Annotated in this window: 89 protein-coding genes (2 of these 89 running past the window's edge); 41 read left to right on the plus strand and 48 right to left on the minus strand. The window is 69.9% G+C overall.

From position 1 onward, the window contains the following. Together AB0M48_RS02425 and AB0M48_RS02430 are read right to left on the minus strand one after the other, a co-directional pair. Positions 1 to 613, minus strand: partial view of an RICIN domain-containing protein gene (locus AB0M48_RS02425; RefSeq protein WP_363835497.1) — the 5' end (the start) only. Its footprint begins 1364 nt before the window's first position; 613 of the gene's 1977 nt are visible here — the first part of the coding sequence; its start codon is at positions 611 to 613; the stop codon falls past the left edge of the window. A gap of 157 nt (positions 614 to 770) precedes the next feature. After that, positions 771 to 1538 carry a hypothetical protein gene (locus tag AB0M48_RS02430; protein ID WP_363835498.1) on the minus strand — a complete coding sequence of 256 codons (768 nt, stop codon included), beginning with the start codon at positions 1536 to 1538 and terminating at the stop codon, positions 771 to 773. A gap of 155 nt (positions 1539 to 1693) precedes the next feature. On the opposite strand from AB0M48_RS02430, the gene AB0M48_RS02435 reads away from it, so the two are divergent. After that, positions 1694 to 2521 carry an alpha/beta hydrolase gene (locus AB0M48_RS02435; RefSeq protein WP_363835499.1) on the plus strand — a complete coding sequence of 276 codons (828 nt, stop codon included), beginning with the start codon at positions 1694 to 1696 and terminating at the stop codon, positions 2519 to 2521. On the opposite strand, the gene araA is transcribed toward AB0M48_RS02435, so the two are convergent. The 6 genes from araA to AB0M48_RS02465 form a co-directional block, all read right to left on the minus strand. Further along, positions 2491 to 3993 (minus strand): L-arabinose isomerase, encoded by a 1503-nt coding sequence (araA, locus tag AB0M48_RS02440; protein WP_363835500.1) that lies wholly within the window; start codon positions 3991 to 3993, stop codon positions 2491 to 2493. The genes AB0M48_RS02435 and araA overlap by 31 nt on opposite strands. Positions 3994 to 4010: 17 nt before the next feature. Then, the gene (locus AB0M48_RS02445; protein WP_363835501.1) at positions 4011 to 4664 is read right to left on the minus strand and encodes an L-ribulose-5-phosphate 4-epimerase; all 654 of its coding nucleotides are present in this window, start codon (positions 4662 to 4664) and stop codon (positions 4011 to 4013) included. Further along, positions 4664 to 6337, minus strand: coding sequence for a ribulokinase (araB, locus tag AB0M48_RS02450; protein WP_363835896.1), 1674 nt, complete (start codon positions 6335 to 6337; stop codon positions 4664 to 4666). Before araB ends, AB0M48_RS02445 begins: the two co-directional genes overlap by 1 nt. A gap of 456 nt (positions 6338 to 6793) precedes the next feature. After that, a complete protein-coding gene (locus tag AB0M48_RS02455) occupies positions 6794 to 7807 on the minus strand; it encodes a LacI family DNA-binding transcriptional regulator (RefSeq protein WP_363835502.1) in 1014 nt (337 codons plus the stop codon). An 81-nt stretch (positions 7808 to 7888) separates the two neighbouring features. Next, the gene (locus tag AB0M48_RS02460) at positions 7889 to 9328 is read right to left on the minus strand and encodes a family 43 glycosylhydrolase (RefSeq protein WP_363835503.1); all 1440 of its coding nucleotides are present in this window, start codon (positions 9326 to 9328) and stop codon (positions 7889 to 7891) included. Continuing rightward, positions 9325 to 11796, minus strand: a complete 2472-nt coding sequence (locus tag AB0M48_RS02465) for an alpha-L-arabinofuranosidase C-terminal domain-containing protein (protein WP_363835504.1) — start codon at positions 11794 to 11796, stop codon at positions 9325 to 9327. The genes AB0M48_RS02460 and AB0M48_RS02465 overlap by 4 nt, the downstream gene beginning before the upstream one ends. A gap of 164 nt (positions 11797 to 11960) precedes the next feature. Here AB0M48_RS02465 and AB0M48_RS02470 point away from each other — a divergent pair, with 164 nt between their 5' ends. From AB0M48_RS02470 to AB0M48_RS02495, 6 genes are all read left to right on the plus strand, one after another. Next, positions 11961 to 12932 (plus strand): ABC transporter substrate-binding protein, encoded by a 972-nt coding sequence (locus tag AB0M48_RS02470; RefSeq protein ID WP_363835505.1) that lies wholly within the window; start codon positions 11961 to 11963, stop codon positions 12930 to 12932. 162 nt (positions 12933 to 13094) lie between these two features. Next, on the plus strand, positions 13095 to 14627 hold the full coding sequence (locus AB0M48_RS02475; RefSeq protein WP_363835506.1) for a sugar ABC transporter ATP-binding protein: 1533 nt from the start codon (positions 13095 to 13097) through the stop codon (positions 14625 to 14627). Positions 14628 to 14685: 58 nt separating this feature from the next. Further along, positions 14686 to 15669: an ABC transporter permease gene (locus AB0M48_RS02480; protein WP_363835507.1), complete on the plus strand. Its 984-nt coding sequence runs from the start codon at positions 14686 to 14688 to the stop codon at positions 15667 to 15669. Beyond that, positions 15666 to 16628 (plus strand): galactofuranose ABC transporter, permease protein YjfF, encoded by a 963-nt coding sequence (gene yjfF, locus AB0M48_RS02485; RefSeq protein WP_363835508.1) that lies wholly within the window; start codon positions 15666 to 15668, stop codon positions 16626 to 16628. Before AB0M48_RS02480 ends, yjfF begins: the two co-directional genes overlap by 4 nt. Next, the gene (locus tag AB0M48_RS02490) at positions 16625 to 17455 is read left to right on the plus strand and encodes an expansin EXLX1 family cellulose-binding protein (RefSeq protein ID WP_363835509.1); all 831 of its coding nucleotides are present in this window, start codon (positions 16625 to 16627) and stop codon (positions 17453 to 17455) included. The genes yjfF and AB0M48_RS02490 overlap by 4 nt, the downstream gene beginning before the upstream one ends. Positions 17456 to 17484: 29 nt before the next feature. After that, positions 17485 to 17910 carry a nitroreductase family deazaflavin-dependent oxidoreductase gene (locus tag AB0M48_RS02495; protein WP_363835897.1) on the plus strand — a complete coding sequence of 142 codons (426 nt, stop codon included), beginning with the start codon at positions 17485 to 17487 and terminating at the stop codon, positions 17908 to 17910. A 3-nt stretch (positions 17911 to 17913) separates the two neighbouring features. On the opposite strand, the gene AB0M48_RS02500 is transcribed toward AB0M48_RS02495, so the two are convergent. The 11 genes from AB0M48_RS02500 to AB0M48_RS02550 all read right to left on the minus strand — a co-directional run bounded on the left by AB0M48_RS02500 (position 17914) and on the right by AB0M48_RS02550 (position 32713). Beyond that, positions 17914 to 18288 (minus strand): SGNH/GDSL hydrolase family protein, encoded by a 375-nt coding sequence (locus AB0M48_RS02500; RefSeq protein ID WP_363835899.1) that lies wholly within the window; start codon positions 18286 to 18288, stop codon positions 17914 to 17916. 27 nt (positions 18289 to 18315) lie between these two features. After that, the gene (locus tag AB0M48_RS02505) at positions 18316 to 19332 is read right to left on the minus strand and encodes a cellulose binding domain-containing protein (RefSeq protein ID WP_363835510.1); all 1017 of its coding nucleotides are present in this window, start codon (positions 19330 to 19332) and stop codon (positions 18316 to 18318) included. A 180-nt stretch (positions 19333 to 19512) separates the two neighbouring features. Continuing rightward, entirely contained in the window at positions 19513 to 20385 is an 873-nt protein-coding gene (locus tag AB0M48_RS02510) for an endonuclease (protein WP_363835511.1), read from the minus strand. A 158-nt stretch (positions 20386 to 20543) separates the two neighbouring features. Continuing rightward, complete coding sequence (locus AB0M48_RS02515; protein WP_363835512.1) at positions 20544 to 22550, minus strand: cellulase family glycosylhydrolase; 2007 nt, start codon at positions 22548 to 22550, stop codon at positions 20544 to 20546. Between the two features lie 12 nt (positions 22551 to 22562). Beyond that, positions 22563 to 24017: a glycoside hydrolase family 43 protein gene (locus AB0M48_RS02520; protein ID WP_363835513.1), complete on the minus strand. Its 1455-nt coding sequence runs from the start codon at positions 24015 to 24017 to the stop codon at positions 22563 to 22565. Next, positions 24014 to 25996, minus strand: a complete 1983-nt coding sequence (locus AB0M48_RS02525) for a beta-galactosidase (RefSeq protein ID WP_363835514.1) — start codon at positions 25994 to 25996, stop codon at positions 24014 to 24016. The genes AB0M48_RS02520 and AB0M48_RS02525 overlap by 4 nt, the downstream gene beginning before the upstream one ends. Beyond that, positions 25993 to 28029: a glycoside hydrolase family 31 protein gene (locus AB0M48_RS02530; RefSeq protein WP_363835515.1), complete on the minus strand. Its 2037-nt coding sequence runs from the start codon at positions 28027 to 28029 to the stop codon at positions 25993 to 25995. Before AB0M48_RS02530 ends, AB0M48_RS02525 begins: the two co-directional genes overlap by 4 nt. Before the next feature lie 39 nt (positions 28030 to 28068). Beyond that, complete coding sequence (locus AB0M48_RS02535; protein WP_363835516.1) at positions 28069 to 29097, minus strand: LacI family DNA-binding transcriptional regulator; 1029 nt, start codon at positions 29095 to 29097, stop codon at positions 28069 to 28071. A gap of 6 nt (positions 29098 to 29103) precedes the next feature. Beyond that, positions 29104 to 30072, minus strand: a complete 969-nt coding sequence (locus AB0M48_RS02540; RefSeq protein ID WP_363835517.1) for a carbohydrate ABC transporter permease — start codon at positions 30070 to 30072, stop codon at positions 29104 to 29106. Positions 30073 to 30077: 5 nt separating this feature from the next. Next, a complete protein-coding gene (locus AB0M48_RS02545) occupies positions 30078 to 30971 on the minus strand; it encodes an ABC transporter permease subunit (RefSeq protein ID WP_363835518.1) in 894 nt (297 codons plus the stop codon). Positions 30972 to 31030: 59 nt separating this feature from the next. Then, entirely contained in the window at positions 31031 to 32713 is a 1683-nt protein-coding gene (locus AB0M48_RS02550) for a hypothetical protein (protein ID WP_363835519.1), read from the minus strand. Between the two features lie 160 nt (positions 32714 to 32873). On the opposite strand from AB0M48_RS02550, the gene AB0M48_RS02555 reads away from it, so the two are divergent. Together AB0M48_RS02555 and AB0M48_RS02560 are read left to right on the plus strand one after the other, a co-directional pair. After that, positions 32874 to 35699 carry a glycoside hydrolase family 3 C-terminal domain-containing protein gene (locus AB0M48_RS02555; protein WP_363835520.1) on the plus strand — a complete coding sequence of 942 codons (2826 nt, stop codon included), beginning with the start codon at positions 32874 to 32876 and terminating at the stop codon, positions 35697 to 35699. Between the two features lie 33 nt (positions 35700 to 35732). Continuing rightward, positions 35733 to 36713, plus strand: coding sequence for an acetylxylan esterase (locus AB0M48_RS02560; protein ID WP_363835521.1), 981 nt, complete (start codon positions 35733 to 35735; stop codon positions 36711 to 36713). Positions 36714 to 36717: 4 nt separating this feature from the next. On the opposite strand, the gene AB0M48_RS02565 is transcribed toward AB0M48_RS02560, so the two are convergent. Together AB0M48_RS02565 and AB0M48_RS02570 are read right to left on the minus strand one after the other, a co-directional pair. Next, positions 36718 to 37407 carry a hypothetical protein gene (locus AB0M48_RS02565; protein ID WP_363835522.1) on the minus strand — a complete coding sequence of 230 codons (690 nt, stop codon included), beginning with the start codon at positions 37405 to 37407 and terminating at the stop codon, positions 36718 to 36720. 163 nt (positions 37408 to 37570) lie between these two features. Then, a complete protein-coding gene (locus AB0M48_RS02570; protein WP_363835523.1) occupies positions 37571 to 38602 on the minus strand; it encodes a LacI family DNA-binding transcriptional regulator in 1032 nt (343 codons plus the stop codon). A gap of 212 nt (positions 38603 to 38814) precedes the next feature. On the opposite strand from AB0M48_RS02570, the gene AB0M48_RS02575 reads away from it, so the two are divergent. From AB0M48_RS02575 to AB0M48_RS02585, 3 genes are all read left to right on the plus strand, one after another. Further along, positions 38815 to 39816, plus strand: coding sequence for a LacI family DNA-binding transcriptional regulator (locus AB0M48_RS02575; protein ID WP_363835524.1), 1002 nt, complete (start codon positions 38815 to 38817; stop codon positions 39814 to 39816). A gap of 208 nt (positions 39817 to 40024) precedes the next feature. Next, the gene (locus AB0M48_RS02580; protein WP_363835525.1) at positions 40025 to 40915 is read left to right on the plus strand and encodes a cellulose binding domain-containing protein; all 891 of its coding nucleotides are present in this window, start codon (positions 40025 to 40027) and stop codon (positions 40913 to 40915) included. Positions 40916 to 41005: 90 nt separating this feature from the next. Beyond that, positions 41006 to 41836, plus strand: coding sequence for a GntR family transcriptional regulator (locus tag AB0M48_RS02585; protein WP_363835526.1), 831 nt, complete (start codon positions 41006 to 41008; stop codon positions 41834 to 41836). 360 nt (positions 41837 to 42196) lie between these two features. On the opposite strand, the gene AB0M48_RS02590 is transcribed toward AB0M48_RS02585, so the two are convergent. The 5 genes from AB0M48_RS02590 to AB0M48_RS02610 are packed head-to-tail and all read right to left on the minus strand — an operon-like array spanning position 42197 to position 47840. After that, entirely contained in the window at positions 42197 to 43747 is a 1551-nt protein-coding gene (locus tag AB0M48_RS02590; protein ID WP_363835527.1) for a glycoside hydrolase family 43 protein, read from the minus strand. A gap of 13 nt (positions 43748 to 43760) precedes the next feature. Then, on the minus strand, positions 43761 to 44756 hold the full coding sequence (locus tag AB0M48_RS02595; RefSeq protein WP_363835528.1) for an endo-1,4-beta-xylanase: 996 nt from the start codon (positions 44754 to 44756) through the stop codon (positions 43761 to 43763). 18 nt (positions 44757 to 44774) lie between these two features. Next, a complete protein-coding gene (locus tag AB0M48_RS02600; RefSeq protein WP_363835529.1) occupies positions 44775 to 45590 on the minus strand; it encodes a carbohydrate ABC transporter permease in 816 nt (271 codons plus the stop codon). Between the two features lies 1 nt (position 45591). Further along, the gene (locus tag AB0M48_RS02605; RefSeq protein ID WP_363835530.1) at positions 45592 to 46563 is read right to left on the minus strand and encodes a sugar ABC transporter permease; all 972 of its coding nucleotides are present in this window, start codon (positions 46561 to 46563) and stop codon (positions 45592 to 45594) included. Beyond that, positions 46563 to 47840: an extracellular solute-binding protein gene (locus AB0M48_RS02610; RefSeq protein ID WP_363835531.1), complete on the minus strand. Its 1278-nt coding sequence runs from the start codon at positions 47838 to 47840 to the stop codon at positions 46563 to 46565. Before AB0M48_RS02610 ends, AB0M48_RS02605 begins: the two co-directional genes overlap by 1 nt. Before the next feature lie 121 nt (positions 47841 to 47961). Here AB0M48_RS02610 and AB0M48_RS02615 point away from each other — a divergent pair, with 121 nt between their 5' ends. From AB0M48_RS02615 to AB0M48_RS02635, 5 genes are all read left to right on the plus strand, one after another. Beyond that, positions 47962 to 48975, plus strand: coding sequence for a LacI family DNA-binding transcriptional regulator (locus AB0M48_RS02615; protein WP_363835532.1), 1014 nt, complete (start codon positions 47962 to 47964; stop codon positions 48973 to 48975). A 7-nt stretch (positions 48976 to 48982) separates the two neighbouring features. Beyond that, on the plus strand, positions 48983 to 51280 hold the full coding sequence (locus tag AB0M48_RS02620; protein WP_363835533.1) for a glycoside hydrolase family 3 N-terminal domain-containing protein: 2298 nt from the start codon (positions 48983 to 48985) through the stop codon (positions 51278 to 51280). Positions 51281 to 51353: 73 nt separating this feature from the next. Next, positions 51354 to 52349, plus strand: a complete 996-nt coding sequence (locus tag AB0M48_RS02625; protein ID WP_363835900.1) for a TerC/Alx family metal homeostasis membrane protein — start codon at positions 51354 to 51356, stop codon at positions 52347 to 52349. A gap of 40 nt (positions 52350 to 52389) precedes the next feature. Further along, positions 52390 to 52962, plus strand: a complete 573-nt coding sequence (locus AB0M48_RS02630) for a helix-turn-helix domain-containing protein (RefSeq protein ID WP_363835534.1) — start codon at positions 52390 to 52392, stop codon at positions 52960 to 52962. Then, the gene (locus AB0M48_RS02635; RefSeq protein WP_363835535.1) at positions 52959 to 54545 is read left to right on the plus strand and encodes a CocE/NonD family hydrolase; all 1587 of its coding nucleotides are present in this window, start codon (positions 52959 to 52961) and stop codon (positions 54543 to 54545) included. The genes AB0M48_RS02630 and AB0M48_RS02635 overlap by 4 nt, the downstream gene beginning before the upstream one ends. A 7-nt stretch (positions 54546 to 54552) precedes the next feature. Here the strand turns inward: AB0M48_RS02635 and AB0M48_RS02640 are convergent, their stop codons facing one another. Next, positions 54553 to 55698, minus strand: a complete 1146-nt coding sequence (locus AB0M48_RS02640; RefSeq protein ID WP_363835536.1) for a serine/threonine-protein kinase — start codon at positions 55696 to 55698, stop codon at positions 54553 to 54555. Between the two features lie 166 nt (positions 55699 to 55864). Here AB0M48_RS02640 and AB0M48_RS02645 point away from each other — a divergent pair, with 166 nt between their 5' ends. Then, positions 55865 to 56668: a serine protease gene (locus AB0M48_RS02645; RefSeq protein WP_363835537.1), complete on the plus strand. Its 804-nt coding sequence runs from the start codon at positions 55865 to 55867 to the stop codon at positions 56666 to 56668. A gap of 140 nt (positions 56669 to 56808) precedes the next feature. Further along, positions 56809 to 57144 (plus strand): hypothetical protein, encoded by a 336-nt coding sequence (locus AB0M48_RS02650; protein ID WP_363835538.1) that lies wholly within the window; start codon positions 56809 to 56811, stop codon positions 57142 to 57144. Position 57145: 1 nt separating this feature from the next. Here AB0M48_RS02650 and AB0M48_RS02655 read toward each other — a convergent pair whose 3' ends face one another. Next, a complete protein-coding gene (locus AB0M48_RS02655; protein ID WP_363835539.1) occupies positions 57146 to 58159 on the minus strand; it encodes a LacI family DNA-binding transcriptional regulator in 1014 nt (337 codons plus the stop codon). A gap of 123 nt (positions 58160 to 58282) precedes the next feature. On the opposite strand from AB0M48_RS02655, the gene AB0M48_RS02660 reads away from it, so the two are divergent. From AB0M48_RS02660 to AB0M48_RS02695, 8 genes are read left to right on the plus strand one after another with little or no spacing between them, the layout of a single operon-like run. Then, positions 58283 to 59785, plus strand: coding sequence for a sugar ABC transporter ATP-binding protein (locus AB0M48_RS02660; RefSeq protein WP_363835540.1), 1503 nt, complete (start codon positions 58283 to 58285; stop codon positions 59783 to 59785). Then, the gene (locus AB0M48_RS02665; RefSeq protein ID WP_363835541.1) at positions 59782 to 60828 is read left to right on the plus strand and encodes an ABC transporter permease; all 1047 of its coding nucleotides are present in this window, start codon (positions 59782 to 59784) and stop codon (positions 60826 to 60828) included. The genes AB0M48_RS02660 and AB0M48_RS02665 overlap by 4 nt, the downstream gene beginning before the upstream one ends. Then, complete coding sequence (locus AB0M48_RS02670) at positions 60821 to 61780, plus strand: ABC transporter permease (RefSeq protein WP_363835542.1); 960 nt, start codon at positions 60821 to 60823, stop codon at positions 61778 to 61780. The genes AB0M48_RS02665 and AB0M48_RS02670 overlap by 8 nt, the downstream gene beginning before the upstream one ends. Positions 61781 to 61806: 26 nt before the next feature. Further along, entirely contained in the window at positions 61807 to 62838 is a 1032-nt protein-coding gene (gene rhaS, locus AB0M48_RS02675; RefSeq protein ID WP_363835901.1) for a rhamnose ABC transporter substrate-binding protein, read from the plus strand. A gap of 1 nt (position 62839) precedes the next feature. Next, a complete protein-coding gene (locus tag AB0M48_RS02680; protein WP_363835543.1) occupies positions 62840 to 63151 on the plus strand; it encodes an L-rhamnose mutarotase in 312 nt (103 codons plus the stop codon). 18 nt (positions 63152 to 63169) lie between these two features. Further along, a complete protein-coding gene (gene rhaI, locus AB0M48_RS02685; RefSeq protein WP_363835544.1) occupies positions 63170 to 64324 on the plus strand; it encodes an L-rhamnose isomerase in 1155 nt (384 codons plus the stop codon). Continuing rightward, a complete protein-coding gene (locus AB0M48_RS02690; protein ID WP_363835545.1) occupies positions 64324 to 66348 on the plus strand; it encodes a bifunctional aldolase/short-chain dehydrogenase in 2025 nt (674 codons plus the stop codon). The genes rhaI and AB0M48_RS02690 overlap by 1 nt, the downstream gene beginning before the upstream one ends. Further along, positions 66345 to 67640 (plus strand): rhamnulokinase family protein, encoded by a 1296-nt coding sequence (locus AB0M48_RS02695; protein ID WP_363835546.1) that lies wholly within the window; start codon positions 66345 to 66347, stop codon positions 67638 to 67640. The genes AB0M48_RS02690 and AB0M48_RS02695 overlap by 4 nt, the downstream gene beginning before the upstream one ends. Before the next feature lie 23 nt (positions 67641 to 67663). Here the strand turns inward: AB0M48_RS02695 and AB0M48_RS02700 are convergent, their stop codons facing one another. Continuing rightward, positions 67664 to 68041 (minus strand): hypothetical protein, encoded by a 378-nt coding sequence (locus tag AB0M48_RS02700; RefSeq protein ID WP_363835547.1) that lies wholly within the window; start codon positions 68039 to 68041, stop codon positions 67664 to 67666. A gap of 71 nt (positions 68042 to 68112) precedes the next feature. Here AB0M48_RS02700 and AB0M48_RS02705 point away from each other — a divergent pair, with 71 nt between their 5' ends. Continuing rightward, complete coding sequence (locus AB0M48_RS02705) at positions 68113 to 69003, plus strand: SGNH/GDSL hydrolase family protein (protein WP_363835548.1); 891 nt, start codon at positions 68113 to 68115, stop codon at positions 69001 to 69003. Between the two features lie 27 nt (positions 69004 to 69030). On the opposite strand, the gene AB0M48_RS02710 is transcribed toward AB0M48_RS02705, so the two are convergent. Further along, positions 69031 to 72150, minus strand: a complete 3120-nt coding sequence (locus tag AB0M48_RS02710) for a family 78 glycoside hydrolase catalytic domain (RefSeq protein WP_363835549.1) — start codon at positions 72148 to 72150, stop codon at positions 69031 to 69033. A 141-nt stretch (positions 72151 to 72291) separates the two neighbouring features. Then, positions 72292 to 74553, minus strand: a complete 2262-nt coding sequence (locus AB0M48_RS02715) for a cellulase family glycosylhydrolase (RefSeq protein WP_363835550.1) — start codon at positions 74551 to 74553, stop codon at positions 72292 to 72294. Between the two features lie 359 nt (positions 74554 to 74912). Between AB0M48_RS02715 and AB0M48_RS02720 the strand changes: the two genes are divergently transcribed. Together AB0M48_RS02720 and AB0M48_RS02725 are read left to right on the plus strand one after the other, a co-directional pair. Further along, positions 74913 to 76799, plus strand: a complete 1887-nt coding sequence (locus tag AB0M48_RS02720) for a ricin-type beta-trefoil lectin domain protein (protein ID WP_363835551.1) — start codon at positions 74913 to 74915, stop codon at positions 76797 to 76799. Then, positions 76799 to 78091, plus strand: a complete 1293-nt coding sequence (locus AB0M48_RS02725) for a jacalin-like lectin (protein WP_363835552.1) — start codon at positions 76799 to 76801, stop codon at positions 78089 to 78091. Before AB0M48_RS02720 ends, AB0M48_RS02725 begins: the two co-directional genes overlap by 1 nt. Before the next feature lie 64 nt (positions 78092 to 78155). Here AB0M48_RS02725 and AB0M48_RS02730 read toward each other — a convergent pair whose 3' ends face one another. Further along, positions 78156 to 80315 (minus strand): glycoside hydrolase family 95 protein, encoded by a 2160-nt coding sequence (locus AB0M48_RS02730; protein ID WP_363835553.1) that lies wholly within the window; start codon positions 80313 to 80315, stop codon positions 78156 to 78158. A gap of 188 nt (positions 80316 to 80503) precedes the next feature. Here AB0M48_RS02730 and AB0M48_RS02735 point away from each other — a divergent pair, with 188 nt between their 5' ends. Together AB0M48_RS02735 and AB0M48_RS02740 are read left to right on the plus strand one after the other, a co-directional pair. Further along, on the plus strand, positions 80504 to 82753 hold the full coding sequence (locus AB0M48_RS02735; RefSeq protein WP_363835554.1) for a rhamnogalacturonan lyase: 2250 nt from the start codon (positions 80504 to 80506) through the stop codon (positions 82751 to 82753). A 32-nt stretch (positions 82754 to 82785) separates the two neighbouring features. Further along, positions 82786 to 83751, plus strand: coding sequence for a GDSL-type esterase/lipase family protein (locus AB0M48_RS02740; protein WP_363835555.1), 966 nt, complete (start codon positions 82786 to 82788; stop codon positions 83749 to 83751). A gap of 1 nt (position 83752) precedes the next feature. On the opposite strand, the gene AB0M48_RS02745 is transcribed toward AB0M48_RS02740, so the two are convergent. Both AB0M48_RS02745 and AB0M48_RS02750 read right to left on the minus strand, forming a co-directional pair. Continuing rightward, on the minus strand, positions 83753 to 86590 hold the full coding sequence (locus AB0M48_RS02745; protein WP_363835556.1) for a glycoside hydrolase: 2838 nt from the start codon (positions 86588 to 86590) through the stop codon (positions 83753 to 83755). 1 nt (position 86591) lies between these two features. Further along, positions 86592 to 87962 (minus strand): BNR repeat-containing protein, encoded by a 1371-nt coding sequence (locus AB0M48_RS02750; RefSeq protein WP_363835557.1) that lies wholly within the window; start codon positions 87960 to 87962, stop codon positions 86592 to 86594. A 311-nt stretch (positions 87963 to 88273) separates the two neighbouring features. On the opposite strand from AB0M48_RS02750, the gene AB0M48_RS02755 reads away from it, so the two are divergent. After that, entirely contained in the window at positions 88274 to 91924 is a 3651-nt protein-coding gene (locus AB0M48_RS02755; RefSeq protein ID WP_363835558.1) for a glycoside hydrolase family 2 TIM barrel-domain containing protein, read from the plus strand. Positions 91925 to 91966: 42 nt separating this feature from the next. On the opposite strand, the gene AB0M48_RS02760 is transcribed toward AB0M48_RS02755, so the two are convergent. From AB0M48_RS02760 to AB0M48_RS02810, 11 genes are all read right to left on the minus strand, one after another. Next, complete coding sequence (locus tag AB0M48_RS02760; RefSeq protein WP_363835559.1) at positions 91967 to 92749, minus strand: family 16 glycosylhydrolase; 783 nt, start codon at positions 92747 to 92749, stop codon at positions 91967 to 91969. A 74-nt stretch (positions 92750 to 92823) separates the two neighbouring features. After that, positions 92824 to 93537: a cupin domain-containing protein gene (locus AB0M48_RS02765; RefSeq protein WP_363835560.1), complete on the minus strand. Its 714-nt coding sequence runs from the start codon at positions 93535 to 93537 to the stop codon at positions 92824 to 92826. Continuing rightward, a complete protein-coding gene (locus tag AB0M48_RS02770; RefSeq protein WP_363835561.1) occupies positions 93531 to 94412 on the minus strand; it encodes a PmoA family protein in 882 nt (293 codons plus the stop codon). The genes AB0M48_RS02765 and AB0M48_RS02770 overlap by 7 nt, the downstream gene beginning before the upstream one ends. Then, positions 94394 to 95476: a Gfo/Idh/MocA family oxidoreductase gene (locus AB0M48_RS02775; protein WP_363835562.1), complete on the minus strand. Its 1083-nt coding sequence runs from the start codon at positions 95474 to 95476 to the stop codon at positions 94394 to 94396. The genes AB0M48_RS02770 and AB0M48_RS02775 overlap by 19 nt, the downstream gene beginning before the upstream one ends. Next, a complete protein-coding gene (locus tag AB0M48_RS02780; RefSeq protein WP_363835563.1) occupies positions 95473 to 96783 on the minus strand; it encodes an extracellular solute-binding protein in 1311 nt (436 codons plus the stop codon). Before AB0M48_RS02780 ends, AB0M48_RS02775 begins: the two co-directional genes overlap by 4 nt. A 15-nt stretch (positions 96784 to 96798) precedes the next feature. Beyond that, the gene (locus tag AB0M48_RS02785) at positions 96799 to 97632 is read right to left on the minus strand and encodes a carbohydrate ABC transporter permease (RefSeq protein WP_363835564.1); all 834 of its coding nucleotides are present in this window, start codon (positions 97630 to 97632) and stop codon (positions 96799 to 96801) included. Then, a complete protein-coding gene (locus AB0M48_RS02790) occupies positions 97622 to 98545 on the minus strand; it encodes a sugar ABC transporter permease (RefSeq protein WP_363835565.1) in 924 nt (307 codons plus the stop codon). Before AB0M48_RS02790 ends, AB0M48_RS02785 begins: the two co-directional genes overlap by 11 nt. Positions 98546 to 98775: 230 nt before the next feature. Next, positions 98776 to 99231, minus strand: a complete 456-nt coding sequence (locus AB0M48_RS02795; RefSeq protein ID WP_363835566.1) for a hypothetical protein — start codon at positions 99229 to 99231, stop codon at positions 98776 to 98778. A gap of 72 nt (positions 99232 to 99303) precedes the next feature. After that, a complete protein-coding gene (locus AB0M48_RS02800) occupies positions 99304 to 100194 on the minus strand; it encodes a cellulose binding domain-containing protein (protein ID WP_363835567.1) in 891 nt (296 codons plus the stop codon). Between the two features lie 195 nt (positions 100195 to 100389). Next, positions 100390 to 100941 (minus strand): PH domain-containing protein, encoded by a 552-nt coding sequence (locus AB0M48_RS02805; protein ID WP_363835568.1) that lies wholly within the window; start codon positions 100939 to 100941, stop codon positions 100390 to 100392. Positions 100942 to 101065: 124 nt separating this feature from the next. Continuing rightward, positions 101066 to 102298 carry an ROK family protein gene (locus AB0M48_RS02810; protein ID WP_363835569.1) on the minus strand — a complete coding sequence of 411 codons (1233 nt, stop codon included), beginning with the start codon at positions 102296 to 102298 and terminating at the stop codon, positions 101066 to 101068. Between the two features lie 135 nt (positions 102299 to 102433). Here AB0M48_RS02810 and AB0M48_RS02815 point away from each other — a divergent pair, with 135 nt between their 5' ends. From AB0M48_RS02815 to AB0M48_RS02845, 7 genes are read left to right on the plus strand one after another with little or no spacing between them, the layout of a single operon-like run. Then, positions 102434 to 104098 carry an ABC transporter substrate-binding protein gene (locus AB0M48_RS02815; protein WP_363835570.1) on the plus strand — a complete coding sequence of 555 codons (1665 nt, stop codon included), beginning with the start codon at positions 102434 to 102436 and terminating at the stop codon, positions 104096 to 104098. A gap of 2 nt (positions 104099 to 104100) precedes the next feature. Further along, on the plus strand, positions 104101 to 105099 hold the full coding sequence (locus AB0M48_RS02820) for an ABC transporter permease (RefSeq protein WP_363835571.1): 999 nt from the start codon (positions 104101 to 104103) through the stop codon (positions 105097 to 105099). Next, positions 105096 to 106775 (plus strand): dipeptide/oligopeptide/nickel ABC transporter permease/ATP-binding protein, encoded by a 1680-nt coding sequence (locus tag AB0M48_RS02825; protein WP_363835572.1) that lies wholly within the window; start codon positions 105096 to 105098, stop codon positions 106773 to 106775. Before AB0M48_RS02820 ends, AB0M48_RS02825 begins: the two co-directional genes overlap by 4 nt. Further along, on the plus strand, positions 106772 to 107527 hold the full coding sequence (locus AB0M48_RS02830; protein WP_363835573.1) for an ATP-binding cassette domain-containing protein: 756 nt from the start codon (positions 106772 to 106774) through the stop codon (positions 107525 to 107527). Before AB0M48_RS02825 ends, AB0M48_RS02830 begins: the two co-directional genes overlap by 4 nt. Continuing rightward, positions 107524 to 109977 (plus strand): glycoside hydrolase family 2 protein, encoded by a 2454-nt coding sequence (locus AB0M48_RS02835; RefSeq protein WP_363835574.1) that lies wholly within the window; start codon positions 107524 to 107526, stop codon positions 109975 to 109977. Before AB0M48_RS02830 ends, AB0M48_RS02835 begins: the two co-directional genes overlap by 4 nt. Further along, positions 109967 to 110806, plus strand: a complete 840-nt coding sequence (locus tag AB0M48_RS02840) for a substrate-binding domain-containing protein (RefSeq protein ID WP_363835575.1) — start codon at positions 109967 to 109969, stop codon at positions 110804 to 110806. Before AB0M48_RS02835 ends, AB0M48_RS02840 begins: the two co-directional genes overlap by 11 nt. A gap of 44 nt (positions 110807 to 110850) precedes the next feature. Further along, on the plus strand, positions 110851 to 111312 hold the full coding sequence (locus tag AB0M48_RS02845) for an RDD family protein (RefSeq protein ID WP_363835576.1): 462 nt from the start codon (positions 110851 to 110853) through the stop codon (positions 111310 to 111312). Here the strand turns inward: AB0M48_RS02845 and AB0M48_RS02850 are convergent. From AB0M48_RS02850 to AB0M48_RS02860, 3 genes are read right to left on the minus strand one after another with little or no spacing between them, the layout of a single operon-like run. Continuing rightward, a complete protein-coding gene (locus AB0M48_RS02850) occupies positions 111305 to 111949 on the minus strand; it encodes a response regulator transcription factor (RefSeq protein ID WP_363835577.1) in 645 nt (214 codons plus the stop codon). The genes AB0M48_RS02845 and AB0M48_RS02850 overlap by 8 nt on opposite strands. Continuing rightward, positions 111949 to 113121, minus strand: a complete 1173-nt coding sequence (locus tag AB0M48_RS02855; protein WP_363835578.1) for a histidine kinase — start codon at positions 113119 to 113121, stop codon at positions 111949 to 111951. Before AB0M48_RS02855 ends, AB0M48_RS02850 begins: the two co-directional genes overlap by 1 nt. Before the next feature lie 37 nt (positions 113122 to 113158). Then, positions 113159 to 113611 (minus strand): hypothetical protein, encoded by a 453-nt coding sequence (locus AB0M48_RS02860; RefSeq protein WP_363835579.1) that lies wholly within the window; start codon positions 113609 to 113611, stop codon positions 113159 to 113161. A gap of 307 nt (positions 113612 to 113918) precedes the next feature. Between AB0M48_RS02860 and AB0M48_RS02865 the strand changes: the two genes are divergently transcribed. Further along, positions 113919 to 115343 carry the 5' portion of a beta-L-arabinofuranosidase domain-containing protein gene (locus tag AB0M48_RS02865; RefSeq protein WP_363835580.1) on the plus strand. The gene runs 888 nt beyond the window's last position, so 1425 of the gene's 2313 nt are visible here — the first part of the coding sequence; it begins with the start codon at positions 113919 to 113921; its stop codon lies beyond the right edge, outside the window.

Genomic DNA, 115343 nt, shown 5'->3' on the forward strand with positions numbered 1-115343 from the left:
CGATGCCGTGGGCCCGTTCCAGTTCGGCGGTGGCCTGGGCCAGGTAGGCGGCGAAGTCGCCGATCCGGTCCTCCCGCAGCTGGTCCGCGGTCGGGTCGAAGCCACCGGAGACGTACCCGCTGACGGTCTGGAACCACGGCGGCGAGTTGCTGAACGACTCCCACCGGGTCACGTCCTGCTTGATCCGGTCGACCCACCACCGCTGACGCGGATCCGCGGCGGCGTCGAAGAAACGCGGGTCGCCCGGCTTCCACCAGTCGGTGTCGGTGCGGGTGGTGCCGGCAGGCGCCTTCCACCAGCCCGGCACCGCGGCACCCGCGCGCAGGTACTCCGGCACGTCCGGGGCGTTGCCGCCGCCGACGTTGTACCGGGCGATGTTGAGGTTGAGACCGTCCTCACCGAACAGCAGTTCCGCCAGCTGGTTGCGGATCTCGTCCGGATAACCACCCGTGGCGTTGGCGAACCACACCAGGCTCGTGCCCCAGCCCTGGAACGGCTCCTGCTGATAGGTCGGATCCGGTCTCACCGTGACGGATTCGACGGCGGCCGTGGCAGGCACCGCAGTGGAGAGCGTGAGCGCCGAAGCGGCGAGCAGAGCGACAATTCTGGTCATCGGTTCTCCGTTGAACGCGCGATGTTCACGCTAACATCTATCGATAACCCAGTGACGCGTCAAGGTCCTGCCGGACGGAGGCGCACCCGTCCGGCAGGACCCCTGGGAACGCTCGCCCCCGAGGAGACGGGCCTGCACGCTCGAACCCCGAGGAGAGTTACTTGAGCGAACAGGTGGCGAAGCGCTCCAGCCCTTGAGGCCGCTCCCCCACGCGGCCGATGGAGATCGCGATCCGGTCCAGCGCCGCGGCCCGCTTGCTGGCCAACGGGCCCAGGATCGCGTTCTGCACGAAGTTCGGCCCGCCCTGACCGGCCGACGTGCGGAGCCTGTCGTTGGCCTCGGCCAGCTGCTTGCCGAGGTTGGCGAGCTCGCGGTCCACTTCGGCGCGTGCGGCCGCGGGAACGTTCTGCACCACCGGAAGCGGGCATTCGATGGCCCGTCCGGCCGCCGAACCGGTACCTGCGTCCGCGCTCGTGGACGCCGGTCGTGTCGTCGTCGGCGGCGCGGACACGGCGGGTGCCTGACCAAGCCCGCAGGTCGCGAACCTCTCCAGGCCCTCCGGCTTCTCCGCGACCCTGCCGATGGCGGTCTCGATGCGGTTCAGCGCCGCGACCCGCTTGCTCGCCAGCGGGCCGAGAATCGCGTTCTGCACGAAGTTCGGCCCGCCTTCACCGGCCGACGTGCGCAGCCGGTTGTTCGCCTCCGCGATCTGCTTGTCGAGGTTGGCCAGCTCGCGCTGGACCTCGGCCTGCGCCGCGGCCGGTACCGCCGGGACGACCGGCTGCGGGCACGCGATCGAGCCGGTGACGGTCTCCCCGCCGGCGAAGGCGACGGCCGCGGTCACGGCGGTCAACGTCGCGGCGACGGCGACTCCGGCCACGAGCACCCGCTTGCTCCGTTGCGGTCGTGCATGTGCTCTCGACATATTCGAACCTCACGACTTGGGGACGTTTTGTGCCGGCACAAGTGGAGTACGGACCGGGAAAGCAAAAAGTTCAACCACTTGTGAGCGTTCACAGCTGATGGCATGCTCTCGACTCATTCCGCAGTACCGCACCTGCGTAGAACCGGGGAACAGCCATGCCATCGGCAGACAGAGTCGTCCACGAGCAGATCCCGTTGCGCATCCACGGGGTGAACCTCAAGGTCGCTTCGGTGCGCCGCGGGGGCGTCGACGCCCCTGTCGTCTTCCTGCACGGGTTCGGCACGAGCAAGGAGGACTACCTCGACGTCCTCCAGCGGCACGACTTCGCCGGACGCCCGTTTCTCGCCTACGACGCACCCGGTGCCGGCGCCACGGAGTGCGCCGGTCTGGGTGAGGTGGACCTGCAGTTCATGGCGGAGACCGCGAGGGCGGTGCTCGACCGCGCGGGCATCGGCGGGTTCCACGTGGTGGGTCACTCGACGGGCGCGCTCACTGCGCTCCTGTTGGCCCACAAGGAACCGGGCCGGGTGTTGAGCTTCGTCAACATCAAGGGCGTGCTCGCCCCCGAGGACTGCGTGCTGAGCAGGGAGGCGCTGAACCACCGCGATCCCGGTGACTACCTCTTCAGGCTCGCGGAACGCACCCGGGAGACGCCCTGCTACGGCGGCGGCCTGTACGCGGCGAACCTCCCGAACAAGGTCCAGCGCGGCGCCGTGCCGACGATCTTCCGGTCGATGGTCGAGCTCGCCGACCGCGGGAACCTGCTGCAGAAGTTCCTGTCACTGCCCTGCCCGAAGATGTACCTCTACGGCGAGCAGTGCGCGGGCCTGTCGTACCTGCCGATCCTCGACGCGAACGGGGTGGAGCTGGCGGAGATCCCGCACAGCGGGCATCTCCCCATGTACTCCAACCCCGTCGCGATGTGGCGGCAGATCGCCGAGTTCCACGCTCGTCAGCTGATTCCCAGCGCCAGGCGGTGGTAGGCGGAGTTCCAGCGCAGCCGGTCGAGGAACGAGGCCGGGGTCGTCTCGGAGTCGATCAGCACGAGCTCCGTGGCGGCCATCTGCGCGAAGTCGCGCAGCACCTCGGCTCCGACGGCCTGCGTCATCACGGTGTGGTGCGGGCCGCCCGCGGTGAGCCAGCACTCCGCCGACGTGGAGAGCGACGGCGCCGGCTGCCACACGGCCCGTGCGACGGGCAGCTTCGGCAGCGGCTCGTCCGGTTCCACCACCGTGACCTCGTTGGCCACCAGGCGGAACCGGTCGCCCATGTCGGCCAGGCCGACCACCACGGCGGGGCCGGGCGCCGCGTCGAACACCAGCCGCACCGGGTCCTCCCGGTCGCCGATGCCCAGCGGGTGGATCTCGCAGGACGGCTGGGCCGCGGCGATCGTCGGGCAGACCTCCAGCATGTGCGCGCCGAGGATCTTCGGCGTGCCCGGACCGAAGTGGTAGGTGTAGTCCTCCATGAACGACGTGCCGCGGCCCGTGCCGGTGCCCATGGCCTTCACGGCCGCGAGCAGCGCCGAGGTCTTCCAGTCGCCCTCGCCGCCGAAGCCGTAGCCGTCCGCCATCAGCCGTTGCACGGCGAGACCCGGCAGCTGCCGCAACCCGCCGAGGTCCTGGAAGTTCGTGGTGAACGCGCCGAACCCGCCGTCGTCCAGGAAGGACCGCAGCCCGATCTCGATGCGGGCCGCGTACCGCAGGGAGTCGTGCCGCTCTCCCCCGCGCGCCAGCTCCGCCGAAAGCCGGTAGGTCTCGGCGTAGTCGGCGACGAGCAGGTCGATGCTCGCGTCGGGCACGGCGTCGACCACGGCGACGAGGTCGTTGACGCCGTAGGTGTTGACCGAGACGCCGAACCGCAGCTCCGCCTCGACCTTGTCGCCCTCGGTCACGGCGACGTCGCGCATGTTGTCGCCGAACCGGGCCAGCTTCAGGCCGCGCAGGTGCGCGCGACCGGCGGCGGCGCGGGCCCAGCCGTCGATCCGCTCGGCCACCACGGGATCACTCGCGTGCCCGGCGACCGTCTTGCGCGCCACCCCGATCCTGGTCTGCACGTAGGCGAACTCGCGGTCGCCGTGCGCGGCCTGGTTGAGGTTCATGAAGTCCATGTCGATGGTGGACCACGGCAACGCCTCGTTGAGCTGCGTGTGCAGGTGCAGCAGCGGTTTGCGCAGCAGGTCCAGCCCGGTGATCCACATCTTCGCGGGTGAGAACGTGTGCATCCACGCGATCACACCGACGCACGACGGGTCGTTGTTCGCCTCCTGCATGATCGCGCGGATGGCGCCGGAGTCGGTCAGCACCGGCTTCCACACGATCTCCGCGCTGATCCGGCCGGAGTCGGTGAGCATCCGCTGGATCTGCTGGGACTGGGCCGCGACCTGGTCGAGCGTCTCGGGGCCGTAGAGGTGCTGGCTGCCGGTGAGGAACCAGATCTGGGGCTTGTCCGGCATGTGCTCTCCTTCTGGGCTCACTGGCCGTAAACGTTCTGGTAGCGCTCGTAGAGCCGGTCGACGTGCTGTTGCTCGATCACGTCGGGCTTGCCGAGCTGGAGTGCGAAGTGGACGGTGCGGGCGACGTCTTCCACCAGCACCGCGGCTTTCACGGCGGCGCGGGCGGTCGCGCCGACGGTGAACGGGCCGTGGTTGCGCATCAGCACGGCCGGAGACCTGCTGGTGCTGAGGGTCTCCACGATCCCCTTGCCGATCGAGTCGTCGCCGATCAACGCGAACGGCCCGACCGGGATGTCGCCGCCGAACTCGTCCGCGATCATGGTGAGCACGCACGGGATGGGCTCACCGCGCGCCGCCCACGCTGTGGCGTAAGGAGAATGCGTGTGCACGACACCGCCGACGTGGGGCATGTGCCGGTACACGTACGCGTGGGCCGCGGTGTCGGAGGACGGCGCGAGCTCACCCTCGACGAGGTTGCCGTGCAGGTCGGTCACGACCATCGCGTGCGGCCCCAGCTCGTCGTAGGACACCCCGGACGGCTTGATCACCATCAGCTCGTGGTCGGGCACCCGCGCCGACACGTTGCCCGCCGTCCAGCTCACCAGTTCGTAGCGGGTCAGCTCGCGGTGGAGTTCGGCGACCGTGCGGCGCAGTTCTGCCGTTGCGGACATCAGCTCTTCCCCTCCAGGGCGGCGCGGCGGTACTCGCGCAGCCGGTGCATGACGTCGTTGGCGCCCCTGCCGAAGTAGTCGTGCAGCTCCAGGTAGTCGTGGAAGAGCCGTTCGTACGCCTCGACGTTCTCCGGCACGGGCGTGAAGACGTTGCGCCGTACCGATCCCATCGAGTCCGACGCCTCCCGGATGTCCTGGTACGCGCCCGCGGCGACCGCGGCGTGCATCGCGGAGCCGAGCGCGGGGCCCTGGGCCGAGCCGATCACCGACAGCGGCATGTTCACGACGTCGGCGTAGATCTGCATCATCAGCGTGTTCTTGATGAGCCCGCCGGCGATGACGAACTCGGTCACCGGCACGCCCGCGTCGGTGAAGGTGTCGATGATCATCCGGGTGCCGAACGCCGTGGCCTCCAGCAATGCGCGGTAGACGTCCTCGGCCTTGGTGGCGAGCGTCTGGCCGACGACCACACCGGACAGTTCGTGGTCGACCAGCACGGACCTGTTGCCGCTGTGCCAGTCGAGCGCGACGAGCCCGTGCTCACCGACCTCTTGTTTCGCCGCGAGTTCGGAGAGCAGCTCGTGCACCGTGATGCCGCGCTCGCTCGCCTCCTCGTGGTAGGCGGGCGGCACCTGGTTGCGCAGGAACCACGCGAAGATGTCGCCGACACCGCTCTGCCCGGCCTCGTACCCCCACAGCCCCGGCACGATGCCGCCGTCGACGACGCCGCACATGCCCGGCACCTCGCGCAGCACGTCGCCGCTCATCACGTGGCACGTGGAGGTGCCCATGATCGCGACCATCTGGCCGGGCCCGACGGCCTGCGCGGCGGGCGCCGTCACGTGGGCGTCGACGTTGCCGACCGCCACCGCGATGCCCTGCGGCAGCCCGGTCCACTCGGCGGCCTGCGCGGTCAGCTCACCGGCCCGGTCGCCGAGCGCGGACAGCGGGTGGTCGAGCTTGTCCGCGACGAAGGTCGCGAAGCCGGGGTTGAGCTCGGTGAGGAAGTCGTCGCTCGGGTACCGGCCGTCCTGGTGGATGCCCTTGTAACCGGCGGTGCAGGCGTTGCGCGTGTAGGTACCGGTGAGCTGCCAGACGATCCAGTCCGCGGCCTCGACCCAGTGCTCCATCGCCGCGTAGACCTCGGGTGCCTCCTCCAGCACCTGCAGGCCCTTCGCGAACTCCCACTCCGAGGAGATCAGACCGCCGTAGCGCGCGAGCCACGGCTCCTTGCGCCGGTGCGCGAGCTCGTTGATCCGGTCGGCCTGCGCCTGGGCGGCGTGGTGGCGCCAGAGCTTGATGTAGGCGTGCGGGTTCTCCGCGAACTCCGGCAGGTCGCACAGCGGCGTGCCGTCCGCGGTGACCGGCACCATCGTGCAGGCGGTGAAGTCGGTCCCGATGCCGATCACCTGGTCTGCGGAGATCCCGGCCGCCTCGACCGCCTGCGGGACGGCGGTGCGCAGGACGTCGAGGTAGTCGGCCGGGACCTGCAGCGCCCACTCCGGCGGCAGCGGCCTGCCGGTCGCGGGCAGCACCTGGTCCACCACTCCGTGGCGGTACTCGTGCACAGCGGTGCCGAGCTCCGCGCCGTCCCGGACGCGCACGACCACGGCGCGGCCGGACAGCGTGCCGAAGTCGACACCCACCACGCACGCGTCGCGGTCGATCGTCATGTCAGTCACGACCTGAGTGTTATCGCTAACAATCAGGGAGTCAAGATGTGCCCGATACATCGTGATTTCCCTGCGAGTGCGGGAAATGGGTGAGAGGTGAGCGCACGACAAACCGGTCCACGCCGGGACCGGTGCGGCACAGGGGAACGCCTGGCTGCGCAGCGCCCCGCCGACGTGAGAGCCCGGCCGCCGCGCGCCCACGAGCGTCACGCCTTTGGCGGGCACCCAACTCCGCCGCGCACCCTCTCCCCCGCTATTCGCTGCTCACGCGGGGCCCCTACGTGCCGTCGAACCGCACGAAAGCGCCCCGCGTGCGCTCGGCGACGGCGTGTCGAGGCCGCGACACGCTGGCCGAGACAGAAGCGTCGTCGGCCGCGAACCGCACGCGGGGAGCTTTCGTGCGGTTTGACCGCACGGAAGGGCCCCGCGTGCGGCAGGCAGAGGGGGTCGGCGTGCCTACCGGGGCGGCGGCGCCACGCTGTTCCGCTTCACCAGCTTCGGCGCGACCGTCCGCTGCGGCCGGGTGGTCTCGCCGTCACTGAACTGCTCGAGCAGCAGACCGAGCGTCTCGCGTGCCACCGCGGCGAAGTCCGGGCGCACGGTGGTGAGCGGCGGGATGAAGTAGGCAGCTTCGGGCACGTCGTCGAAGCCCACGACACTCACGTCGTGCGGCACGTTCCTGCCGCGCTCGCTCATCGCGCGCAGCACACCCAGGGCGAGGTGGTCGTTCGAGCAGAACACGGCCGTCACCTCGGGCATCCTGGCCAGCATCTGCCCTGCCCGGTAGCCCGACGCCGCGCTCCAGTCGGCCGCCACGACCGGGGGCACCTCGGCCGAGGTGGCGTCGAGTGCGGCTCGCCAGCCCTCCACGCGGCCCGCCGCGTCGAACCAGTCGGCGGGGCCGGAGACGTGCCAGACGGTCTCGTGGCCCGCGTCGATCAGGTGCTTCGTGGCCTCGAACGCGCCGCTCGCCTGGTCGACGGTCACGAGCGGGGTGGGGCGGTCCGGGTCGCCGTCCACGGTCACCAGCGGGACTCCGGCCGGCACGTCGGCCAGGGCGTCGGCCGCCGACGAGTTCGGCGCGATCACCACGATGCCGGCTACTCGCTGGTCGCGGTGCCGTTCCACGGCAGCGGCGATGGAGTCGCGGTCGAGGACCTTGACCCTGCCGACGCTGACCGCGAACCCGGCCTCGCCCGCCGCCTCCTCGAAGGCGGACAGCAACGAGGCCGGGCCGTAGAGCGTCGAGTTCTGCGCGACCACGCCGATGAGCTGCGTCTTGCCGGTGACGAGCGCGCGGGCCGCGCGGTTGGGCCGGTAGTCGAGCTCCTTGATCGCGGCCTTCACCCGCAGCCGGGTCTGCTCGCGGACGTTCGGGTGGTTGTTGAGCACACGCGAGACCGTCTGGTGCGACACCCCGGCAAGTCGTGCCACGTCGGTCATCGCGGGGTCACGCGACGTCTTCTCCACGAGCGGTCTCCGATCTTCGATCTGAGCCGGTGATGTTAGCGATAACACCAGGTCGGCTTCGACGCGGTGCTCATTGTCCACTTATTCGAGTCGGAATGTGGCACGTCGGCGCGCGTCGCGGTTGCTTCCTGGTCTGGACAACACCACGCGACCGTTGTCATGGGCGAGATACGTGTCCGCTCCGACACGCAGCGACACCGCGCCGCCGTCCGCAAGTCCTGGCACACGAACGAAACTCGCCGCGCGGCCGTACGCGTCGGTGTCCTCGAACGGGTCGATGCGGATCACGTCCCCGTCCACCCGCACGTACCGGTCCGGGAAGTTCACCGACTGCAGCGCGACCGTGCCGGCACCGAGGAACCCCGGCACGAAGCGGAACTGGCTGTCGCCCACGTCGCGGACGTTGCCGTCGACCCGCAGCCGGTACTCGTAGTGCCGCACCACCAGCGAGGGCGCGTCCACAGGCGACAGCCGCACGATCGTGCCGCCGCGGCCGACGGGAACGCCGAACGACGGTGTGCCGTCCGCGTTCCAGTGGAGCTTCTGGACGCGGGTGTGCCGGTTCGGGTCGAACAGCGGGTCGCCGGTGATGTCGCGGTAGTCGCGGGCGTGGTAGACGAGCACGTCGGTGGAACCCACCGTGGTGAACGAGTTGTGCCCCGGCCCGTACTGCGAGGTGGCGACGTTTGTCGTGAACACCGGGTTCGGCGACTTCGTCCAAGACCGCGCGTCCAGGAGGTTCGCGTTCTCGTCGGCGGTCAGCAGGCCCATGCAGTAACGGGCGTCGGTGGCGCTCGCGGAGTACGTCACGAACACGCGGCCGTTGCGGACCAGCACCGCGGGCCCCTCGTTCACCTTGAAGCCCTGCACCTCCCACGACAGCGTCGGCGTCGCGATCCGCACCGGGGCGCTCTTCAGCGCGAGCGGCGAGGCCATCTCGGCGATGTAGAGGTTCGAGTTGGTGGCGATGCCGGGTTCGCTCTGCGCCCACAGGAAGTAGCGCTTGCCGCGGTGCGCGAAGGTGGTCGCGTCCAGGGTGAACGTGTCCCACGCCGTCACCATCTGCCCGCGCAGCACCCAGCCGCCCTCGCGCGGGTCGGCGTTCGGCGACTCCAGCACATAGGTGCGGATCCGGAACGGTTCGTCCTTGTCGCCGGCGGCGAAGTACACGTACCACTTGCCGTCGATGCGGTGCAGCTCCGGCGCCCAGATGTAGCCGCCCATCCGGCCCGACGCCGGCCGCCGCCAGATGGTGCGCTCGCGGGCGGCGGACAGACCGTCCAGAGTGGACGCTCCGCGGATGACGACCCGGTCGTACTCGGGAACGGACCCGGTCAGGTAGTACATGCCGTCGGTCGGCGGCGTGATGAACGGGTCGGCGCGCTGTTCGACGAGCGGGTTGCGGGTCGGCAGCCCCGCATCGGGTTCGGGGGCGGCGGTGGCGACGGGCGCAGCGGAGCTGAGCGCCCCGGTCGCGGCGAGCACGCCACCCGTGGCCAGCAGAGATCGTCGGGAGATCACGAGCGGCTCCTGATCCGGAGGAACGTGACGGAGTTGGGCGGGAACGTGTGGGTGAAGCTGCTCGCCACCCTGACCTGCTCGGCACGAGCGCGGATCGGCTGGCTGAACTCGGTGTTCACGTCGTCGGGACGGCCCTGCAGCACGGTCGCCCGCGCCGTCGAGGACACCGGCACGCCGAGGTCGATGCGCGTGCGGGCGGCGTTGTCCTGGGCGTTGACCACCTTGACGATCAGCTCGCCGGTGGCGAGGTCGCGGGTGACGACCTGGCGGAACGGCTCGGCGAGCTTGTCGTCGGTGAACTCGCCCCACTTCTGGCCGTCGAGGAACAACGCGACGTGGCGTCCGCGGACCTCGACGCGCACGTCGTACGTGCGGCCGGTGTCGATGCGCGTGCCGTTGGTCATCAAAGTGCTCTTGGCGCCGCCGACGGCCTTCTCCACCGCGGACTGGGTGTTGTTCCAGCCACCGAGGTTCCACCAGTAGTAGTTGCCGGTGTCCTGCACGCCGAACGCGACGAGGAATCCCTCGCGCCCCGCCTGCTTGGTGGCCTTGAGGTTCAGCGTGTAGTCGCGCCAGCCCTTGTCGCCGGCCGTGACGAGGGTGTCCTCGGCCGCGGCGTCGGACTGGACGTAGGCGCCGTTCACGACGTTCCAGGCGCCGCGGCCGGACTTCGTCCACCGCGCGTCGGTGCCGGAGAAGTCGTCGTTGAACAACGCCTGACCGGACGCGCTGGTCACGCTCACGTCGTCGTAGGTCGCCGCGGTCGCCCAGGTCGAGAGCCCGATCGCACCCGTGATGGGTGCCTGGGTGGACGGCGTGGCGGACGCGGTGCTCGGCACGACGTGGTCGCCCACGTTGGTCATGAAGAGCTTCTGCATCTCGTAGCTCGCCGAGCCCCACGACGCGTGGTTGTTGAACCAGATCATGTCCGGGCGCCACTGGACGTAGTCCTCGTTGGCCAGCAGCGGCGCGTACGAGGCGAGCTTCACGACGTCGGCGTTGCGTTCGAGACCGGTCATGAACGCCGCTTCGCTCAGCGCGTTGAAGTACTTGTTGTCCAGCGAGGCGTACTCGCCGAGGAACACCTTGGGGCCGTTGCGGTCGTAGGAGTCGTAGCGGTTGTTGTTCTCCAGGAACCAGCTCGGGCTGTTGTAGTAGTGCTCGTCGACCATCTTCACGCCGGCCTGCTTGTTGAGCTGCCACAGGCGGTCGAACGTACCGCCGGTGTCGTCGGGGCCGGTGTTGCTGACGACGGTGATGTCCGGGTACTTCGCGTTGATGGCGTCGCGGAACTTCGTGAAGCGGGCCATGAACTCGTCGGGCAGGTTCTCCTCGTTGCCGACCGCGACGTGGGTCAGCTTGAACGGCTTCGGATGCCCCATCTCGGCGCGCTTGCGGCCCCAGGTGGAGTCGGCGGGACCGTTGGCGAACTCGATCAGGTCCAGCGTGTCCTGGACGTGCCTGGCCAGCAACGCCGGGTCGTCCGTGGCGCGGTTCTGGCCGCAGCCGGTGACCAGCGCGGGGACGACGGGCAGCGGCATGGCGCCGACGTCCTCGGAGAACTGGAAGTACTCGTAGTAGCCGAGGCCGTAGGACTGGTTGTAGCCCCAGAAGTTCCAGTTGGTGGCGCGCTGCTCGACCGGGCCGATGGTGTCCTTCCACTGGTACGAGCGGCGGCGCTCGAAGTTCGGCGCGTCGTAGCCGTAGTGGCTGCCGGTGTTGACCAGGCAGCCGCCGGGGAACCGGACGAAGCCGGGCTTGAGCGCGGCGATCTTCTCGGCCAGGTCGCGGCGCAGGCCGTGGCCCTTGAAGGTGTCCTGCGGCATCAGCGAGACCATGTCGAGACGCAGCGTGCCGGTGCCACCGCCGGTGACCAGCAACCTGCCGGTCGTCGAGGTCTTCTTCGCGCGGATCGTGCCGGTGTAGCGTGCCCAGCCGTCACCGCGGACCTGGACCTGCACCGGATCGCCCAGGGCGGCTCCGGCGGGGTCGGTGACGGTGGCGGTGAGCGGGGTGCTCGCCTGGTCGGTGCGCGCCCAGACGGAGAAGTCGTAGCGCTGACCGGTCTGCACGGCGATGCCGCTGTTGTAGCCGGAGTTGATGACCCCGGCGGGTAGGCCCAGCTTCAGGTAGCGGCGGTTGCGCTCGTTCATCCGGCCGGTGTCGTCGGCGAGGTCCACGATGCCGCTGTGCGGTGCCCAGGAGGTCAGGCCGTGATAGCTCGCGTTGTCCGCCGGGTCGTACTCGAACGAGCGGTTCTGCACGAGCTCGGCGTACAGGCCGCCGTCGGCGGCGCGGTTGATGTCCTCGAAGAAGACGCCGTACATCGAGTCGTCGATGGACGCGCCCTTCTTCGTGGCGTCGATCTTGAGCGTGTAGTCGGTGTCGGCGGCCGCTCCCGATCCGGGAACGGCGACCAGGAGACTGGCCGCGAGAGCGGCGCTCAGCAGGACGTGCTTGCGGGACACGGGTTTTCCTCCCCAAGCTCGGAAGTGAGCGTTAACATAGGGCTGCGAACTCGTTACGAGCAAGACCTTGACGCAACAGTTGTGAGCGTTCACTCTTGTCCACCTGACAACCGCGGACACGCGGTCGAGCTCCGCGACACCGTCGTCACCCCGGAGGAACCCCAGTGCTGAAGAAGATCACGACAGTCGCCAGCGTGGTCCTGCTGAGCGCGCTCACCGCGTGCGGTTCGGGAGGTGGTGGCAACGCAGGTTCGACTACGCCCGGCGGCACCATCACCATGGGCTTCGCCCAGGTGGGAGCGGAAAGCGGCTGGCGCACCGCCAACACCAAGTCGATCCAGGACGAGGCCAAGGCGGCCGGGATCGACCTGAAGTTCTCCGACGCGCAGCAGAAGCAGGAGAACCAGATCAAGGCGATCCGCTCCTACATCCAGCAGAAGGTCTCGGTGATCGCGTTCAGCCCGGTCGTGGAGACCGGCTGGGACACCGTGCTGCTGGAAGCCAAGCGCGCCAACATCCCGGTCATCCTCACCGACCGCTCGATCGATTCCGACGACACGTCGCTGTACGAGACGTTCCTCGGTTCGGACTTCGTCGAGGAGGGCCGCAAGGCCGGCGACTGGCTGGTGGCCAACGCCTCCGGCCCGACCAACGTCGTGGAGCTGCAGGGCACCACGGGCGCGGCACCCGCGAACGACCGCAAGAAGGGCTTCGAGGAGAAGATCGCCTCCAAGCCGGACATCAAGGTCGTGGCGTCGCAGACCGGTGACTTCACGCGGTCCGGCGGCAAGCAGGTCATGGAGGCCTTCCTCAAGTCCCAGCCGAAGATCGACGTGGTGTACGCGCACAACGACGACATGGGCCTGGGCGCGATCGAGGCGATCAAGGCCGCCGGCAAGGTGCCCGGCAAGGACATCAAGATCATCACCGTGGACGCGGTGAAGGACGGCATGCAGGCGCTGGCCAACGGCGAGATCAACTTCATCGTCGAGTGCAACCCGTTGCTGGGCAAGCAGCTGATGGAGCTCGCGAAGAAGGTCGTGGCCGGCGAGCAGGTGCCGGAGCGGGTCGTGACCGAGGAGGGCACGTTCACGCAGGAGCAGGCGAAGACCGTGCTCCCGCAGCGCCAGTACTGATTTTCGGTAGCCAGGCCCTGTCCTGCAGGTCCGTTCGATGAGAGTCACGGTCGCGGACGAGACCTGCAGGACAGGGCCTAGACCCCAGAGACCCCGCGGGGCCCGTCATCGCGCGCATCCGCGTGACGGGTCCCGCGGCCCCATCGACGAAGGCCAGAGCCCATGACCGAGTCACCGCCACCTGTCGTCGAGATGCGGGGCATCAGCCTCGCGTTTCCCGGCGTGAAGGCGTTGCAGGACGTCGACTTCCGGCTGTTCCCCGGTGAGGTGCACGCCCTCATGGGCGAGAACGGCGCCGGGAAGTCCACCCTCATCAAGACCTTGACCGGCGTGCACAGGCCGGACGCCGGCGAGGTCGTGCTGGCGGGCGAGAACGTCGCGTTCTCGTCCCCCGGCGAGGCCCAGCACGCCGGGATCAGCACGGTGTACCAGGAGGTCAACCTCTGCGCGAACCTCACGGTCGCGGAGAACATCCTGCTGGGCCGGGAGCCTCGTCGCCTCGGCGGCATCGACTTCCCGGCGATGCGGCGCCGTGCCGCGGAGGTGCTGGCGCGCATCGGCGTGCACATCGACCCGGCGTCGAGCCTGAGCGAACACCCGATCGCGGTGCAGCAACTGGTCGCCATCGCCCGTGCGATCGCGGTCGACTGCAGCGTGCTCGTGCTCGACGAGCCGACGTCCAGTCTGGACGCGGGCGAGGTCGCGGAGCTGTTCCGCATCATGCGGGTGCTGCGCGACGAGGGCGTGGCGATCCTGTTCGTGTCGCACTTCCTCGACCAGGTCTACGAGATCTCCGACCGGATGACGGTGCTGCGCAACGGAGCGCTCGTCGGCGAGCACCTCACCGCCGACGTGGACCGGCGCACGCTCATCGCGCAGATGATCGGCCGCGACCTCGGCGCGCTGGAGGCCATCGAGGACGCCGCCGAGAAGCGCAAGCCCAGTGGACCGGCGCTGGTGCAGGCCGAGGGACTCGGCAAGCGCGGCGCGATCGAACCGTTCGACCTCGACATCCGGGCGGGTGAGGTCGTCGGCCTCGCCGGTCTGCTCGGGTCGGGCCGCACCGAACTCGCCCGGCTGCTGTTCGGCGCCGACCGCGCGGACTCGGGCCGGGTGCTGGTGGACGGGGCGCCGCTGCGCCTGCGCGGACCACGTTCGGCGATCGCGGCGGGCATCGCGTTCAGCTCCGAGGACCGCAAGGGCGAGGGCGTCGTCGCGGACCTGTCGATCCGCGACAACCTGGTGCTCGCGATGCAGGCGGCCCGCGGCTGGACGCGTCCGCTGTCGCGCAGGACCAAGGACCAGCTGGTCGAGAAGTACCTGAAGGCACTGGACATCCGGCCCGCCAACCCGGACGCGCTGGTGCGCACCCTGTCCGGCGGCAACCAGCAGAAGGTGCTCCTCGCGCGCTGGCTCGTCACCGAGCCGCGGCTGCTGATCCTGGACGAGCCGACCAGGGGCATCGACATCGGCGCGAAGGCCCAGATCCAGCAGCTCGTCACCACCCTCGCCGCAGAGGGCACCGCGATCCTGTTCATCTCCGCGGAACTGGAGGAGGTCGTGCGCATCGCCGACCGGATCGTCGTGCTGCGCGACCGGCGCAAGATCGCCGAGCTGGACGGCTCGGTGACCGGCGTGGACGAGGTCGTCGAGCTGATCGCGGGCGGGGCCGCACCGGAGAAGGTGGTGTCGTGAACAGCCAGGACGAACTCACCGCCGCTCGCGGCCGGACCGCACCGGAAGAGGTGACCCCATGAAGAACCGGTTGCTGTGGCCGCTGCTGGCGCTGGTCGCGCTGTTGCTGCTCAACCTCGCCGTGACCCCGTCGTTCTTCGCGTTGCGCATCCAGGACGGCCACCTCTACGGCGGCCTCGTCGACGTGCTGAAGAACGGCGCGCCGACCCTGCTGATCGCCCTCGGCATGACGCTGGTGATCGCCACCCGCGGCATCGACCTCTCCGTCGGCGCGGTGGCGGCGATCGCGGGTGCGGTGACGTGTGTCCACATCGGAACGTCGGGCAGCGCCGCTACCGCGTTCGCCGGCATGGCGATCGCACTGGTGCTGTGCGCGGTTCTGGGGCTGTGGAACGGGTTCCTGGTGGCAGGGCTGGGCATCCAGCCGATCATCGCGACCCTGGTGCTGATGACGGCGGGACGTGGCGTGGCCATGCTCGTGACCGAGGGGCAGATCGTCACGGTCAACAACACCGCCTACCGCCAGGTCGGCGCCGGGTTCGTGGTGCTGCCGGTCTCGATCCTGATCGCCCTGCTGGTGCTCGGGCTGGTGGCGTTCGCGACCCGGAAGACCGCGCTCGGCATGCTGATCGAGGCCGTCGGGGTCAACCCCGAGGCGTCGCGGCTGGCCGGGGTGCGGTCCCGCACGATCATCTGGACCGTCTACGTGTTCGCCGCGGTGTGCGCGGGCATCGCCGGGCTGATGATCAGTTCCAACGTCAGCGCGGCCGACGCCAACAACGCCGGGCTGTGGATCGAGATGGACGCGATCCTCGCCGTCGTCATCGGCGGCACGTCGCTCGCCGGAGGGCGCTACTCGCTCACCGGCACGTTGCTCGGCGCGCTGATCATCCAGACCCTCACCACCACCGTCTACACGATCGGCGTCGCCCCGGAGGTGACGCTGGTCTTCAAGGCGATCGTCGTCATCGCCGTGTGCCTGGTCCAGGCGCCGAAGGCCCGTGCCGCACTGAGCTTCCGGAAGGTGGCCGTCTCATCATGACCACTCTCACCCAACGGGTGCCCTCGCGGTTCCTGCCGGTGCTCGCGACCGTCGTGCTGTTCGTCCTCGCGTTCGGCGCCGGCTCGGCGCGCTACGACGGGTTCGCGTCCGGTCAGGTGATCGCGAACCTGTTCATCGACAACGCCTTCCTGATCGTGCTCGCCGCCGGCATGACGTTCGTGATCCTGAGCGGCGGCATCGACCTGTCCGTCGGCTCGGTCGTCGCGCTGTCCACGATGGTCACGGCCTCGGGTCTGCAGGCGGGGTGGCCCGTGCCGCTGGTGGTCCTCGCGGTGCTGCTCACCGGCTCCACGCTCGGCCTGCTGATGGGCCTGGTGATCCACAAGTTCGACATCCAGCCGTTCATCGTCACGCTCGCCGGCATGTTCCTCGCCCGCGGCCTGTGCTTCCTGATCAGCGTGGAGTCCGTGTCCATCAAGGACAAGACGTTCCGCGCCGTCGCCACCACCGCGATCGAACTGCCCGGCGGCGTGACCATCACCTACAACGTGGTGATCGCGTTGCTGGTCGTCGCCGCGGCGATGTACGTGCTGCACCGCACCCGCTTCGGCCGCACGGTCTACGCGGTCGGCGGCAACGAGTCGTCCGCGCTGCTGATGGGTCTGCCGACCACCCGCGTCAAGGTGGGCGTCTACGTCATCAGCGGCCTGTGCTCGTCGCTGGCCGGTCTGCTGTTCAGCCTCTACATGCTGTCCGGCTACGGCCTGCACGCCGTCGGCATGGAACTGGACGCCATCGCGGCCGTCGTCATCGGCGGAACGCTGCTGGCGGGCGGTGTCGGGTACGTGCTCGGCGGGCTGGTCGGCGTGCTCGTGCTCGGCACGATCCAGACGCTGATCTCGTTCCAGGGCACGCTCAGCTCGTGGTGGACGAAGATCGTGATCGGTGTGCTGCTGCTGGTGTTCATCGCCGTGCAGCGGACTATGGTTCGGCGGTGAGACGCACCCGCCCACTGCTGTTCGTCCTTCTCGCATTGCTCGTGGCGGTCGTCGGCGTGGTGGTGCTGCGGGATCCGCAGAGTGTCGCGGGCACGCCCGTGGCCGGTCAGAGCGCCGCGCCCACGACCACGCCGCCCATGACCACCACGGCCACGTCGGTCCCGAGCACGACGACCACCACCACGACGACCACTCGGGCGGGCGCTCCCCTGGCAGGGAAGATCAAGCCGGGTGAGCCCCGTCAGGGAGTCGCGACGTTCTACGACTCCGACGGCGGCGGCGCGTGCTCGTACGACCCGGGCCCCGACCCGCTGACCGCCGCGATGAACGTGGCGGACTACGAGAACTCCGCCGCGTGCGGCGCGCACGTCCGGGTCCAGGCCGGCGGGAAGACCATCACGGTGCGGATCACGAACCTCTGCCCCGCACCCTGCCGTCCGGGTCAGCTGGACCTCAGCGCGGAGGCGTTCGCGCAGCTGGCACCACCCGTGAAGGGTGAAATCCCGATCACCTGGACCCTCGTCAGCCCGGAGACGTCCAAGACCATCGCGATCCGCTACAAGACCGGTTCCAGCCAGTACTGGTGCGGGATCCAGGTCCTCGACCACCGCAACCCCGTGGCCCGGCTGGAGGTCCAGGCGGGCGGGCAGTGGCGGCAGCTGAAACGCGCCGAGTACAACTACTTCCTCTCCGAGAACGGCGCCGGGTGCGGCGGAGCCATGGCGGTGACCGACGTTTACGGCGAACGCCTGGTGGTGAATGCCCTGTCGGTCAGGCCGGACGCGGTGCAGCCGACGAACCTGCAGTTCGCCCGCGCCGGGGAATGAGACGGGCACGGGAGTTGTTGATCGTGGACATGGCAGATGTGAAGCTCAGCCCGACCGAGTGGGTCCAGGAGCAGACGAAGAAGATCCTCGAGACCGGCACGACCGAGGGCATCCTGGTCCTCGGCAAGCCGATCGTGCTGCTGACCGTGCGCGGCGCGAAGAGCGGCGCCCTGCGCTACACCCCGGTCATGCGCGTGGAGCACGGCGGCAGCTACGCGGTCGTCGCCTCCAAGGGCGGCGCGCCCGAGCACCCGACCTGGTACTACAACATCAAAGCCCACCCGGAGATCGTCCTGCAGGACGGCACCGAGGTGAAGGAGTACGTCGCGCGCGAGGTCGACGGCGCCGAGCGGGCCGAGTGGTGGGAGCGCGCCGTCGCGGCCTACCCCAGCTACGCCGAGTACCAGGAGAAGACCGACCGGCAGATCCCGGTGTTCGTGCTCGACCCGAAGTAGGCGTCACCAGGCGAGGGGAAGCGTGGCGAGGTAGTCGCCGAGCTTCCCCGCGATCAGCCGGTGGTCGCGCGCGGAGAAGTGCCAGTCGCACCCGAGGCGGTCCAGCGCCGGGTCGCTGTAGTTCCAGTGGCGGACCCGGCTGTCGCCCTGGCCGTTGCGGTCCTGCACGACCTGGCGGACGGCGTCGGCGAACGCGCCGGACGCCTCGGGGACGCTCACGACGATCGTCGTGGCCGGGCCGTACCGGGTGCGCAGCTTGTCGAGGAAGCCCTGGTAGGCGGACTTGTACGCCGTGACCAGGCTGGTCTGGTCGGGCCACTGCTCTCCGGGGTTGAGGGCGGTGGAGAAGTCGTTGGTGCCCAGGCCGACCACGACCAGCTGCGGCCGCCACGTGCCGGGGTTGCGTCACACGTCGCCTTCGACGTGCAGCAACGCCCGGTCGTAGTAGGTGCGGTAGCTGGTTCCCGGCGTGTGCCCATTGTAGTTGCGCACCACGCCCAGCCCGGAGAACGCGTTGACCTGGTAGTCGGCGTTCAGCGCCTTCGCGGCGAGCGCTCCGAAGCTGATGTCGGTGTTGGTGTTGCGTGCGACCCCGCCGTTGGCGGAGCAGTCGCGGGTGGTCGAGAGGTTGCCGTAGCCCGCGGTCAGGGAGTCGCCGATGAACTCGACCTGGCGGGTCCGGGGCGCGGGCTTGGCGAGGATCGTTCCGCCGTTCGCGGCGACGAAACCGCCGAACTCCCCCGCCGCCCAGGTGCTCTCGGTCCGCTTGACCAGCCGCACGCGGTGCTCGGCGTCGGTGAGGTCGCGCACCCAGTACGTCGTCCTGCCCGGCATCACCAGTGTCGCGACGGTCGCGCCGTCGATCTGCACGTCGTAGTCGTTCACCGAGTCGTCGAGGACGATCCCGACGCCGGTGCCCCGGAAACGGCCCTCGAAGTAGACCCCCGGCCAGGTGTACTGGCCGGACGCGGTGACGCGGCCCGCGGTGTGCGCCTGGGTCAGCGGGTCCGGTGCGGGCGCCGTTCCCGTGCACGCCGTGCCGTTGAGGGCGAAGCCGGCGGGCACGGGGTTCGAGCCGCTCTTGGTGCCGGTGAACCCCAGTCCGGTGCTCGCGCCGGTGCGGAGGGAGCCGTTGTAGGCGGCGTTGGCGACTATCACGTCGGCGCCGGTCTGGCGCACGGTCCCGTTCCACAGCTGGGCGACCGTCTGCCCGGCACCGAACGTCCACGTCAGCTGCCAGCCGTCGACGGCGTCACCGAGGTTGGTGACGGTCACGTCGGCGATGAAGCCGCCCTGCCACTCCTGGGTCACCTGGTAGGAGACCTGGCACCCGGCGGCGGCCCCGGCCTGGGGAGCACCGCTCACCGCCGCTGCCGCCGCCAGGACGAGGACGGCCGTGGCCGCCGACTTGGACCGGTACACCTGCACCTCCACAGGACGTCCACTGTGGACGGATGAGGCCGCCCACCTCACGAACGTAGCCCAGACACCGCCTCGTTCCTAGATCTCGTTCCACAGCAACGTTCTTTCTGCGAATCGACAGCCGTGTTTCGACGGCGGACACGGATCAGATCGACGCCGTTCGACGATTTCCGGCCGCGGTCAGCGTTCCGTCACCGCGAACACCGGGTTCGAGTAGAACCAGAGGTCCTCCCACGGATCCGACTGACCGGCGACGCCGAGCGCGGGCCCGGCCGGGTCGACCGCGGCACCGTGGTGACCCGGTGCGCTCCGCTTGCCGTCGGTGCCGCGGACGCGGAGGTAGAACGGCCCGTCGGCGGTGATCTGGTGGACCAGCTCGACGACACCCGTCCGCTGCGCGACGTCCCAGGACTTCACGACCTGCACGCCACCGCGTTCCTCCTCGACCCAGGCGTCCTTGAGCCCGTTGGCGGACAGCAGTTCCCGGATGTTGTCGGCGGCGCGGGTGTACCGGGTGTTGGTGTCGCCCGCGATGACGACGGCGTTGCCCGCCGAGTTCGCGGTGACGAACCGGGAGAGCTCACTGATGTTCGCCCGGCGTGCGGCCAGGTCGGCCTCGGCCGAGCCGGCGTTGGCGTGCACGTTGTAGAAGTCGATCAGCACCCCCTCCGCCACCCGGATCCGCGAGAAGGTGAAGCCCTTGGGGGTCAGGCAGTCGGTGCCGTTGCACCTGTCCCACCTGTCGCGGGCGAGGTCGGAGTACGGGTGGTCCGACAGGGTGTTGAGCCCGTCACCGAACGGGACACCACCGCTGGTCGGCGTGCGGAACGGGTGCGTGTTGCCGGCGTAGAGCGAGGCGTGGTAGTTGAAGTCCTCCTGCACGTGGACGACGTCGTACGGCCGGATGCGCTGGCCGATGATCGGCGTGTTCACCCGCGGGTTGCCGCTGGACAGCCCTTCCGGCAGGCCGGCGACGTTGTAGCTGAGCACCGAGAACGTGCCGCTGGACGGGGGTGCCGCCGTGGCAGCGCCCGGCACCACCCCCGCCAGCAAGCCGACGGCAGCAACGGTTCAGGCCAATCGGACCATTCTCATCCCACGACTCCTGACGCCCGTTCGAGCTGACGTCCCGAGGGCAGGACGATGTGAATTTGATTCACATACCGCTGGAGTGACAACAACATGTACACAAGGCAACGCGAACGGTGATCCTAATTGGACTCGGTGGCCGCACCGGTGACCGTGCCGCCGGACTTGGTGACGTGGTAGGTGACCTTGGCGCCACTCCAGTAGTGGAACGTGAGCGTCACTCGTGCGCCGTCCCTGACAGCCGCGAAGAAGTCCGGCGTCAGGATCGTGCGGCCGTCGGAGTAGTTCGGCCGGAAGGCCCGGTCGTACTCCTTGAACGACGTCCAGTCGTGCGGACCGGCGTTGGTGCCGTCGTCGTACTTGGCCTCCATGGTGGCGAGCTGGTCACCGCGGAAGGCCGTGGGGATCTCGAACTTCTCCGTCGTCCCCGAGGCGCTGGACAGCACCGGGGTGTCGTAGGTGATGACGTAGAACCGCCACGGCACGCCCTGGGAGAAGCGGGCCGTCAGCACCGCGTTCGTGCCGTAGCCCCGGGAACCGCTCAGCCTCGTCAGCAGCGGTGCGGTCAGGGTGAGCTGGTCGCCCGAGATCGTGTAGTCACGGCCGCGCGTCAGCTTCGTGGAGCCGTGGTGGAGGTCGGTGAACTTCGTGCCGTTGAGGTTGAGCGCGACGGTCTTGGCCGTGATGGGGCTCGACTTCGCGCTGAACACCTGGTCGGTGTGCGCGGTGCCGGAGCGGGTCGTCCAGCTCGACCTGATCTGCGCGTAGAGCTCGGGGTCGTTCCACTGCCCGGAGGTGCGGTTGAGGTGCTGTCCGTTGTCCCACAACATGGTCGTGAGCTGCTTGGCGCGGGCGTAGTGGCCGAGGTGCTCGAAGAACTTGAGCTTCTCGCCCTGTTCGACGGTGCCGGTGTGGCGGTCGAACCCGAGCAGTCCGTACTCGCCGATGATCACAGGGATGCCGCGGGCGACGAAGCTGTCGTGCACGCGGTCGAACGAGTCGGTCAGGTCCTTCTGCGCGGTCGCGTCGAAGCGCGTGCCACCGGCGACGTTCACGCTGAACGGCCAGTAGCCGTAGTAGTGGACGGTCGCGATCAGATTGGGGTCGGCGAGCCCTCGGATCTGCTCGGCCAGCGGGTCGACGTACGTCTGCTCGGACGAGGTGTGCAAGGTCGGCAGGACCAGCAGGCGGGTGGCGTTGTTGCCGCCCGACCGGCGCACGATGTCGTGGAACGACGCGTTCAGCTCGCTGTTGAGCTCGATCTCCTGCGGCTTGCCGGTGCTCCCGGTGAACTGCGGCTCGTTCCAGCTCTCGAACGTCAGCTTCGGCCCGAACTCGGCGAAGGCGCCCGCCAGCTGCGTCCAGATGGTGTTGAACCGGGCGAGCACGCTGTCGTGCTCCGCCGGCATGTTCAAGATCCACTGCCACGAGTCGTGGTGGATGTTGAGCATCACGTACAGGTCGCGCGCCAACGCCCAGCGCACGACCTCCTTGACGCGGGCGAGGTACGCCGGCTCGATCACGTGGCCGGGCCCCAGGTGCGCGCTCCACGTGACGGGCAGGCGCACGCTCTTGAAGCCCTGCGCCTTCACGTTGTCCAGCAGGGCTTCCGTGATGCGCGGGTTGCCCCACGACGTCTCGTCGCTTCCCGTCGAGTCGAGCGTGTTGCCCAGGTTCCACCCCGGCTGCATCGCCGCGGTGTGCTGCGTCGCGCTGAGACGCGGGCCGCCGTGGACGCAGATGACCCCGTTGAGGGAGAACGACAACGGCGCCGTGTTGGCCTCCGCCCAGGTGCCGTGGAAGCCGAACTTCACCGTCGCACCGGTCGCGATCCTGGCGTTGTACCCGGCGTCCCCGGCGGTCACCTGGTGACCGGACTCGGTGATCTTCGCGTTCCAGCCGTGGCCCGCCTGCTGGCCGGACGGCCACTCCCAGCTCAGTTCCCAGCCGTCGAGAGCGGCGCCGTGGTTGGTCACGGCGACGTCGGCGACGAAGCCGCCCTCCCACTGGCCCGTCGTGGAGTAGGTGATCTCACAGCCGGTGTCGGCGGCCGCGGCCGCTGTCGCCGGCACGACGGAGGCCACGAGGGCCACCACCGCGCCGAGAACTGCTCTGCGTGATCCGTTCATGAACCCTCGCTCTCAGTTGAGCTGCTGGTACTCGAACCAGTCGAAGTGGACGGTTTCCGCCGCGGCGTACAGGCCGATGACGCGGCCGGTGAACCCACCGGCGACCTCGGTCGAGAGGTACTTGCCGTCGAGCGTGGCGAGTGGCGTGAAGGTGCCGTCGGCTTCCTCCACTCCGAACGACAGGGTGTCGGGCCCGGAGCGCGCGTCCCGCGGCGTCCGGGCCTCGTCCACCCGCACCACCAGCACCAGCGGCCCTTCCGGGACCGGCCGGGAGGCGACCACGGCGCTCACCGGTCCGATGCGGGCGAGCACCCGCACCTCCCCGTACGCGACCTCGATCTCGTAGTGGTGTTCCTCGTCGAGCCGGACCGCCAGGCCACCGCGGCCTTCCGCCGGGTCGAGCAGCGTGCGGGCGAGGCAGGACAGGTGTTGCTGGCGCCGCCCGGTGAACACGACGGCGGGATCGTCCATTCCGGACCCGCGGGCGTGCAGGGTGAGCCAGCCCGGGCGTTCTTTCGTCGTGCAGTGCTGCTCGGAGCGGTCGCGCAGGGAGATCCAGCACGGCCGCAGTTCGACGAGGTCGAAGTCGTCTCGTTCCGGCGCAACGGAACCGGGCGCGCCTGGCGTCAGCTCTCCGACCACCGGCCAGCCGTCGGTCCACGTCACCGGTGCCAGGAAGGTCTCCCGGCCGAGCACGTGCCAGCCGGGAGTGCCGCCGCCGGGCCGCACACCGAGCAGCACCATCCACCACGCACCGTCCGGCGCCTGCACCAGATCCGCGTGCCCGGTGTTCTGGACGGGCTCGTCCGTGCCGCGGTGGCTCAGGATCGGGTTGGCGGGACAAGGCTCGAAGGGACCGTCCGGCGACGAGGCGCGGGCGATCGAGACGCTGTGGCCGCGTTCGGTGCCGCCCTCGGCGATCAGCAGGTACCAGTGGTCGCCGATCCGGTACAGGTGCGGGGCTTCCGGTGCCTTGGCGCCGGGGGTGCCGGACCACAGCGGTCGCGGCTCGCCGAACGTCTCACCGGTGGCCGGGTCGACGCGGTACTGCTGCACTCCAGCCACCGTGCACCAGCAGTTGCCCTCGTCGTCCCAGGCGAGGTCGGGGTCGATGCCGCCGACTCCGGGCAGTGGCACCGGGTCGGACCACGGCCCGGCCGGATCGGTGGCGGTGAACACCATGTTGCCGCCGCCGTGACTGACGCTCGTGACGATCAGCCAGAACCGGCCGTCGTGGTGGCGCAGCGTCGGCGCGTAGATCCCCGCCGACGACGGCGTCTCCGGGGTCAGGTGCAGCTGGCTGGTGCGCTCCAGGGCGTTGCCGATCTGGGTCCAGCTCTTCAGGTCGCGACTGTGGAAGACCGGGATGCCGGGGAAGTACTCGAAGCTGGAGCACACCAGGTAGTAGTCCTCCCCCACCCGGCAGACGCTCGGGTCGGGGTGCATTCCGGGGATCACGGGTGTCACAGGGGACTTCCTCCCTGCAGCACAGCGCATCCACCGGCCGGCAGCTCCGGCACCGGTGCACCCGTCAGCACGTCGTGGGCGCCATCGGGCAGGGGCACGGGTTCGGTGCGGTGATTCAGCACGAACTGCCAGCGGCGGCCGTCCTCGCCCTCGCGGACGACGACCTCGACCCCGGGCGGCAGGCCGGACAGCACCGGGCCGACGCCGGCGGAGTCCAGCAGCCTCGACACCAGCGCCGTGTAGTCCGCGTCGTCGAGCCGCGTGGACAGGTACCAGGCATCACCCGCGCCGCAGTGGTTCCGGGTCAGCGCGGGAGAACCGGCGAGCGCGCCGTGGGTGTAGGTGGCGATCGTCTCCGCACCGTGTGCCCGCACAGACTCGCTCCAGACCGTGCCGTGCGAGGAGTCGGAGAGGACGATCCGTTCCTCGTGCCGCAGCGGCCGGTACTCCTCGACCCGGATGCCCAGCGCCTCGCGCAGCGGGGCGGCCGGATAGCCGCCGAGACGGGCGTGCCCGCGGCTGTCGACGACGCCGCTGAAGTGCTGGACCAGCAACGTGCCGCCGTCGGCGACGTAGCGGCGCAGGTTCTCCGCGCCCGTGTCGGAGAGCAGGTACAGCGCCGGGGCAATGACCAGCCGGTACCGGCTCAGGTCCGCTTCCGGGTGCGCGAAGTCGGTGACGACCCCGTTGTCCCACAACGCCCGGTGTGCGTTCCGCAGTGCGGAGTGGTAGTCCAGTTCGGACGAGGGCAGGCCGTCCGAGTTCAACCCCCACCAGGCGTCGGAGTCGTGCAGCACGGCCACCTCGGCGGTCACGGTCGAGCCCGCCAGCTCGCCGAGCCGGGACACGGCCTCGCCCGTCGCCTTCACCTCGGCGAAGACCCGGCTGTCCTGGCCGGCGTGCGGGACCATCGCCGAGTGCCACTGCTCGGCGCCCGCCTTCGACTGGCGCCACTGGAAGAACAGCGCCCCGTCCGAGCCGCGCGCGATGTGGCCGAGCGAGTGCCGCAGGATCTCGCCGGGTTCCTTGGCCAGCGTCCGGCCGTGGTCGTAGACCGTGCTGGTGCCCTGTTCCATCAGCAGCCACGGCCTGCCGCCGCCGAACGAGCGGGCCCGGTCCGCGGCGAACGCCACGTCGGCCGCCGCGTCGAGGCCCGGCCGGTCCGGGTAGTGGTCGATCGCGACCAGATCGACCTCGCGGCTCAACGCCCACAGGTCGACGTTCTGGTAGCCGGGCTGCATCATGTTGGTCGTCACGGGCCGGTCGCTGTGCGCGCGGATCGCGTCCCGCTGCTCGGTGTAGGCGGCGACCACCTCGTCGGAGAAGAACCGGCTGAAGTCCAGCGTGAGGCCGGGGTTGCGGTGCCACTGGGTGGCGCGCGGCGGCAGGACCTGTTCCCAGCTGCCGTACCGCTGGCTCCAGAACGCCGTCCCCCACGCCTCGTTCAGCGCGTCCAGCGAACCGTGCCGGGCGCGCAGCCAGACCCGGAACGCGGCGGCGGTGTGCTCGCACCAGCACAACGTCACGTACTCGTTGTGCACGTGCCACAAGGCGACCGCGGGGTGGTCGCCGTAGCGTTCCGCGAGCGCGGAGGCGATGCGCCTCGCCGCCGCGCGGTAGGCCGGGGCGCTGATGCAGTAGGTGTCGCGGCTGCCGTGGACCAGCCTGGTGCCGTCGGGGGTGACGGGCATGGCGTCCGGGTGGGCCAGCGTGAACCACGGCGGCGGGGAGGCGGTCGGCGTGGCCAGGTCGACCGCGACCCCGTTGGCGTGCAGGCGGTCCAGGTGCGCGTCGAGCCACGCGAAGTCGTAGCGGCCCTCCTCCGGCTCGAGCAGGGCCCAGGAGAAGACGCCGACCGTGGCCAGGTTGACCCCGGCCTCGCGCATCAGCTCGTCGTCCTCCTTCCACACCCGCTCGTCCCACTGCTCCGGGTTGTAGTCACCACCGAAGGCCAGGCCTCCCAGGCGATCCGCGATCACACCTCCTCCCGCACGGGCAGCCGGGCGCCGTCGCGCAGGAACAGCGGGATGCGGTCGAGCGGGGCCGCGACGGTGATCGTCCGCCCGCCGTCGTGCTCCTCGCCGGTCCACGCGTCGGTCCACCGCGCGCCGGCGGGGAGGTGGACGTCCCGTTCGCGGGCGCCTGCCTCGGTGATCGGGGCCACGAGCAGGTCGGGGCCGAGCAGGAAGGCGTCCTCGACCCGCCACGCCGCCGGGTCGTCCGGGAACTCCAGGAACACCGGGCGCATCGGCGGCACGCCGGTCTCGGAGGCCGTGCGCATCTGCTCCATGACGTAGGGGCGCAGGCGTTCCCGCAGCCGGAGGTGCCCGGCGAGGATCTCGTACGCCTCCTCGCCGTACGACCAGACCTCGTTGGCCAGGCCGGTCATCGCGGGCTCCAGCACCTGTTCGTCGCCGCGGAAACCGTGCAGGCGGAACAGCGGGCAGAAGGTGCCGTACTGGAACCAGCGCACGAGGACCTCGCGGTAGGCGGGGTCGTCGGGGTCGCCGCCGTGGAAGCCGCCGATGTCCGTGGTCCACCAGGGGATGCCGGACATCATCACGTTCAGCCCGGCCTTGATCTGCGTGCGCAGCGTGGCGAAGTCCGTGCCGATGTCACCGGACCACAGCGCGGCGCCGTACCGCTGCGCGCCCGCCCACGAGGAGCGGTTGAGCGAGATGATCTCGGTCTCCCCGGCCGCGCGCAGTCCGTCGTGGACGGTCCGGGCGTTCTCGCGCGGGTAGAGGTTGCCGACCTCCAGACCGGGACCCGCGTGGTAGCGCAGGTTGTACTGGTGACCCGGCTTGAGCTCGGGCTCGCCCGCGTCCAGCCAGTACACGGAGATGCCGAGCTCGTGGTAGCCGCGCCGGATCCGGTCCCAGACGTACTCGCGCGCCTCGGGGTTGGTGGCGTCGTAGAAGGCGACCTGGGCGGAGTAGGCGCCGAGCCCCTTGTCCGGCCAGTCGGCGTGCGCCATCGGCCCGAACTCGGTGCCGACGAACAGGCCCTGGTTCAGCATGGGGTGGTAGTTCTCGCTCGCCGGGCTCACCGAGGGCCAGACCGAGACCATCAGCTTGACGCCCATCTCGTCCAGCTCGCGGACCATCGCCGCGGGGTCGGGCCACTCGGCGGGGTCGAACCTCCACTCGCCGAGGTGGGTCCAGTGGAAGAAGTCGCAGACGATCACGGACAACGGCAGCCCGCGCCGCCGGTACTCGCGCGCGACCTCCAGCAGTTCCTCCTGGGTGCGGTAGCGCAGCTTGCACTGCCAGAAACCGGAGGCCCACTCGGGAAGTTCGGGCGAGTGCCCCGTCACGTCCGCGTAGCGCCGCAGCACGTCGGCGGGCTTGCCCGCGGTGATCCAGTAGTCGATCTGGCGGGCGCTGTCGGACACCCAGCGCGTGCCGGTCTCCGCGAGCTCCACCCGCCCGATCGCGGGCGAGTTCCACAGCAGGCCGTAGCCGCGGTCGGAGACCAGCAACGGGATGGTGACCTCGGCGTTGCGCTGGACGAGGTCGACGACCGCGCCCTTCTGGTCCAGCATCCCGTGGGTGTGCTGGCCGAGACCGTAGAGCCGTTCCCCCTGGTAGGCGCGGAAACGCTGCTCCAGCCGGTGGTGGCCGTTGCCCGTCGCGGTGGCGAGACGCGGCCCCGGCCACCAGAAGTGGGCCGGCTCCTCGGCGAGGAGCTCGGTGCCGTCCTCGGTCCTGGTGAACGTCAGCGTGCCCGCGGTCGCTCCCAGTTCCGGGGTCAGGGCGCCTTCGGTGCCGGCGTCGATCCGGACGGTGAGCGCGCCGTGGACGAGCGTGGCGTGGTGCTCGGAGATCTTGACCTCCACCACGCCGCCGTCCGGGGGCGTGCCGAGCAACGCGCCGGGGAGGTCGTCGAGCAGCGGACCGGCGGGAGTGGCGCGCACGCGGACCCCGTCGGAGCCCCACGCCTCGACTCGGAGCGTCTCGCCCCTGGCCCGCCATTCGAGCGCGGTACCGAGGTCTCGGAAGTACTGGGGCATGCGGAAGCTCCTCACGTTCCTGGATGAGTGCGAGGTAGGTCAGGGCAGGAGTGGCGCGGGGCCCGTGCTCTCGCGCACGGTCAGCGTCGGGGTGAGCAGAGCCTGGTCGTCGTCCGGACGACCGCCGTCGGTCGCCGCGGCGAGCCGGCCCATGATCTGCTCCACGGCGACCCGGCCGAGCTCCTGCGCGGACCCGGTCACCGCCGTGAGCCTCGGCGCGAACTGCTCGGCGAGGTGGTCCTGGCACAACGCGATCACCGAGACGTCCTCGGGCACCGTCCGCCCGCTGGTGCGCAGCAGGGTGAGCAACGGTCCGATCGCGCCCTCGTTCTGCACCACGAACCCGGTGGTGCCGGGACGGTCGGCGAGAACGCGGGCGAGCGTGCCCGCGGTGCTCTCGTAGGTGCCCTCGCAGGTGCGGTGCAGGAAGCGCAGACCACGCTGCCCCGCCCTGTCGCGGAACCCGGCGAGCGTGCGTTCGGCATAGCCCGCGTGCCGGTGGTAGACCCCGGATCCGTAGCCGATGAACGCGATCTCGCGGTGACCGAGATCGGCGAGGTGGTCCGCGCACAACGCACCGGCCGCGACGAAGTCGTGGTCCACACAGGACACTCCGCGCGCGTCGTCGGCCAGCCCGATCAGCGTGGCCTGGGTGCCCTGCGCGCGCAGCACCGGGATGCGTTCGTCGTCCAGCTCGACGTCCATCAGGATCAGGCCGTCCGCCAGACCGCTGGCGGCGATCCGGCGGACCCCGTCCGGCCCCTCGTCGTTGGTGATCAGCAGGACGTCGTACCCGTGCTGGCGGGCCGCCGTGGTCACCGAGATCGCGATCTCCATCATCACCGGGACGTAGACGTCGGTGCGCAACGGCACCATCAGCGCGATGATGTGCGACCGGCGCGCGGCCAGCGCCCGCGCGCCGGCGTTGGGGTGGTACCCGAGCTCCCGCACGGCGCTGCGCACCCGGCGGCGGGTCTCCTCGGAGATCGCGCGCTTGCCGCTGAGCACGTAGCTGACCGTGCTGGACGACACGCCCGCGTGCCTGGCCACGTCGGCAATGGTCACCATGGATGTTCAGCCCTTGATCGCGCCGGTCAGGACGCCCGTGCGGAAGTGCTTCTGCACGAACGGGTAAACGATGAGCAACGGCACGAGCGTCAGCACCACGACGGCCATCTGCAGCGACAGCGGCGCCGTCTGGGAGAACGCCGTGCCGAAGCCCGAGTTGACCGAGCCCGGCATGCCGTTACCCCGGTTGACGTACGTGTACAGCACGTACTGCAGCGGCCACTTCTCGCTGTCCGTGGGCATGTACAACATGACGTTGAAGAACGAGTTCCAGTAGCCGACGCCGTAGAAGAGCGCCATCACCGCGGTCACCGCACGCGAGGTCGGCAGCACGATGGACCACAGGATCCGCCAGTCCCCCGCGCCGTCGATCCGCGCGGCCTCGATCAGGTCGGCCGAGGTGCTGGAGTAGAACGACCGCAGGATCAGGATGTTGAAGACGGAGATCGCGCTCGGCAGGATCAGCGACCACCACTGGCCGTAGCCGCCGAGCCCGGTGACGACGAGGAACGTGGGGATCAGGCCGCCGTTGACGAACATGGTGACGATCAACAGCGTCAGCAGGAATCGGTGCGCGAACGAACGCGATCGCGACAGGCCGTAGGCGCACATGACCGAGACAGCCATGGACACGACGGTGCCGACGGCGGTGATGCCGAGACTCACCAGCAGCGCGGTGCGCACGGTGGTGTCCTCCAGCATCACCCGGTAGGCCTCGAACGTCAGTCCGTCCGGCCAGATCACGAGGCCACCGGCGCGGTTGACCGCCCCCTGGGTGGACAGGCTGGTCACCACGATGATCCACAGCGGCACCAGCATCACCAGCAGCACCACGCCGAGGGTGAGGCCCTTGGCGGCCTCGCCGGCGACCGTCGGCGGTTCCTCCCACGCGGGCCGGGGATTCCGCTTCTTCTTGCGCACCGGCTGCGGCGCAAGGTTTTTCGCCGCCTCGAGCGTGCGTTCGATCGTCAGCATGTCGGTCATCTCCGGTACAACCCGTCTTCGCCGAAGGCGTGCGCCAGCTTGTTCGCACCCCAGATGAGCAGCAGCGAGATCACGCTCTTGAACAGGCCAGCCGCCGCGCCGTAGCTGTAGTCACCGGTCGCGATGCCGTAGTAGAACGAGAAGGTGTCCAGCACGTCCGCGGTGTCGTAACCCACGGCGTCGCGCTGGATCAGGAACTGCTCGAAGCCGACGGTCAGCGCGTTGCCCAGGCGCAGCACCAGCATCAGCACGATGACGCCGCGCAGACCCGGCAAAGTGATGTGCCACAGCCGCCGCCACCGCCCGGCGCCGTCCGCCGCCGCGGCCTCGTAGAGGTCGGTGTTGATGGCGGCGAGCGCGGCCAGGAAGACGATGATCCCCCAGCCCGCCTCCTTCCAGATCACCTGGGCGGAGACCAGCAACGCGAAGGTGTCCGGGTTCGTCATGACGTCCCAGGTACCGATGTCGTTGTTGCGCAGGAAGTGGTTGAGCGCGCCCGCGCCGCCGAGCATCTGCTGGAAGATCGTGATGGCCAGCACCCACGAGAAGAAGTGCGGCAGGTAGACGACCGACTGGATGAAGTTGCGGACCCTCGACGACAGCACCGAGTTGAGCAGCAGCGCCAGCGCGATCGGCACCGGGAAGAACAGGATCAGCTGCACGAAGCTCAGGTACAGCGTGTTCTGCACCGCGTTCCAGAAGTTCGCGTCGCCGAACAGCCGCTGGAACTGGTCGAGTCCCGCCCACGTGCTGTACCAGATCCCGGCCAGCGGGTCGTACTCCTGGAACGCGGTGACGAGCCCGAACAGCGGGACGTAGTTGAAGACCAGCAGCAGGACGACGGCGGGCAGCGTCATCAGGATCAGCGACCGGTCGCGGCGCAACCTCACCCGCCAGTTCGGTCGCGCCGGTCGCGTCCCGCGGTCCGGCCGCGTCGGGGTCGCCGTGGTCACTGCCCGGTGCCGTGCTTCTGCAGGACGTTGTCGTTCGTCCACTGGATGAGCTTGTCGCCGCCACCACTGGTCTTCCAGCTCGCCACGGCGTCCTTCACCTCGGCGACCGACTTCTTGCCGTGGATGCAGTCCCTCATCGCGTCCTCGACCTGCTGTGCGGCGTCCGCGGTGGCCTGCGCCTGGGGCATGCTGATGTTCATGTTCCAGAAGACCGGCTTGGCCAGTGCCTTCACGTTGGCGGCCTGCCAGGCGCAGTAGTCCTTGGTGACGAAGTCGACGCCGGGGCTGTTGACCGCGGCGGCGGGTGCGGCCAGGAACGGGTAGGTCTGCGCCTGGACCTCCTTCTTGCCTGCCTCGGTGGCCGTCGGCACGCCGTCGACCATGGTGAAGTGCGTGCCCTCGACGCCGAAGTTGACCATCGTGAACTCGGCGGAGCCGTACGGCGCGGCGAGGTAGTTCGCGACGGCCAGGCACTCCTCGATCTGCTCGGGCTTCAGGTTGATGTTGAGGTAGCTCATGATGCTGGCGCCCGCGCCCATGTCGACGCGCGGCGTGCTCTTGCCGTCGGCGGCGATGATGTTGAACGCCCCGCGCCGGTAGTTCGGGTCGGCGGCCCTGCCGGACTGGAGGTCGGCGAGGTTCCACGTTCCGGTGCCGCCGCTGGAGATCAGCGTCTTGCCGCCGTAGAACCGCGTGTTGCCGTTGGCGTTGTCCCCCGCCAGCGCGTCGGGGTGCACGTACCCGGCGGTCGCGAGCCGGTTGTTCCAGTCGAGCGCCGCGTAGAACTCCTCGGTCTCGTACAGGTGGACCAGCTTTCCGTTGTCCACCCGCCACTTCAGCGGTGCGCCGAAGGAGGTGTAGAGGTAGCGGTAGACGTCGTCGAACGCCCACACGCCGTTCTTGGCGTCGGTCAGCTCCTTGCCGAGCCTCATCAGGTCGTCGGCGGACTTCACCTGGTCGGCGGTGATGCCCTTGGCGTCGAAGATGTCGCGGCGGTAGTAGAGCGTGCCCGCGATCTGGAAGCCGGTGGCGTGGGAGGGGATCCCGTAGAGCTTCTCGCCCCAGGCGCCGGTGCGCCAGGCGGAGGTCGGGATGGCCGCGAGGTTGGGGTAGGACTTGATGTTGTCGCCGGACAGGAAAGGCGTCAGGTCCGCGAGCTGGTTCCCCACCAGCCCGCCGACGTTCATCTGGGAGTTCCACCAGGTCGGCAGCTGGATCCAGTCCGGCAGCCGCTTCGAGGCGGTCATCGTCGGGATGATGGTGTTGTAGTTGTTGCCGTCCGCCGGCTTCATCTCCAGCTTGACGCCCAGAGCCTTGTTCATGGCCGCGTAGAACGCGTTGTCTGCGGGCGGAATGGTCCCCCACAGCGGCGTGACCGACGAGTAAGCGCCGCCCTTGCCCGGGATGCCGGACACCGTGGCGACGCGGTTCGACGGGTAGCTGAGGAAGCCGGGGTTCGTCATCACGTCGGGGCCGCCCGCGATGGACGGGATGTCCGGCTTGATCGACGTGTTCGGCACGTAGGCCGGTAACACGGCCTTGAGCGCGGCTTCCGAACCGACTCCGGCTCGCTGCGCCGGGCCACTTCCGCAGGCGGACAGCAGTGGTCCCATCGCGACGAGCCCGGCCGCCGAGACGGCGGCGTTCAGGAAGCTTCTGCGGTTCAACTCGTTGCCCATGGCGGAACCGATCCTTCATCGTTGAAGTGTCGAAGCGCTTAAACAGATGTCGGGGAGGTTAGTGACGCAGGTCGCATCAGACAAGACCGTTGACAGCAGAAACCTCTGCGTGACAACGTCGAAACGCTTCAACGCTAGCTCTGAGCTGAGGGGTCACCACGTGGTTTCCGAGTCCGTGCCCGCCGTCGATCGGCTGCCTTTTCGCGACTCCGCGCTGCCGACGCGCAAGCGCGTCGACGATCTCCTCGCGCGGCTCACGCTCGACGAGCGGATCGCGATGCTGCACCAGTACTCACCGGCGGTGCCCCGCCTCGGCGTGGACGCGTTCCGCACCGGGTCGGAGGCGCTGCACGGCGTCGCGTGGCTGGGTCCCGCCACCGTCTTCCCCCAGGCGGTCGGGCTGGGCGCGACCTGGGACGAGGAGCTGGTGCGCCGCGTCGCCGAGGCCACCTCGGTCGAGCTGAGGGCGTTCCACTACCACCGCCCGGCCGCGGTCGGCACGGGCAGGAACAGCCTGCAGGCGTGGGCTCCGGTGCTGAACCTGCTGCGCGACCCCCGCTGGGGCCGCAACGAGGAGGGCTACTCCGAGGACCCGGTGCACACCGCACGGATCGGCACGGCGTTCTGCCGCGGCCTCACGGGCGACCACCACCGGTTCCTGCGCACGGCCCCTGTGCTCAAGCACTTCCTGGCCTACAACAACGAGGACGACCGCTGCGTCACCTCCTCCGGTCTGCGCCCACGCGTGCTGCAGGAGTACGACCTCGCGGCCTTCCGCCCGGTGGTCGCCTCGGGTGCCGCCACCGGTGCCATGGCCGGGTACAACCTCGTCAACGGCCGCCCGTGCCACGTCACGCCGCTCATCGAGACGGAACTGCGCCGCTGGGCCGAGCCGATCGGGCACGAGCTCTTCCTGGTCAGCGACGCGGAGGCGCCGTCCAACCTGGTCGATCCGGAGCACTACTTCGACGACCACGCCGAGTCCCACGCCGCCGCCCTCAAGGCGGGCATCGACAGCTTCACCGATCACGGCGAGGACAGCTCCGTCCCGATCGGCAGGCTCCGCGAGGCGCTGGAGCGCGGCCTGATCGGCGAGGAGGACGTGGACCGCGCCGTGCGCCGGCAGCTGGAGCTCCGCTTCCGCCTCGGCGAGTTCGACCCCGATCTCGACCCGTACGCCACCATCGGCCCCGAGGTCATCGGCTGCGCCGAACACCGCGCCCTCGCACTGCGGTCCGCGACGGAGTCGGTCGTCCTGCTGCGCAACGAAGGACTGCTTCCGCTCGACGAGAGCAGCGTGGCAAGGATCGCCGTGATCGGCCCGCTCGCCGACATGGTGTGCGAGGACTGGTACAGCGGCACGCTTCCGTACCAGGTGACCGTCGCGGAAGGACTCAGGTCCGTCCTGGGCGAAGGCGGCGAGGTGGTCGTCGCGGACGGCTCGGACCGGATCGCGCTGCGCTCGCGCACGAGCGGTGAGCTGCTGGGCAAGACGGCGTTCGACGTCGTCGACTGGGGCGACGGCGTGCTGACGCTGCGGTCGGCGGAGTCCGGCCGCTACCTGGGTCTCCAGGACACGTCGCTGGCCGCCGAGCAGGAGCGGATCAAGAGCTGGGAGGTCCGCGAGACGTTCCGCCTCGTGCCCGTCGAGGACTCGGTGCTGCTGCAGAACGTCCTCACGGGACGGTACGCCGTCGTCGACCCCGTCGACGGCCGGGTGGGCGTGACCGCGGAGACCGCCGACGCCGCCGAGCGCTGGGAACGCGAGGTCCTGCGGGACGGCACCGCGGACGCTCTGGCGGCCGCCCTGTCGGCGGACGTCGCCGTGGTGGTCCTCGGCAACCACCCGCTGATCCACGGACGGGAGACCGAGGACCGCACCGGAATCGCGCTCCCGGCCGCCCAGGACGCGCTGCTGCGCGCGGTCGCGGAGATCCGGCCGGACACGGCGCTGGTCGTGATGAGCAGCTACCCCTACGCCCTCGACTGGGCGGACGAGCACCTGCCCGCCGTGGTGTGGACGTCCCACGGCGGGCAGGAGACAGGCCGGGCGCTGGCCGCGGTCCTGCTCGGCGAGGCCGATCCCGGCGGGCGCCTGCCGCAGACCTGGTACCGCGGCCGTGACACGCTGCCGCACCCGCTCGACTACGACATCATCAAGGCGGGCTGGACCTACCAGTACCACCGGGCCGCGCCGCTGTACCCCTTCGGCCACGGCCTGTCCTACACCGGCTTCGCCCACCGCGACCTGATCCTGTCGTCGAACACCGCCACGCCGGGCAGCGCCATCGACCTCTCCGTCACGCTGGCCAACACCGGCACCAGGACCGGCAGCGAGGTCGTCCAGCTCTACGTCCGCGCGCTGCGAGCTCGTTACGAGGCGCCGAAACTGCGGCTCGCAGACTTCCGCAAGGTCACGCTGGCTCCCGGCGAGAGCAGGATCCTGTCCTTCCGGCTGCCCGTGGACCGGCTCGCCCACTGGGACGTCACGACCGGTGCCTTCGCGGTGGATCCCGGCGACTACGAGGTTCTCGTCGCCCGTTCCGCCGGGGAGGTCGTGCTCGCCGCCCCGCTCGCGGTGGCGGGACCGGCTCCCGCACCTCGTGCGGGCGTCGGCCGCCTTCTCGCCGCCGACTTCGACGACCACGACAACGTGACCCTCGTCGACGCCACGCGCGTGACCGGTGACGCGGTGACCCCCGCCGACGCCGGCCGGCCGGCCACCCTGTCGTTCGGGCGGACCGACCTGTCCGGCGCCGTCCGGATCGAAGCGGAGGTCTCCTCGGAGAACCCTTTGGCACGACTGGAGTTCAGGACGGACGAGGGCGTGCTGGCCGAACTCCCGGTACCGGCCACCGGCGGCCGGTACGAGTGGACGACCGTCTCGTCGGAGCTGCCCGCACCGGTGACCGGGGTCCACGACCTGCGGGTGGTCCTGCACGGCTCCTGCCGGCTCACGTCGTTCCGCTTCTCCGCCGCAGAATGAGATCCGCACGCCGACCCGCCTGAAGGAGCCTCGATGCCGCTGACGGACGCCCCGCTCGACGAACTCGTCGTCTACCGCCCGGAGATGCAGGCACCGCCGGACTTCGACGCGTTCTGGGAGCGGACCCTCGCGCAGGCGCGCTCGGCCGGTGGCCCGGTGGAGACCACCGAGGTCACCGACCGGCACCTGCTGCGCACCGTCGAGGTCGCCGACGTCCGCTTCCCAGGCTTCGGCGGCGACCCGGTGGCCGCCTGGCTGCTGCGCCCGCGCGGCAACGACGGCCCGCTGCCCGTCGTCGTCACGTACATGGGCTACAGCTGCGGCCGCGGCCTGCCGACCGACCACCTGCTGTGGTCCGCCGCCGGGTACGCCCAGCTCGTCGTCGACAGCCGCGGTCAGGGCCACGACACCCCGGACCGCGTGGCGAGCGGGGGCACCCAGTGGGCCAAGGGCCTCATGACCCGCGGCATCGACTCACCGGACGACTACTACTACTACCGCCGCCTCATCACCGACTGCGTCCGCGCCGTGGACGCGGTGCCGCACCTCCCCGCCGTGGACCCGGACCGGGTGATCGTCACGGGAGGCAGCCAGGGCGGAGGGCTGACGATCGCCGTCGCCGGGCTGGCGCGGGACCGCGTCGCGGCCGCACTGCCGGACGTGCCGTTCCTGTGCCACTTCCGGCGGGCGGCCGAGATGGCCGGCGAGGGCCCGTACGTGGAGATCGCGGAGTACCTGCGCTGGCACAGCAGGCACCGGGTGGACCCGGCGTTCAGCACGCTGTCCTACTTCGACGGTGTCCACTTCGCGCAACGGGCCACTGCGCCGTCGTTGTTCAGCGTCGGGCTGATGGACCCGGTCTGCCCGCCGTCCACTGTGTACGCCGCCTTCAACCACTACGCGGGCGAGGACCGGACCATGACCGTGTGGCCGTTCGCCGACCACGGCGGCGGGTACGGGTCCAACCCGGTCACGCAGCTGGAGTGGCTGCGCGACCGGGAGCTGGCACCGTGACCGGTCAGCCGAAGGAGACCGAGTAGCTGTTGGTGGTGAAGTTGAGACCGCCGCCCGACGAGGTGATCTCGTAGCCGAACTGGACGGAGCCGACCGTGACGTCACCGAACCAGCCGCGGTTGCGGATCCAGTCCATCACCGCCTTGACGTTGACCGTGCCGGACCCGGTGTTGGACGTGCGGACGAACGAGAACACCTGGTTCGAGCCGTTCGAACCGCGGTGGACGTCCCAGGTGTGGCCGCCGACCGACACCGTCGTCACCCGCGCGCCGATCGGGCCGACGGGGCCGACCTTGTTCATCCACAGCATGATCTCGTAGGCGTGGTTGTCCGCCCAGATGTCGTAGGCGGTCGTGTAGGCGCCGGAGTTCGGGTAGGAGACGTTGAAGCTGCTCGACAGGCTCCCGAGAGAGCTGAGCCGCCGGTTCACCTGCCGTTCCGAGTGCGGGTAGGACTTGATCCCCCCGGTGTTGGGGTGGTTCGCCCAGACGCCCCAGTTGCTGTAGGAGTTGGCCCAGACCGTCTGCGGCCCGTACCCGCTGCCCCAGATGTTGTTGCGCACGGTGTAGCCGCCGTTCGACCACGTTCCCCACCTGTCCGAGGAACTCCAGGCCGCGGCGGACGCGGTGCCGGCCCCCAGGGGAACCGCCAGGACAGCCGCCATCACGACAACAAGTGCACGCACGATTTTCATATTCGATTCGTCCTTCCGCACACCATTGAACGGAATTCGCACCGCCCGAGAGCCGAAGCGGTTCGTTGAATTCAACCTAACATCGAAATCATCGAACACCGCCGCGCGAAAAAATTCGATGAGGATTGGGGAACCGGTGTGGCGCCGAATCCCGATTCACGACTCAGCCGACCTGCCGGGGCGGGGGCGCCACCACGAGCCTGGGCCCGGCCTGCCCCGTCCGGCTGAACAGCTTCGGCGGCAGCAGCGTGAGCGCGGGTGGCTTCTGCCCGTTCAGCTTGGCCATCAGCAGCTCGACCGCGCGCCGTCCCAGCACGTCGGCGGGCAGCTGCACCGAGGTCAGTCGCAGCTGCTCAGCGAGTTCGTCCGGGCAGATCGCGACCACGGCGACGTCCTCCGGCACGCGGCGTCCCTCCGCCCGCAGGCATTCCACGACCCAGCCCAGCACCGCCTCGTTGTGCACGACCAGCGCGGTCATCCGCGTCAGTTCTTCGAGCAGCGTCCTGACCACGGCGCGCACGGCGTCGCGGTGCCGTTCGGCGGGCAGGGCGGTCGAGGCGACACCGCGCCGCATGGCCGCGGAGCTGAACCCCGTGAGGGTGCGCTGCGCGAACCCGGTGTTGCGCGCGTAGACCGCTCCCGGCGCCCCGAGGAAGCCGATGCTGCGGTGCCCGAGCTCGACGAGGTGGTCGACGCACCGCGCGCCCGCCGCCTCGAAGTCCAGGTCGACGCAGGTCAGACCGTTGGACACGGTGGGATGCCCGAGCAGGACGGCCGGGCGGCCGAGGTCGCGCAGCACCGGCACCCGTTCGTCGTCCAGCCCCACGTCCATCACGAGGAACCCGTCCGCCCTGGAGGTGCCGGCCACCCGCCGGAGTCCGGCGGCCCCCTCGTCCGCGGTCACCAGCAGCACGTCCATGTCGTGCTCGCGGGCGGTCGTGACGACCGAGGAGGCGAACCGCATCACCACCGGCAGGTGCACGCCCTCCCGCAGCGGCAGGACGAGGGCCAGGACGTTCGTCCGGCTCCCGGCCAGCGCCCGCGCTCCCGCGTGCGGCTGGTAGCCGAGAACCCGAATGCTCTCCCCCACCCGCATTCGGGTTTCGGCCGAAACCGGCCGTTTGCCGGTCAGCACGTAGGAGACCGTGCTGGGCGCGACACCCGCGTGCTTCGCCACGTCCACAATGGTGACCACGTCGACACCTCCGGTCCCGCAGCGCCTGAGCAGAATGAAATCGAAGCGCTTCGAACGTGGTTTCAGAATGTGACACAGGCGAAACCCGCACGTCAAGCGCACTGCACCTGTTCGACGGCTTCGACGATTACCGCGCCGGAGTTCGACAGCTGTTCGACCACACTCCTCCCACGCACTACGATGCTCGCGACGAACCGGCGCGAAGGGCGGGCATGATCACGATCAAGGAGGTCGCCCACCACGCCGGCGTCTCGATCAGCACGGTCTCGTACGTGCTGAGCGGCAAGCGCAGCATCTCCGAGGAGACCAAGCGCCGCGTCGAGCAGAGCATCGCGGCCCTCGGCTACCACCCCAACGCCGGAGCGCGGGCGCTCGCCTCGAACCGGTCGCGCGTGGTCGGCCTGGTCGTGCCGCTGCACTCCGACCAGAACATGCCGATCATCATGCGGTTCGTGTCGTCGATCGTGGCCCGCGCCCGCGACCACGACTACGACGTGCTGCTGCTGACCAAGGAGGCCGGCCCCGGCGAGGCCCACCGCGTCCTCGCGCGGTCCATGGCGGACGCGATCATCGTGATGGACGTCGAGAGCGCGGATCCGCGCGTGCCGGAACTGCGCGACGTCGACGCTCCGGTCGTCCTGCTCGGCGTGCCCGACGACCACGAGGGCCTGAGCTGCCTCGACCTCGACTTCACCGCGGCGGGAAGGCAGATGGCCGGCCATCTCGCGGATCGCGGCCACCGCTCGATCGCGCTGATCGGCTCACCTCCCCCGGTCTACGCGCGCGGGACGAGCTTCGCGGCGCGGCTGCTGGCCGGGTTCCAGGGCGAGACCGCCAAACGCGGTCTGCTCGCCTCGGTCCACTCGTGCGCGGCCGGCTACGACGCGGTGTCCGGCTGCCTGGACGACGTGCTGCACCCGGACCGCGGCACCACCGGACTGGTGGTGCACAACGAGGCGGTCCTCGGCCCGTTGCTGCTCGAACTGCGGCGCCGGTCGCTGGACGTCCCCGGCGACCTGTCGGTGATCACGCTGTGCCCCGACGACGTCGCGGCGACCCTGCCCGTCCCGCTCACCTCGATCGCCGTTCCCGCGGAGGATCTGGGCGCGATCGCCGTCGAGATGGTGATGGCCCGCCTGGGCCGTGAACTCGCGCCGGAGGTGCGTCTCCTCCAGCCGATGCTCACCGATCGCGGCAGCACCGCCGCCCGCTGAGTTTCCGCGCCGCCCAGCCGGCAACGTTGTTCTCCATTCTCACGCGCGCCGCGCATTCGACGGGAATTCGACTCGAAAGCGTCGAAGAACACTTCTCACCGGTGCGAAAGATCTTCCGTGTTCCTCCGATAGGTCGTAGCCTCCCGGGATCACATCGACCGTTCGGGCGTACTCCTCCTGGTGTTCGCCGCGTCCCCGCAGAGGAACAATGACACGATCACGAGGCGGCGCGCGGCCTGTTCGGGCGACCAAATGGCCTGCGATCGCCGCGGTTCTGCTGATCGGCATCGCGGGCTGCGGCGGGGAGCCGGCGCCCCCGGTCACCAGCACGACGCCACCCGTGTTCCCCTCGATCATCGAGCCGCCGCTCAAGACCGCGTACTCCGCGACCGTCCAGAACGTCGTGGACGTCCGGACGGTGCGGCTCTCCGACGGTGAGGAGGTGCGCGTCAAGGGCCTCGCCGCGCCCGACGCGTGCTGGGCCGACGCGTCGACGACGTTCGCGAAGACGATGCTGCTCGAGAAGCCCGTCGAGCGGACACCGGACGGCGAACCGGTGGTGTCGCTGCGACTGGCGGACGGCACCGACTACGCGCTGCTCGCCGTCGAGATGGGCATGACGCGCGGCGAGAACCCCGACGACCGCGCGATGCGGGAGGCGGAGGAGTCCGCGTCCGCCAAGCGGCTCGGGCGGTGGGGTCCACCCTGTGTCGCTCCCAGTTCCGCCCCGCCACCGGCTCCCACCGCCCCGGCCCCGTCCACCCCCGCCGCTCCGCAGCCGGTGACCGGCTGCTCGGTCGCCTACGTCGTCACCCACACCTGGCAGGGCGGCTTCCGCACCGACGTCACCCTCCGCAACACCGGTGCCGCGGAGATCCACGGCTGGACGTTGCGGTGGACGTTCGCCGGAGGGCAGACGGTGTCGGAGATGTGGAACGCGACCCAGCGGCAGACGGGCAGGGACGTCGCCGCGACCGCGGTGCCGTACAACGTCGCGATCCCGGCGGGAGAGTCGGTGCTGATGGGCTTCACCGCGTCCGGGAGCAGCACCACGCCCCGCGCCTTCACCCTCAACGGGCACGCCTGTTCGCTCGCCTGAGCGGTCAGCCCGCCGCGACGATCCGCCACTGCTGGTGGACGCTGTTGCTGTCACTCCACCGGCCCCGCCTACCGGCCCGGCTACGAGGTGGTGGCGGAGAAGATCCTGGAGCTCATCTCCGAACTGGAGCTGCGCCCCGGCGACCGCATGCCGACCGAGAACGAGCTGGCCGCCCGCAGGGGGACCAGCCGGACCGTCGTGCGGGAGGCCGTGAAGATCCTCTCGGCGCTCGGCAGGGTGCGCGCGCACAAGGGCCGCGGGCTCTACGTCGCCAACGACGAGGGGATGCTCGGCGCGTCCCGGTGGGGCGGCTTCTTCCTGCCCACCGACCTCGACCACGTCTACGTGCTCTTCGAGTTCCGCCGGGTCCAGGAGACCGCGGCCGCGAGGTACGCCGCGACCCGCGCCACCCCCGCCGAGCTGCACACCATCGAGACCGCCGCCGAGATGTGCCGGCAGGACCACCTCACCGGTCAGGCCGCGCTGTTCGACCAGGGCGACGACGACTTCCACGCGGCGATCGCGGCCGCCTCGCACAACCAGTTCCTCGTCGCGGCGGTGCGTGAGGCGCGCCGCCTGCAACGCCAGTCCAACATCATCGGGCTCAGCGGCACGGTGGGCAGCCACACCGCGGAGGGTCGAGGAGCACGCCGCGCTCTACCAGGCCATCCGGCGCGGCGACCCCGAAGCCGCCGCCGACGCGGCCGCCGTGCACGTGGACCGGACCCTCGAGGACTACCGCCGGGAGATCCAGCGCCGCGTGTTCGGCCGACCTGGACCCGTCTTCCGGATGTGTGCTACAACCTCTCGCCGCTCGGTGTGATGTGTAGCACTGAAACGGCCGACCGCCCTAAGCCCAGCCACTCGCCGGAACACCCGGTCTCCTGCCCTGTGCCCGCACGGCAGGAGACCGTCCACTGAGGATCTCTCCGGATCGCCGCACCGCCGCCGGCTCCGGACATCGGCCGGCGTGAGCCGTGCCGTGCACTCGAACGGCCCACCCGCGGCATCGAGGACGACGGCGTCGCCTCGATGGCCTCGGCGGCCGCGGGCTCGGCGGCCGCGGGGCTCGCGACCCAGTTCACCTCGCAGGCCGGAGTCGGCAGCCCGCGAGCGGTGTTCTTCGAGGGTGAGTCCGGCCAGGTCGGCGTGTTCGGGATCGACGCCGACACGCTGCTGGTCGTGCTCGGCGAGCGCTACACCACGATGGGATGTTCAACGTCGTGGCCAAGAGGGCCTTGGCCCTCCTGCAACAGGCGGTCGCCGCTCGCCGGTGACCTGTCAGCCGGGAAGCCTCCGGTAGGTGAAGCTGCCGAAGTCCGCCCACGAAGTGCCCGGCGCGCAGTCACCGGTCACGTACAGTCCGATGTGGACGCCGGTGAACCCGCCCGCGGCCTGTGTGCTGAGCGCCCGTCCGTCGAACGGCTCGCCGAGCGGTCGCCACTCCTGCGCGGCCCCGGCGACCAGCGCCCTGCACTCCTGGCCGACGGCCTCGAAGCACAGCCGCACCGGGCCTTCCGGCAGCCGTGCCGCGGCGAGGAGCTCTTCGCGGCCACCGGCGCGGCGCACGAGGGTGACCTCGCGTCCGGCACCGAGCAGCAGCCGCACGTGGTGGTCGTTGTTCTGCAGCAGCACGAGCCCGGCCCACTCGGTCGGACCCGCGGCCTCGAACTCGACCTCGCAGGACGCGTGGAAGTCCTGGTGCTGCTGGCGCCGCACGACCAGGCTCGGCGTCACCAGGTCGTTGATCGACTCCGGGCGCACCGCCAGCCGGAGGTGGCCGGGCCGGTCCGTGAGCGACCAGAACACCTCGTCCGGTGTGCGCAGGAACGACCACTCGGGACCGAGCACCGGCGCGTCGAAGTCGTCGGTCGGACCGGCCTCCGGCCAGGGGTGTGCGGGCAGGTCGGGAACGTCGTACCGGGCCTCGAGACGCCCGGTGCCCGGGCTGAACACCGGGCCGCCCGCCTCCCAGGACACCGGCACGAGGAACGTCTCGCGGCCCAGGTTGTAGTAGTAGCCGCCGTACGGGCGGGTCGCGAGCAGCACCGCGAACCACTGGTCGTCCTGGGTGCGCACCAGGTCGGCGTGCCCGACAGCCGCGATCGGATGGTCGCGGCCGAGGTGCCGGTGGGTCAGCACCGGGTTGAGCGGCGAACCGCGGTACGGACCGGTGACCTCGTCCGCCGTCGCCACGACCACCGAGTGCTCGAAGTCCGTGCCACCCTCCGCGCACAGCAACAGGTACTTGCCGTCCACTTCGTACAGATGTGGTGCTTCGAGCCACACGGAGTCGCGGAGGGCGCCGGTCCACAGCACGTGCTCGTCGCCGATCAGCTCCAGCCGCTCCGGGTCGAACTCGCGCAGCCAGACCTCGGTCTGACCGGGCCTGCCACCGGGCACCTCGCGGGTGGCCGTCCACCACGCGCGGCCGGTGTCGTCGAAGAACAGCGACGGGTCGAACCCGTCCGCCTCCGGCAGCCACCGCGGCTCAGACCACTCACCGGCCGGATCGGTGGCGGTGACGACGAAGTTGCCGCTCTTCGCCGTGCCGCCGACCAGCGTGCACACCACGTAGAACACGCCGTCGTGGTGGCGGATCGTCGGCGCGTACAGGCCGCCGGACGCGCGCACGCCCTGCAACGGCAGCTGGGACGGCCTGTCCAGCACGTGCCCGAGCAGCCGCCAGTGCACGAGGTCTTTGCTGTGGTAGATCGGCAGGCCGGGGAAGTACTCGAAGGTCGACGTGACGAGGTAGTAGTCCGATCCCGCCCGGCACACCGAAGGATCGGGGTGTGAGCCGGGCAGGACCGGGTTCTCGAACCGTGCCAAGTGGAGGCTCCCGCTAGGGGTTGAGACGGGCGTAGGCCGGCTTCGGCCTCAGGTTCTCGTCGAACAGGCAGGCCGCGCCCTCACCGGGGAACACGTCCGGCACCCACGAGTGACGGTCGGTGAAGCCCCACGTGGTGAACTCGACACACCGCCGCACGGCGTGGCAGGCGTCCCACACCTGGCCGAAGTAGTCCGCCTGCGCGACCAGCTTCTCCGGCGTGACGGGCAACGGGATCCGCACGTCGGCTTCGGTGATCGCGACGTCCAGCCCGAGTGCGGCGAACCTGGCGATGTTCTCCTTGACGCCCGCCGGGAAGCCGTACATCAGCGACAGGTGCGCCTGGATGCCGACGCCGTGGATCGGGACGCCTTGGCGCTTCAACGACTTGACCAGCTCGTAGACCGCGTCGCTCTTGGCGTTGAGGCCCTCGACGTTGTAGTCGTTGATGTAGAGCTTCGCCTTCGGGTCGGCCGCGTGGGCCCAGCGGAACGCGTCGGCGATGTAGCGGTCGCCGAGCTTCTCCTGGAACACCGTCTGCCTGCGGGTGCCGTCCTCGTTGAACGCCTCGTTGACGACGTCCCACGCGCGGATCTTGCCGCGGTAGCGGCCCGCCTCGGTCCTGATGTGGTTCTTGACGACGTCCCGCAGCTCGGCCGCCTCGAGGTCGTCGACCCAGTCCGGCAGCTGGCTGTGCCAGACCAGCGTGTGGCCTCGCACGGACTTGCCGGTCTTCTTGGCGTACCTGACGATCTCGTCCGCGCCCGACCAGTCGTACTGGCCGCGCACGGCTTCGACGACGCCCCACTTCATCTCGTTCTCGGGCGTGACGCTGTCGAACTCCCGCGTCAGCACCTTCTTGTAATCAGCCTCGGCGGTCAGGTGCTGGGCGGCCACCGCGCTGCCCACGTACCTGTTCGTGACGCTCTTCAACGGCCCCGCCGCCGAAGCGGGAACTGTCTGGGACAGCACCACCAGAACGGCGATGCCGGCGGCTAATCGGGTTCGCACGATTCACTCCCTTGTGATTCAGCCCTTCACGGAACCGGTGAGGCCCCCGACCATGCGGCGTTCAGCGAACACGAAGAACGTGAGTGCGGGGATCATGGACAGCGCGGTGAAGGCGAGCACCTTCGCGGTGTCCTGGGTGTGCTCGGACTGGAACATCGCCACGCCGAGCGGAAGCGTGAAGTTCGTCGAGTCGTTGAACACCAGCAACGGCAACAGGTAGAAGTTCCAGCTCGTGACGAACGCGAGCACGGACACCGTGATCAGCGCCGGCCGCGAGAGCGGGAGCAGGATCCGCCAGAAGAAGCCGAGCTTGGCCGCGCCGTCGAGCAGTGCGGCGTCCTCGAGCTCACCGGGGATCGCGTTCATGAACGGCCGCAGGATCACGATCGTGACGGGCAGCGAGAACGCCGCCTCCGGAATCGCGACACCGAGCGGGTTCTCCAGCAGGTTCAGCTCTCTCAACCACAGGTACAGCGGCAGCGTGGCCACGCCGAGCGGGAACAGCAGGCCCAGCGTGAACAACGTGTAGAACGCCTCGCGGCCCCGGAACACGTAGCGGGACAACGCGAACGCCGCCATCGACCCGAGCACGACCGCCAGCGTGGTCGCGATCACCGCGATCAGCATGCTGTTGCCGAGCAGGCGCCAGAACTGCAGCGACGTCGCCACTTCCAGGTAGTTGTCCCACACGAACGGGCCGGGCAACCCGGCCGGTGAGGCGTTGATCTGGGCCGTGGTGCGGAAACCGCCCAGCACCACGAACAACAGCGGCACCACCGTCACGCCGATGACGGCGAACGCGGCGAGGTAGCCGACGGTGTTACGACGTGACATCTCAGCGCACTCCCGTCAACGCGCCCTGGGTGTCGCGACGCAGAGCGAACCTCTGGTACAGCAACGCGAACAGGAAGCAGATGATGAACAGGATCACCGCGACCGCGCTGCCGAAACCGAACTCGTAGCGCTTGAAGCCGTGGTCGACCAGGTAGGTGGCCATGGTCGTCGACGCGTTGGCGGGACCGCCGAGCGTCATGATCCACACCAGGTCGAAGAGCTGCAACGACCCGATGACGGACAGGAACACCCAGATCCTGATCGTCGGTCCCAGCAACGGGAGCACGACGTGCCGGGTGGTCTGCCAGGCACTCGCGCCGTCCAGTGCGGCGGCCTCCCGCAGCTCGGGCGGAACACCCTGCAGGCCGGCCAGCAGCAGGATCACGCCGAACCCGATGTACTTCCACGTGATGACCAGGAAGAGCGTGTAGAGCACGAGCGACTGGTCGGCGAGCCACAGCTGGACGAGTCCACCCAGGCCCACACCGCGCAGGATCGCGTCGACGAACCCGCCGGGCTGCAACATGAGCAGCCAAATCACCGCGGTCACGGCCTCGGACAACACGTACGGCGCGAAGACCACCATCCGCAGGAAAGTCCGGCCGCGCAGCTTCCGGTTGAGCAACAGCGCCAGGCCGATGCTCAGCGGCAGCTGAACGACGATCGAGAGCGTGGCGATGATCAGGTTGTGCCCGATGGCGCTTTGGAAGACGTCACCGGAGAGGGCTTCGACGTAGTTGTCCAGCCCGACGAAGTCGGTGAGCGGGCCGAAGCCGTTCCACGAGTAGAGGCTGTAGTAGCCGGCGACGCCGATGGGGATGAGGACGAACCCGACGAACAGCACCAGTGCCGGGACGAGCAGCAGGGCGAGTTCGAGGCGGGTCCGCAGTCGGGACCGCCGCCGGGTGCCCCCGGCCGCTGGCGCGTGCGGCACGGGGGCGGTCGGCGGCCGCGTGGTGATCGCGGCACTCATCATTTGTTCCCGGCTGCTGCTTCGCTCACCGATTTCACGATGGTGTCGGGTCCGCCCTGACCCGCGAAGAAGTTCGCGATGGTGTCGTTCAGGGCCTGACCGACCTTGGTCGGGAACGCGGTGTCGAAGTAGAACTGGAGGTACGACGCCTTGGTCATGGCCTCGGCGATCGTCTTGTGCGGCTCGCTCTTCAGCGCGGCCACCCCGGCAGGGGTCACCGGCAGACCGGAGTTGGTCTCGGCGAGGATCTTCTGCACGTCGTCGCCGACGAGGTGCCCGAGGAACTCCGCGCACGCCTTGGCCGCGCGGGTGGTGCAGGAGAACCCGTCACCGCCGCCGAGCAGCACGCTCGGATCGCCCTGCCCGCCCGGCACGCTCGGGAACGGGAACCAGCCGATCTTCGAGCCGATCTCCTTGTCCTCCGTGAGCGCCTGCATCACGTCGGGGTTCCAGTCTCCCTGCAGCTCCATGGCCGCCTTGCCGTTGGCGACCAGGCCCGCCGAGCTGCCCGCCCCCTGCTGAGCGGGCGTCCCGACGAACCCGTCCTGGAACGGTTTCGTGTCCAGGAAGCTCTTGAGGTTCTCGCCCGCCTTGAGGAAGCACGGGTCGGTGAGCTCGGTCTTCTCGACCGCCTTCTTCAGCGTGTCGACCGAGCACTGGCGCACCGCGAAGTAGGCCCAGTAGAACGCGTCCGGCCAGCGGTCCTTGCCGCCGAGCGCGATCGGCACGACGCCCGCGGCCTTCAGCTTCGTGACCGCCGCGTTCAGCTCGTCCACAGTGGTCGGTGTCGAGGTGATTCCGGCGCTGGCGAAGATGTCCTTGCGGTACCAGAACCCGACGGCGTGCATCAGGTACGGCGCACCGTACTGCTTGCCGCCGGACTTCCAGCCGTCGGCGTTCTTGGCCAGCGGGCCGATCCAGCCCGACGAGGCCTGCGTGATGTCGGCGATCTTGCCCGACTTCAGCTGGTCGGCGAGTGCTCCGCCGCCCCACTGCTGGAAGAGGTCCGGCGGGGTGTTGCCCTGCAGGGCGAGAGGCACCTTGGTCTGGAACTGCTCGTTCTGCAGCGGTTCGATCGTGAACGAGGTGTTCGGGTGGGTCTTGTGGAAGTCGTCGGCGATCTGCTGCCACTTCGACTTCATGGGCTCGGTGGTGCGGTTGTGCCACCAGGTGAGCGTGACTGGGCCTTCCGTGGAGGCGTCGCCGCCACCACCACCGCACCCGGCCAGCACGAACGCCGCGGCGGCGAAGAGGGCAAGGGGCTTTCTGGAACGCATTTCGGGTCCACTCCTGACGACGTCGGCCGGTTGGACTGCCTGTGTTGGGGCCAGAGAATTGCGTGAAATCCGTCTCGTGTCAATCGTTGTCGATAACGTTTTACACGGCTAGCCTGTGCCGGTGCCTCCACGCTCTCGCGTCACGATCAAGGACGTCGCCGCTCAGGCCGGCGTCTCGGTAGCCACCGTGTCCAAGGTCCTCAACCAGCGGTACGGCGTCTCCGCGGAGACGTTCGCGCGGGTCACCGCCGTGATCAAGGACATGGGGTACGAGGCGAGCCTCGTCGCGCAGAGCCTGCGCAACCACCGCACGAACGTCATCGGCATCCTGGTCGCCGACATCGAGCCGTTCAGCACCGAACTGCTCAAGGGCGCGGCGGATGCCATCCGCGGCACCGGTTTCGAGCTCGTCGTGTACTCGGCGGGCGGTCGCACCGGCGACCCGCACGGCTGGGAGCAGCGGTACCTCACGCGGCTGAGCGGCACCCTCGTCGACGGCGCCGTGCTGGTCACGCCGGCCGTCGACCTCGAAGGCCTGCCGGGCACACCGGTCGTCGCGGTCGACCCGCACACCGGGCGCGCGGCACTGCCCACCGTCGACTCCGACAACCTGCACGGCGGACGGCTCGCGACCGAGCACCTGCTCGCACTCGGCCACCGCCGCATCGGGCTGCTCACCGGCCGCGAGGACCTGAAATCCGCGCAGCAGCGCGAAACCGGCTACCGCGGAGCCCTCGCCAGCGCGGGTGTCGCGGTGGACGAGACCCTGGTCCGGCGCGGTGACTACGACGCGGACGTGGCGGCCGCGTCCGCGCGGTTCCTGCTGAGCCGCCCCGACCGGCCGACCGCGATCTTCGCCGCCAACGACACCACCGCCATCGCGGCCATCGACGCCGCCCGCGAGCTCGGCCTGCGGGTGCCGGAGGACCTGTCGGTGGTCGGCTTCGACAACATCCCCGAGTCCGCGCTGTGCACACCGCCGCTCTCGACGGTGCAGCAGCCGATACGCGAAATGGGCCACCGCGCCGTCGAGTTGCTGGTGCGGCTCATCAACGGCGCCGAGCCCGGCGAAACCCACATCACCCTGGGCACCGAACTGGTCGTCCGGCAGTCGACCCGCCCACTGACCCCCTGAGGTTGTTGTGACGACAGAAGCCACCACGCCGGACGAGATCTGGCGGAACCCGCACGCCCCCGTGGCCGAACGTGTGCGCGACCTCGTCGCGCGGATGACCCCGCAGGAGAAGATCGCGCAGCTGCAAGGCATCTGGGCCGGCATCGACGCCGCCGGCGAGATGGCCCCGCACCAGCACGAGTTCGCCGTGGCACCGCAGGACTTCGACGAGCTCACCCGCCACGGCATCGGCCAGCTCACCCGCGTCTTCGGCACCCGGCCGATCGCGCCGGAGGTCGGCGCGCGCACGCTCGCGCGCACCCAGCGGCAGATCATCGAGGCGAGCCGCTTCGGGATTCCCGCTGTGGCGCACGAGGAGTGCCTGACCGGGCTGGCCGCCTGGCAGGCGACCGTGTACCCCTCGCCCCTGTGCTGGGGCGCGACGTTCGAACCGGACCTGGTGCGGCGCATGGCCGCGCGGATCGGCGACTCGATGCGCCGCCTCGGCGTGCACCAGGGCCTGGCCCCCGTCCTCGACGTCGCGCGCGACCTGCGCTGGGGCCGGGTCGAGGAGACCATCGGCGAGGACCCGCAGCTCGTGGGCACCATCGGTGCCGCCTACGTCGCGGGCCTGGAGTCGGCCGGGATCGTGTCGACGCTCAAGCACTTCGCCGGGTACTCGGCCTCACGCGCGGGACGCAACCTCGCGCCCGTGTCGATCGGGCCGCGCGAACTCGCGGACGTGATCCTGCCGCCGTTCGAGATGGCGCTGCACGCCGGCGCCCGGTCGGTGATGAACTCCTACTCCGACAACGACGGCGTCCCCGTCGCGGCCGATCCGGAGATGCTCACCGAGCGGCTTCGCGGCGAGTACGGCTTCACCGGCACGGTGGTCGCCGACTACTTCTCGGTGGCGTTCCTGCACAAGCTGCACAACGTCGCCGCCGGACGCGAGGACGCGGCCGCCCAGGCGCTGACGGCCGGCATCGACGTCGAACTGCCCACTGTGGACTGTTACGGCGAACCGCTGCTCGAAGGCCTCCACTTCGACCGGGTGGACGTGGCGCTCGTCGACCGGGCGGTGTCCCGCGTGCTGGCGCAGAAGTTCGAGCTGGGACTGCTCGACCCCGGCTACTCCCCCGCGCCCGACGCGAACCTCGACCTGGACGACCCCGAGTCCCGCGCCCTCGCCCGCGAGGTGGCCGAGCGCTCGATCGTGTTGCTGCAGAACGACGGCGTGCTGCCGTTGGCCGGCAAGCGGCTGGCCGTCGTCGGCCCGCGCGCGGACGAGCCCGGCGCGATGATGGGCTGCTACTCGTTCCCGCTGCACGTCGGCGTGCACCACCCGGACGCCGAGATGGGCATCGAGGTCGCCACCGTGCTGGACGCGTTGCGCGAGGACCACGACGTGGTGTTCGCGCGGGGATGCCCGGTGCTCGGCGGGACCGACGACGAGATCGCCGAGGCGGTCGAGGCCGCGCGGCAGGCGGAGGTCTGCGTCGTGGTGCTGGGCGACCAGGCCGGCCTGTTCGGCAAGGGCACGTCCGGTGAGGGTTGTGACGTCGAGGACCTGAGGTTGCCCGGCCGCCAGGAGGAACTGCTGGAGGCGGTGCTCGGCACCGGCATGCCGGTGGTGCTCGTGCTGCTGTCGGGCCGGCCCTACGACCTGTCCCGGCAGGTCGACCGGCTCGCCGCCGTCGTGTGCGGCTTCTACCCCGGCCAGGAGGGCGCGGCGGCGCTGGCGGGCGTCCTCAGCGGGCGCGTCAACCCGTCCGGCAGGCTCCCGGTCAGCTTCCCCGGCGCGGGTTCCACCCAGCCGTCCACCTACCTCAGCGCCCCGCTCGGCACCCGCAGCGAGGTCAGCACGGTCGACCCGACCCCGCTGTTCCCGTTCGGCCACGGCCTGTCCTACGCGTCCACCACGTGGGTCACGGCGGGTTGCGAGGAACGCGAGTGGCCGACCGACGGCACCTGCGCGGTGCACGTCGTCCTGCGCAACGACACGGACGTCGCGACCGCCGAGGTCGTCCAGATCTACCTGCACGACCCGGTGGCGGAGGTCGCCCGGCCCGTACGCCAGCTGATCGGCGCGGTGAAGGTGGACCTGGCTCCCGGCCAGACCCGCACGGTCACCGCACGGCTGCACGCGGACCTCACCTCCTACACCGGCCGCGCGGGCCACCGCCAGGTCGATCCCGGCGACGTCGAGTTGCACGTGGGCACGTCGAGCGCGAACATCCACACCTCGTTGAAGCTCGCGCTGACCGGGCCGGCGAGGCAGGTCGGGTTCGACCGGGTCCTGACACCCGAGTTCGACACGCCCTGACGCCCTGAGGCCCACCTCCGCCGCGCCCGGTAACGTCCATTGCGGACGGACCGGGCGGGTGGAGGGACTTGCGGTGCTGGAGATCAGCGGACTGACGTGGGCCACGACGATCGGGGTGATCGTCGTGCTGCTGGCGGTCGACCTCGTGCTCGCGGCGTGGCGGCCGCACCGGATCGGCTTCCGCGAAGCCAGTCTGTGGTCGGTGTTCTACATCCTCGTCGCCATCGGCTTCGGCGTGTGGTTCGCGACCGCGCACGGCGGCGGGTTCGGCGCGGAGTACTTCGCCGGCTACATCGTCGAGAAGAGCCTGTCGGTCGACAACCTCTTCGTCTTCGTGATCATCATGACCACGTTCCTCGTGCCCGAGGAGCACCAGCACAAGGTGCTGACGTTCGGCATCGTGCTCGCGCTGATCATGCGAGGCATCTTCATCGCGGTCGGCGCGACGCTGCTGTCGTTGTTCTCGTTCATGTTCCTGCTGTTCGGGCTGCTGCTGATCTTCACGGCCGTGCAGCTGTTCCGGCACCGCGACGAGGACCCCGACGTCGAGAACAACATCGTGGTGAAGACCGCGCGCAAGCTCCTGCCCGTCACGGACGACTACGTCGGCGGCAAGATCTTCACCCGCGTGGACGGCAAGCGGTTCGCCACTCCCCTGTTCGTCGTGCTGGTCGCGATCGGCGGCGTCGACCTGCTCTTCGCGCTCGACTCGATCCCCGCGGTGTTCGGCGTGACCGAGGAGCCCTACATCGTCTTCACCGCCAACGCCTTCGCGCTGCTCGGCCTGCGCGCGCTGTTCTTCCTCGTCAAGGGCCTGCTCGACCGGCTCGTCTACCTGTCGGCCGGGCTGGCGGTCATCCTCGCGTTCATCGGCGTGAAGCTGATCCTGCACTGGGCGCACGTGGACATCTCCGCGAGCGTGCCCGAGGTGCCGACGCCGCTCAGCCTCGGCGTGATCATCGCGATCCTCGTGGTCGTCACGGTCGCCAGCCTGATCAAGACGCGCAACGACCCTTCGGCCAAGGCGCACCCCGGTTCGCTGCGCGGCCACCGCGACGAAGATAAGTAACACTTGACGATTCAGTAACAGCTGTCACACGATCTGGCGCATGGAACTGCGCGAGGTCGAGCCGCCACGCGACCGCCGGGTGCGCCGCACCCGTGCGGCCGTCCTGGCGGCCGTGGTCGACCTGGTGACCACGCGGGGCACGACGGCGATCACGGTGTCCGAGGTCGCCGAGTCGGCCGACGTCAGCCGGCGGGTCGTGTACCAGCACTTCGGAGACCTGGACACGCTGCTGCTGGAGGCGGGGCTCGACCTCGCCCGCCGTGACCTGCTGCCCCGCCTCTCCGGCCTCGCGCCGCCCGTGGACGCACGGGCCGAGACGCTCGCCGTGGCCAGGCACTTCGCCGACCACCGGGTGTTCTACCGCGCCCTGTTCACCGGCTCGTGCGCGTTCGCGCTGGACCGCGGGCTGATCAGCCTGCTCCTGCCGGTCAACCGGCAGGCCGTCGCACACCTGCGCGGACTCTCCGGCCAGACCGCCGACGACCTCGCCGCGTTCATCACGGGCGGCGCCGGATCGTTCGTCACGTCCTGGGTGGTGGCGGGAGCGCCCGATCCGGAGACGTTCACCGACCGCCTGCTGGGTGTGCTCTCCCTGCTCCTGGAGCATCGATGATCAGCCGTCTTCTCCAGCGCGGGCTGAAGCTCTCGCCGCCGCTGACCCGTGACGTCGTGGTGCAGCGGGACCTGCGCGTTCCCATGCCCGACGGCGTCGACCTGCTCGCCGACCGGTGGATGCCGCGCTCAGGTGGTGACGGCCTGCCGACGGCGTTGATCCGGTCCCCGTACGGCCGGCGCCTGTTCGGCGCGGTCATGGCGAGGCCGCTGGCCGAACGCGGCTACCAGGTGGTGATCCAGAGCGTGCGCGGCGGCTTCGGCTCCGGTGGCACGTTCGACCCGATGCGCCAGGAACGCGCGGACGGTCTCGCCACTCTCGAGTGGCTGGTGGAGCAGCCGTGGAGCGACGCGATCGTGCTCTACGGGCTGAGCTACCTCGGCCACGTGCAGTGGGCCGTCGCCGATCAGCTGCCGCCGCAGGTCAAGGCGATGATCCCGGTGGTCACGGAATCCGCTCTGACGCTGGAGTTCCTGCGTGCGGACGGCATGTCGCTGGAGACGCCGTTCGAGTGGGGCGTGCTCGTCGGCACCCAGCAACGCCCGCTCGCGATGCTGCGCAAGCCGTTCCAGGACAAGAAGACCGCACGAGCGCTGCACACGGTGCCGTTGCGGGACGCGGACGTCGTGGCGTTCGGCTCGCGTTCCGGCTACATCCAGGACATCCTCGTCCACGACGCGGACGCCGAGCGGTGGCAGGGGTTCGACCACAGCCACCGGGTCGCCGGCGTGTCCGTGCCGGTCAGTTCCATCGGCGGCTGGTACGACATCTTCCTGCCCGGTCAGCTGCGCGACTTCCAGGCGTTGCAGGACAACGGCCGCACCGCGCGGCTGACCGTCGGGCCGTGGACCCACACGGAGGTCATGGCCGCGCCGGTCCGCGAGGCCGTGGAGTTCGGCCTGGCGCACGCCCGTGGCGAGGCCCCTCCGGACCGCGCTCCCGTGCGGTTGTACGTGATGGGCGAGAACGCCTGGCGCCCGTTCGACTCCTGGCCGCCGCCGGGCTACTCGCCCACGCGCTTCCACCTCGGTGCGGGCGGTGTGCTCGGCTCGGAGCCCGGCGAGTCCTCGGTGGACACCTTCCGCTACGACCCGGCCGACCCGACTCCGGCGTCCGGCGGTGTGCGCCTGGCGCGGGACGGCGGCCGCGTCGACAACACCGCTCTGGAGGCCAGGGCGGACGTGCTCACCTACACCACCCCCGTTCTCGACGAGGACGTCGAGGTGGTCGGTGAGGTCGGCGCCGAGATCTGGTTCTCGTCCAGCCTCGCGCACGCCGATGTGTTCGTCCGGCTCTGCGACGTCGATCCGGACGGACGTTCGTGGAACGTCTGCGACGGACTGGTGAGTCTTACATCCGCGGAGGAACCGCAGTGCGCCGCTGTCCGGTTGTGGCCGACGGCGTACCGCTTCCGGCGCGGGCACCGCATCCGCGTGCAGGTCTCCAGTGGCGCGTTCCCCCGCTACGCCCGCAATCCCGGCACCGGTGAACCACGTGCGACGGCCACGAGGATGGTCGCGGCCACCCAGTCGGTCCACTCAGGACCGGAGCGGCCGTCCGCGATCGTGCTTCCCGTGCGCTGACGGACCGTCAGGCTCCGCCCTTCTTGTCCTTGCCCTTGCCGGACTTGGCCTTGCCGCCCGGCCCGGCCGGCGTGCCCCGGTCCACGACCTCGACCGGTGCCGGCGCGACGACCGGAGCGGTCGGCTGCACCACGACGGGCGTGGGAACGAAATCCGCTGTGCGCGTGGGGTCGGACGCCGGCGCGTTCGTGGCCGGCGCGCTCGTGGCCGGCGCGTTCGTGGCCGGCGGCTCGGACCCCGTCGAGGTGACGCTGTTCCACGTGCTGAGGCCCGTGCCGACGGCCGAGATGAGCACCACGGCCGCCGCGGCCGCGAGCAGTCCTCGTGACCGGGGCGGCTGGGCCACGACGAGAGTCGGCGGGTCCGCCACCGGAGAGCGCAGGGCCTCGGCACACTCGTGCGCCGTCGGGCGGCGGGACGCGCTCAGGGCCGTCATCCGGGACAGCAGCCGCACGAGGTCGAACGGCAGGCCGTCCGGCATCGTGGGCGGCCGGTGCAGGCGGGCGACGGCGGCCTCGACCTCCGAGCCCTCGTACTCGCGGTGCCCGGTCAGGCACTCCAGCAGCACCAGCCCCAGCGCGTACACGTCGGCCGCGGCGGTGACCTCCTGACCCCGCACCTGTTCCGGCGCGAGGTAGGCGGCCGTGCCGACGACGTGGTCGGTCTTGGTGATACCGGCCCCGCCCACCATGCTCACCAGGCCGAAGTCGGAGAGACGGGGGACCTCGTCGTCGTCGAGCAGCACGTTGGACGGCTTGACGTCGCGGTGGACGAAACCGCGGGCGTGCACGTGGGCCAGTGCGTCGGCCAGGGCCGCACCGACCCTGCGCACGTCCTCGACGGCCATCGGCCCGTCCTCGATCCGGTCGCGCAACGTCCGGCCCTCGATCAGCTCCAGCACCACGTACGGCGTCTCGCCGCCCGGATCCGCGTCGTAGACCGTGACCAGGCCGGGATGGGACAGGCCCGCGAGCGCGCAGATCTCGTTGTCGATCCGGCGTGCGTCCGCGAGGTCGTCGCCCGGCCGGAACAGCTTGACCGCGACGTCACGTGCCAGCAGCACGTCACGGGCCCGGCGCACCTGCGCGACCCCGCCCGTGCCGAGCACCTCGCCCAGCCGGTACCGGTCGGCGAGGAGACTCGTGTTCGACATGTGCGCGGCCTTTCCGTTCCGGGCGGGACCGCTCAGGGGTGCCCACCCGATCGGTGATCCAACCGTGGAGCAGGCTCCACCTGAGAACACCAGCAGGCTCGATCGATCGATCCCCGCCGCACGACCATCCTGATCAGGACAGATGTCCGGCGAACGAGAGAAGATCATGCCCAGTTTCACACCGGCCCTCGTCCTGCTGACAGGTGCCTTGTGCGCCGTGGCGATGACGGGAACCGCAGGGGCCGTCGTCCACGGCGACAGCTCCACCGAGCGCTACGAGTTCATGGCGTCCATCCCGGAGACCGTGCCCGCCGCGGGTGGTGCGAAGGGTGTGTGCGGGGCGTCGCTGATCCATCCCCGCTGGGTCGTGACGGCAGCGCACTGCGTCGATCCGGAGGGAACGGGAGCGGTGCCGGACGGGACGGTCCGCGTCGGCAGCGACCACAGGACGTCCGGCGGCACCGTGCGCGCCATCGACCGCGTGGTGCGGCATCCGGGCTATCGGCTCGGGCAGCCCAATCAGCACGACATCGCACTGGTCCGGCTCGACCGCCCGGTGCGCGAACGGCCGATCCGCATCGCCGCCCGGCCCGGCCCTGCGGGAACTCCGACCAGGCTGCTCGGTTTCGGCACCACGGTGGACACGGTCGACATCACCGAGGCCGTGTTCCCCGAACGACTCCAGCAGCTCGACACCCGGCGTGGCGCGGAGTCCGAGTGCGCGCCCGGCTACGCCGACGCGACGCGGTTGTGCACGATCAGCCGGAGGGCGGGCGCCATGGCGTGCGTCGGTGACTCGGGCGGCCCGCAGGTCCAGCGCGGCAAGCACGGCCGGTGGGAGTTGATCGGCACGACGTCGGGTCCCGGTGACACGGACAGCCTCTGTGCGAACGGCCCTGGCCTGTACACGAACGTGCCGGCGCACGCGCAGTGGATTCGCGTGACGATCAATGGCCCCTCGCACCGTTGAACACCTCGTCGCTAATGTCGTCGTGCGGCCGCATTCCGCCTTCCACAAGAACGAGGTGAACAATTGTGCGTGCAATTTCGGCGTTCGTACTGACTGCGGCCGCGGTGCTGGCCACCACAATGCCGGCGTCGGCGGCGACGGTGGAGGCCGCGATGACCGTCCAGTCGCAGGCCAAGCTGGAGGCGCGAGGCGTCGCGGTCGTCGTGCCGGTGCGGGTGATGTGCGAGAACGGCGCCACCGGCTCGTTGTGGGTGCAGGTCACGCAGAACGTGCGCGGTGAGCTCGCGATCGGCGACAAATACACGGCGAACGTTCCGTGCACCGGCGATCACCACAGGATCAACGTGACCGTGGTGGCGCGCACGAAAGCGTTCCGGCCGGGCGTCGCATTCACTTCCGCTTCGCTGAACGTGTACCTTCCGCCGGAAGGTTCGCGCACTGTCGAAAGCGACAGGGAAATCTTGCTCGTCCGTTAGTTCAGGGCCGCCGTCTGACAGCGGTGGAGGCGCGGACCACGAGCTCCGGCTGGAACTTCACGTGCCGGTGCTCGTGGTCCGGCTCGTTCTCCGACAGCAGCAGCTGGGCGGCGGTGCGGCCCAGCTGCTCGCGCGGCTGGCGCACCGACGTCAGCGGAACGGCGGCGGCCGCGGCGAACTCGATGTCGTCGTAGCCCACGACGGCCAGGTCGTCCGGCACGCGCAGGCCCTGCTGCGTCATCGACTGCAACAGGCCCAGCGCGAGCAGGTCGTTGGCGCAGAACGCCGCGGTGGGACGGCGCGAGGCGGGCAGGCCCACCAGCCGCTCCCCCGCGCCCCGGCCTTCCGCCACCTGCAGGCTCCTGGTTTCGAGGAACGTCAGCGACTCCGCGGGCAGGCCGGCGTTCGTCAGCGCCCGCACCGCTCCCTCGCGCCGGTCACGCACCTGCTGGATGGACAGCGGGCCGCCGACCATCGCGATGCGGGTGTGGCCGTTCTCGATCAGGTGGGTGACCGCCAGTTCGCCGCCGAGCACGTCGTCCACAGCGACCGAGCAGCGCGTCCCGTTCGTCGCCTCGCGGTCGACCAGGACGACGGGCGTGCCGCGTTCGGCGATCTGCGCGCTCTCCGCGTCGACCGGGGTGATCAGGATGCCCTCGACGCGTTGTTCGTGCAGCAGCTCCAGGTACTCGCGTTCGCGGCCGCCGTCCGAGGCGCTGTTGCACAGGAACAGCGCGAGGCCCGCTTCCCTTGCCGCGTCCTCGACGCCGCGCGCCACGTCCGTGAAGAACGGGTTCGCCGCGTCCAGCACGACGTAGGCGATCACCCTGCTGGTGCCCGCGCGCAGCTGGCGCGCGGACTCGTTGCGCACGAAGCCGAGTTCCTCGATGGCGGCCAGCACCCGCTGGCGCGTGGCGGGCGCGACGACGTCCGGCCGGTTCAGCACGTTCGAGACGGTCGCGTTGGACACGCCGGCGTGTTGTGCGACGTCGCGGATGCCCACTGACGGCTTCACCGGCGGCTCCTTTGTTGAAACGTGACAACGAATCGTACCCCGCGACTCTTGACATCGTGACGTAACACACCCAGAGTGCTCGTAACTCAGGCGTTAAAACGTTTCAACATCGAGGAGACGGACGTGGACCGACCTCCCGTGGTGACACTGGACGAGGTGAGCAAGTCCTTCGGCGCGGTCCGCGCGTTGTCCGGGGTGTCGTTGCGACTGCTGCCCGGCGAGGCCCACGCGTTGCTCGGGGAGAACGGTGCCGGCAAGTCGACGCTGATCAAGACACTGGCCGGGGTCCACCGCCCGGACGCGGGCCAGGTGCTCCTCGACGGCTCCGCGCGGCGGTTCTCCGGTCCCGCCGACGCCCTGGCTGCGGGCATCGCGATCATCTACCAGGAGCCGACGCTGTTCGGCGACCTGTCGGTGGCCGAGAACGTGTTCATGGGCCGCCAGCCGCTCGGGTTCGGCCGCCGCATCGACGTCACCGAGATGCACGCCCGCACCTCGGAGTTGTTCTCGCGCCTGGGAGTCGGGCTCGACCCGGCCCGTCCGGCGCGCGGACTGTCCATTGCGGACCAGCAGCTCGTCGAGATCGCCAAGGCGCTGTCGTTCGACGCCCGCGTGATCGTCATGGACGAACCGACCGCCGCCCTGTCCGCGCACGAGGTGCAACGGCTTTTCGGTGTGGTGCGGGCGTTGCGGGAACAGGACGCCGCCGTGCTGTTCGTCTCGCACCGCCTCGGCGAGGTGTTCGAGCTGTGCCAGCGCGCCACGGTGCTGCGGGACGGCGAGTTCGTGTGGTCCGGCGAACTCTCCGGCGAGACGCCGGACTCCCTGGTGCGCCGGATGGTCGGCCGCGAACTCTCGCAGCTCTTCCCCAAGCAGGACACGACGGCGGGTGACGTGCTGCTCTCGGTACGGCGGCTGACTCGCGAGGGCGTGTTCACCGACGTGTCGTTCGACGTCCGCGCGGGCGAGATCGTCGCCCTGTCCGGGCTGGTCGGCGCCGGGCGCAGCGAGGTGGCGCGGGCGGTCTTCGGCATCGACCGTCCCGACGCCGGTTCCGTGCACGTGGGCGGAAAGCGGCTGAAGTACGGCTCCCCCACCGCCGCGATGGCCGCGGGCATCGGGTTCGTGCCGGAGGACCGCCGTCAGCAGGGACTCGTGATGGACGCGTCCATCGAACGCAACGCCGCGCTGGCCTCGCTGGGCCGGCTGTCGAAGTTCGGGTTGCTGCGCCGACGTAGTGAGCGTGCTCTCGCTCAGGACTGGGCGGTGAAGCTGCGGCTGAAGTTCTCGAAGCTGAGCGACCCGGTCGGTGTGCTGTCCGGCGGCAACCAGCAGAAGGTCGTGCTGGCGAAGTGGCTGGCGCGCACCCCCTCCGTGCTGATCGTCGACGAACCGACACGCGGCATCGACGTCGGCACGAAGGCCGAGGTGCACCGGCTGCTGTCCGAACTGGCCGGGCAGGGCGTCGCGGTGCTGATGATCTCGTCGGAACTGCCGGAGGTGCTCGGCATGGCCGACCGCGTGCTGGTGATGCACGAGGGCCGGCTGGTCGAGGAGCTGTCGCGGGCCGAGGCAACCGAGGAACGGGTGGCGATGGCGGCCGCGGGACAGGCGGTGGCGCCATGACCGCCCAGCTCACCCCCGCCGTCACCCCGCCCGCCCGGCGCACCGCGGCCCGCCGTCTCACCAGCCGCGTCGGCCGGGTGCGCGAGCTCGGCATCGTCGTGGCGCTGGCCCTCGTCGTCATCCCCACCGCGATCGTCAACCCGCGCTTCATCCAGCCCCAGAGCCTGCGCGACCTCCTGCTCAACGCCTCGATCGTCGCGCTCCTCGCCGTGGGCCAGACCCTCGTCGTCATCACCCGCAACGTCGACCTGTCCGTCGGCTCGGTCCTCGGCCTGTCCGCATTCCTCACCGCCCAGCACTTCGCCGACAACCCCGGCACCCCGCTCCTGCTGGGCATCGGGTTCGGCGTCGCGGTCGGCCTCGCCTGCGGGGTCCTCAACGGGCTGCTGGTGGCACTGGGCAACGTCCCCAGCCTCGTCGTCACCCTCGGCACGCTGTACGTGTTCCGGGGCATCGACTACGCGCTGGCCCAGGGCAAGCAGGTCAACGCGGCCAACCTCCCCGACGCCCTGCTGGACCTCGGCAGCAGCCGCGTCCTCGGCGTCCCGGTCCTCGTCCTGGTCGCCGTCGTGGTGATCGTGGTCGCCGCCGTGTACCTGCGTTCCTACCGCTCCGGCCGCGAGCTCTACGCCATCGGCTCGAACCCGGAGGCCGCCACGCTCGCCGGCATCCCGGTCGCGAAGCGCACGCTCACAACCTTCGCCGTCTCAGGACTGATCGCCGGGCTCGCGGGTGCGCTGTGGGTGGCCCGCTACGGCACCGTCGACGCGGCCGCGGGCACCGGCCTCGAACTCCAGGTGGTCGCCGCGGTGGTGGTCGGTGGCGTCGCGATCTTCGGCGGATCCGGCACGGTGACCGGCGCCGCGCTCGGCGCGCTCCTGCTGGGCACGATCACGAGTTGCCTGGTGGTGCTGCAGATCCCCGCGTTCTGGCAGCAGGCGATCGCGGGCGCGCTCCTGCTCAGCGCGATCACCGTCGACCGGCTGCTGGCACTGCGACTGGCCAAAGCCCTGCGCACCTCCGAAGGGACCAGCCATGCGTAACCTCCTGCGGTGGGAGACCGCGCTGGTGTTCCTGCTCGTCGTGGTGGCGCTCACCGGTCAGGTCAGCACCGACGGCTCGTTCCTGTCCGGTGGCAACCTCTTCTACCTCGGACTCGACATCGGCGAGATCGCGCTGATCGCCCTGCCGCTCACGCTGGTGATCGTCGCGGGCGAGATCGACCTCTCCGTGGCGTCGGTGCTCGGCCTGTCCAGCGCGCTGATCGGCTGGCTGTGGAACGCGGGCTGGCCGCTGGAGACGATCCTGCCGACCGTGATCCTCGCGGGCGCGATGTGCGGAGCGGTGAACGGCCTGCTGGTCACGAGGCTCGGCCTGCCGTCGCTCGCGGTCACCATCGGCACGCTCGCGCTCTACCGCGGCCTCGCACTGGTGGTCCTGGGCGACACCGCGGTCGCCGACTTCCCGGCGAGCTACACGTCGTTCGGCACAACCCCGTTGCCGGGCACCGACATCCCGTACCCGATCGTGCTGGCCGCGGTCCTCGCCGTCCTGTTCGGCGTCGCCCTGCACGCCAGCTCGTTCGGCCGGTCCGTCTACGCGATCGGCGCCAACGAGGAGGGTGCGCGCTTCTCCGGCATCCGGGTCAAGCGCGTCAAGCTCAGCCTGTTCGTGCTCGCCGGAGCCGTGGCCGCGATCGCGGGCATCGTCTACACGTTCCGCTTCTCCAGCGCCCGCGCGGACAACGGCGTCGGGCTCGAACTGGCCGTCGTCGCCGCCGTGCTGCTCGGCGGCGTGTCCATCTTCGGCGGCAAGGGATCGCTCTTCGGCGTGCTCGCGGGCGTGCTGCTGCTGGGCGGCCTGCGCAACCTCCTGATCCTGCAGGACACCTCCACCGAGGTCCTCACCATCGTCACCGGCCTCCTGCTGCTGGTGAGCGTGCTCGCCCCGTCCATCACCCGACGCGTCGGAACCCTACGAAAGGCCGCGACTTGAACACACGTCTAGTGCTCGCCCTGGTGATGTCCGGGGCTGTCGCGCTCACCGCCTGCGGTGGCACCACGAAGGACAGCGCGGGTGATCAGACCGGCGGCGCCACCAACGCCGCCAAGGGCGACCCCAACGCGGCGCTCAAAGAAGGTCTGAAGATCACCTTCCTGCCCAAGCAGGTCAACAACCCGTACTTCACCGTGGCGCAGAAGGGCGCGGAGAGCACGGGCACGGCGATCAAGGCCGAGGTCAAGGCCACTGGACCGTCCGACGCGGCCGCCTCCTCACAGGTCACCTACATCAACACCGCCGCGCAGCAGAAGCAGGACGCGCTGGTGATCTCCGCGAACGACGCCAACGCCGTGGCGCCCGCGCTCAAGACCGCGCGCTCGCAGGGTTTGAAGGTCGTGACCTTCGACTCCGACGCCGCACCGGACGCGAGGGACGTCTTCGTGAACCAGGCGCGGTCGAACGACATCGCCGCCGTGCAGGTGAAGATGATGGCCGAGGCGATCGGCGCGAGCGGTGAGATCGCGATCCTGTCCGCGACTCCCAACGCCACCAACCAGAACGCGTGGATCGAGGTCATGAAGACCGAGCTCGCGAAGCCCGAGTACGCGGGCATGAAGCTGGTGGAGACCGCGTACGGCAACGACGACGACCAGACGTCGTTCCAGAAGACCCAGGGCCTGCTGCAGGCGCACCCGAACCTCAAGGGCATCATCTCGCCGACCACCGTCGGTGTCGCGGCGGCCGCGCGCTACCTCAGCTCGTCCGAGTACAAGGGCAAGGTCAAGGTGACCGGCCTCGGCACGCCGAACCAGATGCGCAAGTTCGTGCAGGACGGCACCGCCGGCTCGTTCGCGCTGTGGGACCCGAGCAAGCTGGGCCAGCTCGCCACCTACGCCGCCGCGGCGCTCGCGTCCGGGCAGATCACCGGTGCCGAGGGCGAGAAGTTCAAGGCGGGCGACCTGGGCGAGTACACCGTGGGCGCCAAGGGCGAGGTCGTGCTCGGTCCACCGACGGTGTTCAACAAGGACAACATCGACCAGTTCGACTTCTGACATGCGTGTCTGCTTCACCTTGCGGGTCCGCCCGGATCGTCTCGACGAGTACCGGGCGCGGCACCGCGAGGTGTGGCCGGAGATGCGGGCCGCCCTCAGCGAAGCGGGATGGCGCAACTACTCCCTCTTCCTCGCCGGGGACGGCCTGCTCATCGGCTACCTCGAGTGCGACGACTTCGACGCGGCGCTCGCGGAGATGGCGCGCACCGAGGTGAACGCGCGCTGGCAGGCCGAGATGGCGGAGTTCTTCGTCGGCGACGGCAACGCCGACGAACGGATGCGCCCGCTCGACGAGGTCTTCCACCTCGACTGAAATGCTTTGGGGAGAACAATGAGCGTGAAGGACGCGCTGCGCGAGCAGCGGATCGAGACGCCGTCGTGGGCGTACGGCAACTCCGGCACCCGGTTCAAGGTGTTCGCGCAGCAGGGAGTTCCGCGCACGCCGTACGAGAAGATCGACGACGCCGCGGTGGTGCACCGGCTCACCGGCATCGCGCCGACCGTGGCGTTGCACATCCCGTGGGACAAGGTTGACGACTACGGGAAGTTGTCTGAGTACGCGCGGGATCGAGGTGTCGCGCTCGGAGCCATCAACTCCAACGTGTTCCAGGACGACGACTACAAGCTCGGCAGCGTCTGCCATCCGGACGCGACGGTGCGGCGCAAGGCGATCGGGCACCTGCTGGAGTGCGTCGACATCATGGACCAGACGGGGTCGCGCGACCTCAAGCTGTGGTTCGCCGACGGCTTGAACTACCCCGGCCAGGACAACATCCGCGCCCGTCAGGACCGGCTCGCCGAGGCGTTGCGGGAGACCTACGACCGCCTCGGCTCCAATCAGCGGATGCTGCTGGAGTACAAGCTCTTCGAGCCCGCCTTCTACGCAACCGACGTGCCGGACTGGGGCACGGCGTTCGCGCACTGCCTGCAACTGGGCGACCGGGCGCAGGTCGTGATCGACACCGGGCACCACGCCCCCGGCACGAACATCGAGTTCATCGTGTCGTTCCTGCTGCGGGCGGACAAGCTCGGCGCGTTCGACTTCAACTCGCGCTTCTACGCCGACGACGACCTGATGGCCGGGGCGGCCGACCCGTTCCAGCTGTTCCGGATCATGCACGAGATCGTGCTGGCCGACGCGCTGAAGCCCGCCGCCGGCATCGCGTTCATGCTCGACCAGTGCCACAACCTCGAGCCGAAGATCCCGGCGATCATCCGCTCGGTGCTCAACGTCCAGGAGGCCACGGCGAAGGCGCTCCTCGTCGACCACAGCGCGTTGGACGCGGCACAGCGGGCCGGTGACGTGCTGGAGGCGAACGCCGCGTTGATGGACGCCTACAACACCGACGTGCGCCCGCTTCTGCGGGAGCTGCGCGAGGACATGGGACTGGATCCCGATCCGATGGCCGCGTACCGGCGGTCCGGGTACGCCGAGCAGATCGTCCGGGAACGAGTCGGTGGCGAGGCCGCCGGGTGGGGTGCGTGATGGAGCAGGTCCAAGCGCTGCTGGGGCGGAGCAACCGGCTCGGCGCCGATCCGCGCAACACCAACTACGCGGGCGGCAACACCTCGGCGAAGGGTTCGGAGACCGATCCCGTCACCGGGCAGCCCGTGCAACTGATGTGGGTCAAGGGATCCGGCGGTGACCTCGGGACGTTGAAGGAGTCCGGGCTCGCGGTGCTGAGGCTCGACCGGCTCCGCGCCCTGACCGAGGTCTATCCGGGCGTGGAGCGCGAGGACGAGATGGTCGCCGCGTTCGACTTCTGCCTGCACGGCAAGGGAGGCGCGGCGCCGTCGATCGACACGGCCATGCACGGTCTCGTCGACGCCGCGCACGTCGACCACCTGCATCCGGACGCCGGTATCGCGTTCGCGACGGCGGCGGACGGCGAGGCACTGGTCAAGGCGTGCTTCGGCGAGCGCGTGGCGTGGGTGCCCTGGCGACGGCCGGGTTTCCAGCTGGGCCTGGACATCGCGGCGATCAAGCGGGACAACCCGCAGGCCATCGGCGTCGTCCTGGGTGGGCACGGCATCACCGCGTGGGGTGCGACGAGCGAGGAGTGCGAGGCGCACTCGCTGGAGATCATCCAGACCGCGCAGCGCTACCTCGACGACCACGGCCGCGCGGAGCCGTTCGGGCCAGTGGTCCACGAGCCGCTGTCCCCGGAGGAGCGGCGGGTGAGGGCCGCCGAACTCGCGCCGGTGATCCGCGGCCTGGCCTCCACGGACAGCCCGCAGGTCGGTCACTTCACGGACTCGGACGTGGTGCTGGACTTCCTGTCGCGGGAACGGCATCCGGCACTGGCCGCGCTCGGCACGTCGTGCCCTGATCACTTCCTGCGCACCAAGGTCCGGCCGATGGTGCTCGACCTGCCACCGGTGGCACCGGTGGCGGACGTCGTGGAGCGCCTGCGGCACCTGCACGCCGCCTACCGCGAGGACTACCGGACCTACTACGAGCGGCACGCCGAGCCGGACAGCCCGCCGATGCGCGGTGCGGACCCGGCCGTCGTGCTCGTGCCGGGCGTCGGCATGTTCAGCTTCGGCCGGAACAAGCAGACCGCGCGGGTGGCGGGCGAGTTCTACGTGAACGCGATCAACGTGATGCGGGGCGCCGAGTCGGTCTCGCGGTACGCGCCGATCGACGAGCGCGAGAAGTTCCGCATCGAGTACTGGTCGCTCGAAGAGGCCAAGCTGCAACGGATGCCGAAGTCCAAGCCGCTGGCCACCCGCGTCGCACTCGTCACCGGCGGCGGTTCGGGCATCGGCCGGGCGGTCGCGGAACGGCTGGCGGCCGAGGGCGCGTGCGTCGTGGTCGCCGATCGCGACGCTGAGAGCGCGCGTGAAGTCGCTTCAGGCATCGGTTCCGCCGACGTGGCGGTGCCGGTGACCGTCGACGTCACGGACGCGGCGGGCATCGCCGAGGCGTTCCGCGCGGCGGTGCTCGCGTTCGGCGGCGTGGACCTGGTGGTCAACAACGCCGGCCTGTCGATCTCCAAACCGCTCGACCAGACGACCGAGGCCGACTGGGACCTGCAGCACGACGTGATGGCCAAGGGCTCGTTCCTGGTCTCGCAGCAGGCCGCCAGGGTCATGCGCGCTCAGGGCATGGGCGGCGACATCATCTACATCTCCAGCAAGAACGCGGTGTTCGCCGGCCCGAACAACGTCGCGTACGGCGCGGCGAAGGCCAACCAGGCGCACCAGGTCCGGTTGCTCGCGGCCGAGCTCGGCGAGGACGGCATCCGCGTCAACGGCATCAACCCGGACGGCGTGGTCCGCGGCTCCGGGATCTTCGCCGGCGGCTGGGGCGCCCAGCGCGCCGCCGTCTACGGCGTGCCGGAGGAGAAGCTCGGCGAGTTCTACGCCCAGCGCACGCTGCTCAAGCGCGAGGTGCTGCCCGACCACGTGGCCGCGGCGGTGTTCGCGCTCACAGCGGGTGACCTGTCGCTGACGACCGGCCTGCACGTGCCGGTCGACGCCGGTGTCGCCGCGGCGTTCCTGCGATGACGGCGGTCGCGGCCGTCGACCTCGGTGCGTCCAGTGGCCGGGTGGTGCGAGGCGTCGTCACCGATGGCCACGTTCACATCGAGGAGGTGCACCGGTTCGCCAACGGCCCGGTGCACCGGCGCGGTTCGCTGCACTGGGACCTGCCCGGCCTGTACCGCGAGGTGCTGGCCGGGCTGCGGCTCGCCGGTGAGGTCGACAGCATCGGCATCGACAGCTGGGCGGTCGACTACGGCCTGCTCGACGCGCGGGGCGAGTTGCTCGGCGATCCCGTCTGCTACCGCGACTCCCGCACCGACGGGATCAAGCCGGCCGACGGCCTGTACGAGATCAACGGGCTGCAGTTCCAGCCGTTCAACACCATGTTCCAGCTCATGGCCGAACCGCTGCTCCCCCAGGCCTCCCAGCTGCTGCTCATCCCGGACCTGATCTCCTACTGGCTCACCGGCGAACGCGGCGCCGAGTACACCAACGCCACCACGACCGGCCTGATCGACGTCCGGACAGGACAGTGGTCGCCCGAGCTGACCCGTGCACTGCAAGGCCTCCTCCCGGTGCTGCGCCGGCCAGGCGACCTCGCCGGTACGTACAACGGGATCCCGGTCATCGCGGTCGGGTCGCACGACACCGCGTCCGCCGTCGTGGCCGTACCCGCAGAGACCGACCGGTTCGCCTACATCTCCTGCGGCACGTGGTCACTGGTCGGCGTCGAACTCCCCGAACCCGTGCTCACCGCCGAAAGCCGCGCCGCCAACTTCACCAACGAGGGCGGCGTGGACGGCACGGTTCGCTACCTCCGCAACGTGATGGGCTTGTGGCTGTTGCAGGAATGCCTGCGGACCTGGGACACCGAGCTGGCACCGTTGCTGCGCGAAGCCGCGCACGCGACCGGTTCGGTGTTCGACCCCAACGACCCGGTGTTCCTCCCGCCCGGTGACATGCCCGCCCGGATCGAGCGGTGGTGCGGGAAGACCATGACTCGGGCCGAGATCGTCCGGTCCATCCTGGACAGTCTCGCCCTGGCTCACCGCGACGCGATCGCGGACGCGCAGCGGTTGTCCGGCAAGGAGGTCGAGGTCGTGCACGTCGTGGGTGGCGGCTCGCGCAACGAGCTGCTCTGCCAGCTCACCGCCGACGCGTGCGGCCTGCCCGTCGTGGCGGGCCCGGCCGAGGCGACCGCGCTGGGCAACGTCCTGGTGCAGGCGCGTGCGGTGGGCGCGGCCGACGGCACACTGGCCGACCTCAGGAAGCTCGTCCGGCGTTCACAGGCTTTGCGGCGTTACCTCCCGCGATGATTCTTCGCGGGAAGTTTCGAAAATTATTCGTCCGGCTCTGTGGATTGACTCTCGTTCGCGCGCGCCCCTAGGTTCGCTGCAGGGGTTCTTTTCTTTCCTTTCCACTCCTTTTCGAGAGGAACGTGGGAGATGCGCAGGCGTTCTTTCCTCGGCCTGGCCGCCACCGGTGCACTCGTCCCCACCGTCGCCCGGGCTGATGCCAGGCGCGAACGCTGGGTCACCACGTGGACGTCGATGCCACAGCTGACGGAACCGCACAACATGCCACCGCCGCCGTTCACCCAGGACAACCTCGTGCTGGCGGACGCCACGCTGCGCCAGACCGTCCAGGTCTCGGTGGGCGGGCGGCGGATGCGGTTGCGGTTCTCCAACGCGTTCGGCGGGGCGGTGCTGCCGATCACCGCGGTCACCGTCGCACTGCCGGTGGACGGCCGCGGGTGTCAGCGCGGTCCAGCCCGGCACGGTCCGGCGGGTGACGTTCAGCGGCAGGCCCTCCGCGGACGTTCCGGTCGGCGCGCTGGTCCTGTCCGACCCGCTCGGCTTCACCCTCGCTCCGGGCACGAACCTCACCGTGACCGTCTACCTCGCCAGCGGCCAGGCGTCCACGGCGATCACCTCGCACCCCGGCTCGCGCACCACGTCACACCTGGTGGCGGGCAACCACGTCGAATCCCCGGACCTGCCGAACGCGACCCCCACGGACCACTGGTACTTCCTCAGCGGTGTCGAGGTGCGCGCGGACGCCTCCGGCGTGGTCGTGATCGGCGACTCGCTGACCGACGGCCGCGGCTCGACCACCAACGGCAACGACCGCTGGCCCAACCAGCTCTTCGACCGGTTGCGCGGCAAGGACGTCGCGGTCCTCAACCAGGCCGCGGGCGGCAACCGCGTGCTCAACGACGGCCTCGGTCCCAGCGTGCTGGCCCGGCTGGACCGCGACCTCCTCGCGCAGAGCGCCGTCCGGTGGCTGATCCTCTTCGAGGGCGTCAACGACATCGGCACCGCCGCCGCGACCGAAGCCGCCCAGAAACAGGTGGCCGACGACCTGATCGCCGCCTACCAGCAGATCGTCGACCGCGCCCACGCACACGACATCCAGGTCTACGGCGCAACCCTGCTCCCGTTCGGCGGCAGCGGGTACGACGATCCGGGCGGCTTGCGCGAGTCGGCCAGGCAGACCGTCAACCGCTGGATCCGCACGAGCCGCCGCTTCGACGCGGTCGTCGACTTCGACGCCGCCGTGCGCGATCCGGCCGATCCGCGGCGGCTCCTGGCCGCCGCGGACGTCGGTGATCACCTGCACCTGAACCCGGCCGGCTACCGGATGCTCGCGGAGGCGGTGCCGATCCGCCTGTTCCGGTAGTGGCGGCACGTTGCGCGGCTGGCGGCCTCAGGAAGCCGGTACGGCGGTCGCAGCAGCTGCGGCGCTACCTCCCCCGGTGAATTTCCACCGCCCGTGCGGCACCTTCACGACCGCGACACCGCTGGAATGCGGCACGTGCACCTCGGCGGTCGATCCCACCGGCACCTCGACGGCCAGCCTCAGCACGCCGTCGACCTTCGCCCACGCCACGCTGATGCGTCCGCGCACGCTCTCGAACTCGAACCGCGCCCACGACAGGGCGGTCGCGGAAGGCCGGACCACGAACGTCCGGTAGCCCGCGTCGCCCGGCCGCAGACCAGCGACGTGCTCGTACAGCCACTGCGCGATGGTGCCCTTGAAGTAATGGTTGCGCGAACGGGTGCCGGTGTCCCACATCTCCCACATGGTGTCGGCGCCGTTCGAGAACCAGTGACCCCAGCTCGGGTACGACCGCTCGGTGGCCATGGCGTGCGCGACGTCGGCGTGCCCGTTGTCGCCCAACGCCTGCAGCAGCACGCTGGCACCGAGGCAGCCGACGTTGACGTGGTTGCCGTTCGCCCGGACCTCCCTCGCGAGCCTGTCCGCGACGGCCTGGACGGAGCCGGCGGGCACCATGCCGAACGCGAGCGGGATCGCGTTGGACGTCTGCCGGTAGTCCGTGTCCTTCGCGGTGCGGTAGTAGTCGTCCAGGAACGTCTTGTTGAACGCGGACAACAGGCTTGCGGCCACCTCGCGGTACCGCGGGACGGGTTTGCCGATCACGTCACCGAGTTCGGCGGTGTGCAGCAGGGCCCGGTAGAGGTATGCGGTCGCGGTGAGCCGGGTGTCCTCCGGCGGGATGCCGCCGGAGTCAGGCGGCAGGAAGTCGCCGAGCGCGGTGACCGCGAGGCCGTCGCGCAGCCTGCCGATCTCCCAGTCCAGGTAGCGGGTGAGCACCGGCCAGTGCTGCTCCGGCAGCCGGTCGTCGCCGTAGATCCGGTACATCTCGCGTAGCACGAACGGGTACACGGTCGTCCACTCCGGAGCGGGCGCGAGTTCGCGGTAACCCCAGCCGCCGCTCGGCACGATCACCGGTAGCTGACCGGCAGCGTCCTGGCTGTCCGCGAGGTCGCCGAGCCACTTCGTGAAGAACTTCGCCATGCCGAACTCGGCGAGCATCGAGGGCGCACCGACCTGGGCGTCGCCCGTCCAGCCGTTCTTCTCGTACGTCGGGGTGTCGGTGGGGATGCCGTGCAGGTTGTTCGCGACCGTGCGGCGCATCGCGGCGTCGTACTGCTCGAACAACGGCTCGGAACAGCGGAACGTGCTGACCTGCGGCACGTCCGAGTGCACCAGGCGGCCGACCAGCTTCGGTGCCGCCGTCAGGCCGGTCACCTCGACGTAGCGGAAGCCCTTGTAGGAGAACTTCGGCTCCCACGTCTCCGTGCCGCCGGCACAGACGTACTCGTCGAGCTGGATGCGGCCACCGCTGACGTGACCGTTCTCCATGTGAACGCTGCCATCGGAGTTCAGCGTCTCACCGTGCTTGAGCCGCACCACCGTGCCCGCCGGGGCGGTGACGGTGAGCTGGGTCCAGCCGGACATCGTGCGGCCCATGTCGGCCACGAAGACACCGGGCTTGAGCACGCTCACAGTAGGAGTGACCGACTCGATGACGCGGATCGGTTCGTGCTCCTGGGCTTTCAACGCGCCCTTCGATGCCGGCCTGACGGAGGTGCGCTGCCACGCGCCGTCGTCGAAGCCGGGTTTCGTCCAGTCGCGCGGGGCCAGGCGGGCGTCGTAGGTCTCTCCGGTGTAGAGCGAGTTCGACACCGTGGGGCCGTCGGTCAGGCGCCACTGCTCGTCCGACGTGATGGTCGTGCGCGTGCCGTCCGGGTGGTCGATCTCCAGTTGTGCCAGCAGTTTCGGCTCGTCGTGCCACGGCGGTCGCTCCCACCGCCACACGTTCGGCGTCTTCATGCCGTAGAAGCCCCGGCCCAGCGTCACGCCGATGGCGTTGCGGCCGTTGCGAACCAGGCTCGTGACGTCGTGCGTCGCGTACAGGACCGTGTTGTCGTAGTCGGTGAAGCCGGGATCGAGCACCCGGTCGCCGACGCGGCGGCCGTTGATCTCGGTCTCGTGGTAGGCGAGGCCGCTGACGTACAGCCGAGCCCGCTTGACCGGCTTGGTCAGCGTGAACTCCCTGCGCAGCAACGGCGCCGGCTGCTCCTTCACCGTGACGTTCGCACCCCACGGTCCCTGGCCGTACGGGTCGAGCACGGTCGCCGAAGCCCACGCCGAGTCGTCGAAGTCCGGGGCGTGCCAGCCGGTCTGCTCGGTCTCGGCGACCTTCCACCCCGGTCCGGTGACGACCTCGCGCTGACCGTCGGCAAGATCGACCAGCAGGCGCAGCAGGAATCCGGCCGGTCCCGCCGACCTGTTGGTGGCGCGGGCGGCCAGCACGATCCGCCGGCCTGCCAAGCGGGTCACGTCGGCGCGCTGCCCGACCTTCCAGACGTCGACCTGTTCGGGCACGTGCAGGACCTCGGACCCGTTGACGTACAAGGTGAAGTCGTCGTCGGCCGTCGCGACGAGCCTGGCCCTGACCGCGTCCGCGGGAAGGTCGACCGAGGTGCGGAACCACCGGCTCTCGGCCGGTGTCGTGGCCGACCAGATCCACCGCGCGCCGGTGAAGCCGATCGACGTGTCCTCGGCACCGATCCACCGCGCCTGCCACGGCGTGCCGAGCAGCGCCGTCTCCCACCAGTTCGTGGTGCTCCAGGCCGATGGCCGGTTCGCGCCGTCCCACACCCGCACGCGCCAGTGGTAGCGGGTGCGCGGTGTCAGCTCCTTGCCCGCGTAGACGATCCCTGTGGTGCGGTCGGAGCCGACCTTGCCGGACTGCCAGACGTCCGCACGTCCGGGCGCGGTGCCGACCTCGACCTGGTAGGCGGTCTGCCGGGCACCGGTGCCGCCGGCCGCGAGGACCCAGCCGAGCCGGGGCGCGGTGACGTCCGTGCCCAGCAACGTTTCCGCGTACTCCACGGTCGTGCGCACCACGCGCACCCCACCCGCCTGCTCCTGCGGTGCGGCGTGCGCCGCCCCGACCGGCAGTGCGGTGGCGGTCAGCCCGACCGCCGACGTCCTGAGGAACACCCGTCTGCGCACGTCGCCTCCACCTTCGTCGCTGGATGAAACGTTTCAATCGCGGCAGCGGGCCCAGCGTGTTGGGTGCGCGGAGGTGTGTCAAGGCACACGACAACAGGCTGTCCGCAATCGGACAGCCTGTTGAATCGTGCAAATGCCAACTCAGGCGATCGTGCAGGTGCTCCCGTTGAGCGTGAACGACGACGGCGCCGGGTTGGTCCCGCTGAACGTGCCGTTGAACCCGATGGTCGTCGACGCGTTCGGCGCCAGAGTGCCGTTCCAGGTCAGGTTCGTCGCGGTGACGGCGGCGCCGGACTGGGCGAACGTCGCGCCCCACCCGGGCAGGGTCACGCGCTGGCCGTTCGCGTAGCTGAAGGCCAGCGTCCAGCCGTTGATCGCGCTCGTGCCGGTGTTGGTGATGGCGATGCTGGCGGTGAAGCCGTTGCCACCGCCCCAGTTCTGGCCCGAGTAGCCGACCTTGCAGGTACCGGTGCCGCCACCCGCGGAGGTCGTCGCCGACACGATGCCGGAGCTCGCCGACACGTTCCCGGCCGCGTCCTTCGCCCGCACCTGGTACCGGTAGGTGGTCGACGGGGTGAGGCCGCTGTCGGCGAACGAGGTCGTCGCCGTCGTGCCGACCTGCGTGAAGGAGCCGCTGCCCACGGCACGGAGCACGTCGTAGCCGGTGACGCCGACGTTGTCGGTCGAGGCCGTCCAGTTCAGCGTCAGGCCCGTGGACGTCACGCCCGACGCCGCCGGGGTGCCCGGCGTCGACGGCGGCTGGGTGTCACCAGGAGTGCCGCCGTAGATCGTGGCCTCCTTCGAGGTCTGCCGGATTCCGTTGGCGCCGTTGAGGATTCGCTGGCCCCACGGCGTCAGGCTCGCCGGGTCGAAGGAGTTGACCATGTCGAGGTACGCGACGTCGCTGCTGTTGCCGCTCCACGACCAGCCGAGGTAACCGAGGCCGCGGGCCTGCGCCTGAGCCAGGATCGTGTCCTCGTCCGGGTCGCCGTCGCTGTGGTTGTGCCCGAACTCCCCCACCACCAGGGGAAGCCCCGCCGACTTGAACGAGTCGAAGTAGGCGTTGACCTTGTCCGCGGTGTTGTAGACGCCGTACATGTGGATGGAGAACACGGTGTTGCGCTGCGGATCGGCGTTGAGCACCGACGCCGCGTTGTCGCGCATGATGTTGCCCCAGTCCTGGCCCCACATCGGCGCGTCTGCCATCAGCAGGTGCTGCAGACCGGCTCCGCGCAACCGGCTGATCGCGCTGCTCGTCGCACTCGCCCAGGTGGCACTGACCTGGGCGTTGTTGCCGAACGGCTCGTTGCCCAGGTTGATGACGACGTAGTTCTCCTGCCCCTTGAGCGCGCTCGCCACGCTGATCCAGTAACTGGCCGCCTGGTCGAGGGTCGCGGCCCCGCTCTGCTCGCCGTACCCGGTGGTGTCGTGGACCTCCAGCACGCAGATCAGCTTCGACTGCTTGCACAGTCCGATGACGCTCCCGACCTCCGCCGCCGGGGTCGGGCCCCACCGCTGACCGCTGCCGAGCACGACGCGCACCGTGTTGGCGCCGAAGGACTTGATGTCCGCGAAGGCCCTGGTCTGCGACTGGTACCAGACGTGGGCGTGGTTCACGCCGCGCATGACGAACGGGGTGCCGTTGCCCTCGACGACCTGTGCGCCCTCGACGTGCAGACCCACCGCGGCCGGGGGTTCGGCCCCCAGCGCGGCCACGACCGCCGGGTACCAGCGGCTCTCGATCTTCTGGATGCCGGTGGTGGTGTTCGGGTGCACGCCGTCGGTGGTGTCGGCCGCGGTGCTGAACCCGGTCCACTGGTCCACCACCGTGATCGGCGAGGCCGCCGTGCTGTTCGCCCTTGCCCAGCCGGGAATCGCGGCGTTCAGGTCCACCACCCGCTGCCCGCACGCGGAGCAGTTCGCCGGGTTCATCGGGATGATCTGGGCGACGACCAGCTTGATCGCCGGGTTGCTCGCCCGCATCTGACCGAGCAGCGTGCTGTAGGCGCTCAGGATCGTGCTCGCGGGGATGTTGTTCCAGACGTCGTTGGTGCCCAGGTGCATGAGCACGACGTCCGGCCGGGCCGAGGAGAGCCAGCCGGGGAGCTGGTTGTCCCGCGCGATGTTCGTCGCGAGGTACCCGCCGTGGCCCTCGTTCTCACCGTCGTAGGTGAAGCCGCAGCCCGGCGCCGGCAGTGAGCCGACGAAGTCGACGTCGGTGTGCCCGGTGTCCTGCAGGTGTTTCCAGAGCAGCGCCCGCCAGCAGCCCGGAGAGCCGGTGATGGAGTCACCGAGCGCCATCACTCGGGTGGGAGCGGCGGCGTTCGCCGCCGCGGGAGCGATGACCACACAGGCCGCCAGCAGCAGACCGGTCACCACCGCTCGGAGAAATCGCAAGGTCACAACGACCTCCAGGGGAAATGTTCGGCTGATCCGGGGAATTCTGGGAGCGCTCCCGGAATTCGGACACTAGCCAGCCGATCACCCGAGGACACCGCCGACTGGCCCACCGCCGGACCCTGTCCGGTGTGGACAGGCCGCTGACGTCGGGTTTGTCCTGCCGGACAACCTCTGTCACACCGTCGAAGGCATCCGTCGAATCTTTCGCGAACAGCCATCGGACGGTTGACGGCCAAACTTCGCCGCCCTCAGTATGTCAGCGCTCACATCATTATCAGAACGCTCTTTCCTCGAAAACACCCTGCAAAGCGGAAAGTGAGCCTGCGACAACGATGTTAACGTTCACACGCTTTCTCGTTCTCATGATCGCTCTGAGCACCGTCACCGTGTTCGGGGGCCCTGCTGCCTCGGCCGGACCCGCCGTCGTCCCGAACCAGGTCCGGGTGCCGTCCGCACCGATGGGCTGGGCCTCGTGGAACACCTTCTTCGAGAACATCGACCACAACGTGATCAAGGCGCAGGCCGACGCACTGGTGTCGTCCGGGCTCGCGGCCGCCGGCTACCGGTACGTCAACATCGACTCCGGCTGGTGGAAGGGAACCCGCGACAGCGCGGGCGACATCACGATCGACGAGGCCCAGTGGCCCGGCGGCATGAAGGCGATCGCCGACTACATCCACGGAAAGGGGCTCAAGGCGGGGATCTACACCGACGCGGGCAAGAACGGCTGCGGCTACTACTTCCCCACCCCCGGTCCTCCGCACGCCGGCACCGGCAGCGAGGGGCACTACGAGCAGGACATGCTGCGGTTCTCCCAGTGGGGCTTCGACTACGTCAAGGTCGACTGGTGCGGCGCCGACGTCGAGAAGCTCGACGCGCCCAGCACCTACCGTGCGCTCAGCGACGCCGCCGCCAAGGCGAGCGCGACCACCGGACGTGAGCTGGTGCTCTCGATCTGCGAGTGGGGCAAGAACGACCCGTGGAACTGGGCGCCGGGCATGGCCCCGTTGTGGCGCACGGGCACGGACATCGTCTTCGCCCACGAGACACCGTCGATCGACATGGTCTACGAGAACTTCGACAAGAACCAGCGGCCGACCGCCCAGCACACCGGCTACTACAACGACCCGGACATGATGATGATCGGCATGCCCGGCCTGTCCGCCGCGGCGAGCCGGGTGCACATGAGCCTGTGGGCCATCGGTGGTTCACCGATGCTGCTCGGCAACGACCTGACGAAGCTGAACGACGGCACGATCTCCGTGCTGACGAACCGCGAGGTGCTCGCCGTGGGCCAGGACCCGCGCGGCCTGCCCGCCGTCGAGGTCGCGGAGGACGTCCGCGACCAGCAGGTCTACGCGAAGGTGTTGTCCGGCAACGGACGCAGGGCGGTGACTCTGCTCAACCGGACGTCCTCCTCCACCACCATGACGGTCAGGCTCGCCGATCTCGGCCTGTCCGGCCGGACGGCGGCCGCGCGGAACCTGTGGAGCGGCGTGGCCACACCGATCACCAACGGCAGCCTCAGCGTCACGGTCCCCGCGGGCGACGCGGTGATGCTGTCCATCACCGGCACGGAGGCGAGCGCCGCCACCTACCCCGTCGTGAACTCCCGCGCCACCGGCATCACCGCCCAGGCCGGCGGGCTGGCGGTCGCCACGTTCGAGTACACCAACGGCGACCGCGTCCCCCGCCAGAGCACCCTGCAGGTCAACGGTGGTCAGATCCCCACCACGCTGGCACTTCCGCCGACGCCCGGGGGCACCGTGTCCGCGATCGTGTCATTGGCGAAGGGGACCAACTCCCTGACGGTGTCCGGAGCCGGGGTGACGGCCGTCGAGGTGCGCGAACTGCCCGGCACGGCGGGCACCGAGGTGATCGGCTCGCAGTCCGGCCGGTGCGCCGACATCAACGGCAACACGACCACCAACGGCACGCAGGTCCAGTTGTGGGACTGCAACGGCGGCGAGCAGCAGACGTTCACGCACACCGCGCGCAAGGAACTCGTGGTCTACGGCAACAAGTGCCTCGACGCGTGGAACCACGGCACGACCAACGGCACGAGGGTGGCCATCTACGACTGCACCGGTGGCACCAACCAGCAGTGGAACGTCAACGACGACGGCACCATCACCGGCGTGCAGTCCGGTCTCTGCCTCGACGCCTACGACGCGGCGACGGCCAACGGCACGAAGCTCGTGCTGTGGACGTGCAGCGGCGCCGCCAACCAGAAGTGGACGCGCAACTGATGATCAAATCCCTGCTCCTGATCCCCGTGGTGCTGGCGGCGCTCGTCACGCCGGCACACGCCACCACCGGTGGCAGCTTCGAGGTGCTGACCTACAACGTGGCGGGTCTGCCGGAGCCGCTGTCGTCCGGCGACCCCGCCGTGAACACACCGTTGATCAGCCCGCGACTGGCGCCCTACGACATCGTCAACGTCCAGGAGGACTTCAACTACCACGCAGCCCTGTACGCGGGCGACAACCACGCCCACCGCACGCCCACGACCGGCGGCGTCCCGTTCGGCAGCGGCCTGAACACGCTGTCGCACCGGCCCTACAGCGACCTGGAACGCACGAAGTGGTCGTCCTGCAACGGCACGGACTGCCTCACGCCCAAGGGGTTCACCTACCAGCGGATCACATTGGCGGCCGGGGTGACCGCCGACCTGTACAACCTGCACCCCAACGCGGGCGTCGAGGCCGCCGACCTGGCCGCGCGCAGGGCGAACATCACCCAGCTGTCCCGCCACATCGCCGCGCACTCGGCGAGCAACGCGGTCATCGTCATGGGCGACACCAACACCCGCTACACCCGCGAGGCCGACAACATCCGCGAGCTGGCCACCACCAACGGCCTGACCGACGCGTGGGTCCAGCTCGAACGCGGCGGCCAGGCACCTGCGGCGGGTGCTCCGGCCCTGGTGTGCGACCCGGCGGCGGTCACCGACTCCTGCGAGGTGGTCGACAAGATCCTCTACCGCGGCAACCGGCAGATCACGCTGACCGCACGGGACTACCGCAACGACAACGCGGCCTTCCTCGACGCGCAGGGAAAGCCGCTGTCCGACCACTACCCGATCGCCGCCCGGTTCGACTGGACGGCGGACGAGAACATCCAGCTCAGCGCCGAAGCCGGTGGTCCGCACGGAAGCCCGTTCACCGACATCGCGGCGGTCGACCTCGGTGCCGTGCGCACGCTCACCTTGCGCGGTGGCAGCAGGCTGGACCAGATCGCGGCCACGCTCACGAACGGCACCACGCTCACCCACGGCGGCTCTGGCGGCGCGGCCACGTCCCTCACGCTCGAACCGGGTGAGCACTTCGTGTCCGCGAAACTGACTCAGGGCAAGTACAACGGCCACACACGAGTGTTCTCGGCCGCCTTCACCACCAACCGCGGGCGCACACGCTCGGCGGGGCAGCCGACCGGGGAGACGGTCACCGCCACCGCACCCGCGGGCTGGCGCATCGCCGGGTTCACCGGCCGGGCGGGCACCGAGATCGATCGGCTCGGCGCGATCTTCGTGCCGGCCTGAGTGTCCTGCAGCAGGTCAAGCCGACGTCCGCGCCCTGCACGCCTGTGCCGGGCGCGGACGTTCGTCACCGCGGGACGAGCTGCTCGCCGAGCATCAGCTGAACGTCCGGCCGGACCGTCACCTCTGCCGCATGTCCTTGGCACGTCACGACGACTGTCTTCTCACCGTGAAGGGCTCGCAACGCTACAGCCTTCAACTCCCCCGCGTCCCACCACAGGTCGACCACCACGCCGCCCCGTGCCCGCAGTCCGCGCACCACCCCAGTCGGCCACGCGGAGGGCAGCGCGGGCAGCAGGCGCAGCTCGCCGGTGTGGCTCTGCAGCAGCATCTCCGCGATCGCCGCGGTGGCGCCGAAGTTGCCGTCGATCTGGAACGGGGGGTGCGCGCACAGCAGGTTGCGGTACACCCCTCCCCCGTGCGGGCTGCCGTCCGTCGCCTCCGTCAGCAACATCGACAGCACCGTGTGCGCCCGGTCGCCGTCACCGAGCCGTGCCCACAGCGCGGCTTTCCAGGCCAGCGACCAGCCCGTGCCCGCGTCTCCCCTGGCGACGAGCGCACGCCGGGCGGCCTCGGCCAGTTCCGGGGTGCGCACGGGATCGATCTGGTCACCGGGGTAGAGGCCGAACAGGTGCGACACGTGCCGGTGGTCCGGCTCCGCGTCGGGCACCTCGTCGGCCCACTCCAGCAACCCGCCGTGCGATCCGACCGGCGGTGGCGGCAACACGATCTTCCGCACCTCGTCCACGACGTCGTCGCGCAGCCCCAGCACCTCCGCGACCTCGACCAGACCGGCGAACAGGTCCGCCGTCAACGCCAGGTCCATCGTCGACCCGACACCGACCGCGACCGGCTCTCCCCCGGCCAGGTAGTGGTTCTCGGGTGACGTCGACGGCGCCGTCGTGAGCACCCCGTCACGCGAGACCAGCCAGTGCAGGCAGAACTCGGCCGCCCCGCGCAGCACCGGCCACGCGTGGTCACGCAACCAGTCGACATCACCGGTGAAGGCGTAGTGGTCCCGGAGATGCCGGCACAGCCACGCCGCGGCCATCGGCCAGTTCGCCCACGCCGGGTCGCCGGTGCCGTCGCCGACCGGGGTGGTGAGGCACCACGGGTCGCTGTTGTGGTGCGCCACCCAGCCCGGCGCGCCGTAGAGCGCCTTCGCCGTCGCCGCACCGCTCCCGGACAGCCGTGCGACGAACTCCAGCAGCGGCTCGTGGCACTCGGGCAGGGCGGTGACCTCGGCCGGCCAGTAGTTCATCTGCAGGTTGATGTTGAGCGTGTAGTTGCCGCGCCACGGCGGATCGGTGTGCGGGTTCCAGATGCCCTGCAGGTTCGCGGGCAGCGTGCCCGGCCGGGAGCTGGTGATCAGCAGGTAGCGGCCGTACTGGAACAGCAACGCCGGCAACGCCCGGTCGGGCCGCGCGATCCGCTCGCCGGTCGGCAGGTCCGGCACCGGGCCCAGCTGGAAGCTCACCCGGTCGAACAACGTCCGGTGGGCTTCGACGGCCTGGTCGCGGAACGCCGCCCAGCCCAGCGCGCGGGCCTGCTCGACCCGCTCGATCGCCACGCGGGAGCACTCGGCGGGATCGTCCACCGGCGCGGCACCGGGCCCGCGGTAGCCGGTCTCGGTGGCGACGTAGAAGGTGTCACCGTCCACCGCCACGACCGCCGCCCAGGCCATTCCGGACGGCACCACGCCGCGCACCCCCGTGATCCCGCCGGGTGAGGTGAAGTGCTCGCCGGGCAACGACCCGCGCAGCACCGGACTCACGGCGGCACCGGTCACCCGCAGGGCCAGGACGTGCAGGCCCGCGTGGCACACGGCCTCCCGCCGCACCTCCGTCTTCCCGGTCCGGCAGGAGACCGAGTACACGCCGGTGCGCAGGTCGAGCTCACGCCGGTAGGCCTCGGCCTGATCGGGTCCGGCGACGAGCGAGAGGTCTGCCAGTGGCTGGTACTTCGCGGTGTCAGGCCCCTGAACGCGTCGCAGCACCTCTTCCGCCGCACGAGGTGAGCCGGCCAGCACGTGCGCACGAGCTTGCTCCACCAGACCGGGATCACCGGACGGCGCGGGCAGCGGCGACCCGGTCCACAGCCGGTCGTCGTTGAGCTGCACCAGCTCGGTGCCGACGCCGCCGAAGCACATCGCGCCGAGCCTGCCGGTGCCCAGCGGCAACGCTTCCTCCCACGCCGTGGCGGGGGCCTCGAACCACAACCGGGTCATCGCGGCACCACCAGTGCGCCGGCACCTCGGCGGTCCGCGGAGGCGATGACGTCGATTCGACTCGTTCGACAGCTTTTCCGTCGAACGGCGCACTCGATTCGACGATTGACGTGGAAAACGCTTTCCGCATTGTGCAGCAACACATTCAGCCCTTGCTTCCGGTGCCGGGACGGTTCATCGTAGCCGTCGTGGATCTGCGACGAGGGGTTCTGCTGCCGTTGGTGTGCACAGCCGTCCTGGCGGGGCAGCTGCCTGCTTCCGCGCACCCCACCCCCGGTGAGCGCCTGGACCGCGGGCTCGTCGCGGCCTCCGTCGAGGGCGGCGTGCACCTGAGCTGGCGCCTGCTCGGCCGGGAAGCCACCGGCGCCACCGCCACCGGCCTCGCCGGACCCGATTTCGCGGTCTTCCGGAACGGGAAGCGCATCGCGACCGTCACCGACAGCACCACGTACGTCGACACCGGCGCGGCACCTGGTGCGCGGTACCAGGTCGCGCCCGTGCGGCGCGGTGTCCCGCTGGGGCGCAGCAGGCCCGTGACGGCGTGGGCGGCGTCCCACCACGACCTGCCGCTGCGGAAGCCCGCTGACGGCGTGACGCCGGCCGGTGAGCGCTACACCTACTCGGCCAACGACGTCAGCGTCGGCGACGTGGACGGCGACGGCCGGTACGAGTACGTCGTCAAGTGGGATCCCAGCAACTCCAAGGACGTCTCGCAGGTCGGCTACACCGGACCGGTGTACCTCGACACGTACCGCTTCGACGGCACGCTGCTGCACCGGATCGACCTCGGCGTGAACATCCGGGCGGGCGCGCACTACACCCAGTTCCTGGTCTACGACTTCGACGGTGACGGCCGCGCGGAGCTGATGACGAAGACCGCGCCGGGCACTCGTGACGGCCGCGAGCGGTTCATCACGATGCCACGCGAGGACGTGCGCGCCGGGTACCGGAACACCGACGACTACCGGCTCAGCCCGGAGGGCTATCGCAACCACCTCATCGGCGTGTTCCGCGGCTGGGACTCCCATCCCGAGGTGGTCGCCGGCCGGTGGCCCGCGACGCTGGAGCAGGCGTTCGGCATCGAGCAGCGGTACACCTATCCCTTGTCCACAGAGGACGCCGCCGCACTGGTCGACCACTTCATCGACGTCTACGCGCCGTCCCGCAGCGCCAACAACAAACTGCGCCAGTTCGCCGGTTTCATCGTCGACGGCCCGGAGTACCTGACCGTGTTCGACGGCGCCACGGGACGCGAGCTGCAGACCGTCCGCTACGAACCCGGCCGCATCGACGACGGGCTGATGTGGGGCGACTACGCGATGTCCCGCATCGAACCGGGCAACCGCGTCGACCGCTTCCTGTCGGGAGTCGCCTACCTGGACGGCAAGCGCCCGTCCGCGATCTTCGCCCGCGGCTACTACACCCGCTCCACCGTCGCCACCTACGACTGGGACGGCAGGCGGCTCAAGAAGCGCTGGCTCGTCGACAGCGGCTGGGTGCCGATGACGAACCCGTTCCGCGACTCCCCCCACGGCCGCGACGGCACAAATCCCAGTCACGCCAAGCTCACCACGCAGGGCTCGCACTCGCTGAGCGTCGCCGACGTGGACGGCGACGGCAGGCAGGAGATCATCTACGGCGGCGCGACGCTCGACGACGACGGCTCGCTGATGTACAGCTCGGCCGGCGTGCTGCCACCGGGCAGCGTGGACCCGGGAGCCACGGTCCGGGTCGGTCACGGCGACGCCCTGCACGTCACCGACATCGACCCGAACCGTCCCGGTCTCGAGATCTACATGGTCCACGAGGGCGCCCGATCCGCGCCGTACGGCTACGCGCTGCGCGACGCCCGCACCGGCGCGACGATCTACGGCGCCTACTCCGGGATGGACACCGGCCGGGGCATGATCGGCGACGTCCGCCCCGACGTGCCCGGCATCGAGACGTGGGCGTCCATGCCGAACGGCTCGGACTCCGCCGGCACCTGGAGCGCGGACGGCCGCCGGCTCGACACCCGTTCTCCCGGAACGAACATGAGCATCCGCTGGGCCGGTGACCTGACCACCCAGATCGTGACCGGAGCGCAGGACGTGACACCGGCCGTCGAGGACTGGCGGCGCGGCACGCTGCTCACCGCCACCGGAACGCGCACCAACAACGGCACCAAGGGAAACCCGTCGCTCGTGGCCGACGTGTTCGGCGACTGGCGCGAGGAACTGGTCGTGCGCACGCAGGACAGCACCGCCCTGCGCTTCTACCTCAGCACCGAACCGACGAACCACAAGATGTACACGCTCATGCACGACCGCCAGTACCGCGTCGAGGTCGCCCGCCAGCAGACCACCTACAACCAGCCGTCGTACCCGGGCTTCTACCTCGCCTCGGACGTCGACTGGGCGCGCGTTCCCCTGCCCTCGCACCGATTGGCCGGATCATGATCAAAGGACTTCTCGTCTCGGTGGTGGTGCTCATGAGCACCGCGGTTCCGACGGCGTCCGCCGCCACCACGAGCTCGCCCACCGACCCGAACGTCAAGTACTTCGGCCGCTGGAACACGAGTTCGTCGAGCGCCTACGTCTCCGAATGGGCGGGCGCCTACCTCGTCGTCGGCTTCACCGGCCGGACGGTCAAGCTCAAGCAGCGCCGCGCGATCGACTTCTTCGTGAGCATCGACGGCGGACCCGACGTGGCGTACCCGAACCGCAGCGGCACGGTGAACCTCACCCCGACGCCGCTGGCCTCGGGCAACCACACTCTCCGCGTCTCCTACCGCCCGATCGCGGGCTCTTACAAGGGCGACGCGGTGTACCAGGGCATCGAGATCGACACCGGCGCACGCACGTTCGCGCCCACCGTGCCGTCGAAGATCATCGAGTTCGTCGGCGACTCGATCACCGTCGGCCAGCAGTCGTCGAAGCAGGCGCTCACCGCTTACGGCTGGCTGACCGGCGAGAAGCTCAAGGTGGGCCACACGCAGATCGCCGTGGGCGGCGCGTGCCTGCACCCGGCGGCGGACGGGTGCCTGAGCATGCGGGAGGGCTTCCTGCGCACCGGCCTGGCGTTGAACGCGCCCGCGTGGAACTTCGGCCGGTACCGGGCGAACGCCGTCGTGATCAACCTCGGCACGAACGACGTCGGCCACAGCGTCACCAAGGACGAGTTCCGCTCCTCCTACGTCACGCTGCTGCGGCGTGCGCGGGAGAAGTACCCGACGGCGGCGATCTTCGCCCTCGCGACGTTCCGCAAGCGCTACGTCCCGGAGACCCAGGCGGCGGTGAAGACGCTCACCGACGGCGGCGACCGCAACGTGCACTTCGTCGACACGCTGGGCTGGATCGACGAGGCCACCGACACGACGGACAACGTGCACCCCAACGACCAGGGCCACCGCAAGATCGCCGACCGGCTGGCACCGATCGTGGCGGCCAGGATCTGACTCACGGAGCCGGTGCCTTCGCCAGCACCTCGATCTCGCCCAGGGTGAGGTAGCCGGACGGCCGCGCGGTGAGGACGACCCGCACGGCGGTCGCCGGCGGCGAGGGGTTCAGCACGACCTCCGTCCGCAGCCCGGTGACTTCGACGTCGCCGCTCGCGTCGACCCACGCGCCGTCGGCCGTGCGCACCTGGACCTTGAGGCTCTGGGCGATGCCGCCTTCGCCGTCGCGGTGGGAATGCACGGCCACGCGCGTGAGATCACGGGTTCCGGGCAAGGTGAAGGTGATCGTGTCGGACGTGTTCTTGGTGCCGGACCGCCAGTTCGACCACGCCTTCTCCTCCGTCACCCCGTTGCGCAACCTTTCCGCCGAGTAGCCGGACTCGGTGTAGGTCGCCGCGACGGCCGCGTCGAGCGCCGCGTTGACCTCGACGGGTTCGGTCACTTGGACGACCGCCGTCGCGGCCACCGTGCTGCCGTCGACGACTTGGGCACGTCCGGTCACCGTCGCCGTCCCGACGTGGTCGAACACCGCGGTGTCCCACACGACGGGGAGTTCGGCCCTGCCGCCCCGATGGCCGACGCCCGTGACGGTGGCCGGCAGGTCGGGCCGCCCGCCGACGTAGGTCTTCGCGCGAGCGGGCAGTGTCGAGGCGATCGTGTCGACGGTGACCACGGCCAGTGCGGGCAGCTTGCGCCCGAGCACGTCCGTCGCAGTGCCGTGGACGCGCACGGTGCCGGGGTGCTGCCACTGCCGGTCCGGCGGAAGGTTCCAGACCACGGGAAGAGCGCCTCGCGCTCCGTCCGGGTACACCGGCGTCACGGTCCGCGGCAACACGGGCCGCAACTTGGGAACCGTGAACACGGCCGCGTCCTGAACCCGTTGCACGGTCTCGTCGACCGGCGTCCAACGCTGGTTCGCGCCCGAGGTCGGGGTCTTGGCCGACACGGTCTCCCCTGCCGCCTCGATCAGCGTGCCCGTGGCGGCGTTGACGAACGTCCAACTGCCGTCGCCGGTCGTCGACATGATCCACTGAGCTGCGGTGTCCCCGGCCGACTGCAGCACGACGGCGTCACCCGCTGCGGCCAACCGGGTTCCGGTCACCGCGCTGACGATCTCGTAGCGCTCGCGGTTGCCGTTGCCGTGCCCGAGTTTCCGCACCGCCCACAGCTGCCGCGCACTCGCGGTGTCGGTGGTCCGCAGCACCGCCTTCGCCCAGTCGTCGGACGGCTGCAAGGACTTCCCGCCCGCGGCGATCCGGTACACGTGATCGGGCTGGACGAGCGCGGCGTCGCCGGACACCCCCGCCACACCGTCGACGAGGAACGTGGTGACCGACTTCGCCGGTACCGAGAGCGTCGCCGACTTCCCGTTCACCCGCACCGGCTTGCCGCGCACGAGTGCCCCGGACGCGTCGGTGACCACCGGGGTCACCTTCGCCAGCGGCGAGACGAGCCCGAACCGCGACAGGTCCAGCGTCACCGCGCGGCCGGTGTTGCCGCTGTTGACGTGCACCACCGTCGCGTCCAGTCCGAACCGCTTCACCGCGGCCACGCTCGACGGGTCGTCGGTCTTGACGAACCGGTCGCCCGGCCGGACGAAGTGGGTGAAGTTGCGGATGGTGTGGAACTTCGTGTTGGTCCTGATAGGACAGGACTCCAGCGTGTCGTCCGCCGTGCAGTCGAACGGGATGTGGATGCTGCCCCAGTTCTTGCCGGCGGCCGTCTGCGGCGCGGTGTCCTCGACCGGCTGCCAGAACACCCACGCCGACGGTTCGAGCTCGCGGATGTCCTCGAGCATCCTGGTCGCCATGCCGAGACCGGGTTCCATGCTCGTGTAGTCGGTGGTGCCGTTGCCCCAGGTGCCCTCGACCTCGCTCATCCAGAGCTTCTCGCCGGCGCCCTTGGCGATGTCGCGGACGCTGGTGCGCTGGCCGGTGCCGTAGGTGTGCACGTTGAGCTGGTCGACCACGTCCCGCGCCGGGCCGTAGCCGTTCCAGTTGCGCACGAACGTGCCCGGGTTCGTCTCGTCCATCGCGGACACCTTCACCCGCGACCGCAACTCGTCGAGTGCGCGTCGTGTCGCGAGCAGAACCTCCTGCTGCAGCTCAGGTCCGGCGTGCGCGCCTTCCTGGCGTCCACCGGTCGGCTGGCCGTCAGGGCCGATCTGCGTGCCCCAGTAGTTGGTGTTGGGCTCGTTCAACGGGGCGAGCGTGTCGAACTTGATGCCGTGCGCGCGTTCCATCTCCTGGGTCACGCGCGCCAGGTACGTGGCGAAGTCCTCGACGCGGTCCCGGCGGATCTGGTCGGTGTTCGCGTCGAACCCGCCGGAGACGTAGCCGCTGACGGTCTGGAACCACGGCGGCGAGTTGCTGAACGCCTCCCACCTCGTGACCTTGCGCTTCACCTGGTCGACCCACCAGCGCTGGTTGGCGTCCGCGGTGAAGTCCCAGTGGTCCGGGTTGTCCGGCTGCCACCAGTCCACGTCCTCGCGCGTGGTGCCGGGAGGGGCTTTCCAGAAGCCCTCCATGGTCGCGCCCTTCTTCATGTAGTCCTTGCGGACGTCGGGCGCGTTGCCACCGCCGATGTTGTACCGCGCGATGTTCAGGCGCAGGCCGTCCTCACCGAACAGCAGGTCGACGAGCTTGCGGCGGATCGGCTCCGGATAGCCACCGGTGATGTTCGCGAACCACACCAGGCTGGTGCCCCAGCCCTCGAACTCGGGTTGCTGGTACGACGGGTCGATGCGCACGGTGACCGCGTTCTGCGGCAACGGGCCCGCGACCGCCGGCGTCGCGAGACCGGCGATGACGAGGGTGAGCGCCAGCAGAAGTCGCGCCATGTCAGGCTCCCAGGCGGAAGTCGGCGACGCGGATCGGCGACGGCGTGGTGCCGCTGGAGGTCTGCTGGTACTGCACCGACAGGATCCCCTGGGACGCGACGCGCGAGGCGTCCACGTTCACCTCGCCGAACGCCTGCAGTGACGGGCGGTCGAACAGCGTCGTCCAGTCCGTCCAGCCGCTGGCCTTGCTCGCCGCCACGATCTTCCCGCGCGGCTGCACGAGGTACGCGTTGTCGTCCCGGTCGAACACGATCTTCGTGCGCTGCGTGTGGTTCGGCGGGATCGGGACCTCCCTCTTGGTCCACCTGCCGTCCGCGCCGCGGAAGACGTGGAAGGTGCGGCCGTACTGCGTGCGCTGCTGCGCGTAGTTCGACACGCACTGGGTGAACCGGCCGGGAACGTAGCTGATCACCACGTGCGGCCTGCCCTGCGCGTCCACGGCCTGGCTCTCCTGGTTCATCAGGCCGTGGTTCGGGTCGAGCGGATCGGCCACCAGGCCTGGCGAGTTGACGTTCACCGCTGTGCCGCCGGTGGTGCCCACCACGGTTCCGGTACCGTTGCGCCACGTCCGGCCGCGGTCGTCGCTGTAGACGTAGCCGGTGTCGTGGTTGGTCAGCCCACCCGGGTTGCACAGCACCCCGGCATTGCCTTCACGCCAGGTGAAAGCGGCGTGCAACCGTCCACTCCGGTCGTAGGTCAGACCGTGCAGGTACATGTTGCGGGTGGTGGACACGACGCCGTTCGGGCCGGTGTACGAACCGGTGGCGGACGACCAGCCGCCGAGCTTGCGCCACGTGCCGCCGGAGTACTCGGCCAGCTCGTTGACGCCGTTGCCGGAGCCACCGGTGCGGTAGCTGAACTGCAGCCTGCCCTCGGGCGTCACGACGAACTGCGGGTACGTCATGGACCCGAGCTCGACGCCGCCGAGCGTGCGCTGCACGGAACCGAACGCGGCGGCGTTCCACTGCTGGGCGCCCGTCGCAAGGCCGGGCAGGGACCGGAAGTAGAACAAGCGCGTGTTGTGCGTGTCCAACGCGACGTGGATCGTGTTGTCCTGCGGGGAGATTCCCAGCGAGATCACGTTGTGCGAGTCGTCGGCGCTGAGCTTGTGCGGCAGGACCACGGCCTCCCACCGGGTGCTGCCGACGGTTCGCCGCGCGACCACGGCGTTGCGGCTCGCGGTGTACCAGGTGGCGTACTGACGTCCCTGATAAGTCAGGATCGCGTCCTGCTGGAACGAGTTGTTGTTCACCACGCCGTCGTAGGACACGAAGAACAGCGCTGAAGGATCGAGCAGCGTGTCGCTGACGAGGTTCACCGCCGGTGCCGCCGCGGGCGCTCCCACCGCGGGCACTGGCGACGCCAGCAGCATCGCGGTCACCAAGCACAGCGCTGTCCTTTTCACGGTTCCCCCGGCTGGTCGTGGTTCGGCCTGATCCCCGGAGCGTGAAGTCGAACAAAATCGAACGCAAGCGTCGAGTTGTTCGATAACAGTGAGCGCCATGTGAATGGCACGGACCTCGTGGCCTCTTGTCGCCCCACCAGCTCGACTGTTCACTTGTGTTCAGTTCTGTCTGAACATGGAGGTTCAGCGTGCGGCGCGCGATTGTTCTTGCCACGGTGCTGTTAGTTGCGGTTGGTTCGACGACACCGATCGCCTCCGCAGCCGATCCCCCTCCGGACGTGCACACCTACCTCGAGGACCCGAGCAGGATCGCCGAGGGGCAGGAGCCGCACCACGCGTTGCTGCTCCCGCAGGCGGACGTCGCCTCGGCCGTGCGCGGCGACGAGCGCACCCCGTTCACGCAGTCGCTGGACGGCAAGTGGCGGATCTCCATGGCGGACAAGCCCGCCGACGTTCCGGCGCGGTTCTACGCCGACGACCACGACACGTCCGGCTGGCGCACGGTGACCGTGCCGCACACCTGGCAGACCGACGGCCTGGACCACCCGATCTTCCGCAACATCGCCACCGAGGTGCAGCCGGACGACCCGCCCCGCGTGCCCCGCGACGTGAACCCGACCGGTGCGTACGTCCGCGACTTCGACGTGCCGGCCGACTGGACCGAGCGGGCGACGTTCGTGCGCTTCGAGGGCGTGACGTCCGGCTACTTCGTGTGGGTCAACGGCACGTACATCGGCTACGACCAGGGTGGTTACACCCCGGCCGAGTTCGACATCTCCTCCGCGCTGCGACCGGGCCGCAACAAGATCGCCGTCCAGGTGCACCGCTGGAGCGCCGGCTCCTACCTGGAGGACTACGACCAGTGGCGGTACTCGGGCATCTTCCGCTCGGTGTCGCTGTACTCGACGCCCGCCACGTTCATCCAGGACGTCACGCTCAAGACCGACCTCGACGCCACCTACACCGACGCGACCCTGACCGCGGACGTCGAACTCGGCCACAAGCCCGGCGGCACCACCGGCACGCACCGCGTCACCGCCAGTCTGCGTGACTCCCGCGGAGCCGAAGTCGGTTCGGCGAGCCAGGAGACCGACGGCAGCACCGCCCGTCTCACGCTGCCGGTGCGCAACCCGGCCAAGTGGACCGACGAGACGCCGAACCTCTACACCGTCGTGCTGACCCTCACCGCGCCCGACGGCAAGATCACGCACATCACCAGTGACACCACCGGCTTCCGCGAGATCGAGATCCGGAACAAGACGTTGCTGGTCAACGGCAAGCGCGTGCTGTTCAAGGGCGTCAACCGCGCGGAGACCGACCCGGACCACGGCCGGCACGTGCCGAGGAAGGCGCAGGAACGCGACGTGGCGCTCATGGAGCAGCTCAACGTCAACGCCGTCCGCACCTCGCACTACCCGAGCGACCCGTACTTCTACGACCTCGCCGACAAGCACGGCCTCTGGATCGACGACGAGGTCGACATCGAGACCCACAACCACGAGAACTGCGCCCGGTGGTGCCAGGCCAACCAGCCGGAGTGGCGCGACACGTTCCTGGACCGCCTGATCGGCATGGTCGAGCGCGACAAGAACCACCCGAGCGTCTTCCTGTGGGACACCGGCAACGAGGCGGGGCTCGGCGCGCACCACTACGAGATGGCGCGCTGGCTCAAGGCCAACGACCCGTCGCGGCCGATCTACCACCAGTCCAACAACCCCGACGGTGACGCACCGTTCGCCGACGTGTGGGGGCCGCGCTACCCGTCGCCGGAACGGTTCGCCGAGCAGGCGAAGAGCACGACCAAGCCGCTGATCTTCGGCGAGTACGCGCACGCGATGGGCAACAGCCTGGGCAACTTCCGCGAGTTCTGGGACATCATCCGGGCCAACCCGCAGACCCAGGGCGGCTTCATCTGGGACTGGGCCGAGCAGAACATCAAGCAGAAGACCCGTGTCGCGCCGGACAGTTCGGGCAACAACATCACCGCACTGCTCTCCGGTGCGCCGAAGCTCGTCGACGGCCACCGCGGCAAGGCGCTGTCGCTGTCCGGGCTCGACGACTTCGTCGAGGTCTACCGCGACCGCAAGCTCGACATCACCGGCACGGCGCTGACGCTGGACGCGTGGGTCAAGCCCGGCAGGTGGACCGGCCAGTTCCCGATCATCGCCAAGGGCGACCACCAGTGGACGCTCAAGATGAAGAACGAGACCACGCTCGAGTTCTTCATCCACAGCGGCACGTGGCGCGCAGTGCAGGCGAAGGTGCCCGCCGACTTCTACGGCAAGTGGCACCGGGTCAGCGGTACGTACGACGGCACCGCGCTGCGGCTGTACATCGACGGCGCCGAGGTCGGCACCCTGCCGTTCACCGGCGCGATCGACTACTCGGCTGCCGACGTGAACATCGGCCGGGACTTCGAGATGTCGTGGAACGACCCGTCCACCGTCGGCTGGATGGCCCGCGGTGAGGTCGACGACGTGCGCGTCTACGACCGGGCGTTGCCGGCGGCCGAACTCGGCGTCTCCTCCGCCCCGGCCGGGGGCGCCGTGCTGGCGCTCGACTTCGACGACGTGCGGGAGCGCGGCACGCACTTCGCGTACGGGTCGACCCTGTCCGGTGTGGACGGCCTGATCAACACGGACCGCACGACCCAGCCCGAGACACTGCAGATGGCGTGGGCACACCAGCCGATCCGGTTCGGCTACTCCGGCGGAGTGCTGTCGGTGACCAACGAACGGCAGTTCACCGGCACCGACGACCTCACCCTGCGCTGGCGGGTCACCGAAGGCTCGCGGGTGGTCAAGAGCGGCGAACAGCCGCTGCGCGTCGCCGCCGGCTCGACCACGCCGATCTCGCTGCCGGTGCCGGTCAACGACGCAGATCGCGAACGGTTCCTGACCGTCGAGACGGTCACGGCGTCCGCGGCACCGCTGCTGCCCGCCGGGCACGTGCTCGCGCACGACCAGTTCTCGCTGGGCGGCAGTCGTGTTCCCGGCCTGGACAAGGCTCCGCTCGACTGGGCGGTCGTGTTCACCCAGGAGGACGCCCAGAAGGTCACCGCCACGGCGGCAGGCGCCACCTACACGGTGGACAAGAGGTCCGGCGCGCTGACGTCCATGAAGTCGTGGGGCCGTGAGCTGCTCGCCAGCGGCCCGAAGCTCGACGCGTGGCGTGCGCCGATCAGCAACGAGACCTACGCCTGGGGCCGCGCCGAGGGCGAGGACTGGCGCAAGGCCGGGCTTGACCGGCTGGAGACCACGGTGTCCGGTGTGCGCGTGGAGAAGGACGGCCACAAGACCACCAGGATCATCGTGGACAGCAAGGTCGCCGCGCCCGGTGTCAGCGGGGCGTGGTTCGACCAGACGATGGTCTACTCGGTGGACTCGGCCGGTGTGCTGCGACTCGGGCACCGGGTGACGCCGCAGGGCTCCGTGCGGGCCCTGCCGTACCTGCCGCGCATCGGTGTCCAGCTGTCCGTGCCCGACCGCTTCTCCGAGTTCTCCTGGTACGGCAGGAAGGCCGAGAGCTACGTCGACCGCAAGGACGGCACGCCGATCGGGGTGCACTCGTCCTCGGTGGCCGACCAGTACGTCGAGTACCACCGCCCGCAGGACCACGGCAACCACACCGACACCCGGTGGGCGTTGCTCACCGACGGACGCACGTCCGGTCTGCTGGTGTCGGGGGCCCGCGAGGTCAGCGTGACGCAGTACGACGACATCGAGCGTGCGGCGTACCCGTTCATGTTGCAGCGCAACAAGGGCTACTTCACGCTGCACGCCGATCACGCCGTGACCGGCGTCGGTGACACGCCGAACCCGGTTCGGCAGCGCAGCCAGGTCCGTCCCGACAGCACCTACGAGTACACGATCACGATGCGACCGCTGACGTCGCAGGAGGCTCGGTCGGGCCTTCCGGCGGGGGCCTGACCGGGGGAGGTGGCCCCGGTGTTCGCCCGGGGCCACCTCCTTTCACGCCCGCGTACGTCCGATGTAGACGTTGCGGGCCCGGTAGACGGTCTCCGCGGTCGGTCCCGGACTGCCGGACGAGCCCTCCATCTGCAGGTTGATGATCACCCAGAGCGGCTTGCCGACGAAGTTCCTCGCGGTGTGCTTGGCGATCCACTTGCCGTCGAGGTAGTAGTGGATGTCGACGTCGGTGCTGTTCACCTTCGTCATCCACGCCCGGTAGGTGTGCCACGAACCCGGCGAGGACACGCCGACGATCGAGCTCGACACGTCGCTGGACGTCCGGAAGGTGTTGAACCAGTTCCGGTTGTCCCCCTTGAACTCGAGGACGTCGCTTTCAGGTGGCCAGCTGTTGACGCCGGTCAGCCAGAACGCGGGCCAGGTGCCGCGGGTGGACGGCGCCTGGAAGTCGCCCTTCACCTCCCAGTTCGGGAACTGGTCGTTCACCACGACGTGCTCCTTCGCGTGGATCGCGCCGGAGTGGTAGCGGATGGGCAGGTGCGGGTCGGCGCTGCTGTTGCCCTCGTTCCAGGAGATGCGGGTCGCCTTCACCGTCAGCACGCCGCCGGACAGCGACACGTGGTTGTGGTCGCTGGGGCTCGCGTACATCCTGGCCGTGCCGTTGTGGTCGGAGCCCCACGGGTAGCGGTAGTTCCACTCCGACTCCAGCGCGCCGTAGCCGCTGAAGGACCCCGGCCCGATCACCTCTTCCCACGCCGCCGCGGTCGCGGGGGTCGTGGAGGCGGCCGTGAGGACGACGACGAGTGCGCCTGCTGCGATTCTCATCGCCTCACTGTCCAGCACAGACTGGTTGCCGCACAACAGTTCCGTCGATTCGACGGGTGGTTCGACTCGACGGTTCAGCCGTGCGGCGAGCTGCCCCCGGCCGGGTCGTGGACGTCGAGCCGGCCGCACATGCCGAACCGCCGCGGCCCTTCCGCGCGCACCACGTGGACGTCCGCTTCGGCGAGGTGGCCGATGTCGCCGTCCCGCAACCGGTCCAGCTGCTCACCGGTGCGTTCGGCCGACGCCAGTGCGCCGGACCGCCACCGCTTCTCCCAGTCGCCCAGAACGTCCTGCTTCAGCCGCACGGCGGAGCGGTAGAAGTCGTCGAGCGCCGCGGCCTCGCCCGCCTCGACGCGCCGCCGCAGCTCCAGGAACCCTTCGAGGGCGAGGTCCCTGCGCCGCCGGGCGGACTCCTCGTCGCCGGCCTGGGCGTGCGCGGGGTAGTTCTCCGCGTCAGCCAGCACCTCGGCGGGAAAGGTGAACACCGCGTCCCCGGCCTCGGGCAGGCCGCTGTTCTGCATCACGACGATGATCCGCAGGTCACCGTCGTTGACCAGGCGGTGGATCGTGCCGGGCGTGAACCAGACGACCTCGCCCTCGCGCAGCGGTGTCTCGGCGAACCCGCGCCGGGTCAGGGTCTGGACGCTGCCCTGCCCGCCGATCACGTAGTAGCACTCCGAGCAGGCGAGGTGGACGTGCGGCGAACCGCCGCACACCCCGTCCACCGCCGGCCAGTCGTACACCCGCAGGCCGGAGATGCCCACCCCGCCCGGGAACGGCGTCACCACGGATGGTCCTCCACATAGGATTCCAGTCGCGCCCTGTCCCAGTCGCCGTCGGCCACGACGAGCCGGTAGCGCAGGGTCAGCGCCGCGCCCGCAGCGAGTTCCACCGTGTCGTGGAAGGCGAAGGACGGGTTCACCGCCGCGAACGGCGTGCTGCGCACGAACCAGTGCGTGTTCTTGTTGTCCGGGTGGTCCAGGAACAGCAGCGTCGACGAGCGGTCGACCTCGTCGTGCCGGCCGACGAACGCGAGCCAGCGCGCGGCCTCGCCCATCATCTCCTGCCCGGATCCGCCGTCGGCCGCGATCACGGTGCCGTCGGTGAACGAACGCGGGCCGCGCCAGAAGAACCCGGTGTAGCCGGCGAGCTCACGCCCGTTGGTCGTCGGACTGCCGAAGACCAGCGGCTCGGAACGCAGATTCGTCATCGTGGTGGTGAAGTCCAGCGTCCACGAGTCGTCCTCGACGTCCCGCACCGTGAACGACCGCGACTCGCCGACCCAGCGTTCTCCCTCCTCGGTGAACCAGGACAGCCGCTCGTCGAACCGGGCGCCGTCGACCTCGAACTCCTCGTGCCGCATGGTCCCGACGTTCGACAGCGCCGCGTAGCCCCGGTCGCGCACGTACGTGACGCCACCCCAGAAGTTCTCGCCCGACACGTCCGTCGCGGTCATCTGCACACCCTTGTGCCAGCGGTGGTCGTGCGGCCGGAACGCCGTCACCACGTCACCGGCGAGCGTGCGCACCGGGTGCAGGTAGGGCTTCGGGCCCTCGAACGCGGGCGTGGACGGCCGGTGGACGTACCGGAAGAGCTCGACGTCGCCCACCGACGCGGTGAGCGCCTCGTCGTCCTGCCGCATGATCACCGAGCGTTCGCCCACGGGGCACCGATTCCTTCCATCGTCGCGTGGAACGGGCTGTCCGGACCGATCTGACCTGCCTTCACGACGGTACCGGTGAACGCGGACGCGTAGAGCGCCGCGATGAACTCCATCGTGTTCCTGGTGTCCGCGAGGGTCACCGGCGGTGCCTCGCCACTGTCCAGCGCGTCCAGGAACGCCGTCAGCTGGCACCGGTGACCGCTGGCGATCCCGGACAGCTCCCCGTGCCAGTGCGTGACGACCTCGTCGTGGCCGGGCGCCGGTGTCACGGTCCAGTCCGCGTCGGTGTAGCCGTAGAGGTGCTCGACCTCGACGGTGGCGCGTTCGAAGTCGAACCTCAGCTGCGACGTCTCCCTGGGCGACAGCAGCGAGTTGACCACCGAGGCGACCGTGCCGTCGGCGAAGGTCACCAGTGCCATCGAGACGTCCTCGGTCTGCACGTCCCGCGCCTGCCGGACCGCCACGGCACGGATCTCCCGCCACGGCCCCAGAACCGACAGCAGCAGGTCGAACTGGTGGATGCCGTGGCCCATCGTCGGGCCGCCGCCCTCGCTGTCCCAGGTTCCGCGCCACGGCACGTCGAAGTAGGCGTCGCCGCGGTACCAGAGCGTGTCGCACTTGGCGACGAGCGACCGGCCGAACACGCCTTCGGCGGCCAGGCGCCGCAGCCGGATCGCGGCCGGCCCGAAGCGGTGCTGGAAAACCGTCGCGACCCGTCCGGTCGAAGCGCGTTCGGCCGCGATCAACGTGTCGATGCCGCTCAGTGACAACGCCGGCGGCTTCTCCACCAGCACGTTCACGTTGGCGGCGAGGCACTCCAGCGCCACCGGCACGTGATGGCGTGGCGGTGTGCACACGTGCACGAAGTCCAGGTCCTCCGCCTCCAGCAACGCGGCGGAAGTGGGGTGCACGCGCGGCACACCCCACTCCTCGGCGAACGCCGCTGCGCGATCGGCGTCCACGTCCACCACGGCCACCAGTTCGACGCGCTCCCCCGCCGCCCGCAAGGCCTCGGCGTGGGCGGCCGCGATCGCCCCGGTGCCGACGACGGCCGCCCGCCTCACTTCGCGGCGTCCACTTCGGACTGGACTTCCCTGATGAACGCCGCCGCGGCGGCGTCGGGCGTGGTGCGGCCGAACAGGACGTCCTCGGTGTGCCGCTTGAGGATCGTGTCGAGCGTGCTGGCGCCGTTCGGCGTGATCCTCGGCGGATCGCTGACCGGGACGCTGTCGAGGTACTCCTTGGCGGCCTTGTCGGTGTCCTTGAGCTGCCCGGCGATCGCCTCGCGGATCTTCTGGTTGGCGGGCACACCGCGTTCGGTCAGCAGGACTTTGGCCGCCTCGTCGTCGTTGGCGAGGAAGCTCACGAACGCCGCGGCCTCGGCCGGGTACTTCGACCGCGCGGACACCGACCAGAACATCGACGGCTTGTAGTAGGCGCCGGGTGCCGCGCCCTGGGTCTCGCCGGGCAGCCGCAACAGCTTCAGCTTGGCGCCGCTGGCGGCGGTCAGCGCGGTCAGCTGGGTGTTCCACCACAGGCCGAACGCCGCGGTGCCGGTCGCGGTGGCGGACTGGTTCAGCCCGGCGGACGCCTTCTCGACGCTCACCGAGGGCGGCGGCGCGACACCGGACTTCGACAGGTCGAGGATGTACTGCCAGTAGTCGCGCGCGATCTCCTGCGGCAGCACGACCTTGGCGTCGGCGTCGAACATCGCCTTGCCCTGCTGCCGTGCCCGGATGCTCAGCCCGGCCGCGTCGTTGATGCCCGGCGACTGCACGCCGAACACCTGGCCGCCACCGGCCTTCGACACCTGCTCGCCGACCTTCCTCAGGTCGTCCCACGACCACTTCGTGTCGTCGGGCACCGGGATGCCGTACTTCTCCAGCAGGTCGAGGTTGACCATGATCGAGTACATGCCGAGGCCGACCGGCAGCCCGTACTGCTTGCCGGCGATGGCACCGGTGGCGAGCGCCTTCTGGTCGAAGTTCGCGGTGTCCAGGTGCTTCTTGGCCTCGTTCAGGTCCAGCAACGCACCGCGCTCGGCGTAGGAGGCGATGTAGAGCTCGTCCATCTGCATGATGTCCGGCGCGTCGTTGGCCGCCATGGTGGTGGCGAGGCTGTCCCAGTAACCGTTCCACTCCTTGAACTCACCCTTGATGGTGATGTTCGGGTGCTTGCGCTGGAACATGTCGATGACCTGCTGGGTGCGCTTGTGCCGGTCGTCCGCGCCCCACCAGGTGAAGCGCAGCGTGACCTTCTCCGTCGTCAGGTCACCACCCGCGTCCGACCCGGACCCGCAGGCCGCCAGCAGGGACGCGGTCAGCGACAGCAGGACCGCCCAGGCGGTCCCGCGGCGAGCACCTCTGAACATGAGCTGTCCTTTCGGCTACTTGCCCCCGGTCGTGGCGATCCCCTTGACGAGGTACCGCTGGCCGACGAGGAAGGCGAGGAAGATCGGCAGGAGTGACACGACGCTCATCGCGAACTGCGAGCCCCACGAGGTGGCGACCGTCGAGTCGACGAACGAGCGCAGCGCGACGGGAACCGTGTACATGTCCGGGTCCGTCAGGTAGATCAGCTGGCTGAAGAAGTCGTTCCACGTCCAGATGAACGTGAAGATCGTGGTGGTGGCGAGCGCCGGCGTCATCAGCGGCAGGATGATCTGGAGGAAGATCCGCGGATGGCCGCAGCCGTCGATGCGCGCCGCCTCGTCGAGCTCGCGCGGCAGGCCCCGGATGAACTGCACCATCAAAAAGACGAAGAACGCGTCGGTGGCGAGGATCTTCGGCACGATCAGCGGCAGGAACGTGTTGACCCAGCCGATGTTCGAGAACAGCACGTACTGCGGCACGATGATCACGTGGATCGGCAGCATGATCGTGCCGAGCATGATGCCGAACCACCACCGCTTGCCGGTGAACTGCAGCCGGGCGAAGGCGTAGGCGGCCATCGAGCACGACACGAGGTTGCCGACGATGCAGCCGAGCACCAGGATCGCCGAGTTCAGCAGGTAGGTGCCGAACGACGGCGTGAGGGCGTTCCAGCCCTCGGTGTAGTTCTCGGTCTGCAGTCCGTCGAGGATCAGGCCCGGACTGCGGAAGATCTCGTCGCCCGGCCGCAGCGAGCTCGCGACCATCCACAGCACCGGGTACAGCATCACGAACCCGATCAGGACCAGGCCGAGGTGCTTGGCGGGCGCGGCAAGCCTTCTAGTCGTCATAGAACACCCAGTACTTCGCAGCCCAGAAGTTGATCGCGGTGAACGCGGCGACGATCAGCAGCAGGAACCACGCCAGCGCCGACGCGTAACCCATGTCGAACCGGCTGAAACCCTGCTGGTACAGGTAGAGCGTGTAGAACATGGTCGAGTCGGACGGCCCGCCGGTGCCGCCGGAGACGACGAACGCCTGCGTGAACGACTGGAACGCGTGGATGATCTGCAGCACCAGGTTGAAGAACAGGATCGGCGAGAGCAGCGGCAGGGTGATCCGCAGGAACTGCGACCGCCTGCTCGCCCCGTCGATCGCGGCGGCCTCGTAGTAGACCTCAGGGATCTGCCGCAGCCCGGCCAGGAAGATGATCATCGGTGAGCCGAACGTCCAGACGTTCAGCACGATCAGGGTCGACAGCGCGGTGTCCGGGTCGGAGATCCAGCCCCTGCCTTCGACGCCGAAGAAGCCCAGCACCCGGTTCACCAGTCCGTCGGTGCCGAAGACCTGCGTCCACAGCACCGCGATCGCCACGCTCGACCCGAGCAGCGACGGCAGGTAGAACGCCGAGCGGTAGAACGCGAGCCCGCGCAACCCCCGGTTGAGCAGCAGCGCGACGCCCAGGGCGCACGCCAGTTGGAGGGGCACGGACACGAGCACGTAGGTGAACGTGACCCGCAGGGCGTTGTGCAGGCGGGAGTCGCTGAGGATGCGCGCGAAGTTGTCGAAACCGATGAACCTCGGCGGCTGGATCAGGTTGTACTTCGTGAAGCCCAGTGCGAAGGACGCGATCACCGGACCGATCGTGACGAGGAGCAGTCCGGCGAACCAGGGAGCGAGGAACCAGAACGCGGCTCTGTTGTCGCTTTTCCTGACCTGGACGCCACCTCGGCGCAGTTGACGCAGTTCGTCTAGAGCGCTCATCGACCCCCGACCTCGCCGTCCGGAAAACGCTTTCCGGAGTCTGCATCGGTGCCTGATGAGCGTCAAGCGAGCTGTCGAATGCCGTCGAACGCCGTGGTCGAACGCAGTCGAACAGCGCGGTCCTCTGTGGAGGGTCGAGCTGGAGGGCGGGGCCGGAGCGGGCCCTGAGGTTGATGAGGGGAGCTTTCATGAACCTGAGGTTGATGAAAGCTCCCCTCATCAACGTCGCACTAGGCGTAGGGGTTGCGTCCGGAGAGCCCGCCGACCTTGCACGGACCGTTCGACGCGTCACGGCAGACGACGACGCCCATGTAGGTGATCGAGTCGCCGCTGATCGACCAGGTCAGGTCGTTGTACGACGAGTAGTCCTCCTTGTCGCAGCCGGAGTGGTCGTACCGGCGCGTGGGCGTCGTGTCCGGGTGCAGGGAGCCGTTGTAGAACAGGAAGTAGGCGTAGACCGGCTTGGCGTCGCAGCCCCAGTCGGAGACGAGCAGGTCGATGTTCCTGACCGAGCTGCGCCCGGCCCAGTCGAACGTCGCCCCGGCGTACCCGTAGTCCTGTCCCGAGTAGATGAACTCCTGGTCGGCGGCACTCGCCGAAGGCGTGTTCACGACGACGGCGGAGAGCGCCGCCACGGCGGCGGCCGCGACCCGGCCGGCGATCTTGGTGAAGGTTCTCGAAACCATGGCGGCAGTTAACAACGCTCACCCGCGCGGGCAGAAGCTATTGCACCCCAGCGCAAAGCCAGTGCGGGCCCTCTACTCCACAGAGCACTGCACGCCGTTGACCGAGAACCCGGCCGGTGCGACCGGACGGCCGCGGGAGTTGCCGTTGAAGCCGAACCGCACCGACGCGCCCGCCGCGATCTGCCGGTTGTAACTCGTGTTCGCGGCGCTGACGATCGAGCCGTACTGCCTCCCGGAGGCGTCCCACATCTCACGGATGCTCTCGCCGCTCGAGAAGGTCCACACCAGCGACCAGCCGTTCACCGCGGCGGTACCGGTGTTGCGCACGGTCACGTTCGCCTGGAACCCTCCCTGCCACTGCTCGGTGATCCGGTAGGCGACGGCACAGGCCTTCGCCGGAGGCGGCGGAGTCGTGGTCGTCGGGGGCGGTGGTGGTGGCGGCGCGGGCGTCGTGGTCGTCGTGGTGGGGGCGGGCTTGGACGTGTCGGAACCCTCGCAGGGCGGGCCCCACAGCCCACGCTTGGCCGCGGCCGCCTCGTCCCGGGCGTTGATCAGCGGTCCGCTCTCGACGCCCTCGGGCCTCAGGGCGCCCTGCTGCACGGCGAGCACCGCGTAGTCCGTGCCGTCCTCCAGTTCCAGGTCCACCACGCCGATCTCCAGTCCGGTGAACCGGACGGAGCTCGCCAGCAGGGTCGACCTGGCGAAGGAGAGCGAAGCCTCCGCGAAGCACTCCTTCGGTTCCGCCAGCGACGCGACGCGGACCCTCGTGCCGTCGGCGAACTCGACGGTCCGCGCGTCGATCACGTCCCGCACGACGGTGAGCACGTCCTGGGGCGGCACCACCTCGTTGACCAGCGTCGGCGGTTTCAGCGGGGGCTGGGGAGAGGGCGACGGCGCCGCGGGTTCCGCTGAGCACGCGCCTGTGAACAGCAACAACATCACCAGCAGGTGCTTGCGCGCCACCGTCACTCCCGACCATCTCCCCGACAGGCTGTCTCGTGCGGACGACAGCACTCACCCAGCTGCTGGAATGTCGGTTGAGCTGATCACCGCGTTACGCCGGGGTCAGACGGTCCTGCCGCGCGGCGGAGGCGCGGCCTGCGACGTGGTGAGGACGGTGGCCGTGGGCTCGTCACCGTTCAGCACTCCGTCACAGGGTCAGCCCCCGTTGAGCCACAGGCCGATCCAGCCGATGACGAGCAAGAACGCCACCATTCCCGCGAAGTGCCACGGCGCCAGGTCGAGGCTCTTGCGCACACCACCGCCCTCGGCCGGCGCGGGGTGCGGCCGGTGCTGCTCGATCGCCTCCCGGATCCGGGACTGCACCCGGCTGCCGCGCAACGAACTGGCCGCGGAGAAGGCGCCGACGGCGACGTCGATCCGCTCCCCCGAGGTGGTGACGAGCGCGACCTCCTTCGTCGCCTCGACCGAGGCGAGGTCGGCCCACGGCACCCAGTACCTGCGGAACCAGTTCACGACCAGGACGCCCGAGTCGTACACCTCCACGACCGCGTGCGCGCCGACCATCCACATGAACCACGTGAGCGGCGCCATGATCGCGATGAACTCCAGCTGGTGCCCGAAACCGTTGCCGGGGAACGGGTTGAGCAGCACGTACGTGCTCGTGCCGAGCGCGCCCAGCGTCACGACCCAGCTGAAGGTGCTGTCGAACCTCCTGCGCAGCACCACTGCCGCTCTGCCCCGACTCATGCGCACACCCTAGTGGCGTGGCTCGGAAGGTCGGCTGGATAATTCACGCTCAGCAGGGCGCCGCGCGGCCGTCTGACCGCGAATTCGCCCGGCGACCTTCCGAGCCACACCACTGGATCGGCGCTCAGCGGACCAGCTGCCCGAACACGGGCGGCTCCTCCGCCGCCAGGTCGTCCGGCAGCCGCAGGCCCTGACGCCGCGGCACCAGCTCCGACTGCAGGACGATCGCCGCGGCGCCGATCGCGGGCGCCGACGCCGCCGAGGGCGACAGCCGCACGGAGATCGGGTGGGCGTCGCGCGCGATGAACGCGCTGTCGAGCTCGGCGCGCAGCACGGGCAGGTAGATCGAGCCCGCGATCGCGAAGCTCGGGCCGGTGAGCACCAGCACCTCCAGGTCCAGCACGTTCGCCAGCGTGCGCGCGGCGGCCGCGAAGTACCGGGCGGACCGTTCGAGCAACGCGACCGCGCGGGTGTTGCCCTGCCGGGCCGCCCTGCTGATCGCCGCGAAGTCGGCCGCGACCGGTGTGGCCGCGCGGGTCCGGCCTCCGACGAGGCCCGCCGCACGACTCAGTGACCGGTCGGCCCGTGCCTGCTCCACGACCGCCGCGGGACCGGCCAGCACCTCCAGGCACCCCCGCGCGCCGCACCGGCAGCGCGGGCCGTCGATGTCGAGGCAGGTGTGGCCGATCTCGCCGGTGTGGCCGCTCGGGCCCCGGTAGGTGGCGCCGCCGAGCACGATGCCCGCGCCGACGTCCGATCCCATGAACAGCGCGGCGAACGTCGAGGTCGCGCCGACGCCGCCGGACCAGTGCTCACCGATCGCCGCCGCGGTCGCGTCGTTGTCGAGCACCACCGGCAGGCCCGTCGCCCGCTCGAGCGCGCGGCCGAACTCGTGGTGCTCCGACGGACGTGCCGCCACGAGTCCCAGCCCGAGGATTCGATCGCGTTCGACGCCCACGCTGTCGATCAGCGCGCCGACCTCGCGTGCCACCCTGGCGACCACGGCCGCCGGCTCGTCGGCACCGGCGCCCGCCCGGGAGATCCTGGCGACGACCGCTCCGCCGAGGTTGGTCAGGACGTAGGTGATCCGCGCGTCGTCGAGGTGCACGCCGACGGCGTAGCGCGCGAAGTGGTTGAGCTGCAGCATGACCCGGCGCTTGCCGCCGGTCGACTCGGCGTGCCCGGTCTCGGCCACCAGCCCCTCGTCGATCAGGCCGCGCACGACGGTGGAGATCGTGCCGCCGGTCAGGCCGGTGGCGTTGACCAGACCGACGCGGCTGATCACGCCCGCCGCCCTGACCAGGTCCAGCACGGCCGCCCTGGTGCTGGCGTGGGTCACCCGCGCCGGTCCGCTCACAGCACTCCTCCGTCGAACGACGAACAGATCCATCGACAACCTCGGGATCAGTAAAGCATCCCGAGGCGTTGACTTTCTTTGTTTAGTAACTGAAGAATCCTCGCCGCGAACCACCCAGCCACGGGAGGATCAACGATGTTCCTGCACAAGCGGCTCTGCTCACTCGGTCTCGCGGTCCTCGTCGCGGCCACCGCTGCCTGCTCCGGATCCGGCGGCGCGGGCCGGGCCCGCGACACGCTCGTCGTCTACACCGGGCAGGCCGGCGACTACCAGCTGAACTTCAACCCGTACGCCCCCACCCAGATCGAGGGGCCCGGAACGATCTACGAACCGCTGTTCTTCTTCAACATCGCGAAGGACGGACCGCCGAAGCCCCTGCTCGGCACCGAGTTCGCGTGGAACGCGGACGGCACGGAGTTGTCGATCACCCTGAGAGACGGGGTGACCTGGTCCGACGGCGAGAAGTTCACCGCCGAGGACGTCAAGTTCACGCTCGACATGGTCGCCAAGACGCCCGCCGTCAACAGGACCGGCTTCAAGGGCACGACCACCGCCGTCGACGACACGCACGTGGTCGTCAAGTTCCCCGAACCGTCCTACATGGACGGACCCCAGGTGCTGGGCCAGCTGTGGATCATGCCCGAGCACATCTGGAAGAACTACGCCACACCCGCGACCGAGGTGAACCCGAGCCCGGTCGGCACCGGCCCGTTCCAGCTCGGCGAGTTCAAGGCGCAGTCGTTCACGCTCAAGGCGAACCCGAAGTACTGGGGCGGCGAGCCGGCGCTGAAGCAGATCCGCTACCTGTCGCTGTCGGGCAACCAGGCGGGCGTCGACGCGCTGAAGGCCGGTTCGATCGACTGGCAGACCGGCCCCATCCCGGACATCAAGGACGTCGAGAAGAACTACCCCGGCTACAAGGCGGTCACCCTGCCGCTCAACCAGGTCTCGCTGTTCACGTGCTCCAACGCCCAACTCGGCTGCCAGGGAGCGCAGACCGATCCGGCCGTGCGCAGGGCGATCTACCACGGGATGAACCGCACCCAGATCAACTCGCTGGCCTTCCAGAACACCGGCAGCGAGATGTCGCCCGGCTTCACGCTGCAGCCGCGCGACACGGCGTTGCTGTCGAGCAAGCTCACCGACCGCATGGCGCCGATGAACGCCGACGTCGCCAAGGCCACCGAACTGCTCACGTCCGCCGGGTACGTCAAGGGCGCGGACGGCATCTACGCCAAGGACGGCAAACCGCTGGCGCTGACCGTGAAGGTGGTCGCCGGCTGGACCGACTACATCACCGCGCTGGAGACCCTGAGCCAGCAGCTGCTCCAGATCGGCATCAAGATCACGCCGCAGCAGCTGTCGTGGAACGAGTGGGCCGACGCGCGCGGCCGCGGCCAGTTCGAGCTGCTGATCGACTCGGTGGAGCAGGGCCCGGCACCGGACCCCTACTACACCTACAGCTACTTCTTCTCCACCGCGACGACCGCGCCGGTCGGGCAGGCCGCCAACCCGAACTTCTCCCGGTTCAGCAACCCGGTCGTGGACTCGGCGCTGGCCGAGCTCAAGAAGACCGACCGCGGCAACCCCGCGCGGCAGTCGCACTACGACACCATCCAGGTCGAGCTCGAGAAGTCCATGCCGTACATCCCGGTCCTGACCGGCGGTGTCCCGAACGAGTACAACGACAAGGCGTTCACCGGCTGGCCGACGAAGGACGACCTCTACGCGTTCCCCGCCGTGTGGAAGCGGCCGGACGCCTCCCAGGTGTACGCCAAGCTCAAGCCCGCCGGGTCCTGACGATGGGCTACCACCTGCGCAAGGTCGCCTTCTACCTGGCGGCGCTGTGGGCGGCGGTGACGCTGAACTTCGTCATCCCGCGGCTGCTGCCGGGCAACCCGGTGGACATCCTGATGGCCAAGCTCCAGCAGCGCGGCGGGTCCGTCGACCCCGCCGCGCGCCAGGCCTACGAGACGTTGCTCGGCACGGGCGGGCGCGAGTCGTTCGCGCAGGAGTACCTGGCGTACCTGGGGAACCTGCTGCGCGGGGACCTCGGGGTGTCGGTCAGCGCGTTCCCGGCGAAGGTCTCCGACGTGATCGGCGACTCGCTGCCGTGGACGATCGTGCTGGTCGGGCTCGCGACCCTGATCTCGTTCGTGCTCGGCATCGGGCTCGGCGCGCTCGTCGGCTGGAAGCGCGGCACCTGGCTCGACGCGCTGGTGCCCGCGACCACGATGCTGTCCGCGGTGCCGTACTTCTGGCTGGCGCTGATCCTGGTCGCGCTGCTCTCGTCGGGGCTCGGCTGGTTCCCGCTCAACGGCGGCTACGACGTGGTCCTGGATCCCGGCTGGAACCCCGAGTTCCTCGGCTCCGCGCTCTACCACGGCATCCTGCCCGCGCTGACGATCGTGCTCTCCTCGGTCGGCGGCTGGCTGCTCGGCATGCGCAACATGATGGTCTCGGCCATGTCGGAGGACTACGTGCTGACCGCGCGGGCGAAGGGCCTGACCGGCAGCCGGGTCATGGTCCGGTACGCGGCGCGCAACGCCGTGCTGCCCTCCGTCGCCGGGTTCGCGATCTCCCTCGGGTTCGTGGTGTCCGGGTCGATCGTCACCGAGCAGGTCTTCTCCTACCCCGGCATCGGCTCGAAGCTGCTGCAGGCCGTGCAGAACAACGACTACGCGCTCATGCAGGGGATCTTCCTGGTGATCACGATCGCGGTGCTCGGCGCGAACCTGGTCGTCGACCTGCTGTACGGGCTGATCGACGCCCGCACGAGGGATCGGAGCACGGTGTCATGACCTGGTCGGGAAAACTCGGCGCCGGGCTCGGCCTGGCCGGTCTGATCGTCCTCTTCGGACTCGTCGGTCCGCTGCTCACCGGTGACCCCGCCACGATCAGGGACATCGGGCTCACCCCGCCCGGCGACGGGCACCTGCTGGGCACCACGATCACCGGTCAGGACGTGCTCGCCCAGCTCGCCCACGCCACCCGCGGGTCGTTGTGGATCGGCCTGCTCGTCGGGGTCATGGCGACGGTGCTGTCCGGTGTCTTCGGCATCGTCGGCGCCTACGCGGGCGGTGCCGTGGACGAGGCGTTCTCGTTGTTCTCCAACGTGATGCTGGTGATCCCCGGCCTGCCGCTGGTCATCGTCGTCGCCGGGTTCGTGCCCGCCGACCAGCGGGGCACGTGGACGATCTCGCTGGTGCTCGCGATCACCGGGTGGGCGGCGGCCGCCAGGGTACTGCGCGCGCAAACGTTGTCGTTGCGCAACAGGGACTACGTGGCGGCGGCGCGGGTGTCCGGCGAGAAGACGTGGCGGGTGATCTGCGTGGAGATCCTGCCGAACCTGTTGCCGATCCTCGCCTCCCAGTTCGTGTTCGCCGTCGTCCTGGCGATCCTGAGCGAGGCGGGCCTGTCGTTCCTCGGACTCGGGGCGGCCGACTCCTCGACGCTCGGCACGATGCTCTACTACGCGCAGAACGGCTTCGCGCTGCAACGCGAGGCGTGGTGGTGGTTCGTCCCGCCGGGGTTGGTCATCGCCCTGTTCGGCGGCGCGCTCTCCCTCGTCAACTTCAGCATCGACGAGATCATCAACCCGGCGCTGCGCGAGCGGGTCCGGCGCGGGCGCGACGTCGTGGCCACCACGCCCGTGGTGGCACCCGCGGACGAGGACGTGGTGCTGACCGTCAGCGACCTCAACGTCGTCTACCAGGGCGCCACACCCGTGCACGCCGTCAAGGACGTGTCGCTCACGTTGCGGCGCGGCGAGATCCTCGGACTGGCGGGCGAGTCCGGCTGCGGCAAGACCACGCTCGCCTACGCGATCAACCGCCTGCACCGGCCGCCGGCCGAGGTCACCTCGGGCTCCGTCGTGTTCGACGGCGTCGACGTGCTGGCACTGGGCCCGGAAGAGCTCCGCCGGTTCCGCTGGGTCAGGTTGTCCATGGTCTTCCAGGGCGCCATGAACTCCCTTAACCCGGTCACTCCGATCAGCGCGCAGCTGCAGGACGTCCTGCGCACGCACCGCCCGTCGATGTCCGCAACGGAGCGTGCGGCGCGGTGTGCGGAGGTGCTCCGGCTCGTCGGCGTCGACCCGGCCAGGCTCGGCTCCTACCCGCACGAGCTGTCCGGCGGCATGCGGCAACGCGTGATGATCGCCATGGCGTTGCTGCTCGAACCGCAGGTCATGATCATGGACGAGCCCACCACCGCTCTCGACGTGCTGGTGCAGCGCGAGATCCTCAACGAGATCAAGCGCCTGCGCGACGAGCTGCGGTTCGCGGTCGTGTTCATCACGCACGACCTGCCGCTGCTGCTGGAGCTGAGCGACCGGATCGCGGTGATGCGCGAGGGCGAGGTCGTCGAGTACGCGACGGCGGAGGAGATGTACCTGCGGCCGCAACACCCCTACACGCGGCAGCTGCTGGCGTCGTTCCCGAGCCTGACCGGCGAGCGAGGAGCCCTGATCCGATGACCACGCTCGAAGTCCGCGACCTCACGAAGACGTTCCACCGGCACCGCGCGGTCGACGGTGTCTCGTTCACGCTCACCCCCGGCCGGACCGTCGCGCTGGTCGGCGAGTCCGGGTCGGGGAAGTCGACGATCGCGCGGATGATCGCCCGCTTGGTCCGTCCCACCTCCGGCGAGATCACGCTGACCGGCGAGAACGGTGCGCCGGTGCCGCGGCGGGCGTACCGCGATCACGTACAGATGATCTTCCAGGACCCGTTCGCCTCGCTCAACCCGTTCCACACCGTCGAACACCACCTCGCCCGGCCGTTGCTGCTGCACGGACGCTCCCGTGCCGAGGTGCCTCACCTGCTGGAGCGCGTGAGCCTCAGCCCGGACCTCGCTCGCCGCCGGCCGCACGAGCTGTCCGGCGGACAGCGGCAGCGGGTGGCGATAGCCCGCGCACTCGCGCCGGGCGCGAAGGTGATCATCGCCGACGAACCGGTGTCCATGCTGGACGTCTCGATCCGGCTGGGTGTGCTCAAACTGCTCGACCGGCTGCAACGCGAGGAGGACCTCGCGGTCCTCTACATCACGCACGACCTGGCCACCGCCCGGCACTTCTCCGACGAGGTCCTGGTGATGCACCGGGGCCGCATCGTCGAACGAGGGCCGGGCGACGACGTGCTCCTGCGCCCGCAGGACCCGTACACCCGGCAGCTCGCCGCCGCCGCGCCCGACCCGGAAGCCCGTTTCCGACAAGGAGGACAGCCTTGATCCGCCAGTACCTGCACGACGGCTGGCAGCTGACCGCGGCCACGAACGAGGTGCCGGACAACATCCGGGGCCGCACGGTGCCCGCCGCGGTGCCCGGCAGCACCCACCTCGACCTGCTCGCGTCCGGGCTGATCACCGACCCGTTCCTCGACCGGGCGGAGGAGGAGCTCGCCTGGATGCACCGCGCGGACTGGCGCTACAGCACCACTTTCCTCGCTGCCACGGCCAGGCCGGGGCAACGGGTCGACCTCGTGTTCGACGGCCTCGACACCATCGCCACCGTCGAGCTGAACGGGCACGTGGCCGGGCAGACGGCGAACATGCACCGCGGCTACCGGTTCGACGTCCGCGAGTTCCTGGTGGACGGCGGCAACGACCTGACGGTGTCGTTCTCGTCCGCGCTCGCGCACGCCGAGAAGGCCGAGGCCGCTCTCGGCGGCCGGCCGCACGTCAACGCCCACCCGTTCAACATGGTCCGCAAGATGGCGTGCAGCTTCGGCTGGGACTGGGGCCCCGACCTGCAGACCGCGGGCATCTGGCGGCCGGTGCGGCTGGAACGCTGGCACACCGCCCGGCTCGCGCGGGTCCGCCCGGTCGTCACGGTCGCCGGCACGACCGGGCAGGTCGAGCTGCACGCCGACTTCGAGTGGGCCGTCCGGGAGGACCTGACGCTGCACATCGCCGTGGGCGGCCACGAGCGCACGGTCACCGTCCCGGCCGGACAGGACGGCCTGGTCGCCCGCGTCGACGTGCCCGAGGTCGCGCTCTGGTGGCCGGCCGGGTACGGCGAGCAGCCGCTGTACGACCTGGAAGTGGTGCTGCGCGGGAAGTCCGGCGTCCTCGACAGCACCTCGAAGCGGATCGGGTTCCGCACGATCACCGTCGACACGACCCCGGACGAGCACGGCACCCCGTTCACCATCGCCGTGAACGACCGGCCGGTCTTCGTCAAGGGTGCCAACTGGATCCCCGACGACCACTTCCTCACCCGGATCACCCGCGACCGGCTGGTGCGGCGGGTGGACCAGGCCGCGGCCGCGCACGTCAACCTGCTGCGGGTGTGGGGCGGCGGGATCTACGAGTCCGACGACTTCTACGACGTCTGCGACGAGCGCGGAGTCCTGGTGTGGCAGGACTTCCCGCTCGCGTGCGCCGCGTACCCGGAGGAGGAGCCGATCCGCGGGGAGCTGGAGGCCGAGGCCCGCGAGAACGTCACGCGCCTGATGTCCCACGCCTCGCTGGCGCTGTGGAACGGCGGCAACGAGAACGTCTGGGGCTTCGCCGACTGGGGCTGGCCCGAGCAGCTGGACGGCCGGACGTGGGGCCTCGGCCACTACGACGAGCTGCTGCCCGGCATCGTGGCCGAGCTGGACCCGACCCGGTTCTACTGCCCCAGCAGCCCGTACAGCCCGGTGGACGGCGTGCACCCCAACGACGAACACCACGGCACGCGCCACGACTGGCACGTCTGGAACGAGGCCGGCTACCAGCACTATCGCGACCACGTGCCGCGGTTCTGCTCGGAGTTCGGGTTCCAGGGCCCGCCGGCGTGGGCCACGCTCACCCGCTGGATCCACGACCGGCCGCTGACCCCGGACTCGCCGAGCTTCCTGGCGCACCAGAAGGCCGAGGACGGCAACGGCAAGCTCGTGCGCGGACTGGCCGAGCACCTGCCCGTGCCGGCGCGGTTCGAGGACTGGCACTGGGCGACGCAGCTCAACCAGGCGCGGGCGGTGAGCTTCGGCGTCGAGCACTTCCGCTCGTGGTGGCCGCGCACGGCCGGTGCGATCGTGTGGCAGCTCAACGACTGCTGGCCGGTCACGTCCTGGGCGGCGATCGACAGCGAGGAACGGCTCAAGCCGCTGTGGTACGGGCTGCGGCACGCCTACGAGCCCCGGCTCCTCACCTTCCAGCCCCGTGGCGACCGGCTCGTGCTCGTCGCCGTCAACGACCACGACAAGCCGTGGGACGCGCACCTCACCCTTGACCGGCAGACGTTCCGGGGCGTCACGCTGCACCTGACTAGACTGCGCCGGACGGTGCCACCCCGCTCGGTCCTCTGCCTGGACCTGGAGGACGCGCTGCTGCAGCCGGTGAACGAGGACGCGGAGGTGATGGTGGCGACCACCGCCGAAGCCCGCGCGATCCTGCCGTTCCGGGAGGACGTCGAGCTCTCCTACGACCCGCGTCCCCTTGCCGCGCAGGCACAGTCCGTGCACGGCGGGTACGAGGTCGAGGTGCGGGCCGGTTCGTTCGCGCGGGACGTCACCGTCCTGGCCGACCGGGTGGCGCCGGACGCGGTCGTGGACGACTCGCTCGTGCCGATGCTGGCCGGAGAGGTGCGCGTGTTCCACATCCGCACGAACGCCGTCGTCGACCCGGAGGCCTTCACCGATCCGCTGGTCCTGCGCTGTGCCAACGACCTCCGCGCGGTGCCCGATGTCCGGTGAACCGGCGGGCGCGGTGGGCCTCGTGCTCGCGCGGCCCGCACGCCTGCTCGGGGTCGAGCCGTTCTTCATGGAGTTCATCGCGGGGATCGAGGAACGGCTCGCCGAGCGCGACCTGTCCGTCCTGCTGCACGTCGTGGCGGACCACGAGGCCGAGATCGCCGCCTACCGCCGCTGGGCGGGCCGCGGCCTGGTGGACGCCGTCGTGGTGGTGAACCCGGTGGCGGACGACCCGCGCCCAGCGGTGCTCGGGGAGATCGCGCTGCCCGCGGTGGTCGTCGGCGACGACCCCCGGCTGCCGTCGGTCCGCACCGACCACGCCGGGCCGGTCGCCGAAGCGCTCGGGCACCTGCTCGAACTGGGGCATCGGCGGATCGCCAGGGTCACCGGCCCTTCGGCGTTGCTGCACACGCGGGCCCGCACGGACGCGCTGCTGGCCGGGTGCGCACGGGCGGGCGTCGAGCCGGTGATCGTCGAGGGCGACTACTCCGAGGAGGCGGGCGCCAAGCTCACCGCCGCGCTGCTGAGCGGGCCGGAGCCGCCCACCGCGATCCTCTACGACAACGACGTGATGGCCGTGGCGGGACTCGCCGCGGCCGCCGAGCTCGGTGTCGCGGTGCCGGAGCGCCTCAGCCTCGTGGCGTGGGACGACTCGACGCTGTGCCGGCTCGCCTGCCCCGCCCTCACGACGATGAGCGTCGACGTCCACCAGTTCGGCGTGTCGGTGGCGGAGTCGGTGCTGGAGCGGATCGACGGCGGTCCGGTCACGCCGCGCTGGTCGCCGACGGCCCGCTGCCTGCCGCGCGGCACGACGGCACCCGCGTCCTTTTAGGACGGGCCGGTTCGAGGGGTTGCGGGCCTTGGCATGATGGCCGGGTGGCCACCGATGCCGACGCCCGGTCGATCGTCCTGCGCCGTTACTGGCAGCACCTCATCGAACTCGCCCTCCTGGTCGTCGCCGCCGTGCTGAGCCTGGTGCTCGGCGTCCTGCTGTCGTTGCCGCTGCTCAAGCTCGGCATGACACCGGAGGTCTTCAAGGTGCTGCCGTTCGCGACGGTGGTCGTGGTGTCGTTCCTCGGGGTGCTGTGGATCGAGGTGTGGTACCCGCACCGGCACGGCGGTTCGACACCGGCGATGCGGTGGCTGGGCCTGCGGATCACCACGCTGCGCGGCGGCGAGCCCTCGTTGCGGGCCTACCTCGTGCGGTGGCTGCTGATGGCCGTGGACGGGTTGCTGCTGGGGCTGGTCGGCGCCGTGCTGATCGCCGTGACACCCCGCAACCAGCGGCTCGGCGACATGGTCGCCGGCACGGTCGTGGTGCGCCGCGGCGTTACCTGAGCAGGCCGTTGCGCCACGCCCAGATCGCGATCTCGGTGCGGTTGCGCGCGCCGATCTTGCCGCCCGCGTTGGCCAGGTGCGACTTCACCGTCGACAGGGAGACGTGCAGGTGGTCGGCGATCTCGGCGTTGGTCAGGCCGCGTCCCACGGCGAGCACGGTGTCGAGCTCGCGGCCGGTCAGCGGCGTGCCGGGGTGCTCGCGTCCGTTGCCCGCGGTGAAGTGCGCGAGCAGCCGCACCGTCACGGCGGGCGACACCAGCGCCTCACCGCGCACCGCGGCGTGCACCGCCTCCACCAGCAACCGCGGCCGAGCGTCCTTGACCAGGAACCCGCAGGCCCCGGCGAGCAGCGCGGCGTAGACGTTCGCGTCGACGTCGTAGGTGGTGACGACCAGCACCCGCAACGGGTCCTCGACACCGGGTCCCGCGAGCAGTTCGGTCGCCCGCAGGCCGTCCAGCTTCGGCATGCGGATGTCCATCAGCGTCACGTCGGGACGCAGCTGCCGCGCCATGCGCACCGCCGCCTCCCCGTCGGCGGCCTCGCTGATCACCTTGATGCCGGGCTCGGCGTCGAGGACCAGCCGGAACCCGGTGCGCACGAGGGTCTGGTCGTCGGCGATCAGCACGCGGATCGTCATCAGATCCCCCTCGGCAGGCCGTCGAAGTCGTCCGGCACCCGTGCGGTGACCCGCCAGCCGCCGTCCCCGTGCGGGCCCGCGGTCAGCTCCCCGCCCACCGCGGCCATGCGCTCGGTCATGCCGATGATGCCGTGCCCGTGCCCGTGCTCGTGCTCGGCCGCGGCACCGGCCGGTACCCCGTCGTTGTCGACCTCCAGCACCAGAAAGCCGTCCTCGGACCGCGCCGCGACCCGCACGGAAGCAGGTCGCGAGTGGCGCCGGACGTTGGTCAGCGCCTCCAGCACCACCCGGTGCAGCGCCACGGAAACCTGCGGTGGCAACGGAAAGGCCTCGACGTCGGGGGCCACGTGCACCGCCGCGTCCCCCGCCGCCGCGCGCACCACGTCACCCAGCACGAGGCTCGGGGACGGCAGCGGCTCGTCGCTGCGCAGCACGCCGACCAGGCCGCGCGTCGCGGTCAGGGCCTCCGCCGCGGCGTGTTCGATCTGGTCGTAGACCTCGGCGGGGTCCTGCTCCGGTGCCGCCGGGTTCGCCGCCAGCGCCTGGGCCGCGCGGGTCCGCACCACGATGCCGGTGACGTGGTGCGCCACGAGGTCGTGGAGGTCCCGCGCGAGCTGCAACCTGTCCTCGTTGCGGACGCGTTCCAGCTCGCGGCGGTGCCGGGCGTCCGCGTCCCGGAGGATCAGGCCCAGCACCAGTGCGGCACCCCACGCGACCGCGGCGGCCACCGGGAACACCGAGTCGAGGCCGTAACGCACGACCGGAGCGAGCACGACGGTGAGGCAGGCGGCGATGGCGAGCACCGCCGCCCGCACCGGCGGGAGGCGGCGGCACCCCGCGGCGGCCAGCAACAGCACCGCCAGCACCTCCGTCACCGGCGGCCGCACGGGAGCCCGTTCCACGAGCCCCGCGACCGCCGTGCCGAGGAGCGACAGTCCCACGACCGCGCCCGCCAGCAGCTCGATCCGCTGGGGGAACCGGCGTCGGAGGACCGCGAGGACCGCGGCGGCCTCACCCGCGTACGGCACGACCATCGTGATCAACGGTCCCAGGACGCCCCGCGGACCGTCTCCGCCGGCCGCGAGCACCGCGTCCGCCACCACCGCCACGACCAGCGCGGCGACCTCGGCCACGAACACGCTCCGCCGCGCCGGCGTTCCCCCTGCGGTCATACCGGCATTCTGGCCCCGGTCAGTGCGGCGGATCCCGCTACCCCGCCCGCTTGACCGCGTCGACGTAGACGTTGGAGGCGGGCAGGTAGCTCGCCACCACCGCCAGTGCGGCGACCGCCGCGCCACCGTACGCGGGAAGCGTCGCGGCGCCTTCGCCGATGAACAGCGACGCCACCTGGAACACCGTGAACACGGTCAGCAGGACCCTGGCCCAGTTGCGCCCGGACCTCAGCTTGAACGCGAGCCACAGCTGGACCAGTGCGATCACGACCGCGATGCTCGCCAGCAGCACCTGGGTGACCGTGGCCGCGCTCTGCAGCTGCTCCTCGGTCATCGCCGTTCCCGACGTCCTCAGCGCCTCCACCAGGTCGTCACGCGTGCCGACCAGCACACCGACGGACGTCACGGCGAAAACGCACGACACGAGGAACCCGATGAAGGCCGCGATGATGGTGCTCGGCGGCGTGGTCCTGCCCGTTGCAGTAGTCATGATCACGACGGTAGGACGCCGGGAAAGCGGTTGCCGCACGCCGGACCGCCATCTCGTACTTTCGGACGAGAGCCCGGTTGCGGCGGTGCGGCGGGACCGCCAGCATGCCGGACCGCCTCGCCGAGCCCTGCGGCGAAGCAGCTGTGAACGCTAACAGGACCTGACTGATCAAGGCCTGAGAGATGCTCCGAGTCGCGACATTGCTCAAAGTTAACGCTCACATTGAGCGTTGACCTCCCGGCAACGTCGTGGCTACATTCCGTTGCGCGCCGCGACCGCAGTTTCGCCGAGCGACTGGAGCATCCTCATGTCCTCACCGTTGAGTCGACGCAGGCTCTTCCAAGCCGCGGGTGTGGCCGCCCTCGCGACCACGGCGCCGTCACTGGTGGCGGGGTCCGCGCAGGCGGCCTCGGTGCCGCCTGCGCGCCCCGACGCCGGTGTGTCGGCCCACCCGTTCGACCTGTCCGAGGTCCGGCTGACGTCCGGCCGGTGGCTGGACAACCAGAACCGGACGCTGTCCTACCTGCGTTTCGTCGACGTCGACCGCCTGCTCTACAACTTCCGCGCCAACCACCGGCTGTCCACGAACGGCGCCGCCGCGCTGGGCGGCTGGGAGGCGCCGGACTTCCCGTTCCGCACGCACAGCCAGGGGCACTTCCTCACGGCCTGGGCGCAGGCGTGGGCGGTCCTGGGCGACACGACGTGCCGGGACAGGGCCAACCACATGGTCGCTGAACTGGCCAAGTGCCAGGCGAACAACTCGGCGGCGGGCTTCAACACCGGGTACCTGTCGGGCTTCCCCGAGTCGGACTTCGACGCGCTGGAGAGCGGCTCACCCAAGTCCGTCTCGTACTACTCGCTGCACAAGACCCTCGCCGGCCTGCTGGACGTGTGGCGCCTCATCGGCAACACCCAGGCCAGAGACGTGTTGCTGCGCTTCGCCGGATGGGTGGACTGGCGCACGGCCCGGTTGCCCCAGAGCCGGATGCAGTCCGTGCTGAACACCGAGTTCGGCGGCATGAACGCGGTGCTGGCCGACCTGTACCAGCAGACGGGCGACGCGCGCTGGCTGACGACTGCCCAGCGGTTCGACCACGCCGCCGTGTTCGACCCGCTGGCGTCCGGCCAGGACCGCCTGAACGGCCTGCACGCCAACACCCAGGTGCCGAAGTGGATCGGCGCGGCACGCGAGTACAAGGCGACGGGGACCACCCGCTACCGGGACGTCGCCCTCAACGCCTGGAACATCACCGTCGGGGCGCACACCTACGTCATCGGCGGCAACAGCCAGGCAGAACACTTCCGCGCGCCCAACGCGATCGCGGCCTACCTCAGCACCGACGCGTGCGAAGCGTGCAACACCTACAACATGCTGAAGCTGACCCGGGAGCTCTGGCTGACCGACCCCGGCCGGGCGGCCTACTTCGACTACTACGAGCGCGCTCTGCTCAACCACCTGATCGGCCAGCAGAACCCGGCGGACCCCCACGGCCACATCTGCTACTTCACCGGTCTCAACCCCGGTCACCGCAGGGGCAACACAGGTCCGGCGTGGGGCGGCGGCAACTGGAGCACGGACTACGGCACGTTCTGGTGCTGCCAGGGCACCGGACTGGAGACCAACACCAAACTCGCCGACTCCGTGTACTTCCACAGCGGCACCACCCTGACGGTGAACCTGTACACGCCGTCGGTGCTCACCTGGTCGGCACGCGCCATCACCGTCACCCAG

This window comes from Lentzea sp. NPDC051208 (genome assembly GCF_040682435.1).
Taxonomy (GTDB): Bacteria; Actinomycetota; Actinomycetes; order Mycobacteriales; family Pseudonocardiaceae; genus Lentzea; species Lentzea kristufekii.

What these genes read in the sequence shown, in the direction of transcription:
- AB0M48_RS02530 (WP_363835515.1), bottom strand. Translation starts at nt 28,029, where the DNA reads ATGCCCCAGTACTTCCGAGACCTCGGTACCGCGCTCGAATGGCGGGCC.
- AB0M48_RS02730 (WP_363835553.1), bottom strand. Translation starts at nt 80,315, where the DNA reads ATGACCCGGTTGTGGTTCGAGGCCCCCGCCACGGCGTGGGAGGAAGCG.
- AB0M48_RS02430 (WP_363835498.1), bottom strand. Translation starts at nt 1,538, where the DNA reads ATGTCGAGAGCACATGCACGACCGCAACGGAGCAAGCGGGTGCTCGTG.
- AB0M48_RS02495 (WP_363835897.1), top strand. Translation starts at nt 17,485, where the DNA reads ATGGCAGATGTGAAGCTCAGCCCGACCGAGTGGGTCCAGGAGCAGACG.
- rhaS (WP_363835901.1), top strand. Translation starts at nt 61,807, where the DNA reads ATGTCCGGGGCTGTCGCGCTCACCGCCTGCGGTGGCACCACGAAGGAC.
- AB0M48_RS02850 (WP_363835577.1), bottom strand. Translation starts at nt 111,949, where the DNA reads ATGACGATCCGCGTGCTGATCGCCGACGACCAGACCCTCGTGCGCACC.
- araB (WP_363835896.1), bottom strand. Translation starts at nt 6,337, where the DNA reads ATGACGATCGACCGCGACGCGTGCGTGGTGGGTGTCGACTTCGGCACG.
- AB0M48_RS02695 (WP_363835546.1), top strand. Translation starts at nt 66,345, where the DNA reads ATGACGGCGGTCGCGGCCGTCGACCTCGGTGCGTCCAGTGGCCGGGTG.
- AB0M48_RS02640 (WP_363835536.1), bottom strand. Translation starts at nt 55,698, where the DNA reads ATGTCGAACACGAGTCTCCTCGCCGACCGGTACCGGCTGGGCGAGGTG.
- AB0M48_RS02720 (WP_363835551.1), top strand. Translation starts at nt 74,913, where the DNA reads ATGATCGCTCTGAGCACCGTCACCGTGTTCGGGGGCCCTGCTGCCTCG.
- AB0M48_RS02605 (WP_363835530.1), bottom strand. Translation starts at nt 46,563, where the DNA reads ATGAGTGCCGCGATCACCACGCGGCCGCCGACCGCCCCCGTGCCGCAC.
- rhaI (WP_363835544.1), top strand. Translation starts at nt 63,170, where the DNA reads ATGAGCGTGAAGGACGCGCTGCGCGAGCAGCGGATCGAGACGCCGTCG.
- AB0M48_RS02855 (WP_363835578.1), bottom strand. Translation starts at nt 113,121, where the DNA reads ATGACCGCAGGGGGAACGCCGGCGCGGCGGAGCGTGTTCGTGGCCGAG.
- AB0M48_RS02745 (WP_363835556.1), bottom strand. Translation starts at nt 86,590, where the DNA reads ATGGCGCGACTTCTGCTGGCGCTCACCCTCGTCATCGCCGGTCTCGCG.
- AB0M48_RS02670 (WP_363835542.1), top strand. Translation starts at nt 60,821, where the DNA reads ATGCGTAACCTCCTGCGGTGGGAGACCGCGCTGGTGTTCCTGCTCGTC.
- AB0M48_RS02690 (WP_363835545.1), top strand. Translation starts at nt 64,324, where the DNA reads ATGGAGCAGGTCCAAGCGCTGCTGGGGCGGAGCAACCGGCTCGGCGCC.
- AB0M48_RS02565 (WP_363835522.1), bottom strand. Translation starts at nt 37,407, where the DNA reads ATGAAAATCGTGCGTGCACTTGTTGTCGTGATGGCGGCTGTCCTGGCG.
- AB0M48_RS02550 (WP_363835519.1), bottom strand. Translation starts at nt 32,713, where the DNA reads ATGGGCAACGAGTTGAACCGCAGAAGCTTCCTGAACGCCGCCGTCTCG.
- AB0M48_RS02515 (WP_363835512.1), bottom strand. Translation starts at nt 22,550, where the DNA reads ATGAACGGATCACGCAGAGCAGTTCTCGGCGCGGTGGTGGCCCTCGTG.
- AB0M48_RS02580 (WP_363835525.1), top strand. Translation starts at nt 40,025, where the DNA reads ATGACACGATCACGAGGCGGCGCGCGGCCTGTTCGGGCGACCAAATGG.
- AB0M48_RS02600 (WP_363835529.1), bottom strand. Translation starts at nt 45,590, where the DNA reads ATGTCACGTCGTAACACCGTCGGCTACCTCGCCGCGTTCGCCGTCATC.
- AB0M48_RS02560 (WP_363835521.1), top strand. Translation starts at nt 35,733, where the DNA reads ATGCCGCTGACGGACGCCCCGCTCGACGAACTCGTCGTCTACCGCCCG.
- AB0M48_RS02475 (WP_363835506.1), top strand. Translation starts at nt 13,095, where the DNA reads ATGACCGAGTCACCGCCACCTGTCGTCGAGATGCGGGGCATCAGCCTC.
- AB0M48_RS02805 (WP_363835568.1), bottom strand. Translation starts at nt 100,941, where the DNA reads ATGAGTCGGGGCAGAGCGGCAGTGGTGCTGCGCAGGAGGTTCGACAGC.
- AB0M48_RS02740 (WP_363835555.1), top strand. Translation starts at nt 82,786, where the DNA reads ATGAGCACCGCGGTTCCGACGGCGTCCGCCGCCACCACGAGCTCGCCC.
- AB0M48_RS02680 (WP_363835543.1), top strand. Translation starts at nt 62,840, where the DNA reads ATGCGTGTCTGCTTCACCTTGCGGGTCCGCCCGGATCGTCTCGACGAG.
- AB0M48_RS02760 (WP_363835559.1), bottom strand. Translation starts at nt 92,749, where the DNA reads ATGAGAATCGCAGCAGGCGCACTCGTCGTCGTCCTCACGGCCGCCTCC.
- AB0M48_RS02860 (WP_363835579.1), bottom strand. Translation starts at nt 113,611, where the DNA reads ATGACTACTGCAACGGGCAGGACCACGCCGCCGAGCACCATCATCGCG.
- araA (WP_363835500.1), bottom strand. Translation starts at nt 3,993, where the DNA reads ATGCCGGACAAGCCCCAGATCTGGTTCCTCACCGGCAGCCAGCACCTC.
- AB0M48_RS02435 (WP_363835499.1), top strand. Translation starts at nt 1,694, where the DNA reads ATGCCATCGGCAGACAGAGTCGTCCACGAGCAGATCCCGTTGCGCATC.
- AB0M48_RS02635 (WP_363835535.1), top strand. Translation starts at nt 52,959, where the DNA reads ATGATCAGCCGTCTTCTCCAGCGCGGGCTGAAGCTCTCGCCGCCGCTG.
- yjfF (WP_363835508.1), top strand. Translation starts at nt 15,666, where the DNA reads ATGACCACTCTCACCCAACGGGTGCCCTCGCGGTTCCTGCCGGTGCTC.
- AB0M48_RS02725 (WP_363835552.1), top strand. Translation starts at nt 76,799, where the DNA reads ATGATCAAATCCCTGCTCCTGATCCCCGTGGTGCTGGCGGCGCTCGTC.
- AB0M48_RS02630 (WP_363835534.1), top strand. Translation starts at nt 52,390, where the DNA reads ATGGAACTGCGCGAGGTCGAGCCGCCACGCGACCGCCGGGTGCGCCGC.
- AB0M48_RS02780 (WP_363835563.1), bottom strand. Translation starts at nt 96,783, where the DNA reads ATGTTCAGAGGTGCTCGCCGCGGGACCGCCTGGGCGGTCCTGCTGTCG.
- AB0M48_RS02750 (WP_363835557.1), bottom strand. Translation starts at nt 87,962, where the DNA reads ATGCTGCTGGCGTCGCCAGTGCCCGCGGTGGGAGCGCCCGCGGCGGCA.
- AB0M48_RS02795 (WP_363835566.1), bottom strand. Translation starts at nt 99,231, where the DNA reads ATGGTTTCGAGAACCTTCACCAAGATCGCCGGCCGGGTCGCGGCCGCC.
- AB0M48_RS02815 (WP_363835570.1), top strand. Translation starts at nt 102,434, where the DNA reads ATGTTCCTGCACAAGCGGCTCTGCTCACTCGGTCTCGCGGTCCTCGTC.
- AB0M48_RS02785 (WP_363835564.1), bottom strand. Translation starts at nt 97,632, where the DNA reads ATGACGACTAGAAGGCTTGCCGCGCCCGCCAAGCACCTCGGCCTGGTC.
- AB0M48_RS02445 (WP_363835501.1), bottom strand. Translation starts at nt 4,664, where the DNA reads ATGTCCGCAACGGCAGAACTGCGCCGCACGGTCGCCGAACTCCACCGC.
- AB0M48_RS02840 (WP_363835575.1), top strand. Translation starts at nt 109,967, where the DNA reads ATGTCCGGTGAACCGGCGGGCGCGGTGGGCCTCGTGCTCGCGCGGCCC.
- AB0M48_RS02610 (WP_363835531.1), bottom strand. Translation starts at nt 47,840, where the DNA reads ATGCGTTCCAGAAAGCCCCTTGCCCTCTTCGCCGCCGCGGCGTTCGTG.
- AB0M48_RS02575 (WP_363835524.1), top strand. Translation starts at nt 38,815, where the DNA reads ATGATCACGATCAAGGAGGTCGCCCACCACGCCGGCGTCTCGATCAGC.
- AB0M48_RS02830 (WP_363835573.1), top strand. Translation starts at nt 106,772, where the DNA reads ATGACCACGCTCGAAGTCCGCGACCTCACGAAGACGTTCCACCGGCAC.
- AB0M48_RS02535 (WP_363835516.1), bottom strand. Translation starts at nt 29,097, where the DNA reads ATGGTGACCATTGCCGACGTGGCCAGGCACGCGGGCGTGTCGTCCAGC.
- AB0M48_RS02540 (WP_363835517.1), bottom strand. Translation starts at nt 30,072, where the DNA reads ATGCTGACGATCGAACGCACGCTCGAGGCGGCGAAAAACCTTGCGCCG.
- AB0M48_RS02825 (WP_363835572.1), top strand. Translation starts at nt 105,096, where the DNA reads ATGACCTGGTCGGGAAAACTCGGCGCCGGGCTCGGCCTGGCCGGTCTG.
- AB0M48_RS02665 (WP_363835541.1), top strand. Translation starts at nt 59,782, where the DNA reads ATGACCGCCCAGCTCACCCCCGCCGTCACCCCGCCCGCCCGGCGCACC.
- AB0M48_RS02480 (WP_363835507.1), top strand. Translation starts at nt 14,686, where the DNA reads ATGAAGAACCGGTTGCTGTGGCCGCTGCTGGCGCTGGTCGCGCTGTTG.
- AB0M48_RS02820 (WP_363835571.1), top strand. Translation starts at nt 104,101, where the DNA reads ATGGGCTACCACCTGCGCAAGGTCGCCTTCTACCTGGCGGCGCTGTGG.
- AB0M48_RS02645 (WP_363835537.1), top strand. Translation starts at nt 55,865, where the DNA reads ATGCCCAGTTTCACACCGGCCCTCGTCCTGCTGACAGGTGCCTTGTGC.
- AB0M48_RS02790 (WP_363835565.1), bottom strand. Translation starts at nt 98,545, where the DNA reads ATGAGCGCTCTAGACGAACTGCGTCAACTGCGCCGAGGTGGCGTCCAG.